This is a genomic window from Methylocella silvestris (assembly GCF_002891535.1).
Classification (GTDB): domain Bacteria; phylum Pseudomonadota; class Alphaproteobacteria; order Rhizobiales; family Beijerinckiaceae; genus Methylocapsa; species Methylocapsa silvestris_A.
Map to the genome: position 1 here is coordinate 1 of NZ_PDZR01000016.1, position 96,611 is coordinate 96,611.

Sequence of the window (96,611 nt, forward strand, 5' to 3'; positions counted from 1 at the left end):
CCCCCCCCCCGTGGGGCCGCACATGCGGAGACGCCCGCGATCAGCGTTGTGGGTTCGCTCGTTTTAGCTGGGGTGTAACAAATAAATGCCGCAAAAAAATTCGAACCGCATTGCAGTCTATCCGAGGCTTGGGAGCGTTCACGATCTTTGGTTTTTGCGTCTGTCTGGCCACGGTATCGGCAATTCCTTTTATACCTATTTTCACGCGGTGGTTCTTGCCGCTCAATGCGACGCCGATGTTATTGCGCCTCCCTGGTTTTCATTGAAAATCGGATCTTTTCTCCGTCGCGAAAGCAGCAATCGACTCTATTTTCGGATTTTTAAGCCTTTTCCCGGCGAAATCTCGCGACTGCACAAGTTTTGGACGCTGATCTCCAGATACAGGCGGCGCGCAGAGATCGTAATCGGAGAAAAGTCCGACCCCGAGCTCGTTCCCGGCGCCCTCAATGTCGTCTCAAGCCGGAAATTCACCTTTGAGGGGCTACACCCCTTTCGCGATCTCATCCGCGAAAGGCTGCTCGGCATCATCCGGGATCCCCTCCCCGAAAATCACACTTGGGGGCAGAGTGGATTTATTGCGGTTCACGTACGACTTGGCGATTTCGCCGTCCCGGCGGACGCCAGCATCGTCCAAAAGGGCGTCGCCAACGTCAGAATTCCGTTGTCATGGTACGTTGACGTCGTCCGTGATCTTCGCGCCAGGCACCCGGAAAAACCCGTGCGCGTCTTTTCAGACGGCGGCGACGCAGAGTTGCGGCCTCTCCTTGAGCTCGGCGCGACCTCCTACCGGTCCGGGTCCGACATCACGGATCTGCTGGCCATGTCGTCCGCTTCCATCCTTGTAGGCTCCAATTCCACCTATTCGCGATGGGCCGCCTTCCTTGGCGACATGCCGTCAATCTGGCTCAAGAAGCAGACCGAGGAAGAAAAGCCTTCGGGACGCGATACGCCGATCGACTATGTTCCATTGGAGCCGGCGGAGCCGTCCCTGTCGCGATCAAGCTGACCCGCCCCCAAACACGGCCCCATGAAACAAGGACGGACGGGCATGAGGGCCGAACCCCGACCAAACAGCGGCAGGCGTCGTCTTCGAGTTAAATTTTCTGTTTTCAACGCCATGCTTTACGCAGGATTGAACCTGCGTCCGGCCAGGGAGAGTCTTCTGAAACCGATTAACCTGACGCCCGACCATCGGCGCCTGATCGCCTCTCTCGGCTTTAACGTTATCGCCAAGCTGCCAGGCATCGCCTCGGTTTTTATCGTGCTGCCTTTAGTCAGCGAGGCGCTCGGGCCTTCGACTTACGGCGAATTGCTGTCCGCGCTGGCGCTTGGATCCCTTTTTCTTCTTCCGTTTGGCGGCATAAATGCAGTCGGACGGCGGCTTTTGGCGGCCAGCGTCGGCGCGCACAATGAAAAGGAGCAGGCCAATATTTTCGTGACGACAATTGCGTTCGTCACCGCAGCGGCGGTGCTGGCAGCCGCCGTCATGATCGCGATCACCGGGCGCAGCTGGACTGCCCCGATCTTCATTCTGGTCAGCGTCCTGCCGATCCTCTCCGGTTTTCTCAATACCTTCGATAATCTGCGCGCAAGCTATAACGAACACTATATGACGGCGGTTTTTCAGCTGATCTTTCAGGTCGTCATTTATGCGGCGGTCTATTGGATCGGCCTGCCGCAGGGCGGAATCATCCTCGCCAGCCTTGCGCTCCTCGCGCCCTATGGGCTCGCAAGCATCTGCACGCTCGTCGCGCTCCTGCTTCAACGTCCTTTTCTTCTGCGCGGAAAAATCGAGGGGCTGCGCCCGATGGTGATGCCCGCGATCGGCGTGATCATGGCGGACGGCGCACTTGGGATGCTGTTGAGCTTTAGCGTTTATTATCTCAATCTTGCCGGCGATCCGCAAATGGCCGCCTGGGTCGGCACGTTCTCGCGCCTGTTCAGCAGCTTTATATCGCCTGTGCTTCTCATCATGTTTCCGCTGACATCCTATATCTCCATTCGCTGGGGACAGATGGAGCAGCCGCGCAAACTCTTTCTTCACCGGCTGTTTGTCGTCACCGGGCTTGTCTATGGCGTCGTGGTCGGCTGCGCGATGGCTTTTGCCGGGCCGCTCTACATCGATCGTATGTTCAGTTTGACCGTTAAAGGCGATAGCCTTGATGTTTTCGCACTCAGTCTGTTCATGGGCGCTGTCGTCGCCCAGAAAGCCTACACGCTCCTTCTTTATGCCGTTTCGGAGGCAAAATTCATTTCCTTCGGCACCGCGCTCGTCGCCAGCGCCGGCGCCTTGGCCGCCGCCGCGTCCCTCTTTTGGTTGCCGCCGGCTCGATCGGTCGATGTTCTTTTTATTGTGACCGGTCTTGGACTTCCTGTCCTGCTCCTCGTTGGAGGCCACCGCCAGCGCAGAGGGCTCAAGCAAACGCCGCCCACTGCTTTGAGTCAGCCGGGATGAAATCGGCGCGCAGTTCAGGCCGCAGGCGCCACTTATGCCAACGGCCTTGATATTTGACTTATGTGCGCCCCATCCCGCCTGCCGATCGAGGTGATGGGCTCGGGTTGCGCGACAAGGTTTCGCCAAGCCACTCAGGCGGCATCGATGATCGCGTCCTACAGCTCCGCAAGGTTTGCCGATCCAGCCGCCGATCCGCGGCGACCTGGTCCCGTTGATGCCGTCCCTGCAGCAAGCGAAGGAGAGACGCCGGCTCTAGCTCGCATTCTTCGACGCCGCAGCGAGCCGACTCTCAGCTCCGCTGATAAAAAGTCGCTCCACAAAGTTACCGCTAACGTGACGCGAATCCTCCTCGCGTCTTGGAATCGTCTCAACCGCAAAAAGGGACTCCCCTCACCGTTCGGTCGAGAGCGACGGCCGCTGGTACTACGGCAACGCAAGCGCAGAGGCCGGCGCGACAAGCACGGGATCGCCCGTCTTTACAGCATGGAGGGCAGGACGCGGTCGGGCGGGCGATGGCCGTCGAGGAAGGTCTTTACATTGACGATGACCTTTTCGCCCATGTCGATGCGGCCTTCCGTCGTCGCCGAGCCCATATGCGGCAGCAACGTCACCTTGCCGGCCTCGGCAAGCCGCAGCAGCTTCTTTGAGACCGCCGGCTCATGCTCGAAGACGTCGAGCCCGGCGCCGCCGAGTTCGCCCAGTTCGAGCATACGGGTCAGCGCGGCCTCGTCGATGATCTCGCCGCGCGCCGTGTTGACGAGGATGGCGTGCGGCCGCAGATATTTCAGCCGCCGCGCCGACAAAAGATGATAGGTCGCCGGAGTGTGCGGACAATTTACCGAGACGACGTCCATGCGCGCCAGCATCTGGTCGAGCGACTCCCAATAGGTCGCCTCGAGCTGCTCCTCGATCGCGGCCGCCACATGGCGCCGGTTGTGATAATGGATCTGCAGGCCGAACGCCTTGGCGCGGCGCGCCAGGGCCTGGCCGATCCGGCCCATGCCGACAATGCCGAGCCGTTTGCCGGTGATCCGGCGCCCGAGCATCCAGGTCGGCGACCAGCCGGACCAGGAGCCGTCGGGAATCGATTTCGCGCCCTCGACGATCCGGCGCGCCACAGCCAGGATGAGCGCCATCGTCATATCGGCGGTGTCCTCCGTCAGCACGCCCGGCGTGTTGGTCACCGTGATGCCGCGCTCGGCCGCGATCCCGACGTCGATATTGTCGACGCCATTGCCGAAATTGGCGATGAGCTTCATCTGCTCGCCGGCGACCCGGATCAGCTCGCCGTCGATGCGGTCGGTGACGGTCGGAACAATGACGTCGGCGCTCGCCATCGCCGCGGCGAGTTCGCTGCGCGACATGGGCCTGTCGTCGATGTTCAGCTTGGCGTCGAAAAGCTCGCACATCCGCGTTTCGACGACGTCGGGCAGTTTGCGCGTGACGATGACGAGCGGTTTCTTGCGGACCATATCCCTTTACCTGTCCTTCCGCCTCTTTCCTGTCTCCCGGCGGCGCGCCGGCTCGGGGCTGCCGCCCGCCGCGAGCCTCTTCACGCGCCCTTAACCATGACCGGGGCAAGACGGGAGCGTCAACGCAGCGCTTTGTCCCGGAGCCAAATTTTTGCCTCCGCGCCATGGCCCTGGAGCCACGGTCTTCGTATCAGATGGCGGTTCAAAGACAAGGATGCTCGCCAAGATGCTTGCAGAAGTGTGTGTCGGAGTGTTTGCAAGGACGCCGTTCGGGACGCTTTCCGGGTCCTGGCCGTCGCCGCGGCGCAACGCCGCTGCGGCCGAACCCGGCCGGCGGATGTAAAGAGAGGGCAAAGACGATGTTTTGCCGCCCTGGACGAGAAGGACGCATGGCCCTGCCCTTGAAATACGCTTTGTCGGTTCTGGCTTTAGCGCTGCTGACGGGCGGCGCCTTCACGCTTCCCCTCCACGCAGATCAGCTCGGCTCGGCCAGCGGCTTGCCCATCCCGCGCTATGTCAGCCTCAAATCGGACCGGGTGAATTTGCGCGAGGGCCCCTCGAAAGACCATCGCACGACATGGGTGTTTCTGCGTGCGGGACTTCCCGTCGAAATCACCGCCGAATTCGAAATCTGGCGCAGGGTGCGCGATTCGGAGGGATCGGAGGGCTGGGTGCTGCACTCGCTCCTGTCGGGGCGGCGGACGGCGCTCGTGACGCCCTGGAAGAAGGGCGCCGATTCGCCGGTCTACGACAAGCCGGACGCGAAGGCCGCCGTCGCCGCCAATTTGCAGTCGAATGTGATCGCCAATGTGCGCAGTTGCGATGGAACCTGGTGCCGCGTCTGGGGCGACGGATTCAAAGGCTATATCCAACAGGGCGATCTCTGGGGCGTCTACCCGAATGAAAAGATCGAGTAGAGCGGGTCACCCATCCTTGCGGCCGGTCAGGCGGCTCCAGCCGTCGCCGATCTGGACGGACAGAGTCTTGAGTTCGGCCTGAACGACGTCCCAATTGACCATTTGACGCTGCGTCGCCGCGTCCGCTCCCTCGGGTCTGCGCGTCGAATCGAACATGTAGGCGGCTCCTACGGTCAACAGGACGCCGACGACGAGTCCAAGCAAAAAACGCATTTCGGCTTCCCCCCAAGTGATCCGGAGCGGCCTCCGGCAATTTAACTAACCCTAGCCAGCTGGCGCGAAGTCGGTCAACCGCTGCCAGGCGGGATTCGCCGCGCCACTGCCGTTTGCAAGCAAAACGACGCCGGATGGGAACAGTTCTCGCGTTTACACGTTTATAGAATGTCGACACGGAAGCGACTGTCGGCAGCTCTGCTGTTCCTTTAGCGTTTCATTGCAAGACATCGTTAAACAGGACGGGATCCAATGGCTCCTTATGACATTGGAGAATCGGGGGAAGACTTAAGCTCGACTTACTCCGTTGGAGTACAATATTTAAGTTCTAACAGGGATGATGCGCTGCACGTGTCGGAGCAGGTGCATACTTCGCATACACTCGCCGAAACGCAAGGTCGGCTGGCCCACCGCGCCGGAAGAATCCGGCGGCCTTCTCAATCGGGCGCATGGCGAGGCAATGCGTCAGCCCATCGGTCCGGTCGTAATTGCCGCAATGGTCGGATGGTATCTCTTTCTATCTCGCCCACGCCCGCGCCTAAACCCGTTCATATGGCAAACACGATTTGGTGGAGAAACTCATGAATCGCGCGGTCTGTTCCTTCGCGGAGCTGCAATCCGTTTGCCTTGAAACGTTGAAGCAATGCGACGGCTTTGAATTCGTCAATGAAGTGGTCGTGCAGCCGCGCGAAACCGCCGGCGAGGCGGCCAACTGGACGCTCGCGGCGGTGCGCCCGCGCGTCGACAATAATTCGTTGCGCGCCGCGCGCGGAACGATTGATTTCCTGCAAAAAAGCTACGCGCTCGATGAGGCAGACGCGAAGGCGGCGACCCGGCGGCGCGTCGCGAAGGTCTGATCGCACCGCCAGAGCCTTCGGGCGACAAAGAGCAAGCGGCGCCTCGTGGCCGCTTGCTCTTTGTTTTTTAAGGGGTTTCTTCCTGCGCTCGCCTTTAATATTTCAATTTGTGAAGCAGATTTGAAGCCGGCGCGTCCCTTCTTCCGAAGGATCGCGGCCGCATCCCTGTGCAAGCGGGAGTTTTAGGCCTATCCCTTTCAGCTTAAGCCGCGCCCGCGCGCCCCGCGTCCGGTCAGCCCAATGGGCGATCAGGAGCGCATGGCGGGTTTTTAAGCTGAAGCCGGTTCGACAGACGGCTCCAGCGGACGATTGCGTTGGAAGGGAACGGTTGACACACAGTCAGATTCTAGGGACCGGCGCTTATGCGCCAAAGCGCGTCCTGACCAATCGCGACCTCGAGGAGATGGTCGCGACGACCGACGAATGGATCGTCTCGCGCACCGGGATCAAGGAGCGCCGCATCGCCGCCGAGGGGGAAGACACCTCCGATATGGCGGTGGTCGCCGCGCGCCACGCCCTCGCCATGGCCGGGTGCCGCGCCGAGGATCTTGATATGATCATCGTCGGCACGATCTCGGCCGACATGCCGTTGCCCTCCTGCGCCGTCCTCGTGCAGGCCAAGCTTGGCGCCAAGCGCGCCTTCGCTTTCGACATTTCCGCGGCCTGCTCCGGCTCGCTGTTCGCCCTGTCCATCGCCGACCGCTTTATCGAGACCGGCGCGGCCAAGCGCGTCCTCGTCATCGGCGCCGAGCTTTTGAGCCGCCTCGTCGACTGGAGCGACCGCAACACATGCGTGCTGTTCGGCGACGCCGCCGGCGCCATGGTGCTTGGCCCCACCACGGATCCCGCACGCGGGCTGCTCTCGTTCCATCTCCATACCGACGGAACCGCGGCCGACATCTTAAACATTCCGGGCGGCGGCAGCCGCAATCCGCAATCGGCGGAGGTTCTCGCGGCCAATATGCACAAGGTGCATATGAACGGGCGCGAGATCTATAAATATGCCGTGCGCGTCCTCCCCCTCGCCATTCAGGAGGCGCTCGACGCCAACGGCCTCGACGTTTCCGCAATCGATCATGTCGTCTCGCATCAGGCCAATGCGCGGATCGTCGAATCGGTGCTGGAGCGGGTTGGCGTGCCGATCGAGAAATGCTGGCTCAATCTTGACCGCTACGGCAATACGTCGAGCGCCTCGCTGCCGATCTCACTGGATGAGGCCAATCGCGCCGGCCGGCTGAAGCCGGGCGATCTCATCGCCATGATGGCGATCGGCGCGGGCATGGCCTGGGGCAGCGCCCTGATGCGCTGGTGAGGCGCTAAATCTGCCCCCACGCCAGCCGGGCGGCGATCAAGAGACAGATCGTCACGAGCAGCGGCCGGATCAGCGCCGCGCCGTTACGGATCGCCGTATGCGCCCCAAGCCGCGCGCCGAAAAATTGCGCGACGCCCATGGCGAGGCCGAGCGTCCACCAGACATGTCCGGTCAGGGCCAGCGTCGCCAGTCCGGCGAGGTTTGAGGCAAAATTGGCGACCTTGGTATGCGCCGTCGCCTTGACGAGCCCATAGCCCAGCAGCTCGACGAAGCCGAGCACATAAAAAGAGCCGGCGCCCGGTCCAAACATCCCGTCATAGCAGCCGATCAGCGGAATGATCGTCAAGGTGAACGCCCTGACGCTCATGCGGGCGCGGGATTCGAGATCGCCGATCTTCGGCGAAAAGGCGAAATAGGTCGCGATCAGGACGAGCGCGACAGGCAGCACCGCTTTGAGCCAATCGACCGGCAGATGGGCGACGAGCGTTGCGCCCGCGACGGCGCCCGCCGCCGCCAGCGCGGCGAGAAGGCCGACCTCCCCCCATCGAATCTGGCCGGCGCGCGCATAGGTTCGCATCGCTGAGCCGGAGCCGAACGAGCTTTGCAATTTATTCGTCGCGATGGCGCTGACCGGATCGAGCCCCGCCAGCGTCAGGACGGGCAGCGTCAAAAGCCCGCCGCCGCCGGCGATGGCGTCGACGAAGCCCGCCGCAAAACCGGTGGCGACGAGCAGGGCGAAGATGGTCAGGGACATAAGGCGCCGCGTGTTGAAACGACCGGCCTAGCCCGCCGGGCGCGCGGACACAAGCGACGGCTTCGTCCGGCGGGCCCCGGTCGGCATTTCGGCTTGGGCCGTGGGGGACGGTGGCTCATGTAAAGAACGAGACGAGAATTAGACGCTCTTGATCGTAACACGGACTGTTCGCGAAGCCGGCTCACCACCGATGGTGATGGTCGCACCAACGATTTTGGCACTCGCAGAACCAGAGTGCCAAACCATGTTGACGCAGCGGTGTACCTCTGGTGTTCTTCGTTCGTTCAACGCACCGTGTGCGAATCGGAGAGTTTGATGACGACGCTTGTTGAGCAAGGACATCGGTTTGGCGGCGTGTGGACCGAGCTCAAGCTCGATGCCGTCCATTACTATCTCGGTTTCTTCACCAAAGTGCTAAAGACAACGCCGTTCGACCTCTGGTACATTGATGCCTTCGCCGGCTCAGGCAGCCGGATCGAGACACGCAATTGCGGCGGTCTGTTCGAGGGCGCGCCGGTCGAGACGACGACCGAGCAGCTTGCCGGGTCGGTTATGCGCGCCCTCTCGGTTGATCCACCATTCAAGCGACACGTCTTTATCGAGGGCAACGCCGCGCGTTTCCGCGAGTTGGACGCGATCCGCAAGGAGAACCCCGGAAAGCTGATCGAATGCCGCCACGGCGACGCGAACACCGAACTCCGCTCGATATTTGCCAGTCAACCGTGGAGCCAACAAATCGGCGGTAGGGGCAATCACCGCGCCGTCGTGTTCCTCGATCCGTATGGCATGAACGTCGAATGGGCCACGTTGGGCCGGTTGGCGAACACGCAGGCCGTCGACGTCTGGTATCTCTTCCCCCTGCAGGCAGTGACGCGGCAGCTATCCGGCGACCTCAACAATGTGGATGCCCACAAGCAAAACCGGCTGGACGAGATCTTCGGAACACCGCTCTGGCGCAGTGAGTTGTACGAAACGCAGGTCATCCCCGACCTGTTTGCACAGACTTTCAACACGTCGACGCGCAACGTCACTCAGTCGCAGATCGAAGCTTACGCGCGCAAGCGACTAGAAAATCTCTTCCGTTACGCGTCGGAGCCGCTACCGCTAATCGCGGATGGGCGCGGGCACCTCTTTTCGCTCTTCTGCTTGTCGAACAGTAGCAGCAATAAGGCGATCGAACTCATACAGAAAGGGGTGCACTCGACGCTGAAAAAGTTCGGGTCGGCATCTCGTCGTACGTCCGGCCATTGAGTAGGCGACCGGCAGCCTTCTTGTTGCGACCGCCCCATTGCTTGAAGAAGAACGCGGTTCCGCTCTCCCGACACATCTCCTCGATCTCGACGACCCATTCCTCTCGCATCGGGCGCGCCCGCGGACCGCTTTCGCCACCGACTATTGCCCAGTCGATCTGATACAGGTCCGATTTGATGACCGAGCTGATCAGTGGCTCGAAGGAGATGAAGCGCACGGCTGCCGGCGTAGCGCGCAGGTCGCCAATGCGGCCTAGAACCGCGTCGTTTTCCACGCTCGTGCCGACCCAAACATTCGGAAGGACCGGAAATCGGGTCTGTGACAACACCTCGCGCATCCGCTCGGATCGCTTGGTCAAGACTTGGTAGGTGTGCCGGGGCGTCCGCTTCATGACGCTCCACACCTCGAAGATGAAATCTTCTTCGACTGCAGGGTGAAATAGATCGGACATCGAGTTAACGAAGACGGTGCGCGGCGCGCGCCAGGTCAGCGGCGCCGACAGCGAGCGCTCATCCTGAACGATCTTACCGGTCCAGACATAGCGACCGCCGCTCTTACGAGTGAGGCCTTGGTACTTGGGCATGCCCATGGATTCGAGACGCGCCGCCATGCGCATGGCATAGCAGTTCGTACAACCTGAAGTTGCGACCGTGCATCCGGCGACAGGATTCCACGTCACATCCGTCCATTCGATTGGCGTCAGCTGCGCCACGCACTCGCCTCCAAATAGAACAAAAGCGGAACATACATTGTCACCGCCCCTTTGTCTCGCACTATCGCTCGAATGGCCCGTTGTAGAAAGGGACGCGTCGATCGAAGCTCAACTGCGGTTTCCATGGTAGAAGGGGAGATGACTCCTCGTGGTTGCCACTAGCCAGTTAAAGGAGACGGTGAGGCGCGCGCAGCAGTGCCGCTCGCACACATCCACGCAACACTGGCGGCGAACTCCGCATGCGCGATCGACGGCTTCTGAGGTGCTGATCAAGCGCAAAGCCGCGTTTTCGCCGACAAGCGAAATTCAGACTGGGACCACGCCGCGCTTTGCTCAAACACCCGCCCGCACCCCGCGCCCGCGCAAAAGATTGAGGCATTCGAGGCTCGCCGCGAGGTCGAGGGCGGTCAGGCCGTCCTGCGATTCCAGCGCCAGATTGGCGCCCGCCGCAATGAGGCGCGCGAGCGCGGCCGGCTTGCCGGCCGAGGCGGCGTACATCAGCGCGGTGAAGCCATTCTCGTTCTGGCTGTCGAGGTCGATCCCGGCCGCCGCGAGCGCGTCGACCATGGCCGCATGGTCGCCAACGCAGGCGAGCCATAAAGCGGTGTTGCCGTCGCCATTGCGCGTGTTGAGCTTTGCCCCGGCGGCGATCAGGGCCCGCGCCGCGTCGCAGTCGCCGTCAAGACTCGCGCGCATCAACGGCGTCAGGGCGCCGCCGGGCGCGCCATTGACGTCGGCAAAGCCATGCGAAGCAAGAAAAGCCCGCAGCCCGTCGTCAAGCCCAGCTTCAGTCACCGCGGCCGCCGGTTGGCCCAAGCCTCGAAGCCGCCGTCGAGACTATAGACGTCGGAAAAGCCGAAATCGCTCAGGATGCGCGCATATTCCTGACTGGAATTGCCGTGATAGCAGCAGATCAGGATCGGCGCCGTCTTCGGCGTCGCCATGATCACATCGCCAAGCGTCTCACCGGAGAGATGACGCGCGTCCTCGATATGTCCGGCGCGGTAGCTGTTGAGATCGCGCACGTCATAAACAATCGCGCCGCCCTGCGCGAGCAGCGCCTCGGCCTCCGCGACGCCGATGCGGCGAAATGTGCTGGTCTGCGTCATGCGGCCTCCTGAGGCAGTCATCATAATTCATAAATCAGAGCGCGACGCCGCTCAATCGCTCGTTATCAGAACGATCGGACCATCCTCTTCCTGTTCACCGAAAGGATCGCGCTTGCCGTCATCCTCAAGCAGCTTGACGCCGATCAGGCAGACTTCATGGTCGATCACCGCGACCGCCACTGGCTCAAGGCTCTTGTTGAGGCAGGGACCGTCGGTGCAAACGCCGGTCTGGATATCGAACAGGGCGCCGTGCTGGCCGCATTCGAGGTTCTTGCGATCCTGGCTGAGCAGCCGCCCGTTGCCGCCATCGAGTGCAACGCCCTTGTGCGGGCATTCATTCACATAGCCCACATATTCGTTCGCCATCGTGCGGACGACGATGATCGATACCGGCTTCTCCGCGCCATTTTCATCGATATGGGTGAATTTGAAGCTCGCGGCCGCGCCGGGCGCGAAAGCCTCCTCATCGGCAATGACGAAGACGTCGATCTCTTCCTGCACCATTTGCCTGACCTCTTGTTTCGCGCTGTCCCGCACAGTTCCTGCGCGCCGTGTCGGCAATCCGACACGCGAAGCCGCGGGCGCAGCCGTGTAATCGCCTGCTTTCGTCAAATCAGCATGAAACATGCCGCAGCGCCCCCTGGCTTCGCAGATCGCGCCGCAGGCCGGCTTTGCGCGGTTCTTGCAAAGTTTCGCCGCAGCGCGTCAATGCACCGGCGGGAACCGCGGTAAACGGGATGAACAGGAGCAAGCCATGGCGCAGATGATCGTCGTCGACGAGGTCAATCAGGACGATATGTCGCGAAAGGCCGGCTGCTATCTCTACTGCGATACGCAATTCTGGCTCGAGGACGACGCGCCGCACCGCGCTGACGGCCCGGCCATGCTCTCGCCGGACGGCGTCGAGCGCTGGTATGTGCGCGGCAGGGAGGTGACGCGCGAGGTGAAGGCGTTCTTTGCCGAAAACGGGTGGCCGCTCGCGCGTGGCCTCGACAGCGCCGAGAAAAAAGCGCTTTTCGCCGCCCGTTTCGTTGATTGACCGCGCATTCCCGGCGGGCTCCAGGGGCTTTGCAAAGGTCTGGAACGGTTCCAACGTTTGTCCGAATGCCGACAAGACGGGGCGCCGCCCGGCGCCCGCCGAAAAAGGGTGCTGACGCCGCCCTGGAGCCGCCCTTCTCACGCTGCTCCCTCCTTCACCGCGCCGGGCGGCGGAAAAAAAATTGGGGGTGTTCCCCGCGAAACAGCGAGATCTCCTCGATGCCCTGAAGCTGACCTCGCCAATAGAGCGCGCCAGGGAGGAAATCATGGCTGTCGATCAGGGAGAAAGCTGGGTTAACCTTGCGGGAAACGGAGTCAAAGACCCCGCCTCGACCCTGCCCGTCGTCGGGCAGATTTATTTCAGGACCAATGAGACGGCTCTCGACGACGACGACAGGGACGCGATCGAATCGATAGCCGTCGGCCTGAAGCGCTATTTCGCGTCCGAGTTCGGGCCACATCTGCGACCGTTCGAAATGGGTCTTGTGGGCTACGCCGACTATCGCGGCGCGGCGAGCTACAATCTGAACCTCTCCCTGAAGCGCGCAGATATGGTTCGCCTCGCGCTTGACGAACATTTCCTTGGCGCCAAATCGACCTTTTATTGGCGCAGCCGCTACCGGTCCCTCGCCCGAGGCGCCGGAGAAGGCGCCGAGCGGGCTCCCGCCCGGCTCGACAAGGATCGCCGCGTCAACATCGTGATGGCGAAAACCTACCCTCAGAAAATCGACTTTCCCGGCACAGAGATACGCGTTTCGCCGCGCAACAAGAACATCTCGCGACATTTTCTGATGCGCACGCGGATCGGAGCCTCCGCCACTATTCCAGGGGCCGAAATCAGCGCCCAAGCGCTGTTCATAACCATCCGCAACGCCCGCAGCGGCGAAGAGATCGACCTTCAATTCGCGGCCCTCGGCGGCGCCATTGGCCTCCCCTTCGGCGTCAACCGACCGACCGATTTCCAGCCTTTCACGACGCCATATTTCATGGAGACGACGGATTTTATCGGCAAGGGCCGCCTATCCAGCGCGTCGCTTGGATTTGATGGGGCGAGCATCTTTGAATTCTTCGGACCGCTTGAAAACGGCGTTGCGCCAGCAAGCGACATCGCCGCCAAGAAGCCGTTGAGCGTCCCGTCGACGGGGTGGGATTTCAACGTCGGGCTTGGCGGGGTGGAAGGTCTTTGGGAGCAAAGCTAGAGCGCTTATCGATCAGATTTATTCAATCTGATCGGAATATGCCCTAGGCCGCAGCCTTGCGCTTCGTCCGGGGCGGGAGCCGGTCTGGCGCGCTCTGCGCCGCTGCGATTGACGCGCCGACCGCCGCAAGCGGCGCGGGAGGTCCAAACAGATGTTTAACGAGCGACGTAAGCCTTCGCGGCCGAGGCGATCACCGCCTTCTTGAAGGCTCCCTCGATCGTCACGGCGAAATTATAATGGGTCGGCGAGAAAGGCGCGGAATGGAATGGCTTGTTCGAGCGCCATCCGACCAGAATGGCGCCAACCATCGGATCGCCCTTGTCGCCAAAAATCAACGCGCCGCCCGAGGCGCCGTCGCCCGTCTCGCAATCGAAAGAGAATTCGCGGGTGCCTTCATCGCCCGTCGACAGCTGGTCGTGGAAACCGCATTTCTCCATCGACAGCTTGCGGCCGTCGCCCCAGTCCATATGGCCGCGAGCGACGAATTCGGTCGGCGTGTTCGGGCTTTGCGCGCCGGCGAGGCCGTAGGGCGCCGCGCCAGTGACGGGGCGCGTCAGCCGCGCCACCGCCCAATCATGCACGGCGGCGACCGCATAAGGATCTTTGCTGCCGGCGACGATCGAGGCGGAATCGATGGGCGTACGGACTTCCTTGCCGTCGACCTCATTGACGAAGGTGCAGGTTTTCGCGCGCGGGACGCCCTGCTCGTCGAAGAAGACATGCGCCGCCGTGGTGACGAGATCGTCCGTCAGGGTCAATTGGCCGGCGCCATGCGCGCCGCCGCATTCGATGAGGCCCGAGGCGGCAAATTTCTGGCGCAAATGCGGGGCGCTCAGCTTCTCCTCGGCCGCGAACTGCTCGACAGTGCGCCGGCTGTCGCGCCCGAACACCACGACTTTCTGTATTTCGGCTCCTGCGAAGGAACGGGCCTCGCCGGAAAAATCATGGGCCAGGAAAGGAGCGGCCGAAGCGGAACATGAAGCGCCAACCAGAACAACGCAGAAGGCGGCGACCTGTTTTCGGCCTCTCGGAGTCATGCCCTGATCCTTTTCGTCTGGCGCGTCCGCCTCACGCGGCGCCGCTAACGTCAAGCTAGCCCTTGAAAGTTGTAGGGGCGGATTGCGAACAGAAAAAGGCAAGCTGGCGTTTGGGTAAAATGGGATGACAGTCCTTAATATTCGTTGAACCCGCGAAATGGCGCGAATTGCCCGAGAATCGCCCCCTCCTTCAGCCGCCCGAATCCCTTCCGCGACCCGCCGACAGAGGTAAATCGCCAGGCTTGCACGGGCATGGGCGCCGCGCCGTCTTGCCTCTGTTGCGCTTTTGACGCGCGTCGCGATAATCAGGGCCCCGCCTTCCAAAGGCTCGGTCAGCGGCCTTCTCGACCGGCGGCCCCCTCAACAGGAATGAATGTGTCGGTCTCCCTTCTTACGCGTTACAAGGCCAGGATCGACGCAGGACTGATCGAGAGCGACGAGGCCCAGCGCATCGTCCTTGCCAAGCTCGACAAGCTCAGGGCGGCGCTCGAGGGCTACGAGCCCGCGACCAAGCCCACCGGGCTGTCGCGCTTTTTTGGCGGCCGCAAACCTGAGCCATTCGTCCCCGGCCTCTACATCTGGGGCTCGGTCGGCCGCGGCAAGACGATGCTGATGGACCTCTTTTTCGAGGAGGCGCCGCCGCAGCGCAAGCGCCGCAGCCATTTTCACGCCTTCATGGCGGATGTGCATGCGGCGATCTACGCCTGGCGCCAGGACGACAAGCAAAAAAAGGCGAAGGGCGACGATCCGATCGCCGCCGTCGCCGATCAAATCGCCGAAAAGGCGTGGCTCCTCTGCTTCGACGAATTCCACGTCACCGACATCACCGACGCGATGATTCTCGGACGCCTGTTCACCGCTTTGTTCCAGCGCGGCGTCGTGATCGTCGCGACCTCCAATGTCGAGCCGATCAATCTTTACAAGGAAGGGCTGAATCGCGCGCTATTTTTGCCGTTCATCGGCCTGATCCAGGCGCGGATGGAAATCATCGAGCTCGCCGCGCGCACGGATTTCCGGCGCGAAAAGCTGGAAGGGCGGCGAACCTGGCACACGCCGGCGAACGAGCAGGCGCAGGCCGCGCTCACCGGCGCCTTCGAGGCGCTGACCGGCGCCCCGCACGGCAAGCCGATGCTGCTGCGCGTCCTCGGCCGCGCCCTGCCCGTGCCCGAGGCGCTGGCCCATGTCGGCCGCTTCTCCTTCGCCGATCTCTGCGAAGCGCCGCTCGGCCCTAGCGATTTTCTCTACATCGCGCGCTATTTCCACACCGTGGTGATCGACGACATCCCTGTCATCGCGGCGCAGCGCCGCGACGTCGCCAAGCGCTTCATCACTCTGATCGACACGCTCTACGACGAACATGTGAAGCTGATCGCCTCGGCCGCGGCGGAGCCGGCGAATCTCTATGCCGGCGGCAATGGACGCGAGCAATTCGAATTCGCCCGCACCGTCTCGCGCCTCATCGAGATGCGGTCGGCGGCCTATATGGACCTGCCGCATGGCTCGATCGCCTCGGTCGGCAGCGGCGACGCCAGCGGCCTCGTCGAGACATAAGACGAGCCGGAAGCGCCGCGCCGCAAAACGAGGCGCCGCGCGCCGCGATCGCCGCAGCATGCGGCCAGATGCGCGATATTACGCCATAGGTCGCGCTTGGTCAGCGCTGGCGGCGGCAAATAATTTCAATTATGGTTCGGCCCGCGCCGCTTCGCTCCGCCGCAGCGGGCGCGATTATGGTCGCAGGCGCAACGCTTTGGATCAAGAAAAGGATTTGAGATTTCGGATGGATCCGCGGCGTGTCCGTCCAAAAATCATCCGGTTCTGAGATCATCCGCCGAAGACCCTTTCTTCCAGGATCATGGATCAAGAAAGCATCGTTACATGTTTTTATTGATCGGCCGCGAGATCCGCCGCCTCGGCGGCGCGGCACTTTCTTCAACATCAAACCTTGCGCCTTCCGAGGCGGGGGACCCGAGGGGATAAAAAATGGCGCGTAGCAAGATCGCATTGATTGGAGCGGGACAGATCGGCGGCACGCTCGCCCATCTCGCAGCCCTGAAGGAGCTCGGCGACATCGTGCTCTTCGACATCGCCGAAGGCACGCCGCAGGGCAAGGCGCTGGATCTTGCCGAATCCGGTCCGGTCGAGGGATTCAACGCTTCGCTCAAGGGCGCCAATTCCTATGCCGACATCGCCGGCGCCGACGTCATCATCGTCACGGCCGGCGTTCCGCGCAAGCCGGGCATGAGCCGTGACGATCTCCTCGGCATCAATCTCAAGGTCATGGACGCGGTCGGCGCCGGCGTGAAGCAATATGCCCCCGACGCCTTTGTGATCTGCATCACCAATCCGCTCGACGCCATGGTCTGGGCGCTGCAGAAGGCCTCCGGCCTGCCGCCCGCCAAGATCGTCGGGATGGCCGGCGTGCTTGATTCGGCCCGCTTCCGCTATTTCCTCTCGGAAGAGTTCAAGGTCTCGGTCGAGGACGTCACCGCCTTCGTGCTCGGCGGCCATGGCGACGACATGGTCCCTTCGCTGCGGTATTCGACCGTCGCCGGCATTCCCCTGACCGATCTCGTCAAGCTCGGCTGGACGACGCAGGAGCGGCTCGACGCCATCGTCGAGCGCACCCGCAAGGGCGGCGGCGAGATCGTCAACCTCCTCAAGACCGGCTCCGCCTTCTACGCGCCCGCCGCTTCGGCGATCGCCATGGCCGAGGCCTATTTGAAGGACCAGCGCCGCGTGCTGCCCTGCGCGGCGCAGCTCTCCGGCCAGTATGGAGTCGATAATCTCTATGTGGGCGTGCCCGTCGTGATTGGCGCGAATGGCGTCGAGAAGATCGTCGAGGTCACGCTGGACGAGGCGGAAAAGGCGATGTTCGCCAAATCCGTCGACTCCGTGCGCGGCCTCGTCGAGGCCTGCAAAGCGATCAATCCGGCGCTCGCGGGCTGACCCGCCGGGCGCGCCGGGCGGAGCTCCCTTCCGCCCGGCTCCACAGGAATACGGACCAAGTCGAGCCGCCGGAGCATCGCCGCGCGGACCGGCCTCGGCCCGATCCGGATATGCGCGAGAGCAGGACGGCTTCGGCCTGAACGCTCTTTACGCTCCTGTTTGCCGTATGACGCCGGTTCGGAACGCCCGTCCCGGCAGGACCAGCAGCTGATCGGAAAGAGGCGAGAGCGATGTGCAACGACTGTCTTCCCCAAGGGCTTAGCCGTCGAAACCTGATGCTGGCCGGCTCCGTCGCCCTGGCCGCGGCTCCGCTCGGGGGCGCCCTGGCGCAGGCTCAACCGGCGGCGTCTGCCGCTGATACGCCAAAGGCCGCCCTGGCGCTGCTCGTCGAAGGAAACGCCCGCTACGTCGCCGATGCGCCGCGCGTGCGCGATTTTTCCGCCGCCCGCGCGAGCCGGGCGGCAGGACAGGCGCCATTTGCTTCGATTCTGGGCTGCGCGGATTCCCGCGTCGCTCCGGAACTGGCCTTCGACCAAAATCCGGGCGATCTGTTCGTGGTCCGCGTCGCCGGCAATTTTGTGACGACTGAGGGTTTGGGCAGCCTCGAATTCGGGGCCGCAGTGCTCGGCTCAAAGCTGATCATGGTGCTCGGCCATACGAGTTGCGGCGCCGTCAACGCGACCGTCTCGGCGCTGCAGAAGGGCAATGATCTGCCCGGCCACATCGCCGATCTCGTGCGCGCGATGAAGCCCGGCATCGAGCCGGCCTTGAAGCAGCCGGGCCCGGATCTCGATCATCGCGCGATGATCGCCAACATCCAATATAATGTCGAACAGCTGAAGCAGGCGACGCCGATCCTTTCCGCGATGGTCGCGAAGAACGAAATCGACGTCGTGGGCGCTTTCTACGATCTGGCGACCGGAAAAGTAACGCTCGTATAGCTCCCATCTCGGGAGCTTGCCGCAGCGCAGAGCGGGAGCCGATTTGGCTTGAACGCATCCCGCCCCGCGCCTTGCCGCCAGACGGCCCATCTGGCCGAGAAGAAATCGCTCCAGATGCAAGAATTGGAGCTTATGCTCAAGCCTGCGCTATTAGCACTATTTGCTTCGCTGTTGCGGCAGCGTAAGTTCCCAAAAAAAGAGGAAGCGCGTCGGGAGACGGTCCCATATGAATATCCATGAATATCAGGCCAAGGCAGTCCTGAAAGAGTTCGGCGTTCCAGTATCGCGCGGCGTCGCGATCCTGAAGCCGGACGACGTCGACGCCGCGATCGCGGAGCTCGGCGGCCCGGTCTTCGTCGTCAAATCGCAGATCCACGCGGGCGGGCGCGGCAAGGGCCATTTCAAGGAGCCTGAAGCTGGCGAAAAAGGCGGCGTGCGCGTCGCCAAATCGCCCGAGGACGTCAAGACCTACGTCGATCAGATGCTCGGCCGGACGCTCGTCACGGTCCAGACCGGCGCCGCAGGCAAGCAGGTGAACCGGATCTACCTCGAGGACGGCGCAGAGATCGATCGGGAGTTCTATGTCTCCCTCCTCGTCGACCGCGCCTCGAGCCGGCCGTCCTTCGTGGTTTCGACCGAAGGCGGCATGAATATCGAGGACGTCGCCCATGATACGCCGGAAAAGATCGTCACCTTTTCGGTCGATCCGGCGACCGGCGTGCAGCCTCATCACGGCCGCCGGCTCGCCGCCGCGCTCGGCCTCTCGGGCGATCTCGCCAAGCAGGCAGGCGCCCTGACCACAAGCCTCTATAACGCCTTCATCGCCAAGGATATGGCGATGCTCGAGATCAATCCCCTCATCATCTCCAAGGACGGCCGGATCGTCTGTCTCGACGCCAAGGTGTCGTTCGATTCCAACGCCCTCTACCGCCACCCGGACATGTTCGCGCTGCGCGACGAAACCGAGGAGGACCCAAAGGAGATCGAGGCGTCGAAGCACGACCTCAACTATATTTCGCTGTCGGGCGAAATCGGCTGCATGGTCAATGGCGCCGGCCTCGCCATGGCGACCATGGACATCATCAAGCTCTATGGCTCGGAGCCGGCGAACTTCCTTGACGTCGGCGGCGGCGCCACCAAGGAAAAAGTGACGGCGGCGTTCAAGATCATCACCGCCGACCCGCAGGTCAAAGGCATCCTCGTCAATATCTTCGGCGGCATCATGAAATGCGACGTCATCGCCGAGGGCGTCATCGCTGCGGTCAAGGACGTCGGCCTCACCGTGCCGCTGGTCGTGCGCCTCGAGGGCACCAATGTCGAACTCGGCAAGAAGATCATCTCCTCATCGGGGCTGAACGTGATTCCGGCCGACGATCTCGACGACGCCGCCCAGAAAATCGTCGCCGCCGTCAAGAACGCCTGACGCCAAGGAAAGCCGCTCCAATGTCGATCCTGCTGAAAAAAGACACCAAGATCATTTGCCAGGGCTTTACCGGAAAGAACGGCACCTTCCATTCCGAGCAGGCGATCGCCTATGGCTCGCTGATGGTCGGCGGCACTTCGCCCGGCAAGGGCGGCTCGACCCATCTCGGCCTGCCGGTGTTCGACACCGTCGATGAGGCGCGGGACGCGACCGGCGCCGAGGCCAGCGTCATCTATGTGCCCCCGCCGGGCGCCGCCGACGCGATCTGCGAGGCGATCGACGCCGAAATCCCGCTGATCGTCTGCATCACCGAGGGCATTCCGGTCGAGGACATGGTCAGGGTCAAGCGCGCGCTGTGCGGCTCGAAGTCGACATTGATCGGGCCGAACTGCCCCGGCGTGATGACCGCCGGCGAAAGCAAGATCGGCATCATGCCTGGCAACATCTTCCAGAAGGGCTCGGTTGGAATCGTTTCGCGCTCCGGCACGCTGACCTATGAGGCGGTGTTCCAGACGACGCGCGAAAATCTCGGCCAGACAACGGCTGTCGGGATCGGCGGCGACCCGGTCAAGGGCGCCGAATTCATCGATATTCTGGATCTGTTCCTCGCCGACGACGACACCAAATCCATCATCATGATCGGCGAGATCGGCGGCGGCGCCGAGGAAGACGCCGCCCAGTTCCTGAAGGACGCCGCCAAGCGCGGCCGCATGAAGCCGACCGTCGGCTTCATCGCCGGCCGCACGGCGCCGCCTGGACGGCGCATGGGCCATGCCGGCGCCATCATTTCCGGCGGCAAAGGCGGCGCGGAAGACAAGATTGCGGCGATGGAGTCTGCGGGAATCCGCGTGTCCCCCTCGCCGGCGCGGCTCGGCGTGACGCTCGCCGAGGTGCTGCGCGGCTGATTGTGGCGTCTTGGCGCCAGGATTGCTATGAAAACGCGGTATGGCGCCGCCCGCAAGGCTTTGGTAAGACTACGTTAGCCGGGGGAAGGCTAGGAACTGGTTTTCTGCCCGCATTTAGTTCTAAACGCTTGAAATCGATCGCATCGATGGTTTCGGACCAATCCAGAATTATTCGGAACAGATCGGGCGGGCGCGCCCTTGCGGCTCGCGGCTCCTTCAAGAAGCTATGGCGGCCCTGCGGCGCCTGACGTTGAATTGATTTCGACCTGTAGCGGCCCGCGGTCAGATAGGCCGCAGGACTTGATGATCAGACGCGCATTCGCCCGCCGCCTTGGCTCACGCGCTGTCGCGGGGCCTGGCGGCCAGAGGCGGAGCGCATTTCGGGGACGACGCGAATGGCGCGCCAGAACGGCACAGAATCGAATGGATCGGCGGGAGGCTCGCCAGGGGGTTCGGCAGGGGGCTTGGGGCCTGCCCGCTCCGCGCCCAACGCCGAATTCCTGCAATCTTCCTTCCTTTATGGCGGCAACGCCGCCTATGTCGAACAGCTTCAGGCGGCCTATGACGCCGATCCGGGTTCGGTCGATCCCGAGTGGCGCGCCTTTTTCGCGCAGCTGAACGATGACCGCGACGCGGTCGAGACCAGCGCCAACGGGCCGAGCTGGCAATCGAAGAACTGGCCGATCGCGGCCAATGGCGAGCTGATTTCAGCGCTCGACGGCGACTGGGGCAAGGAGCAAAAGCCCGCGTCGCGCGACGGTAAAGCCGCGCCTGGGGCGAAACCCGCCCCCGCGGCGGAGCCCGCGCCGGGGGCCGTTCCGACCTCGGGCGCCGACGTCCAGCGCGCGACGCGCGATTCGGTCCGGGCCCTGATGATGATCCGCGCCTATCGCATGCGCGGCCATCTGCACGCCAATCTCGACCCGCTCGGGCTGCAGCGCCCGAACGTCACCGAGGAGCTGCATCCGGCGACCTACGGCTTTACCGAGGCCGATTACGACCGCAAGATCTTCCTCGATCATGTGCTCGGACTGGAATTTGCGACCATTCGCGAAATGTTGCCGATTTTGCGCCGCACCTATTGCGACACCATCGGCTTTGAATTCATGCATATCTCGGATCCGGCCGAAAAGGCCTGGATGCAGGAGCGCATCGAGGGGCCCGGCAAGGAGATCTCCTTTACCCGCGAGGGAAAGCGGGCGATCCTCAACAAGCTGATCGAGGCTGAGGGTTTCGAAAAATTCCTCGACGTCAAATATACCGGCACAAAGCGCTTTGGTCTCGATGGCGGCGAATCGCTGGTTCCGGCGCTGGAGCAGATCATCAAGCGCGGCGGCGCGCTCGGCGTGCGCGAGATCGTCTTCGGCATGGCCCATCGCGGCCGGCTCAACGTGCTCTCGCAAGTCATGGCGAAGCCCCATCGCGCCATCTTCCATGAATTCAAGGGCGGCTCGGCCTCTCCCGACGAGGTCGAGGGTTCAGGCGACGTCAAATATCATCTCGGCGCCTCCTCGGACCGCGAGTTCGACCATAATTCCGTGCATCTGTCGCTGACCGCCAACCCATCGCATCTCGAGATCGTCGATCCCGTCGTGCTGGGCAAGGTGCGCGCCAAGCAGGACCAGCTGCATGACGTCGTCGACCGCACCCGCGTGCTGCCGTTGCTGCTGCATGGCGACGCGGCCTTCGCCGGCCAGGGCGTCATCGCCGAATGCTTCGGCCTGTCCGGGCTCAAAGGCTACCGCACCGGCGGCTCGATCCATTTCATCATCAACAATCAGATCGGCTTCACGACTTCGCCGCGCTATTCGCGCTCCTCGCCCTATCCGTCCGACACGGCGAAGATGATCGAAGCGCCGATCATCCACGTCAACGGCGACGATCCCGAGGCGGTGGTCTACGCCGCCAAGATCGCTATCGAATTCCGGCAAAAATTTCACAAGCCGGTCGTCGTCGACATGTTCTGCTACCGCCGGTTCGGCCACAATGAAGGCGACGAGCCGAGCTTCACGCAGCCGATCATGTACAAGAAGATCCGCGCGCATCGCTCGACGCTCGACATCTACGCCGAAAAACTTCTGGCCGAGGGCGTCGTCGCGCCGGGCGAAGTCGATCAACTGCAGGCCGACTGGCGCCGTCACCTCGAAGTCGAATTCGAATCCGGCAACGCCTATCAGCCGAACAAGGCCGACTGGCTCGACGGCCGCTGGTCGGGCTTAAAGCCGGCGATCGCCGGCGAGGACGACCGGCGCGGCCGCACCGGCGTCGATCCGGTGCGCCTCAAGGAGATCGGCGAACGGCTCTGCGCCATTCCCGCGAGCTTCACCGCGCATAAAACCGTCGCCCGCCTGCTCGACAACCGGCGCAAGATGGTCGAAACGGGCAAGGGCGTCGACTGGGCGATGGCCGAGGCGCTCGCTTTCGGCACGCTTGTCGATGAAGGCCATCCGGTTCGCCTCTCCGGCCAGGACAGCGAACGCGGCACTTTTTCGCAGCGCCATTCCGTCCTGAACGATCAGGAGACGGAAGCGCGTTATGTGCCGCTGAACCATATCCGCGACGAACAGGCCCATTACGAGGTCATCAATTCGATGCTCTCCGAAGAGGCCGTGCTCGGCTTCGAATATGGCTTCTCTCTCGCCGAGCCCAGCGCCCTGGTGCTGTGGGAGGCGCAGTTCGGCGATTTCGCCAATGGCGCGCAGGTGCTGTTCGACCAGTTCCTCTCCGCCGGCGAGCGCAAATGGCTGCGCATGTCCGGCCTCGTCTGCCTGCTGCCGCATGGCTATGAGGGACAGGGGCCGGAGCATTCCTCGGCGCGGCTCGAGCGCTTCCTGCAGATGACCGCCGAAGACAATATGCAGGTCGCCAATGTCACGACGCCGGCGAATTATTTCCACATTCTGCGCCGCCAGCTGAAGCGCGATTTCCGCAAGCCGCTGATCCTGATGACGCCGAAGTCGCTGCTGCGCCACAAGCGCGCCGTCTCGAGTTTCGACGAAATGATCATCGGCTCCTCGTTTCACCGCGTGCTGCGCGATCACGGCGAGAAATTCCCGGCAGAATACAAGATCAAGCCGGACGCCGAGATCCGCCGCGTCGTGCTCTGCACCGGCAAGGTCTATTATGACCTCCTCGAAGAGCGCGAGAAGCGCGAGATCGAGGACGTCTATCTGCTGCGGGTCGAACAGCTTTACCCCTTCCCGCTGAAGGCGCTGGTCAATCTGCTCTCGCGCTTCAAGCAGGCCGAGGTGCTCTGGTGCCAGGAGGAGCCCAAGAACATGGGCGCCTGGAACCACGTCGATCCCTATCTCGAATGGGTGCTTGGACAGGTCGGGGGCAAATCATCGCGGCCACGCTACGCCGGACGGCCGGCGTCGGCGGCGACGGCGACCGGGCTGATGTCAAAGCATCTGGCGCAGCTGAAGGCCTTTATGGACGACGTCTATGGGCCCTGACCGATCTGGAGCGATTTCTTGTGGCCAAATGAGTTCATTTGGTCAGAAAACGCTCCCGCGCGACTTTCCCGGCGCGGCCGCTCGCCATCGAGCGGTCCGCGCCTTCTCCTCAACATATCTTCCGCTCGCGCGACGCGCGCCGCCGGACGACAGCAAGGCATGGGCGTAGGCAAATGACGATCGAAATCCGAGTTCCGACCTTGGGAGAATCCGTCAGTGAAGCGACGATCGGGCGCTGGTTCAAGAAGGCGGGCGACGCGGTCAAGGCCGATGAGCCGCTGCTCGAACTCGAGACCGACAAGGTGACGCTCGAGGTCAACGCCCCCTCCGCCGGCGTGCTTGCGGAAATCATCGTCAAGGACGGCGACACGGTTTCCGTCGGCGCTTTGCTCGGGCAGATCGCCGACTCCGGCGCCGCTCCCGCCAAGGCCGAGACGCCGAAGGCTGAAACGGCAAAGGCCGAAGCGCCCAAAGCCGAGGCCAAACCCGAAGCGGCCGAGGCGAAGGCGCCCGCGCCAGCCGTCAAGCCAGGTCCGGACGGCAGCCTGCCGATCATGCCGCCCTCGCCCGCCGCGGCGAAAATCGCCGCCGACAAGGGCCTTGATGTCGGCGCCATCGAGGGCTCTGGCGTGCGCGGCCAGGTTCTGAAGGGCGATGTGCTGGCCAAGGCCACGAGCCCGGCGCCCGTTCCTGCCCCCGCGGCGGCGCCCAGCCCCGCCCAGGCGAGAGCGCCATCACCCGCCGCCGACGCCGATCGCGAACAGCGCGTGCGCATGACGCGCCTGCGCCAGACCATCGCGCGCCGCCTCAAGGACGCCCAGAACACGGCGGCGATGTTGACGACCTTCAATGAGGTCGACATGACCGAGGTCATGGCGCTGCGCGCGAAATACAAGGATGTGTTCGAGAAGAAGCACGGCTCGAAGCTCGGCTTCATGGGATTCTTCGTAAAGGCCTGCGTCGGCGCACTGAAGGAGATCCCCTCGATCAATGCCGAGATCGACGGCGACGACCTCGTCTTCAAGAATTACTACCACATCGGCATCGCCGTCGGTTCGGACAAGGGCCTCGTCGTGCCAGTGGTGCGCGACGCCGACGGGCTCGGTCTCGCCGAGGTCGAGAAAGCCATCGCCGCCTATGGCAAGAAGGCGCGCGACGGCCAGCTCAAGATCGAGGAGATGCAGGGCGGCACCTTCACCATCACCAATGGCGGCATTTATGGCTCGTTGATGTCGACGCCGATCCTCAACGCGCCGCAGTCGGGCATCCTTGGCATGCACAAGATCCAGGAGCGTCCGATGGCCATCGGCAGCAAGGTCGAGATCCGGCCGATGATGTATCTCGCCCTCTCCTATGACCACCGCGTCGTCGACGGCAAGGAGGCCGTGACCTTCCTCGTGCGCGTCAAGGAAGCGCTGGAGGATCCGGCCCGGCTGGTGCTCGACATTTAGACGCCCATATGACGGAGAACGCTGGCGCGGCATAGGAAAAAGACGCCCTCCCGGGCGTCCGCCGCGCTTGGCTCTCGCTCTTCTTTCCATTCCGCTCCAAGTATTATTTGCCGGATAATTCTCTCCAAAAAGCCAGCCGCTTTCTGGGATCATGCTCTAACCCGTTGTTTCAACGCATTCGCTTCGTCTAAAAGGCCTTAAGCTTTTCGGGCGGATGCTCTAGCGAGGCTCCATGTCTTACGATCTCATCGTCATCGGAACCGGCCCTGGCGGCTATGTCTGCGCCATCCGCGCCGCCCAGCTTGGGCTGAAGGTCGCCGTCGTCGAGAAGCGCAAGACCAAGACGTTTGGCGGCACCTGCCTCAACATCGGCTGCATCCCGTCAAAGGCACTGCTTTACGCCTCCGAGAAATTCGAGGAGGCCGCTCATCATCTCGCCGCGCTCGGCGTCGTTGTCGGCAAACCTGCGCTCGATCTCAAGGCGATGCTGAAGCACAAGGACGACACCGTCGCCGCCAACGTCAACGGGATCGCCTTCCTGTTCAAGAAACACAAGATCGAATCCTTTTTCGGCGTCGGCGCGATCACGAGCGCGGCCGAAGGGGCCATCGCGGTCGAGGTCACCGCCGAGGACGGCAGTCAGCAGACGCTTGCGGCGAAAAACGTCGTGATCGCGACGGGCTCGGATGTGGCGCCTCTCCCGGGCGTCGAGATCGACGAAGAGACCATTGTGTCCTCGACCGGCGCGCTCAGCCTGAAGCAGCCGCCGAAGGATTTGCTCGTCGTCGGCGCCGGCGTCATCGGCCTCGAGCTCGGCTCGGTATGGGGGCGGCTCGGCTCCAATGTGACCGTCGTCGAATTTCTGGACCGGATTTTGCCGGGGATCGACGCGGAAGTCGCCAAGCAATTCCAGCGCATCCTGCAGAAACAGGGTTTTACCTTCCAGCTCGGCCATAAGGTGACGAAGGTCGAGAAAGGCGAACGTCTGAAAATCACGATCGAGCCGGCCGCCGGCGGCGATTCCACGACGCTCGAAGCCGACGTCGTGCTCGTTGCGATCGGACGGCGCCCGGTGACGGAAGGGCTCGGCCTCGACAAGATCGGCGTCGCGCTGGAGCGCGGCCGAATTGTTATCGACGACCATTTCGCCACCAATATTCCCGGCGTCTACGCTCTGGGCGACGTCGTGCGCGGGCCGATGCTGGCCCATAAGGCCGAGGACGAAGGCATCGCCGCCGCCGAGATCATCGCTGGGCAGCACGGCCATGTGAATTACGAGGTGATTCCTTCGGTGGTTTACACCTCGCCGGAAATCGCCGCGGTCGGCGCGACCGAGGAAGACCTCAACGCCAAGGGGATCGCCTATAAGGTCGGCAAATTTAACTTTACCGCCAATGGACGGGCGCGGGCGATGCGCCAGACCGACGGCTTCGTCAAATTCTTGGCCGACGCCACGACCGATCGCGTTCTCGGCGTCCATATCGTCGGCGCGGGGGCCGGCGAACTGATCGCCGAAGCCTGCGTGCTGATGGAGTTCGGCGGCTCATCGGAAGATCTGGCGCGCACCTGCCACGCCCATCCGACGCTTTCGGAAGCCGTGCGGGAAGCGGCGCTCGCCGTCGAGAAGCGCCAGATTCATTCCTGACGGCGGATCGACCCACCGACTTCCCCCGCGCAGAACCGCGGCCCGGGCGCCGGGCGCGGACCATGGGGCCATTGCCGCAATACGCCCTTTCACGGCTGGCTGCCGAACGGCTTCTATCAATTGGGCCGCACGTCGGGGAAGCCCGCCAGATCAGTCCAGCCGCGCCACATATTTGCCGCGCCCGAGCAAGCCGGCGACAAAATTGGCGAGACGCCGGAGGCGCAATTTGCGTCCCGCATAGGAGCGATAGGCGGACACAAAGCGCGCGCCGTCAAAGCCTGCGCAGGGATAAGCCGCCAGAAACTCCTTGTCGGACGGAAGATGCAGCAGGCTGCGGTTTTCAATCTCGCGAAAACGGCGGACCGGCGCTTCGGTGCGCGCCGTCCACCAGCGGGCGACCCCTCCGCCGCGGTCGGCGTTGACGGTCGCAAACCCCTCCAGCCGGGCGAGATTGATCGCCGCCGAGACGACCGCCTCATCGCCGACATGGTGCAGCTTGCCGATCGCCTGCGTGTAATTCCCCCAGCAGGATTTGACCGCGCGCGCAAGCGTTGCGAAGGCGCGCGGATCGCCGATGATGAATTCCCCGCCATACCATCGCGCGTCGGGAAAGCTCTTCCCCGCCACCGTCTCGATATCCTGCCGGATACGGTCCGTTCCGTAGGAGGCGCGCTCGATGTCGGTAATGTCATAGATGGCGAGCGCGCCCTCCGCGATATCCGGCAGATCGAAAGCCTTCTGCAGCACGGTGTCGACGTCGATCAGGCCGACGCGCACGCCGAACGCGCCGGTCGCGAAGGCTTCGATCAGCTCCAGCTTGTAATGGGCCGAATAAAAGGCGACCCCCTCCGGGACCGGCCAGACAAAGCGATATTCGCGCAGTTGCAAATGATCGAGGCCGAGCGCCTTGCAGCGCGCGGCAAGGCGCGCGGCATGATTGGTGATGAGCGCGAACGATCCCCCGGCCGTAGCAACGGAGGCGGCGCAGAGAGCGGCGCATTTCAGATAAATGTCGATCGGATCGCCCGACTTCGCGCTCAGATTGGCATGCGCCCCCACGGCGTCCGCAACATGAAGCAAACCATAAAGCTGAGCCGTCGAGGCCTGGAACGAACTCATCGCAAGGTTTCCGGATAGGAATGATGTGTTGCGCTGGCGATCATCGCGGGCGCGCCTTTAAAGCCACCGCTTCAGCCGTGGCGCGCAGCTGCCGCTTGCGCGCGCGACAAAACGGCTGTTCCGATATCGCTGGCGGTTCAAAAAGCTTGAGAAGCGCCGGCGGACCGGATCAGGCCGCCTTCTGCTTCGGCTGCACCTCGGCGGAATAATCGTCGATCAAGGCGCGGGCGATCGCGCCCGGAGTGAATTTGTAAGGACCGATCTCGGCAACGGGCGTGACTTCCGCGCCGGTGCCGCAGATGAAGCACTCCTCGAACCCTGTCAGCTCCTCGGGCATGATGCGGCGCTCGACGACTTCGATCCCGCGCCGGCGGGCGAGATCGATCACGGTGCGTCGCGTGATGCCGTCAAGGAAGCAATCGGCGATCGGCGTATGCAGGACGCCGTTCGTCGCAAAGAAGATGTTGGCGCCGGTGCATTCCGCGACGCGCCCCTGCCAGTCGAGCATCATCGCATCGGCGTAGCCGCGCCGCTCGGCGCGGTGCTTCGAGATGGTGCAGATCATGTAGAGGCCAGCCGCCTTCGAGCGGCATGGCGCGGTCAGAGGGTCGGGACGGCGATATTCGGCGATATCGAGCCGGATCCCCTTCATCTTGGTGGCGATGTCGAACATGCTCGGCCAGTCCCACGCCGCAATGGCGACATGGATGGTCGAGTGCTGGGCCGCGACGGCCATCATCTCGCTGCCGCGCCAGGCGACCGGACGCACATAGCAATTGGTAAAATTATTGCGCGTGACGATCTGCTGCTTGATTTCGTCGAGCTCGGCGACGGAATAGGGAATTTTGAAATCGAGCAGATCCGCCGAGGCGCGAAACCGCTCGGAATGTTCGGTCGATTTGAAAATGCGGCCGCCATAGGCGCGCTCTCCCTCGAAGACGCAGGAGGCGTAGTGCAGCCCATGCGACAGGACATGCAGCTTGGCGTCCGCGGAGGGGACGAAATCGCCATCAAGCCAGATGAATCCGTCGCGCTGATCGAAGGGCAAAACCGACATTGATCGTTATTCCTCAAATCCTTTCGCGCAGCCGCAGCGAAGCGTCCGCGCGCTACGAAACCGTGAGCCTCAGCGCCCGCGCCGAAAGGGCTTTGTTCCACCATCGCGGCAAAAGTAAAGAGCACATTATCCGAAAATGCAATTTCGTGAAATGTAACGTGATCGATCGTATTTAGGCGGCGCCGCGCCAGCGCGGCTGTTTTGCCCATTTGCCGCCGACGGGCGGTCATGGCCGCAGGCGACTCGTCCATCTCATTGACTTGCCGAATCGGCGAAAACACCGCGCCCGCATCGAGAGACCCTGCCAGAGAGTTGCGGACTTTCCAAAAAAGCGGCATGCCTAACACGTGAGATTTCAAAGAGCGCATGATCGGTCCCGCGAGGATTTGATCGCGTTCGAACCCAGGGAGTCGGCGTGGACTCTGCGCTGCGGGATATTTGGGGCGAAGGCGCGCTTGTCGCCCCTTGCGAACAAAAGCCGCGAGGCGAAGCTGACTTCGAGCTGATCGAATTGATGTTTTTCGCTTATCGCGACTTCATCGGCGACGCCGACCATCTGCTCGAAAATTTCGGCCTTGGCCGGGCGCATCATCGCGTACTGCATTTCGTGACCCGCCGCCCTGGGCTCGCCATCGCCGAACTGCTCGACATTCTGAAGATCACCAAACAGAGCCTCAATCGCGTCCTGAAGGTTCTCCTCGATGAGGATTATGTCGCCGCCGTCCCGGGCGAGAGCGACCGCCGTCAGCGCCGACTGTTCCCGAGCCCGCGCGGCGAGGCGCTCGCGCGCGACGTGGCGCGGCTGCAGTCGAAGCGTTTTGCCCGCATCTTCGCTGTTTTGCCGGACGGCGCGCGGGACGACGCGCGCGCCCTGCTGCTGGCGATGATCGATCCAAGCGAGCGGCGCAAGGTCGAAGCGCTCGTCGGCCCCGCGGATCCGCGCGGCGCCCGAGGCCGCGAGAGGGCGACATGAACGCAGAGGAACAGGCCGGCAACGCCGCCCCGGCCGATGATGCGGCGCATCTTCTCGTCGTTGACGACGATCGCCGCATCCGCGCGCTGCTGTCGCGCTTCCTGACCGATCAGGGCTACCGCGTCACCACGGCCGGAACCGCCGCGGAGGCGATGGCCTGCCTGAAAAGCCTGACCTTCGACCTCATCGTGCTCGACGTAATGATGCCCGGCGAAAACGGCTTCGATTTCGCCACCAGGCTGCGTCAGGACGCCAGCGACCTCGGCCATGTGCCGATCCTCATGCTGACCGCCCGCACCGAGACCGACGACCGGGTGCGCGGCTTTGAGACCGGCGTCGACGATTATCTCGGCAAGCCCTATGAGCCGCGCGAACTGGCGCTGCGGATCGCCTCGATCCTGCGCCGCGCGCAGCCGAAGACCGCGCCTGGGCCGGTGACGCAGGTGCGTTTCTCCGACTTCTGCTTTGATCTCGATCGCGGTGAATTGCGCCAGCGCGATGAGGTCGTCCGGCTGACCGACCGCGAACGCGAGATGCTGCGGCTGCTTGCGGAACACGCCGGCGAGACGGTGCCGCGCGAGGCGCTGGCCGGCTCGGGCGCTGCAGGCAATGAACGCACCGTCGATGTGCAGGTCAATCGCCTGCGCCGAAAGATCGAGCGCGATCCCGCCAATCCGCTGCATCTGCAGACCGCGCGGGGGGCGGGATACCGCCTGCTGGTCGACCGCTGACGCGCCCGCTGGCGAGACGGCCGCAATCGCTATATTGAGGCCGGGGGATCCCCGCTTCGCCGCCGCGGCGCGGGCAACAGCCAGGACTACGCGCTTTGAGCCTTTCACTCAGCCCTTCGCTCGAGCGCCCCCGTCTATGGTGGCGGGGATTTTGGCGCGGCGTGACGAAGCTGCTGCCGCAGGGCCTTTACGCCCGCGCAGCGCTGATCGTCATCCTGCCGATGATCATTCTGCAATGCGTCCTGACCTATGTCTTCATGGAGCGCCATTGGCAGCTCGTCACCAACCGGCTGTCGACGGCGCTGACGCAGGATATCGCCGCGCTGATCGACCTGCATCAGACCTTTCCCGGCGAGGATGAAAAGCTGATGCGGATTGCGCAGGACCGGCTGAATATCGACGCCGAGCTTCTGCCCAAGGGCCCGCTGCCGCCGACGCTGCCCAAACCCTTCTTCTCCATCGTCGACGCCGCGCTCTCGAACGAGATCCGCAAGCAGATCAGCCGGCCGTTCTGGCTCGACACGGTCGGGCGCTCCGATCTGATCGAGATCCGCATCCTGCTCGACGACGCCATCTTGCGCATCGTCGCCTTCCGCAGCGCCGCCTACGCCTCGAACTCCTACATCTTCCTGTTGTGGATGGTTGGCACCTCCTTCGTGCTGATCGTCGTCGCCGGGTTCTTCCTGCGCAACCAGATCAAGCCGATCCTGTCGCTCGCCGGCGCGGCGGAGGAGTTCGGCAAAGGCCGCGATCCGGAATTCCGGCCGCGCGGGGCAAGAGAGGTGCGTCGGGCCGGCTTCGCCTTCATCGAGATGAAGCGGCGCATCGAACGGGCGATCGAACAGCGCACTACCATGCTGAACGGGGTCAGCCACGATCTGCGTACCGTGCTGACGCGATTCAAGCTCTCGCTGGCGCTGATGCCCGACGGCGAAGAAACGCAGGAGCTGCAAAAGGACGTCGCCGAGATGCAGCGCATGCTGGAGGCTTATCTCGCCTTCGCGCGCGGGGCCGCCGGCGAGCGCGCGGTAAAAATCGACATGATCGAATTTTTGGAGGAATTGCGCTTTGACGCCGAGCGCGAGGGGCGCGACGTCGCCATCGCCTATAGCGGCGAGCCGATCGTCACCCTGCGGCCCGACGCCTTCAAGCGCTGCCTTGCAAACCTCATCGGCAACGCCCAGAATTATGCGAAGCATGTCGCGGTCGAGGCCGTCCGCGACCGTCGCTTCCTGATCATCCATGTCGACGACGACGGGCCCGGCATTCCCGCCTCGGCGCGCGAAGATGTGTTTCGCCCCTTCTTCCGCATCGACGAGGCGCGCAATCAGGATATCGCCGGCACCGGCCTTGGCCTTGCCATCGCGCTCGACATCGCCCGCTCGCACGGCGGCGACATCCAGCTTTCGGACAGTCCTATGGGCGGCCTGCGGGCGACGGTGCGCGTGCCGTTGTAGGCTCAGCCCGGCCGCCGCGCGGGCTTGCCGTCCTTGTCCGTGAACGGAAATATTCCGGCCATGAAGCTCTGCGCCATGTGGCGCGCCCGCGCCAGCGCCGCTTCCGCGAGATCGGCGGGCAGGGTTTTGCGCGCGCTTTCCTCGAACAGTTCGAGCCAGCGCGGAAAATGCTCCGGCTTCAGCGGCAATTGTGTGTGAACGGGGAAGGGAAAACCCTTGTACCGTTCCGTCTTCAACAGCGCGTGCGACCAGAAATCGGCGACGATTTTCAAATGAACGTCCCAATCGGCGACGGCGGCATTGAAGACCGGCCCGAGCATAGCGTCGTTACGCGCCTGCCCATAAAAATCAGCGACGCATGCGGCGATCGCCTGTTCGACGCGCATTGATTCCGCAGCCGAAAGCGGAGCCGGATCGCTCCGGCAGCCATCGTCGCCAATGCTTTTCGACAGGGCCCGCGACCCGTCGCCTGCGGCTTTGCTCTCCGTCGCGCCCATCATCGATTCCTTCCGCCGAACGCCCCAAGCGTTGGCTATGCTATACCCCAATTGATATGGGGACGCCAACAGTTGGGCGGCGCTTCAGCTCAGATCGCGTCCGGCGCCTGACCATCGCCTGCGCTGTCTAAGCCGGGATGCGATCTCCGACATTGGCTCCGCGCTCGATCGCGCCGGTGATATCCCACGTCCGGCCGACCGCCTTCGCCGGGAAGTCGACGGCTCACAGTTGCGGTCGAACCAGATCTTCCGATACGTGCGCCAGTTGCGGCCAATGAAACGCCTCTCCCCGAAGATTGAGCCGCGGCCGCTATTTATTGGTTTTACTTGGATATCGCCACAACTTATTGGATGTAGCCGCGTAGTATGCACGTAAATACCATCCAAAGACTCAGGGAGATTCTGCGTCTTTCGTAAGAGCGTGTTGTCAAAGACCATTTCACTGGAACTTGTGGATGTCCGCAGAGTTAAATATTTGGATATTAAAGACATTGTGTTTTTAGAGTTATTTCTTACCCCTTGAAGGAAGACCGATATGCCCTGGAATTACATCGAGCCGCGCTCGGTCATCATCGACGGCGGAGAATTGACCCTCGGCAGCGGGCAAATCCAGACAATCGTGGATTCGCCTCCCGACGAACAGAACTTGCTGGACCTCGATTCTCTTTCCGCGCAAGTTGCGATTCTTGCCTCGGATGGGTTTATTGTCCGCACCAATACTTCATGGGACGCAATGGCGTCCGGTGGAAGCCTCGCAAGCAAATACGAAAACTATTTGAGCGATTGCACGACAGCCCTCGTCCGCGGGTTCTCCCAGGATCGTCCGATCGGCGAGGGCGTCGCCAAGGTTCTCTCAGGGCGCCTTCCCGCTTTTTCCGACAGCTTTTCCCGCTTGTCCGGCCACAAGCAAAGAATCTTTCAGATCACCGCGATCAGCGAACATACATTGAGCCGCAGGGGCGCGGCGATTATCCACACCGACATCACGCCGCTTCAGCGTGATCCGCTCGCCTCAATTTCGAGCCGGGAGCTATTTGAAACCCGGGCCAAACAAGTGCTCGACGAAGCGAAAGACGCCTGCCAGGAAACCGCGCTGATGCTTATCGAACTGCATGGGGTCGACGAGGTAAACCGAACGCAGGGCCGCGCGACGGGCGAGCACGTCACCCGCGTGTTGGCGAAGCGGCTCGGCGGCTGCGTTCGCGAGCACGACGTGGTCGCCAGGCTGGATGGCGGCATATTTGCCATCCTGTTTCGGGCCGGAACCGTGGCGAGCCGAATCGTGCCGGTCATAGCCCGCATCGAGGCTGCGATGCGCGAAGCGATAATTGGCGTGGGCTTTCCCATGAACGCAACCGTCGGCGCGGCGCTTTTTCCGCAGGACGGAACCGAGGCGGGCGAACTCTACTGCGTCGCCGACAAGCGTTTGCGTTAGCGCGACTCTCGTCATCCACGCCGGCCGCTTGGATCGTCAGCTCAAGTCACGCAAGTGGCGCAGCACGATGACGCGCGAGACGACGCCGGTGACGACGGCGATTCCCCCCGCGATCACGAGGATCGCGACATAGACATTCCCGCCGAGCGAGAAGCCGCCGAACATCGCCTCGACCTGATCGCCGCCAGGCGTCGCGCGCCAGAACACGGCGAGCGTCGAGGAAATATAGAAGATCAGGATCGCCGCGCCGCCGCCGATCATCCCGCCGCGCAGCCCCAGCTGGAAGAAATGGCGCTGGAATTGGCGTGAAATATAATCATCCGCCGCGCCGACGAAATGCAGAACCTCGATGATCTCGCGGTTGCCCGCCATGGCGCCGCGAGTGGCGAAGGCGACCGCCAAGATCATCGCAATCAGCACCAGCGCGAAAATCACCGCGGCGACGACGACCACGGTCTTCGCCATGACGGCGAGGCGACGCATCCAGTGGTGATGATCATCGAGGCTTGAGCCGGGAACGGCTTCGCCGAGCGCGCGGGCGAGCAAGGCGACGTCAGGCGTCGCGCCGGGCTTCAGATTGACGACAATCAGCCGCGGCACCGGCAATTCGGATAGATCAAGGTTAGAGCCAAGCCAGGGCTCGAGCAGGGCTTCTGATTCATCCCTGGAAAAGGGGCGCACGGAGGCGACGCCCGGCGTTTTACGGGCCATCTCCGCGGCCTTCTTCAGATCCGCCTCGACGTCCCTCCCGACCATTGGGCGGATCTGGATCGTCATTTCGCGGGCGACCTCGTTCTGCCAGGACGATGACGCGTCAGCGATGAGGATCGCCGCGCCCGCCGTCAGCGCGGCCAAAAAGGTCATGATGGCGATGACGGTGACGAGCGCGCGGCCGGCGATCGAGGAGGCGGGCACCAACGCCTTCTCGCGCCGCGAATTGCGCGCCTGCGCGCGCCGCGCATTGAGGCTGATTGCGGCAAGCCGCGCGCGACGCAGGAGCCCGGCCGACACGGCGCCGGCCGGCCGGCGACCGTCCGCGGGCTCACGGCCATCGAGATCGTATCGCTCCTCGTCAAGCCGATCCATGCCAACGCCTGTTCCGGCCGGAGAGCGTCGGACGTTCAAGTCTAACCACGCGATGCTCCAAATCCCTTCTAGTCGAAAATATGCAGCCGGCCGTCGCCCAAGACGAGCCGGCGCGCGCCGTCGAACTGATCCATCAGCGCGAGGTCATGGGTCGCGATCACCACCGAGGTGCCGGATTTATGCAGTTCGGTGAAAAGGCGCAGAAGCCGGCGGGCGAGGCTCGGATCGACATTGCCGGTCGGCTCGTCGGCGAGCAGCAGCTCCGGGCGCACGATCAGCGCGCGCGCGATGACGGCGCGCTGCTTCTCGCCGCCGGAGAGGACAGCCGGCGGGACGTTCATGCGGTCGCCAAGGCCAACCCAGTGCAAAAGCTCGGTCACCTCGCCGCGATAGCTCGCCTCCTCCATGCCGCGCACGCGCAGCGGCAGCGCCACGTTCTCGTAAGTCGTCAGATGATCGAGCAGGCGGAAATCCTGAAACACGACGCCGATGCGCCGGCGCAGATCGGTGACGCCGGCCTTGTCGATGGTGAGCGCATCATGGCCAAACAGGCTGATGAGGCCGCGCGTCGGGCGCAGCGAGAGCAGGATCAGGCGCAACAGCGTCGTCTTGCCGGCGCCTGAGGGGCCGGTCAGGAACTGGAAGGACTGCCGCTCGATCGTGAAGCTGATGTCCTTCAAAATTTCGGCGCCCATGCCGTAGCGCAGGCCGACATTCTCGAACCGCACCAAGCGCAGAGCCCTTCGATTTAGCCGCCTCTTCCGGGCCGCCCGGCCCCTTGCGGCGCGGTCGCCTCTCGCGCCGGCCGCGAGCGGGGCAGACCGCCGTTCGCGCAAGGACCGCTGCGCGCGCGTCCCTTGGCCCAGACAGGTTACGCCGCATACACATCAACGGCTAAACATTAACGAATAATGTACCCGCATCGGAATTCCGCGCGACAGGCCTCGCCGAACCTATCCCAACAGATCGATCAGCGCCGGGATCAGCGGCGCGTCGGCCGGCGGCATCGGATAGTCGCGCAGATTCTTTGCAAAAACCCATTTCAGCGCCTGGCCTTCCTTCGCGGCGACAAAACCCTCCCAGCGGCGGCAGATGAAAAGCGGCATCAGCAGATGAAAGGCCTCATAGGCGTGGCTGGCGAAGGTCAGGGGCGCGAGGCAGGGCTCCTTGACCGTTATCCCGAGTTCCTCGAAAAGCTCGCGGATCAGCGCCTGCTCCGGCCGCTCGCCCGCGTCAAGTTTGCCGCCAGGAAACTCCCACAGCCCTGCCAGTTCCTTCCCCTGCGGGCGCTGCGCGATCAGCACGCGGCCGTCAGCGTCGATCAGGGCGCAGGCGACGACGAGCAAAAGCCTCACGAACGATAGTCGCCGTTGATCTCGACATATTCCTTGGTGAGATCACAGGTCCAGACCGTCGCCTGACCAGAGCCGATGCCGATCTCGACATAGATCTTGATCTCTTTCTCTTTCATGAGTTTGGAGACCTCGGCCTCGTCATAGGACGGGTCGCGGCGGCCGCGATGGGCGACCCTAATCTCGCCGAACCAGATCGCCAGCAGGTCGCGTTCGGCTTTCTCGCCGGCCTTTCCGACGGCGGCGACGATACGGCCCCAATTGGCGTCCTCGCCGGCGATCGCCGTCTTTACCAGCGGCGAATTGGCGATCGACAAAGCGATGCGCTTGGCGGCGGCAGCCGACGCCGCGCCGGTCACTGTGATCTCGACGAAATGGCGGGCGCCTTCGCCGTCCTTCACGACCTGATGGGCGAGATCGAGCAGAACCTTGTCGAGCGCCGCCTTGAAGGAGGCAAGACGCCGGTCGGACGCCAGCTCGATGCGCGGCGCGCCTTTTTTTGCCGCGGCTCCGGTGGCGAACAGCATCAAAGTGTCGGAGGTCGAAGTGTCGCTGTCGACCGTAATGGCGTTGAACGAGCTCTCGACGCCCTTCGACAGCATGGTCTGCAGCGCGCCGGCCGCGATCGGCGCGTCGGTGAAGATGAAGCTCAGCATCGTCGCCATGTCGGGCGCGATCATGCCCGCCCCCTTGGCCATGCCGCAGATCGTCACCTCGACGCCGCCGAGATCGGCCGTCGCGGTCGAAACCTTCGGATAGGTGTCGGTGGTCATGATCGCTTTTGCCGCCTCGAACATGAGGTCGGGCTTTGCCTTGGCGGCGAGTTTCTCCAGCACGGGGTCGAATTTCGAAGCATCGAGCGGCTCGCCGATGACGCCCGTCGAGGCCAGAAAGATTTCTGATTTTGGCGCGCCGAGCGCCTTCGCGGCGATCGTCGCGGTCAGCTTCACGGCGTCGGCTCCGGCCTTGCCGGTGAAGGCGTTGGCGTTGCCCGAATTGACGATGAGCGCGCGCGCCTTGCCGCCCGGCAGGCGGGCTCTGCACCAGTCGACCGGCGCCGAGGGGCATTTCGACTTGGTGAAGACCCCGGCGACCTCGGTCCCCTTGTCCATCAGGGCGAGCATGACGTCGGTGCGGCCCTTGTAGCGAATGCCGGCGGCGCCCGCCGCGAAGCGGACGCCTTCGATCACGGGCAGGTCCGGATAGGTTTGCGGCGCGAGCGGCGAAAGGGCTGCCATCTGATGCGGTTTCCTTGAACGAGCGGAATCGCGCCCGGTTTGCAGACGCAAAGCCGCACAGTCAAGCGAAAGCCTGTTCAGAGCCTCAGGCGGGGGCGGTCCCGTCCGACGACGGGACCGCGTCTAAGGATCAGTGATGACCGTGGCCGTGATCGTCATCATCATCGTCGTCATTCTCGCAATGGTTGCGGAGGATAGGATTTTTAATGTTCTTGTCCGCCCAGGCCATGATGAAATCGAACAGCTCAAGATTGGTGAAGCCAATCATATTCATATGGGTCTGGCCGTTGAACTTCGGGCTGATGAGCTCCGTGTCCAGCACCAGCGCCGGGCCGACCGAGCGGGTCTTGCTCGCATTGATGATGTCGCGGGCCTGGCGGTTGCCGAGCCGGGTCGCCAGCGGACGATAGTCGCCATTGACGAGCAGGAAAGGAATCTTGTCGAAGTCCTTGCCGACGAGGCCCGCCTGTGTGAGGCCGTCAGGACTGAAGCCTGCGCCCTCCGGAATGACCATGCCTTTCAACATGGCGAGACACGCGCCTTTGGGGCCGCATTTCCCCCAGGCGTCATCTTCTTTCAGATAGCGAATCGTATGCAGAAGCGGGTTGGCCGCCTGTGAATGGCCGGAGAGAACGGCTCCGCCCAGACCTTCGATCAGATCGGCCAAAGCGCGCGGACCGAATGTATTGAGGCCCGAGACGGTGGTCGGCGTGCAGGACGCGCATTGCGAGGTCGGCAGCGTCACTTCCGCGTTGGGAACCAGCTGCTTGTAATATTCAAGACCAAGATAAGTGTTGTTCGCCGGGTTCGGGGCCGGCCCGATCGCTCCGACGCGCGACACCACCTTCAGGTCGACCGAGTTCGGACGCGGAGGGATGGGAAAGGCTGGCGGATATTTGCCATGAGCTTCCGACGGATTGGAGAAATCCTCTGGCGGGTCAGGATCGCCCGGATCGCCATGCCGGATCAATTTGCCCGTCACGATATCCGAGCCGGCCGGAAGAAGGTGACCGAACCAGGAGGTCCAGGCGCCATTATCGGTGATGCGGCCCCAATTGGTCGGAATTAGCGACAGATTATTTGTGCCGAGTCCTTCCTGGATGACGCTCTGGTCAAAGCCGGAGCGCCCGCGTCCGGGCTGGTCGACGATGAACATGGAGAGGTTGTATTTGCGCAGGGCGTAGGGCAGCCAGCCTTCGCGCCCGTCCGGCGTCGCCTCGAGGCAGGCCCCGGTATGCGATGATCCATGCATGATGATGAGCGGCCATTGGCGGCGCTTGTCGGGGATCTGGAACTGCACATACATCTGGCCGATGGTGATCTGTTGCGGCGCGCCGGCCGTCGAAGACGACGCATAGTTCGTGACCTTGGGCACGCCGCCGACAAAGAAGCTGCCCTGATCACAGATATTCAGCTTGCCCTTCACATAGGGGTTTTTCAGCGGATTTTGCCAGGCCGCCGCGCCCGTCGCCGAGGCGGCCAGCACCGCCGCCGACAGAACAAGGCTTGATGTCGCGATCAGACGATGATGTCGCATATGTCCCTCCTGTTGATTTTTCTTTGGCGACGTCCCGGCGCGCGTTTCCGGCGCGAAGGAGCGAAGAGTCGCGTCCTCGCGCGCGGACGCCGCAAAGGGTCCGTCGTTCAGATCCACGCAAGGCAAGTGTAAATCTCGGCGTGCGAATAACGCATCCGTCGATCAACAGTTACTGCTGCGCCAGTGTTAGTTATCGTGAAGGTTTTACTTGGATAGCGCCTAGGGGCGCAGCGTTCCGAGCCTGCTAAGCTTGGACATGGCGTCTCCTCAATGTTCGCAGCCCGGTATTCCGGGCATTTTTATTGTCAGATGAGGGCGCTGAAGTGTCAGTCACGCCAAAGTGATTGTCAACTGAAAGTTGCCTTGAATTTTCAATCCAAAGCTTGGCGCGGCGTGCGCCGCGCGGGGGCGCTCGCGCTGGCGTTGAAGATCAGCCAGAAATTTTCGCGCCGAGCGGGGTCATCTGCCAATACACGACGGCGAACACGAAAAGCAGCAGTGGCGATCGCCGCGGTGGACGCACCGCCTCGGCGCAGCGCGTCGAGACCCCCTTCGAGGCGGAAATGTGCGGGTCGTGACGAGGCCGTTCAGCCACACTGGATTATCGCGGCGCACGATCGCGGACGCATCATTCTCTCGCAAATATGCCGAGACGCCGTCCGCGCGCTTGGTCTTTTATTCGCCTTGCCGGCACGAACACGCGTCGCGCCGGCAAGGTTTATTGGCTGAAAACCTTATTTCTTCTTTTCTTCGGCAGGGGCCGGGGCGGGAGCCGCCGCATCGGCGGGGGCGTCGCCCTTGGCGTCCGGATCGGCCGCGGGCTCGGCGCGCTCGATCTTGGCGTCCTTGCGAAGGCCGGCGACGAGTTCGCCCTGCGCCTTCTGCACGACATAGCGGCTGACCTGCTCCTTGACCTCGTCCAGCGCCGGGAAGGGCTTCTCGCGCTTGCCTTCAACCAGAATGATATGCCAACCGAACGGGCTCTTGACCGGCTCGGACAATTGGCCCGGCTCAAGCTTGAACGCGGCCTCGGCGAATTCCGGCACCATCTTGTCCTTGGTGAACCAGCCGAGATCGCCGCCGTCGGCGCTGGTGTCCTTCGAGACTTCCTTGGCGACCTTGGCGAAATCCTCGCCTGCCTTGAGGCGCTTTAGCGCCGCCTGCGCGTCTGCGTCGGTCGCGACGAGGATGTGACGGGCATGAACCTCGGTCTCGGGCTTTTGCGCCTTCAGGGCGTCGTCATAGGTCTTCTTGATCGCCTCGTCGGTCAGCGCCGCCTTGGCGACCTGGCCGAGCAGCGTCTCCATCAGCAGCTTTTCGTGATAATAGGCGAGTTTCTTGGCAAACTCCGGCGTGGCGTCGAGCTTGTCAGCCTTCGCCTTCTGCGACACCAGCGCGCCGTCGATCAGAAAATCGACAACATAGGTATCGCGCGCCTTGCCCTGGAGTTGCTGCGGCAGGCTGCCGGCCAGATCGTCCTTGGCGATCGCAAGATCATTTTCGGTAATGTCCTGCCCGTTGACGGTGGCGAGAACCTTTGGCTTCGCGCTGCTCGCCGCGGCGGGAGCGGCAGCCTTGGCGGCTTCGGGCTTGGCGGTCTCGGCGGAAACAAGCGCGGGCGTCGCAAGAGCCAGCGCGCATGCAAGGCCCGCTGCTGTGGCGCGCAAATGTGTTTTGGCAAACATTGAGATAGCTCCCGGAGGGTCGAGCAGGCGTCTGGGGGACGGAAAGGCTGCTCTATCTTGTTGATTTGAAATCGAGTTCGACTTTGCGGCCGGAACTTTCGGGTTGCAGGCGAAGGACTGTCGTCGCGTCGCGCGGAGGGCCTTGAGTGCGCGCGGAGGGGAAAGATGCATGGCGGCGCGGGTTTGACAAGGTCCAACCGTAATCTTATCTCTCCGGAGCGGCCCGAAGGATGCGCTGCGGCTTGCCCGTCGCCGAGGCGGCGAGCGGGCGAATCCATAGGCGCCGGCCGTCATGGCGTATCCGGCAAGCGCCTCGCGGCGCTCTGTTGAAGAGGCCGCGTTAAGCGAAATTTCCCGCAAGGCTGCTGCCGAGGCGCCCGCGTCGCGGCGAGAGATGGTAAATTGCGGCTCCAGGCGATGTCTTCCGCCGTGGTTGAAATAGAATTGAACGCGCGGCGGGGCGAGATTCAGGCTGAAGGCCGCTTCTCCCGTCGCCAGGAAAGGTTATTTGAATATGCTGGGCTCCTTCGCAAAGAAGATTTTCGGATCGGCGAATGAACGCCGGCTGAAGAGCTACCGGCCAAAAGTCACGGCGATCAACGCGCTCGAGCCTGAATGGTTGAAGCTCAGCGACGCAGAGCTCGCCGCCAAGACCGTCGCCTTCCGCGAGGAGCTCGCCAAAGGCAAAAGCCTCGACGATCTGCTGGTTCCGGCCTTCGCCACCGTGCGCGAGGCGGCCCGCCGCGTGCTCGGCCAGCGCCATTTCGACGTGCAGCTGATCGGCGGCATGGTGCTGCATGAAGGGGCCATCGCCGAGATGCGCACCGGCGAGGGCAAGACCCTCGTCGCGACGCTCGCGACCTATCTCAACGCGCTCGCCGGCAAGGGCGTTCATGTCATCACCGTGAACGACTATCTCGCCCGCCGCGATGCGGAATGGATGGGGCGCGTCTACCAGTTCCTTGGGCTGACCACCGGCATCATCGTGCATGGCGTCGACGATGGGGAGCGCGCCCGCTCCTACGCCGCCGACATCACTTATGGCACCAACAACGAATTCGGCTTCGACTATCTGCGCGACAATATGAAATATGAGCTGTCGCAGATGGTTCAGCGCGGCCATTCCTTCGCGATCGTCGACGAAGTGGATTCGATTTTGATCGACGAGGCGCGCACGCCCTTGATCATCTCCGGCCCGTCCGACGACAAATCCGAACTCTATAATACGATCGACAAGGTCATGCCGGGGCTCCAGCCGGAGGATTTCGAGGTCGACGAAAAGCAGCGCTCGACCAACCTGACCGAGCGCGGCAACGAACATATCGAGGATCTCTTGCGCGCGGCTGGCGTCGAGATCGAAGGGTCGCTCTATGAGGCGGTCAATGTCACGATCGTCCATCACGTCAATCAGGCGCTGCGCGCGCACAAGCTGTTCCAGCGCGACAAGGACTATATCGTCCGCAATGGCGAAGTCGTGATCATCGACGAATTCACCGGCCGCATGATGCCGGGGCGGCGCTATTCGGAAGGGCTGCATCAGGCCCTGGAAGCGAAAGAACATGTCCAGGTCCAGCCGGAAAATGTGACGCTCGCCTCGATCACCTTCCAGAATTACTTCCGCCTTTATTCCAAGCTTGCCGGCATGACCGGCACGGCCTCGACCGAGGCGGATGAGTTCGCCGAGATCTACAAGCTCGACGTCGTCGACATTCCGACCAATCTGCCGGTCTGCCGGCTCGACGAGGACGACGAAGTCTACCGCTCCGCGGAAGAGAAACTGCGCGCCATCGTCCGCGAGATCGAGGCCGCCAACGCCAAGATGCAGCCGATGCTGGTCGGCACCACCTCGATCGAAAAATCCGAGCAGCTCGCCGAGGCGATGAAGAGCCACGGCTACAAGCAGATCGACTTCGCCGAGCCGCGCGCGCTCGACAAGCTTTACGCCGCCGCCCGCGCCGAAAAGCCGTCAAAGCTGTTTGCGGTGCTGAACGCCCGCTTCCACGAGCAGGAAGCCTATATCGTCGCCGAAGCCGGCGTTCCGGGCGCAATCACGATTGCGACCAACATGGCCGGCCGCGGCACCGACATCAAACTCGGCGGCAATGTCGACATGCGCGTCGCGCAGGAGTGCGCCGATCTCGAGCCGGGCGAGGCGAGCGCCGCCAAGGAAGCGCAGATCCGCGCCGAGGTCGATGATTTCAAGGCCAAGGCGATCGCCGCCGGCGGTCTCTATATTATCGGCACCGAGCGGCACGAAAGCCGCCGCATCGACAATCAGCTGCGCGGCCGCGCCGGCCGTCAGGGCGATCCGGGGCGCTCGAAATTCTTCCTGTCGCTCAAGGACGATCTGATGCGCATTTTCGGCTCCGATCGCATGGAGTCGATGCTGGTGAAGCTCGGCCTCAAGGAAGATGAGGCGATCGTCCATTCCTGGATCAACAAGGCGCTCGAAAAAGCGCAGCAGAAGGTCGAAGCGCGCAACTTCGACATGCGCAAGAATATCCTCAAATACGACAACGTCATGAACGACCAGCGCAAGGTCGTGTTCGAGCAGCGCCGCGAGATGATGGCCAAGCCCTCGCTCGAAGAGATGATCGACGACATGCGCCAGGGCGTCGTCGATGATCTGATCGTCCGTCACATCCCGCGCGACGCCTATCCCGAAGCCTGGGATTCCGAAGGGTTGCAGCAGGGCGTCAAGACGTCGCTGAATATCGACCTTCCCATCGTCGATTGGGCGAAGGAAGAAGGAATCACCGAAGACGACATGCGCGAGCGGCTGCAGAAGGCCGCCGACGAGGCCTATGCCGCCCGCGTCGAACGCAACGGCGTCGACGTGACCCGCTATGTCGAAAAGCAGATCGTGCTGCAGGCGCTCGATCATCTGTGGCGCGAGCATCTGCTGACGCTCGATCATCTGCGGCAAGTGGTCGGCTGGCGCGGCATGGCGCAGCGCGACCCGCTGAACGAATATAAGTCGGAAGCCTTCCAGCTGTTCAATGAGCTGATCGCGCAGCTGCGCGAAGCGACCACCTCGCAGCTGTCGCGCATTGAAGTCGCCTTCGAGCCGCCGCCCGGCGAAAACGGCTTCTCAGGCGGAATGCAGGAGATCAGCGGGCCGACGGGCGGATCCAGCGGGCCGATGCTACAGGAGGCGTTCTCGGCCGCAGCCTTCGCCCCGCCGCCGCTCGCCCCGCTCGAATTTTCCGACGAGGCAGGCTCGACCGCAACTCTGGCGCGTCCGGCGCCATCGGCCTATGGCGACGAGCCGGCCGGCGGCTACGCCAAGGTTGGGCGCAACCAGCCCTGTCCCTGCGGCTCGGGCAAGAAATACAAGCATTGTCATGGCGCCTTGACCTGACATTTGCGCCAATAGAGAAACGGCGCGGCGCGAGAAGCCGCTGCGGCGCTGTTCGCTACATTTGTCGCGAGATTCTTGTCCCGGCATGAACCGAAAGTGTTGAAGGTCGGCCCCGTCGACTTTTGCCTCTTTCAGGAATTTCGCCGTGTCAGATCTGGCCGCTCTCGCCGACCGTCTCAACTTCGTCGCGCTTGATAACAGCGCGCTTGCGCAACTGCGCGCGCTGAGACCTCTCCTCATGGCGGAGATGCCCCGCCTGCTCGACGCCTTCTATGCGAAGATCGGCGCCTTCCCGCAGACGCGCGCGATGTTCTCGGGCCCCGCCGAGGCGGAGCGCGCCAAAGCCGCGCAGCTGCAGCATTGGGATCGAATCGCGCGCGGCGGCATAGACGGCGCCTATATCGCCGCCGTGAAGCGCATCGGCGCGGCGCACGCCCGCATCGGCCTCGCGCCGCGCTGGTATATCGGCGGCTACAGTTTCATCATCGAAGGGCTGATCGGCGCCATTTTACGCGAGCGTTGGCCGAAGAGCCACAGGCCGTTCGGCCTTGGCGGCGCCCGCCCCGACCCTCATCAGACGGCCGCCGAGATCGCAGCCGTCGTCAAGGCCGCGCTGCTCGACATGGATTATTCGATCTCGGTCTATATCGAAAGCTCGGAAGCGGCCCGTATGGCGGTGGAGGCGCGTATGCGGCAGACCAACGCCGCCGTGATCGCCGTCGTCGGCGACGCCCTCGGCGCACTCGCCAAAGGACGCCTGACGCATCGGATCGGCGATGTCATGCCGCCGGAATATGCGGGGCTGCGCGACGACTTCAACGCCGCCATCAGCCAGCTGCACGAGACCGTGGTGGCGATCACCGGCGCCGCACCGGAATCCGCTCGGGCACGGACGAGATCAGCACGGCCTCGGACGATCTCGCCCGCCGCGCCGAACAACAGGCCGCGGGGTTGGAGCAGACCGCTGCCGCCCTCGCTGAAATCACCGTCGCGGTGCATAGCGCGGCCGAGGCCGCAGAACGGGCCAGAAACCTCGTCGCTGAAGCGAAAGAGGACGCCGACTGCGGCGCCGCGATTATGGGCGACACCGTGCAGGCAATGGGCCGGATTGAAAAATCGGCGCAGGAAATCGGCCAGATCATCGGCGTCATCGATGAGATCGCCTTTCAGACCAATTTGCTCGCTCTGAATGCAGGCGTCGAGGCGGCCCGCGCCGGCGAGGCGGGCAGGGGCTTTGCCGTGGTCGCCTCCGAAGTGCGCGCATTGGCGCAGCGCTGTGCGGGAGCCGCAAAGCAGATCAAATCCTTGATCGCCGCATCGTCGCAGCAGGTCGGCGCAGGCTCGTCGCTGGTGCACGACACCGGCGCCGCGCTGAGCCGTATCGGCGCAAAAGTCGGCGAGATCACCGACTCGATCGCCCGCACCGCCGGTTCGGCGAACGAACAGGCGACGGCGCTGCAGCAGGTCAACCGGGCGGTCAATCAGATGGACCAGCTGGTGCAGCAAAACGCCGCGATGGCTCAGGAGAGCAGTTCGGCCTGCCAGGCGCTCGCCATGGAGGCCGGCCGGCTGCGCGGCATGATGGGCGGCTTCACTGTCGAGGCCGGCCAGAGCGCCGCACCGGCAGCGAAGGCTCCGTCCGGCGCCATGGTGATGATGAAAGTCGCCTCGGCGGGAGGCCGGGGCGGGGCGGCGCGCAAGCCCGCGCCGGCGTCCGGTGTCGAATCGGAGCGTTTCTAAAAAATTTGCCGGGAAGATTACCGATCCGTTACCTCCTCGTGCGGCGACGCACAGCGAGCGGCGTAGAGCCAAAATAGTCTCTGCTCATCGGCGGCAGGAAGCGCGCCGCCCCATAGGAGAGACGATCATGACCGCAGCCCGCAAAACCCTCGCCGCCGGCCTCGCCGCCGCTACCTTGAGCCTCGGCCTCGCCGCATCCGCGACGCCTGCCGCCGCCTGGGGCTATTACCATCCCTGGGGCTGGGGAGTCGGAGCCGCCGCTGCCGGCCTTGCGATCGGCGTCGCCGCCGCCGCCGCTTCTTCGCCCTATGGCTACGCCCCATCCTGCTACTTCGAGCGTCAACCGGTGGTCAACGCCTATGGCAACATTGTCGGCTACCGCCGCATCCGCGTCTGCGACTGAGATTTGATCAAGTCATTTGTCCGCTGGAAGCGGGCCTTAAACCCCGGAGCGCGCTTCCGGGGTTTTATTTTGCGCTTCGTTTCAGGACACATCGGCCGGACGATCGAGACGGCGACCGGACGCCGCCGACGCCGCGGCGGCCGGATCGGCGTGCAGGACCTCCTTCAATTTGGAGCGCTCGAACAGAACGACGATCACAAGAGAAAACAGCAACGGAATGATGAGATAAAACAGGCGGAAAACGAGCAGCGCCGCCAAAACCTCGATCTGCGGCGTCGACGGCATCGCCTTGATGAAAAGAATTTCGAACACGCCGAGACCGCCCGGCGCGTTCGAGGCGAGGGCCACCGAGAAAGAGGCAAGGAATACAGCGAGAACCACGAGGAATCCGGCGTTTCCTTCCGCCGGAAGCGCGAAATAGATAATTCCCGCCGCGCCGATCAGCTCGAGCGGCGCGGCGATCAATTGGCGGACGGCGATGTCGGGCCGCGGATATTCGATCCGAAAACCGCGAATGACGAGCGGCTTCAGCCCGAAGATGGAGCCGGCGAGATAGGTAGCGACGCAGCCAAGAAGAATGAGCCCGACGAGAAAAGCCGTGTGCGCATCGGTCAGCACGCCGGGCAGAAATCCGCCAAAGCGCGACAAAAGATGCGGGTCGAGCACGAGGACGAGCCCGCCCATCAGCATCGTGCCAAGCGCGAAGGTGAAGGAGCAAAGCGCGACGAGGACCGCCACCTGCGCGCCGCTGAGCCCCTTGGAATGATAGGCCCGATAGCGCACCATCGCGCCGGAAAACACCGTCGCGCCGATATTATGCGCCAGCGCGTAAGTGGTGAAGGAGCAGAGCGCGATGAACAGCCACGAAATATGTGTGACGCCGAGATGGCGCAGCGCGATGCGGTCGTACCAGGCGAGCGCGGCATAGGCGAGAAGGGTCGAGCCGATCGCAAGAAGATAATGCGACGGCGGGATGGCCTTGAGCGTGCGCCAGATTTCCGGCCCGATGTGCTGCCCGCGAAATTCCCGATAGAGCAGCCATATCGAGACGGCGACCGCGATCAGTCCGATCGCCGGCCAGACGAAATCCAGGATTCGCTTCATGACGCTCCCGACGCGACTGCGGCTCCGCGTCAGTCTTAGAGCATGACGGCGAAAAGTGGAAACCTCGCGTCGGCCCTAGCCGTGGGCGGCGCGCAAGCCGAGAGATTTGTCGTCCGGCGGCGCGATCAGCTCCGCGACGCCGCCGACCGCCCGGTCGCGGGCGTCGAATCCCTGCGCCTTTTCGAGTTCGGCCAGCGTCTCCTCGAGCCGGGCGCGGGCGTCTTCAAGCTGAGTCATCAGCTCCTGCGCCGAGCGGTTCAAATTGTCGCGGCGCGCCCGGGCGGCGCGCGCATAGGTCGGATAAGCGAAATGGGCTATGTCGAAAATGCCGGCCCGTTGCTCCTCGAGATCGATTTCCTGCTCGAGTTCGCGCGCGATCCTCGAGAATTCGGCGACCATCGAATCGATCTGGGCGACGCGGCGGCGCTTTTCCTCGACCTGAAACTTTTTGAGGCGAAGGAGTGAGTCTTGCAGCTTCATGTTTGGTCCCAACCCCTGAATGCGCTCTACGCCCTCGCAGGCGCCCAACTGCGCAGCGAACCGGCAGTCAGCGTTGGCCCTGCCGCACGATCCCGCAGCGGGTTCGGCGGACGGCTGTCCATCACGGCGAGTGTGCAGCAGCAAAGTTGCCCATTCGTTACCCGCCGCAAAAGGAGGCCGTTGCGGCTAAGCCGCGAAATTTCGCGGGGGACAGCGCGCCGGTCGCCCTGATGCAAGGTCGCGAAGGCAGGCTGTAGGATAAGATGCGCGAATCGGCTTTCGGCGGAGTGGCTTTCAACCCGGATTTTTGCCAGAAGAACCGGCCTCGATGGGCGAAATCACCGGAAATCCGAATGGTGAAGGAATGATTTTATTAACGAATGCCCGTTAAGGTTACGAAACTCGTACCGAAGGATTAACGCCAGGCGCTGGCAGGTCCGGGCTGGCAGGTCCGGGCGAGCGGCCTCTGAACGATCTCGCGCCGGCAGGCGACCGACAGGGCAAGTGGGGACCTCAGATGCGCGTTTTATTGATTGAAGACGACAGCGCCACCGCTCAGAGCATTGAGTTGATGTTGAAATCCGAGAATTTCAACGTCTATGCGACGGACCTCGGCGAAGAGGGCGCCGACCTCGGCAAGCTTTATGATTATGATATCATCTTGCTTGATCTGAACCTTCCCGACATGTCCGGTTATGAAGTCCTGCGCCGGCTGCGGGTCGGCAAGGTTAAGACGCCGATTCTGATCCTTTCGGGGTTTGCCGCCATCGAGGACAAGGTGAAGGGCCTTGGCTTCGGCGCCGACGATTACCTGACCAAGCCTTTCCACAAGGACGAGCTCGTCGCCCGCATCCACGCCATCGTGCGGCGCTCGAAGGGCCATGCGCAATCGGTCATCGCGACCAGCGATCTCATCGTCAATCTCGACCAGAAGACTGTCGAGGTCGACGGCGCCCGCGTGCATCTGACCGGCAAGGAATATCAGATGCTTGAGCTGCTCTCCCTGCGCAAGGGGACGACGCTGACCAAGGAGATGTTCCTCAATCATCTTTATGGCGGCATGGACGAGCCCGAGCTGAAGATCATCGACGTATTCATCTGCAAATTGCGCAAGAAACTCGCCAACGCCAGCCGCGGCCGCAATTACATCGAAACGGTGTGGGGCCGGGGCTATGTGCTGCGCGAACCGCTCGACGACGAAGAGCGAATCACGGCCTGAACTAGCGGCGCGCCTGGTAGTCATTCAGATTTAGCGACGTGCGGCGCCGGCTTCGCCGCCGGCGCGACACAGGCGAGTCGCCTCAAACCGCTTTTTCCTCGACCTTGGTCACGCGGCCTCGCTCCGCGCCGGAGCCGTGGGCGTCGCCTCGATCGCAACGAAATCCGCCGCCGTCTCCGCGTTAAGGCGCATACCCGCAGCCTGCGCGACGAGGGCGGCGTAATAAGGCTGGATCGCATGGGCGTCGATCGCCTCCGTCGGCGCGCCGGCAAGGATCGCCGCGGTCAAGGGGGCGAGCTTTGCGTTCTGCCCTTGCGCCGTGACCCGTATGGCGATTGACGGCTCCGTCGCGCCATCGTCACCTGCGCCCGCCGGCAAAGTCGGGGTTTCGACCGTAATCACGCCGCCGCGCGGAATGGCGGCCGCGGCGATCAGGCAAAGATTGAGGATCAGCTTGACCTTGTTCTTCGGCAGAAGGACTCGGGGCGCCCTCCAGTCGAGCCTGATCTTTGCATCCGGAAACAGGCCCCGCGCGACTTTTTCGGCATCGCCCGTGTCGATCGAGGCGCCCGCTGAGCCAGCGGCGCCGAAAGCGAGGCGACAGAACTGCAGCCGCGCCGAGGCATTTTCAGCGCTGGCGCGAATCAGCTGCAAGGCCTCGGCGCGCATGTCGGCGTCTTTTTCGTCCTCCAGGATCTCAAGGCCATTCACAATCGCTCCGACAGGGCTGATGACGTCATGGCAGACGCGGGAGCAGAGAAGCGCGGCGAGATCGAGGGGATCGAGTGCGATTTGCGTCATGGGTGCCTGTATCGTTCAAGGCCGCCCGGCCGGCGCGCGGCGCAGCGAGCTTACGGGCGGCAACTTAATAAATTATAGTCTCATGTCAGGCTAGGGCGGCGTCGCCACGCGGCGGCCATTGTAAGCGAATCCAGCGATTCTTTCGGTCTGGTCGCACGAACACCAAATCGTCGCCCTTAGGGGATTATAATAACTGACGGATTTGCTCAGTTATCTCTCGGCAAATTTCATAATTCACATTATTTGACACGATCTGCCTGTGGCCGGATCGAAATACCCAACCGGGCGTTTTTTCCCTGGGCGGCGAACCTTCGAATTGGAACGGCAGCTTTCGACAAGCGCATTTTTAATCGTCAGATGTAAAGAGATTTACAAAATGGGCGCCGAATCAGCACCGAGAAAGATTTTTGCCGGACCCCGCCTGAAACGCCTGCGCCGTGAACGGCGCCTCACTCAGGCCCGCATGGCCGACGAGCTCGACGTCTCGCCGAGCTATTTGAACTTGATGGAGAGCAATCAGCGGCCGATCACCAGCCCGGTGCTGACCCGCCTGACAGAGGTCTACGGCCTCGACCCGCGCGACTTCGCGGAGATTGACGGCGAGCAATCCGCCGACGACATCGAGCAAATCCTCGCCGATCCGCTGTTTCACGACGCCTCTGTGCCGCGGACGCAGATGCGCGAGGCAGCCGAGAATGCAGCCGCCCTCGTGGCGGCCATGCTTAAGCTCTATCGCGCTTACGCCGCCGCGCGCGAGACGAGCGACACAGTGGGCAACGCCGACGGCAATCGCGACGAGCCGCCGCCCGGCGAAGAAACGATCGCCCGAGTCGGCGCCATCCTCCAGCAAGAGCGCAATTATTTCTTCGAGATCGACGCCGCCGCGGAATTGCTCGTAGCCGGCCTCCAGGTTGACGAGCGCGGGCTTTATGCCGCGCTCGCCGATTATTTGCGTTCCCGCCACGGCGTCCGGCTGCGACCGCTACAGCTCGAAGCCATGGGCGGCCGGCTTCGCTGGTATGATCATCACCGCAAGCAGCTGATGCTGTCCGAGATCCTGGATCAGCCGGGCCGCACCTTTCAGGCGGCCTATCAGGTCGCGCTGACGGAATTCAGCCCGCTTCTCGATGCCGTCGCCGCACGGCTCACGCCGGCGGATGAAGCGGCGACGCGCAAATTGCTGCGGGTGACGCTCGCCAATTATTTCGCCGCCGCGGTGATGATGCCTTATGATCAATTTTATGAAGCGGCAGAGCTGACAAGCTATGACGTCGAGGTGCTGGCTGCGCGCTTCGGCGCGAGTTTCGAGCAGGTCGCCCATCGGCTCACGACGCTGTCGCGCGAGACCGCCCGCGGCGTTCCCTTCTTCATGCTGCGGATCGATATAGCCGGCAATGTCTCAAAGCGGCTTGCGCCGCGGCGCTTTCTCCTGGCGCAGTCGGGCGGCTCCTGCCCGTTGTGGAACATCCATGCAAGTTTCACCGAGCCGAACCGCATTCTGACGCAGGTCGTCGAACTGACCGATGGCTCGCAATGGTTCTCGATTGCCCGCGCGACGCAGCGCCCTGTCGCGGCCTGGGGAGCCATACAGCCGCGCTTTGCCATCGTGCTTGGCTGCGAGCTGAGATATGCGCGCCAGCTCGTCTATACGAGAAGCCTCGACCTCGACGCCCCCGAGCCAACTCCGATCGGCGTCGGCTGTCGTCAATGCGACCGCCCAAACTGCCTGCAACGCGCGGCTCCGCCAGCGCGCCGGCAGCTCGTCATCGACGAATTGACGCGCAATGTCGCGCCTTTTCCATTCAAGGATATTTAGGCGCCCGCCCGAAAAGCCGAAGGCGTTTTGGACCGCGCGGATGCCTTGAAACGATCGGTTACAGCAAAAGTCCGTTCAAGCCAGATCGGCTTTCGCTCCAGAACTCCGCCTGGCCTCTTACGTGTTCATCGCCTCGAAGAAGGTCGAATTGCCTTTTGGCGTTTCGCGCAGTTTTCCGAGCAGGAACTCGATGGCGTCGATAGTGCCCATCGGATTGAGGATGCGGCGCAGGACATACATTTTCTTGAGGATGTCGGGCGGGACCAGCAGCTCTTCCTTGCGGGTGCCAGAGCGCGTGATGTCGATTGAGGGGAAGACGCGCTTGTCGGCGACCTTGCGGTCGAGAATGATTTCCGAATTGCCGGTGCCTTTGAATTCCTCAAAGATCACTTCATCCATGCGCGAGCCGGTGTCGATCAAGGCGGTGGCGATGATCGTCAGCGATCCGCCTTCCTCGATGTTGCGCGCGGCACCAAAAAAGCGCTTCGGCCGCTGCAGCGCATTGGCGTCGACGCCGCCGGTCAGCACCTTGCCCGACGACGGCACGACAGTGTTGTAGGCGCGCCCGAGCCGCGTGATCGAATCGAGCAAAATTACCACGTCGCGGCCATGCTCAACGAGGCGCTTGGCCTTTTCGATGACCATTTCGGCGACCTGGACATGGCGCACCGCCGGCTCGTCGAACGTCGAGGAAACGACTTCGCCATGCACCGAGCGCTGCATGTCGGTGACTTCCTCGGGCCGCTCATCGATCAGCAGGACGATCAGATAGCATTCGGGATGATTGGCGGTGACCGACTGCGCGATATTCTGCAGCAGCACCGTCTTGCCCGTCCGGGGAGGAGCCACAATCAGCGCGCGCTGGCCCTTGCCGATCGGCGCGACGATATCGATGACGCGCGCCGACAGATCCTTGCGAGTCGGATCCTCGACCTCAAGCTTCAGGCGCTGATCGGGATAGAGCGGCGTCAGATTGTCGAAATGGACCTTGTGCCGGACTTTTTCCGGGTCCTCGAAATTGATCGTGTTGACCTTGAGAAGGGCGAAATAGCGCTCGCCCTCTTTCGGACTGCGGATCAGCCCTTCGACCGTGTCGCCGGTGCGAAGGCCGAAACGGCGAATCTGCGAGGGCGACACATAAATATCGTCGGGACCGGCGAGATAATTGGCTTCCGGCGAGCGCAAAAATCCAAAACCGTCCTGCAAGACCTCGATGACGCCCTCGCCGATAATCTCGATCTCGCGGCTGGCCAATTGCTTCAAAATCGCAAACATCAACTCCTGCTTGCGCATGATTGAGGCGTTTTCGACTTCGTGCTCTTCGGCGAACCCAAGCAATTCGGTAGGCGACTTGAGCTTCAAGTCTTGCAGCTTAATTTCCCGCATCGGGATGACGTCCTTGGAGATAAGCGCGATCAATCGCGCGCAAAGGCAGGAAGGCTAGTGACTGGAGCCTGATCCCCAAACCGGCCGGTCCTTCGATATCTGGAGCCGACTGGAGCTTGAGGACCCGATCAGGCGGGACGCGTCAGCGTCGCTACCGACAGCCGTTGACCTGCAGGGGGGAACCCATTCGATAAAACACTTTGCCTGCTTTGACAAGCAAGCACGCCGCCGATTGCGCCCTTCGTCAGGGCTTCAGGACGACGAAGATCACGACGCCGATCATCAACAGCGTAGGGACTTCGTTGATTACGCGATAAAAACGAGCGGTGCGCCGGTTTATTCCGGCCGCGAAGGTTCGGCGCGCGGCATCGAAATAGAAATGCAGCGCGCTCAGCAAGATAACCAGCGCAAGCTTTCCATGCAACCACCCTGCCATCAGGAATTCGCCCTTGATGGCCAGCGTCAGGCCCGAAATCCAGACGATGACCATTGCCGGCGTCATGATGGCATGGATTAGCCGTCGCTCCATGATCTCGAAGGTTTTGGCGAGTTCCGAGCCCTGCGCCGCTCCTGCGTGATAGACGAATAGCCGCGGCAGATAGAGCATTCCGGCCATCCAGGCGATCACTGCCAGGATATGGACGGCCTTGATCGCGAGGTAGAGCGTCACCTACGCCCTCCCCGCCGCACCAGATCGACGAGGGCTGCGACATTTTCGACGGGGGTCTGCGGCGTTACGCCATGGCCAAGATTGAAAACATGCGGCCGGCCCCGGAACGCCTCGAGAATGTTCCGCGTCGCGGTTTCCAGCGCCGCGCCGCCAGCGATGAGCGCCAGCGGGTCGAGATTGCCCTGCACAGCGCGTCCTGATGAAAGGGCGCTTGCCGCCCAGGCAGGATCGACGGCGCTGTCCAATCCGACGGCGTCGACGCCGGTCTGATCGGCAAAACTGACGAGCCTCGGCCCGACGCCCTTCGGAAAGCCGATGATCCTCACGTCGGGATGCCGGCTCTTGACGCCGGCGACGATCGCTTGCGTCGGCGCAAGGCACCAGCGCTCGAATTCGCCCGCCGGAAGAACGCCGGCCCAGGTGTCAAAAATCTGAACCGCCTCGACGCCCGCGTCGATCTGCCGGCAAAGATAGCGAATGGAGGCGTCGACCAGGCGATCGATCAGACGCAGGAAGAGGTCCGGCTCACGATAGGCGAGAAGACGCGCCGGCCCCTGATCCGGCGTGCCGCGGCCGGCGACCATATAGCTCGCAACTGTCCAGGGGGCGCCGCAAAAACCGATCAGCGCCGTCTCTGGCGACAGCGCCTCGCGGATGCGCGTGATCGTCTCAAACACCGGTTCGAGCCGACCAAGGTCGATCTCATCGTTCAGCTTCGCGAAAGCCTCATCCGTCAGGATCGGCTCGAGCCTTGGCCCTTCATTGACCTCAAAACGCACTTTCTGGCCGAGGGCGTCCGGCACGACAAGAATGTCGCTGAACAGGATCGCCGCGTCGAACCCAAAGCGGCGGATCGGCTGCAAGGTCGCCTCGGCGGCGATTTTCGGGGAATAGCAGAAATCGAGAAAACTCGGCGTTTTCGCGCGCAACTCGCGGTATTCGGGCAAATAGCGTCCCGCCTGCCGCATCAGCCAGATCGGCGGCGGAAAGAGCGCTTCTCCGTCAAGGACGCGCAGGAATTTCTTTGCCGCGGGCAGAACTGACAAGAGGCCGTCTTTCATAAAAGAGAGAATCTTAGAGACTGGCTTATTCTTATTCATATTGGAGGGTCGATTAGGCTGCCGCAGCGCTTTCCACAATCGCTTTTGCGGCGCAGGACTTATCCCCTGAAATCACCTGCCGGGATAGGCCGGCGCGCGGTTAAGATTTCCTTAACGATTGAGCCGGTTAACGCTTCCTTAACACTTTTGGACGACCAAGGCGGCGAACAGCCGCCCGTGTTGTTCACAGGCTTGTGAGGGCGCCATTACAGCCTCGGGCCTGTGCGTCTTTCTGTGATCTCAGGGCCGGACCGTGCGGGCGTTTGGCTGATGTTCGGGCTTGCGATATAGTTATCCACTCTTATCCTCAGTTATGAGCCCCGCCGATAAGAGGGCGAAAACATCGTCGGGAGGCAGGCCATGGGGCGCCATCACGTCAATTTGCATCTCATTTCGGATGCGACGGGCGAGACCCTGATCGCGGCGAGCCGCGCCGTTGCGGCCCAGTATCATGGCGTCTGCGCCATCGAGCATGTCTATCCGATGGTGCGCAGCCATGCGGAGCTCGAAAAGGCGATCGTCGAGATCGAGGCCGAGCCGGGAATCGTTCTGTTCACCCTGGTCGACCAGGATCTTGCGCGCCGCCTGATGGAAGCCTGCGCCGCCATCGGCGCGCCGAGCCTTTCCATTCTCGCGCCGATCATGAGCCTGTTCGAATCCTACATCGGGACGGCCGTGACGCCGCGTCCGGGCGCGCAGCATTCCCTCAACGCCGATTATTTTCGCCGGATGGATGCGCTGAATTACACGATGACGCATGACGACGGACTGCAGTCGGAGAGTTACGAGGCGGCTGACGTCGTCTTGATGGGGGTTAGCCGCACCTCGAAAACGCCGACGAGCATCTATCTCGCCAACCGCGGCGTCAAAACCGCCAATCTACCCTTCGTGCCGGATATGCCGTTGCCGAAATCGGTCGAGAATCTGCGCAATCCGCTCATTGTCGGCCTGCTCGCCTCGCCGGATCGGATCGTGCAGATCAGGGCCAATCGCCTTTTGACCATGAACTCCGACCCCGAATCGCCCTATGTCGACCGCAGGCTTGTCGCTGAGGAAGTGGCCCAGTCGAAGAAACTGTTCGACGCGCGCGGCTGGCCGACGATCGATGTGACGCGGCGCTCGATCGAGGAGACCGCGGCGGCGATCATCGGCCTGCACAAGCTGCATAAAATGAAATTCATCTCCGCTGCATGAACGGTCTCTGGCTTGGCGACGCGCCGCTGTTGCTCGCCTCGAAAAGCGCTTCGCGCGCCGCGCTGCTGCGGGCGGCGGGGATTCCATTTGAGGCGAGGGACGCCGCCCTCGACGAGCGCGCCGTCGAGGCCCCGCTGCTGCGGGTCGGGGCCGGCGCTGACAAGATCGCCCGGATGCTCGCGCGCGAAAAAGCGCTCGCTGTCGCGGTGCGCGAGCCGGGACGGCTGACGCTTGGCGCCGACCAGACCCTTGGCTGCCGCGGCCGGCTGTTCACGAAGGCGGAAGACCGTGCGGGAGCGGCCGCGACGCTCAACGCCCTGTCCGGACAAACCCACGAGCTGCATTCCGCGCTTTGCATCGCCCGCGATCAAAAAATCCTGTTCGAGGCGGCTCCCGTCGCCCGGATGACGATGCGGGCGCTATCGCCCGGTTTCATCACAGCCTATCTTGATGCGACAGGCGAGGGCGCGCTCGGCAGCGTCGGCGCCTATCAGGTCGAGGGACTGGGGATGCAACTGTTCGAACGGATCGAGGAGGATTTCTCGGTCATCATGGGCCTGCCGCTGCTGCCGCTTCTCGCCTTTCTACGTAAAGCGGGCCTTGTCGCATCATGAGCGCGGCCCCTCCACGCGCCTTCGTCGTCGGCTGGCCGATCGCTCATTCGCGTTCGCCGATCATCCATAATTATTGGTTGCATCAGCTCGGCCTTGCCGGGCGCTACGAGGCGGTCGCCGTGGCGCCGCCAGATTTCGCCGATTTTGCGCAAAACCTTGTCGCCAGCGGCTTTGTCGGCGGCAATGTCACGCTGCCGCACAAGCAGAAGGCGTTCGGGCTCGTCGCCGAGGCGACTCATTCGGCGCGACGGCTCGAGGCCGTCAACACGCTGTGGATCGAGGACGGCAGGCTCTGCGGCGACAACACCGATCCGGAAGGGTTTCTTTGCGCTCTCGATGAGGCCGCTCCAGGCTGGGAGGCGATCCCCGGCGAGGCGGTGGTGCTCGGCGCCGGCGGCGCCGCGCGCGCAATTGTCGCCGCGCTGATCGAACGCGGCCGCGGCGTCGTCCTCGCCAACCGCACGCGGGCGAGCGCGGAAGCGCTCGCCGCCCATTTTGGCGATGCGCCGAAGGTTGTCGATTGGCGCGATCTTCCGGCTGCGCTCAAAAGGGCGGCTCTTCTCGTCAATACGACGTCGCTCGGAATGAAAGGCCAGCCGCCGCTCGATCTCGACGTCGGGCTGCTGCCGCAGGAAGCGGTCGTCCATGACATCGTTTATTTTCCGCTGGAGACGGCGCTGCTGCGCGACGCCCGGGCGCGGGGCCTTCGCGTCGTTCCAGGGCTCGGCATGCTGCTGCATCAGGCGGCGCCCGCCTTTGCGCGCTGGTTTGCGAGGCGCCCACAGGTGACGCCGGAGCTGCGCCGCCTCGTCGAGATCGATATTGAAAAAGCGCTCTGATGTATGTGCTTGGCCTGACGGGCTCGATCGGCATGGGCAAGACCACGACAGCGGGCATTTTCCGCAAGCTCGGCGTTCCCGTGCATGATTCGGACGCCGCCGTCCACGCGCTCTATGAGGGTGAGGCGGTCGCGGCCGTCGAAGCCGAATTTCCCGGCGTGACGCGCGAGGGGCGCATCGACCGAAGTTTGCTGGGGGCGAGGGTGCGCGACGATCCGGCGGCCATGGCGCGCCTCGAGGCGCTGGTGCATCCGATGGTCCGGCGCAAGCGGGAGGCGTTTTTGCGCGAGGCGGCCGCCGCCGGTCAGAAGGTCGCCGTCCTCGACGTGCCGCTTCTGTTTGAAACGGGCGCCGACAAGGAGATCGACGCCGCCGTGGTGGTGTCAGCGCCTGAAGCTGTGCAAAAGGCGCGGGTGATCGGCCGGCCGGGCATGACGGCGCAATGGCTTCAGGTCATAATGGAGCGGCAGATGCCGGACGCCGAAAAACGGCGGCGGGCGCAATTCATCATCGACACCGGCAGGGGCCTCGTTGAGGCTGAAAATCAGGTGCGCGGCGTGCTGCGCGCGGTCGCCGCCGCGGCGGCGGGCGCTGGCCGAAATTAAATCGCTAAAGGCCCATCTTGCGCGAAATCGTCCTCGATACGGAAACGACAGGCCTCGATCCGAAGCAGGGCCACAGGATCGTCGAGATCGGAGCCGTCGAGCTTTTGAACTCCATTCCGACGGGGCAGTCTTTCCACGTCTACATCCACCCCGAGCGGGATATGCCCGACGAGGCGTTCCGCGTGCACGGAATCTCGCTGGAATTTCTGACAGGCAAGCCGCTTTTCGCCGAGATTGTTCCCGCGCTCGTCGACTTTTTGGGCGAGGCGAAGATCATCGCCCATAACGCCGAATTCGATTTCCGCTTTCTCAACGCGGAATTTTTGCGCGCGGAGGCGACGCCGCTTGCCTGGGAGCGGGTCGTCGACACGCTGGCGCTGGCGCGGCGCAGGTTTCCGGGCGCCTCGAACAGCCTCGACGCGCTTTGCGCGCGCTTTGGCGTCGATACGTCACGACGGGTCAAGCATGGCGCCTTGCTCGACGCCGAGATTCTGGCCGAGGTCTATGCCGAGCTGTGCGGCGGGCGTCAGGCGGCGCTTGTCTTCGGCGGCGGCCTCGGCTCCGATGCGGCGGCGGAGGCGGCGCTGCTGCGGGAGCGACCCGAGCCTTTGGCGCCAAAGCTTAGCCCGGAAGAACGCGCCGCCCATGCCGCCTTTACCGCCACCCTCGGCGAGAAGGCGATCTGGCAGATCCATGCGCTGCTGCCGGCCGATGCGGCGGAATAGGCTTCCGACGGCTTAGCGGATCGCCGCAATCTCTGCGGGTTTCGGGCCGCCATAGGCGTAGTCGAGCCATTCGACCGTATGCAGCACCGGAACCCCGGCTCCGGCGCCGATCTGCGTCATACAGCCGATATTGCCGGTGGCGATGCCGCCCGGCGCCGTCTTCAGGATGTTCTCGATTTTTCGCGCGCGCAATTGTTCGGCGATTTTCGGCTGCAAGATGTTGTAGGTGCCGGCCGAGCCGCAGCACAAATGCCCTTCGGGGATGTCGCGCACCTCGAAGCCGGCGGCTTTCAGAAGCTCTTTTGGCAGGCTCGTGATTTTTTGCCCATGCTGCATCGAGCAGGCCGAATGATACGCGAGCGCGGGCTTTTGCGCCGCGAGGGGCGCCGGCAATTTGAGGCCGCCGAGAAATTCGGTAATGTCCTTGGCGAGTTCGGAGATTTTGGCGGCTTTTGCCGCATAGGCGGCGTCAAGGCGGAACATGAAGCCATAATCCTTGATGACCGTGCCGCAGCCCGACGTGGTGATCAAAATCGCGTCAAGGCTTCCTCTGTCGATCTCGGCGGTCCAGACGTCGATATTGTGCTTGGCCTGGGCCAGCGCCTCATGCTCCTGGCCAAGATGATGAACCAGCGCGCCGCAGCAGCCCTCCTCCGGCGGCTGGACGATCTCAACGCCGAGCCGCGTCAGGAGCCGGATTGCGGCGTCGTTGATCGCCGGCCGCAGCACTTTTTGTGCGCAACCCGCGAGGATCGCCACGCGGGCGATTGGTTTTTGCGCGGGGCGGACGCTGGCTTGCGGGAAACCCGTGCGCTTTGGCAGGAAACGCGGCGCAAGCCGGAGCATGGCGTTGAGCCGATCCCCCGTCTGTCCGAATTTCGCCAGCAGCGGCGCCAAAGGGGCTGCGAGCGCGGCTCCGCGCAGGGCCAGACGGAAACGGTCGGGATAGGGCAGGACAAAGCCGAGCAGCGCCCGAAGCGCGCGGTCGGCAAGCGGCCTTTTATAGGTTTCCTCGATGCGCGTGCGCGCCTCGTCGACGAGATGCATGTAATTGACGCCCGACGGGCAGGTCGTCATGCAGGAGAGGCAGGACAGGCAGCGGTCGATATGCTTGACCGTCTCGCTGTCGGCGGGGCGGCCGTTCTCGAGCATCTCCTTGATGAGATAGATCCGGCCGCGCGGACTGTCGAGCTCATCGCCGAGCAGGGTGAAGGTCGGACAGGTCGCCGTGCAAAATCCGCAATGCACGCATTTGCGCAGGATCGCTTCGGAGACGGCGAGTCGGGGATCGGCGAGCTGCTCCAGTGAAAAATGCGTCTGCATGTCAAACCTGCGCCTGCATCCGGCCGCGCTCCAGAATGCCGTAAGGGTCAAATTGCGCCTTTAGCCGCTCGGAGAGAGCTTTCAGCGCGGGCGGCTGCGGCTGGAATACGGGGGTTGCGGCGCGCAGCTCGCTTGGCGCCCGGATGAGGGTCGCATGTCCGCCGCCATGCACGACGACCGCGCCGCGGATCAGTTCGGCGCCGGCGTCGGGCGAAACGTCGGGGTCGAGCGCGACCCAGACGAGGCCGCCGGACCAGTCGAACATCGCCTCGGCGGGGAAGGCTCGGCCGATTGTCGCGGCGACGCCCGGCCCCGCGGTCGGCGCGACCGAAATCTTCCAGATGATTTTTTCGCTCGGCGCCGCAAGTGGGACGACGTCGCGGATCGCGCGCCAGATCGTCTGCGTCGCCTCCGCGCCGAGCCGTTCGGCCGCGCCGAATTCGCCCAGCGTCGCCCTCAGCCGGTCGAACCGCTCATCGACGGAAGGGGAAAAGCCTTCGAGCCGCAACAGCGTCGCGGAAGCGGCGAAGCCGAGGCTTTTCGCCGCGAAAGGCGGCAGATGCGCGGCGCCGGAGACATCGGCCGGCGACCCCATGGCGGCGCAGAGCGCGGCGACGGCCAGCTTTGGCGCAAGTCCATGAAGGGCCAGCGTCGCAGCCGTCTCGGCGCGCGGCAGCACTTTGAAATTCAGCTCAGTGACGACGGCGAGCGTGCCGAAAGAGCCGGCAAGACCGCGCGAGAGGTCATAACCCGTCACATTCTTGACCACCGTGCCGCCCGCTTTGAAAGCTTCGCCGCGGCCGTTGATCGCCTTGACGCCCAGCACATGGTCTCGCGCGGCCCCCGCCTTGACGCGGCGCGGCCCGGAGAGATTGGCCATCAGGCAGCCGCCGATCGAGCCGGCCCCGGCGCCAAACAGCGCGGAAAAGGACATCGGCTCGAAGGCGAGCTCCTGGCCGTTGGCGGCGAGCAGCGTCTCAATCGTTTCGATCGGGGTCGCGGCCTGTGCGCAGAGGACGAGTTCTTCGGGCTCATAGAAAGTGACGCCGGCGAGCTTTGACAGGTCGAGCCGGCGCGCGGCGTTCCATGGCGCGCCGAGCGCCGATTTCGAGCCGAGCCCGACGATGGAAAGGGGGGCCCGCGCCGCTGCCGCTTCGCGCACGCTGAACGCGGCTTCCTCCGGCGTTGTTGGCGTGAGGATGCTCATCGAGGCGGCGTTTCCAGTTTTTCTTTGTGCCTGGTCCCTCGGTCGTCAAGGGAGCGCGGCGGGACGCCCGTTTTAGAGCGTGATGGCGTCGTAGGGAAGCGCCGTCGCGCTGCTGGCGCCCCCGTTCGCGCGAACAATTTTTAGACGGGCCAAACCGAAGCGGGCAAAGACTGGTCTGAACCTGGGCGCCCGCACGTTATTTAGTCACATTTGATTGAACGGCGCTTGTTTTTATGAATTCCAAACCGCGAGCGGGAAGCCCCGTTGATAGAGCGGACGAGAACAAATTTACGTGCGTTAGGGGCCCTTACAACCTTTGGCATACCGCTTGCACCATGCAAGTCACGCTGAAACTTGTAGCTGATCCATTGACGATCAGGCCGGGGAGAAAGCGCACTTTCTCGACTAATTCTCGCAAGGAATCCTGGATGATTTCCTCTACTGACCAACGACGCGCCAGCACAGGCGCGGCGCCAATAGCGTTGCGTTCGTTTCTATCGCGTTCGCTCTTAACGACAACAGCGGGACTGGCGCTTCTCTGTGCGACCGTCCCGTTGGCCGTGACCACGCCTTCCTTCGCCGCCGAGGCGGTCGACCCGACAGCCATCGGCCCGCTCGCCGTCACCTATGGCGATTATAAACTTCCAGCAGCGGTCGACCCGCTGGTCGACGACACCGTAGCGACCGAATTGTGGGCGCGTGTATACCGCCCGGTGAAAATCAGCGGAAAGCATAATTTCATTATTATGCTACACGGCAATCACTCAACGTGCGGCCACATGGTTGACGGCATAGCGGGCCGCGTCGACGACAATTCGCAATACACCAGCACCGGCACCTGCCCCACGGGCTATGTTGTGGCGCCAAGCCATCTCGGCTACGCCTATGTCGCCGAACGCCTGGCCTCCTGGGGCAATATCGTCATCAGCATCAATGTTAACCGCGGCATCAACGCCGCCTCGGGCACATCCGGCGATTCCGGCCTCAACATGCGACGCGGTCGGATGGTGCTTCGCCATCTCCAGCAGCTGGCGAAATGGAACAATAAAGGCGGAGCGCCCAAGACCCTCGGCTTCAACATGATGGGCAAGCTCGATTTCGCCCATATCGGCCTCATGGGCCATTCGCGCGGCGGCGAAGGCGTGCTCGCCGCCTATAATCTCTACAACGATCCGGACAGCCTGTGGCCGAAGCTGATCGGGCCGAAGGCGCATTTCGACGCCATGTTCGAACTCGCGCCGGTCGACGGCCAGACCAATCGCAGTTTCTACGCCTATAATATCCCCTGGAGCGTGCTGCTGCCAATGTGCGACGGCGACGTCTCCAATCTCGCCGGCGTCAAGGTGTTCGACCGCACGCTGAGAAGCCTCGGCGAGGCCATACCCTATCCGAAGGCGAGCTATACGGTGTGGGGCACCAACCATAATTACTACAACACGGAATGGCAGAGGTCGGATTCGACGGGCTGCAACGGCGACGGCAACGTACCACTGTTCGATCCAGCTCTGGCGGGATCGGCCGATCAGCGGACCGCCAGCCTCTACGCCATGATGGCGATGTTCCGCGGCCATCTCGGCAAGAAGGCGGACGCGAGCTTCGCCCAGCTTTTCAATCCGGACTACACGCTTCCTTTCCAGCTTTCGCGCATCACCACCATCACGCGCGGCTTCAGCAACTACGCTGTCGCGCAGCAGGCCTATCCGCTGTCGAGCACCGGCACGTTGAGCAACGCCACGGCGACCTATACCTCCACCATTTCGCTGTTGCTGCCGAACCACGACCCGAGTGTGGTGGCTGGTCTTGTGAACTGGCCGGCTGACCCCGCGAACCCGGCGACGAGCTATTATCAGGCTTCCTGGAGTCCGAGCGGACAGTACATCACGAAGCAGTACAAGACGGTGGAAATGCGCGTGTCGCTGCAATGCGCCGACGGAACCACGATCACCACCAGCGGCTGCTCGATCGGCCCCAACGCCGCGAATGTGAACGGGACGACGGACTTCAACATCGCCGCCGTGCTGAGCGACGGAACGCTTTCGCAATCCGTGCCGCTTTCGAAATATGTCAGCGTTCGCGGTCCGGTTGGCGGCCCGACGTTGAGCCTTTTTCACCCAATTCTTCAGACGGTGCGGGTGCCGCTGGCCGATCTCGGGCTGCCGGCGGACGCGACGGTCAAGAAAGATTCGACCGGACCGCTTCTGAAGGCCATAAGGCTTACCTTCAATGCGCCCACCGCGCGTACGGGTTCGATCTATCTGACCGGCATTACCCTGACCGATCTCGCGGCGTCGAAGGGATCCGCGCTGGTCGCCATGGAGGGCGAAACGATGGAGGATCCAGCTCCGCTAACGCCGGTCATGAATAATGCCGCTGTCGCCACAGAGCCGGCCGCCGCCGTCCTGCCCGCCGGCTCGGTATCTTCCGTAAGCTATACGGCGACGGTCACGAGCGCATTCGCGCCGAAGACGGAGACGCCGGCGCCCGCGAAGAAAGTCCAGCTGACGCTGACGAGCCCTGTGCCCGTCGATGTCAAGGACTCGCTTCTGACCCTCGACATCGGCGGCAAGACCTTCGTCGAAGGGGGCTATGGCTCGAATGGCGACCTCAAAACCGTCGTCTTCACAGTCGATCCCACGGACTTCGCCGCTTTGCCCGATCAGGCGGCGATCGTTCTCAAAAACGGCGGCACGCACCAAAGCTATGGCGCGTTGAAAAAGAGCCTTCTGAAGAAGTAACGGCAAACGAAAAAACGGCACATCCGGGCTCGTCCCGGATGTGCTTATTCTCTTGAATCAGGATGGCGAGCGCTTTCCCATTTGGCGGCCTGGCCGTCGTGGTCGCAAGGCGGCGAAGGCTACGGCGGCGACGCCCTTTGGCTATTTTGCCTTATCTGTAATCCCTTTCAGCCCGGCTTCATAAATACCGGCGATCACCTCTGCCGCCTTGGCGTCGTCGACGCCTTTGGCTTTGAATGTGCCTGACCACGTCACCTTGGAGCCGGTTTCGATCGGCTCGACCTCGATCGTCGAAACATAGTCTTCGACGGGGAGCGGGCTCTCGACGATGATGTAGCGATAGTTCAGATCGTCGTCGTTGCGGTCTTGCTGTTGCTCGACGATCGTTCCGCCGCCCTTCAGGGTCAGCGTGCGCATTTGAACGCCGTCCTTCGTCGAAATCTCGCATTTCTCGATTGCGGGATGCCAATTCGCGATGCCGCAGAAATCGCCAATCGCCGACCAGACCGTTGCGGCGGGCGCCTTGATTTCGGCGGACCGCGACACATCGACGGCGAGCGCGGGGAGAGCGCCGGCCGCAGTGAGCGCGGCGGCGAGAATGAGCGTCTTGACCATTTTGCGTTTCCTCCCGGTTCCGGCCACGATGCGGGCCGGTTTGAACCCGAGCGGAAATGTGACCGGAGCTCGGCCGCGGTCAAGTCATAAAAGGGAGAACAATGATGGCGAGACGGCGTTCCCGCCTAAAGCTTCCTCAGCTCGACTTCCTCGATGCTGTGGTTCGGCCCCTTGGTCAGCACGAGATTGGCCCGCACGCGGGTCGGCAGAAGATTTTCGCGCAAGTTGCGCAGATTGATCTCGCGCCAGATGGTTCGCGCCGTCGCTTCCGCGTCCGCATTGGAGAGATCGGCGTATTTGCGAAAGTAAGACTGCGGATCGCGGAACGAGGTTTGCCGCAGCCGCATGAAGCGCTCGACGAACCAGAGTTCGAGATCAGTCTCCTCGGCATGGAGATAGATCGAGAAATCGAAGAAATCCGATACGAAGGGCAATCCGCGACCGTCCTTGGGGGGGCGATTGGGCAAAAGCACGTTTAACCCTTCGACGATCAATATGTCCGGGCGGTCGACGACGATGCTTTCGCCGGGTAGCACGTCATAGGTCAGATGCGAATAGACCGGCGCGCTGACATGGCGCCGTCCCGCCTTGACGTCGGAGAGGAAGCGCAACAGAGCGGTTCCGTCGTAGCTTTCCGGAAAGCCCTTCTTCGTCATCAGCCCTTCGCTGACCAAAACGGCGTTCGGATGCAGGAAGCCGTCCGTCGTGACGAGATCGACCTTTGGCGTGTTGGGCCAGCGCGACAGCAGGGCCTGCATGACGCGCGACAGCGTCGATTTTCCGGCGGAAACAGAGCCGGCGACGCCGATGATATAGGGCGTTTTGCCGCCTTCCGCGCCGAGGAAGCGCTGCGTCGCCTTATAAAGCCCCTGCGTCGCGGCGACATAAAGCGCGAGCAGCCGCGACAGCGGCAGATAGATGGCGACGACCTCGTCGAGCGAAATCGGATCATTGAGGCTTTTCAGCCGCGACAGATCCTCGCGCGTCAGGGTCAACGGCGTATCGGCGCGCAGCGCCGCCCATTCCTCGCGGCTGAAGCGATGATAGGGGGAGAGAACGCCGGCGGAGTCCGTGGCGCGCTGGTCCATGGCGTAGCCCTCCGGTCGATGCAAAAGCGGCGGCGCATGGTCGAGCAAATCCAGCGGTTTGCCGGACAAGGCGGCGGCCGGTCGGCTGGTCACCCCGGCGGGCGGCGTCATCGCGCGGCGCTCTTTGCGCCAGGACGCGCCGCCTTTTCCTCATGTCCCGACTGGCTCGTGCGGCGCTCCAGCTCGGCCAGCGCCTCGTCGAGCGCCACGCCGCGCGAGGCGAGCAGGACCAGCAAATGATAGAGCACGTCGGCAGCCTCGGCGACGATCTCCGGGCGTTTGCCTTCGACCGCGGCAATGACCAGCTCGACCGCCTCCTCGCCGAATTTCTTGGCGGCGCGGGCGGGTCCGGCCTCAAGCAGCGATTTCGTGTAGGAGGAAGACGCCGTGGATTGCGCCCGGGCGGAGATGATCGCGGCGAGGTCATCGAGGCTGAACGACTGCATCCATCTGTTCCGGCGCCGGAAAAAATTACACTATTCCATCCAGCCGCATCTGCAATCCGCAATTGGCCATATGCAGCTTGGCTTCGGCGATGGTGAATTCGCCGAAATGGAAGATCGACGCCGCCAGCACTGCGCTGGCGCCGCCGTCGCGCACGCCCTCGACGAGATGGTCCAGCGTCCCGACCCCGCCCGAGGCGATGACCGGCACGTTGACGGCGTCCGTCACCGCTTTGGTGAGGGCGATGTCGAAACCGATCCTGGCGCCGTCGCGATCCATCGAGGTCAGCAGGATCTCGCCGGCGCCGAGCGCGACGACTTCCCGCGCATAGTCCACGGCGTCAAGGCCGGTCGGCTTGCGCCCGCCATGGGTGAAAATCTCCCAGCGGCCCGGCCCGACTTCCTTGGCATCGATCGCCACGACAACGCATTGGCTGCCGAATTTTTCCGCCGCCTCGCGGACAAAATCGCGGTTCGCCACCGCCGCGGTCATGATCGAGGCCTTGTCGGCCCCGGCGAGCAGCAGCTGGCGGATGTCCTCCAGCGTGCGAACCCCGCCGCCGACGGTCAGCGGCATGAAGCAGGCTTCCGCCGTGCGGCGCACGACGTCGAGCAGGATCGGACGATCGTCCGAGCTCGCGGTGATGTCGAGGAAGCAGAGCTCGTCAGCGCCGGCGCGGTCATAGGCAATGGCGGATTCGACCGGATCGCCGGCGTCGCGCAGATTGACGAAATTGACGCCCTTGACGACGCGCCCGTCCTTGACGTCGAGGCAGGGGATGATGCGGGATTTAAGCATGAATCACGTTTGACCATATCTCCTGCCGAGAGGGCTGCGGTTCAGCGGGGAACGCGCGTCACGCCGCCCGGCTTCCACCGACATATGACGCCTTCGTTCCCCGCGCCAGTCGGCGCCAGGTTGCAGGCCCATGAAACGGGCGGCGCCGGAGGCGGCAATTGCGGATGCGCGACCGCGAAAACCGCCTTGTTCTTGTTCACGGAGATGTCGCAGGGCTTCGTGCCGCTGTTCGGGCCGCCATATTGCGCGGCGTAGCCATAAATCGCCGGAAGCGTACTGCATACGGGAATGGGTCCAGCGGGCGTGATCGGCACGCTCGTGCCGCCGGGAGCGAAGACGACGCGATAGAGCGTCGCATTGTCGGCGTAGGTTTGCGGATCATTTGGCCAAGTGTAGGCCTTGTTCAACACGCTGTGAATCGTATCGTCGCCGATGCAGGCGGCCGGATCGGCGGCGACGTCGGTGCAATGGCCGAACGGCGGCTGCGTCGAGTAATATTTCTGATTGTTCTTTGGGTCGACGTAGCCATAGGGAAAGGTGCAGATATTTGAGGGGCAGGTCTGCTGCTTGATGAAGGCGCGGCCCTGGCAGGTGTGGTCGAGCGCCGAGCCCGGATTGTTCCAGCACCCGCCGCCTTCCGGACAGTCCTGATCCGTCTGGCAGGCCATGCCGTACTTCGCGGCGTCGGCGAGGCAGAAGGACTTCCAGCGGTAACATTTTGAATTATGGTCAGAATCATCGCAAGACTGGTCCGGCGTCGTCGGGAAGGCGTAGCGTCCGCAGTTCGAGAAGCAGGCGACCGTGGCGTCGCCTCCGACCGGTTTGCCCTTGTTGTTGATGATGACAAAGCCATAAATGCCGCTCGTCAGGTCTGACCGCAGCAGGCGGAAAGCCGGGATGCAAAGATTGTCCGCCCGCAAATCCATGCCGTGCTGGGTCAGCGGATAATTTTCGGCGAGCCACTGAATATCGTGGCCGCCCTGCGCGTCGAAGGGATCGACGCTGGTTCCCCCGACCGGCTGAATATCCATGGTCAGATTGACGCCGTCGACCGCGCTGATGTCGGGCGAATCCTTGAAATAGCTTATCGTCCCGTCCGGGCTGGTGACGTGTTGATAGAAAGTCCATTCCGACACCGTCGTGCCGACCGAGGCTCCGAGCTTGGCCTTGCTGCAATCATAGACGCCGGCGCAGCCGCCGGTTTCGCATTGCGCTCTGTCGCTCGAGATATCGTAGCGGCAGCCGGTCCGTGTCCAGAGCCTTGGGCCGGTTGCGCCCGGCCCGATCGTCGCCTCCCATTCCGGCGGAATGTCGATTGTCAGGACGTTGAGGTTATTGGCGGCGCCAAACGGCTTCATGACCCAGGTTTTTTCGCGCGGAAGCACCGAGGTGAGCGGGACGCCCGGCTTGCCCGCCGCATTGGCTGCGCCGAGCAGGGTCTGATTGGAGCAGTTGACGAGCTGCACCACACGATGCGAGGGCGCAAATGGCGTCGGCGATGGAAGATTCGCGAGGCAGCGATCGACCGCTGCCCGCGACTGCGGTTGCGGTGATGGGAACTCGGTGGCGCTGAGGTGCGGCGAGATGATGGCTCCCCAGCAGAGACACAGGAGAGCAGCCCTCATTGAGGCGAAAAGACCGCGCGCGCTAAAGCAAAGCAGCTTCGGCCGTTGAAGAGCGGCAAAAACCATAGGTTCCCCCTGATAGCTTTTCTTCTAGAAAAATCGCTTGCAATATTGCTCCGCTTGGCGCGACTGACAAGACGAAGATGAAAGGCTCGCAAGCGCCGCCAGCGCGGCCGCAAGAGACGCGCTCAGGCCGGGCGTAGATCCCCACCGCGATCTGACTCGGAAAGAGTCTTGCCGCTTTGCGCGATGATGTCGAGGAAGCAGAGCTCGTCGGTACCGCCGGCGTCATAGGCAATAGCGGCTTCGACCGGATCGTCGGCAACGCGCCGTCCTGACGTTAGGCAGGGAATGATGCGGGATTTAAGTACTAGGCCAATATATCTGCTTGAGCGGAAGAAGCCGCCTTGTTGTTTCGTCGAGTTTCGAATAACTGCCAAGAAGCGCCGTTATGAGGCCGTCGTTATCTAATAGTTTTATGGGAATCGATGCGCGCTCCGCTTCATAATATGCTTCCTGCGTAAATCCTCCCGTACTCACATAGAGACTCTTCTCATGCGGCTTCCGTCCGCCGAGAAAGCTTCGGATTTCAGGGGCTCCCATTCTGCCCGAGCGGTGTTTAACTTCGACGATGACTCGCGGCTCGACGAAGCCGAATCCATCGAGAGAAGCTTCAATGTCTTTGCCGCGGTCAGCACCCCGCTTCGAGACACGCGTTACATATCCCATCGCCCGCAAAAGAGCGGCCACCAATTCCTGCATCTGCTCCCAGTTTAGCTTTGCAACCCGATCTTTGATGCGTTCTGAAGCCTGGTCCTCGATTTCTTGGCTCGTCGCCGTTGCGAGCGAAGCCAAAGTCTCGCTTGCAGTGGAGTCGGTTGGCGTCCCCGGAAGATCGGTCTCAAATCGAGCGGCTTCGTTGAGTGAGCCGTCGGCCCATAACTCGCCAGAGACGGACTCCGGAATTTGAAAGAGCGTAAGCGTGGAACCGAGCGTGTTCCGCGCAGTCTGACTGAGGTCATCGCGCGAACGCTCCTTTTCCCAGTCAACCGTACGACGGTTCGATAATCCGTCAATTTCCTGTTTGGGGTCGAACACATAATCACCGGTAATTCTTCCGCAGAGGTAAGTGCGAGCGCCGCCATCGTATGTAACAACTTGGTCGCCTATTTTAATTTCTTTGACAAAACGAAACAGCTGCCCCGCGGCGACGATTGCCATTTGTTCGGTATAGTCAGAAAAGACTAAGCGAAGATGGGCCGCCAATGCTTTCCTGTTATGGAAGCCGCTCAGATTTCCGGCCTCCGCCCAGCCGACCGAGACGAATTTTTCAGTTCGGAAAATTTCGAAATAAAGGCTCTGACGCCCCGCCCGAATCATCCAGCTACTTGGCATCAGCGTGGTCTCCGCTTTTTGCGATCAGCTCCAGCGCGGCGCTCGGGTCGAGCCGTCCGTCGTACAGCGCCCGCCCCGTAATCGCGCCTTCGAGCTTTGCGCAGTCCGGCTGCAATAGCCGCTCGACATCCTTGAGCGAGGCGAGGCCGCCCGAGGCGATGACCGGGATCTTCAGCGCCTCGGCGAGCGCGAGCGTTCCCTCGATATTGAGGCCGGTCAGAAGACCGTCGCGCGAAATATCCGTGTAGATGATGGCGGCGACGCCGGCGTCCTCGAAGCGTCGGCCAAGCTCGAGCGCGGTGATGTCGGAGGTTTCCGCCCAGCCCTCGACGGCGACGCGCCCGTCCCGCGCGTCGATCCCGACCGCGATTTTTCCCGGATGCAGCCTCGCCGCCTTGCGCGTAAAATCGGGGTCGCGCAGGGCGGCCGTGCCGATGATGATCCGCGCCACGCCCTTTTCGAGCCATCCCTCGACGGTTTCAAGATTGCGCACGCCGCCGCCGAGCTGCACGGGAATTTTCACGCGCGCCAGCACGGCCTCGACCGCGGCGGCGTTCTGCGGCTTGCCGGCGAAGGCGCCGTCGAGATCGACCATATGCAGCCAGGAAAAGCCCTGCCGCTCGAATTGCTCGGCCTGCGCCGCCGGATCGTCGCCGAAGACGGTCGCCTGCGCCATGTCGCCCTGAATGAGGCGGACGCAGCGGCCGCCCTTGAGGTCGATCGCCGGAAACAGGATCATGGCCGCCACCTCAGGAAATTGGCGATCAGCGCGAGGCCGAGGCTCTGGCTTTTTTCCGGATGGAATTGCGAGCCTAAAATATTGTCGCGCCCGATCAGCGCCGCGACTTTTCCGCCGTAATCGGTCGAGGCGATGACGCTTGCCGCCTGCGCCGGCCGGAATTCATAGGAATGCACGAAATAAGCGTGCAGCCCCTTCTCTCCGGTCGGGATGTCGCGCAGCACAGGATGCGCGCGCGCCGGAAGCAGCGTGTTCCAGCCCATATGCGGGATGCGCAGGCCGGGATCGGCCGGCGCCATCGCGTCGACCTCGCCCTCGATCCAGCCAAGGCCCGCCGTTTGCCCATGTTCGAGGCCGCGCGTCGCCAGGAGTTGCATGCCGACGCAGATGCCGAAGAAGGGCCGGCCCTTTTCCAGCACGGCTTCGTTCAACGCCTCGACCATGCCGGAAATCTCATCAAGGCCGCGCCGACAATCGGCGAAGGCGCCGACGCCCGGCAGCACGATCTGGTCCGCGCGCGAAATCTCGATCGGGTCCGGCGTGACGCGGATCGACGCATCGATCCCGGCCTCGCGGGCGGCGCGCTCGAACGCTTTATGGGCGGAATGAAGATTGCCCGAGCCGTAATCGACGATGGCGATTTTCAACGTCCGGCGCCTCGCCTGTCGGGCTCCGGCAGGCTGCCGATCACGCCGGGCGCGGCTCTTGCCGGCCCCGGCGCGGCGGCGGGGGCCGGCGCGGTTTCAGCGCTCGGGCCGATCGCGCGGTAAAAGGTCATCTCGGCCTCTTCGAGCCCGGGCGCCGCGACGATCTCGGCAAGATCATAGCCTTTGCGCCAAAGTTGCCGCTCGATCAGTCGATTGGCCTCAACCCCCAGCCAGAGATGCATAAAAAATAAGAGAACCAATATCGAGCCGGCCGAGAGTGTTCCGGCCGCTGCGAGTCCGATCAGACTCAGCGCCGCGACGAGCCAGAAGGCGGCGGCGAGGAAAAAGCCGCGCCAGATCAGGAACAGCGGGCCATACAGAAAGGCCGCGAACGAAAATCCCTCGCGCACGAAAGCCGCCTCCGCGGCCGCGCTCGGGCCTCCAACCGGCAGATGCACCGAATAGACGGCCATAGGCAGTGTTCCTTGACAGGCGGTTCCGCCTCGTCCTTCGAGACGCGAGCTTTGCTCGCTCCTCAGGATGAGGCGGGGTACATTGTTTCAGCATCCGCTTGATCCAAAAAGCCTTCAGCTTTTCGGGCAGATGCTCTGGAGCTTGATGCGTTCATACTGAATCGCATCATGCCCTCTAAGCTTTTGTTTCAACGCATGATCTTGGTCGAAAAAGTCTGCAACTTTTTCGGATCATGCTCTAGCCGGCGAGCGATCCCTTGGTCGAGGGGATGGCGCCTTTCTGGCGCGGATCGACCTCGATCGCAAGGCGCAGCGCCCGCGCGAGCGCCTTGAAGCATGATTCAGCGATATGGTGCGCGTTCACGCCATATAAAGTCTCGATATGGACGGTGAGCCCGGCGTTCATGACGAAGGCCTGAAAGAACTCGCGCACCAATTCCGTGTCGAACTCGCCGATCTTTGCGCGCGGGAACTCGGTTTTGAACACAAGGAACGGCCGGCCCGACACGTCGATCGCGGCCCTTGTCAGTGTCTCGTCCATCGGCAGCAGCGCGTCGGCGTAGCGCGCGATCCCGGCGCGCTCGCCCAGCGCCTGGCGCAGCGCCTGGCCGAGCGCGATGCCGGTATCCTCGACCGTGTGATGCTGGTCGATATGCAAATCGCCCTTGGCCGCCACGGAAATGTCGATCAGCGAATGGCGCGCCAGCTGCTCCAGCATATGGTCGAAAAATCCGACGCCGGTCGAGATTTCGGCCGCTCCCGTCCCGTCGAGATCGACGGAAACCGTGATCTCGGTCTCCCTGGTTTTACGGGAAATACTGGCGGCGCGCATTTTTCAGATCTCTCGGGCGAAGCCGCGTCTCTAGCAAGCTACTGGCGCATTGGCTAGCGGATCCGCCCTCAGTTCGCCTCTTCCGGCTTTTCCTTCGTGCGCAAAGCCAAAATGACCGGCGCCAGCACGCTGGCGACGATGCCGGCGGCAAAGCCATTATTATAGAGATTGAGGCCGCCGTGGAAGCGAACCATGGAAAGCGCCGCCGACGAATGGATAAAACCGGCGACGATCCCCCAGCCCCAGCCGAAGCGCCCGGCGATCGGCGCGAGCGTCGTGCCGAACAGCGCGGCGAGGATGATCGACGGGTCCGCCGCATTCCACGGCTTTGCGAGCGAGCCCAGAAACACGCCCGCCATGATCGGCGTGATGTTGCGCGGATGCTTGCCGAAGGCGGCAAAGCCGACGATCGTGAACATCGCGCCGATGATCGGCCCGTTAAGATCGGCGCCGAGCGCCAGCACATAGGCCATGGCGATGAAGCCGCAGAGGCCCATATTGGCGAAGGCCGGGCCAAGACCGATCAGCGTCGTGAAATCGCTCGGCGCCTGGCCGGTCAGGCGCATGATGTCTTTCATCTTCGAGAGCGCGCCGGGGTCGAGGCAGAGGCCGACGCCAATCATCGTGGCAAAGATGCCGGACAGGAGCAGCCCGAGCGAAAAATTGTTGCCGCCGCTCCAGATCAGCACCGGATCGGGAATGAAGCCGTAGGATTTATAGAGCGCGACCACCAGCGTGCCGACGATCCCGGCGGTAAATCCCATATTGTACAGGGAAAAGCCCGCATGGGCCTTGAACAGCTGGGCGGCCGCCGGCGGCAGGATGAAGCCGATGAGAAGGCTTGTCGAGAGGGCAAGCGGCGCCGCTACGGGCAGGCTCAGCGCGCCGCTGAACAGGATTTCCGAGAAGACAGGCGCCAGCGCGGCGCCGAAGAAGGCCGTGTTGATATGGGCGGAAAACGGCTCGCCTTTATAGAGGGTGAAGAGAAACACGCCGGCGACGACCGGCCAGATATTGAAGAGATTTTTGCCGAACAGGCCGAACCCCAGCACCAGAAACAGGCAGGCGATCGCCGCGCCGCCGACCGGAGCCCGCGCGATCCAGTAGATGAGACACACGAGAAGCGTCAAAAGCCCGGCGTTGACGAAGGCCGCGCCGAGGCCGCCGACGCCGATATAATCGGTGATCAGCGTATCGCGGGCAAACAGGATGGCGCGGAGGCCGTGCAGGATCGCATCCAGCGGCGCCTGCGCGAGGCCAAAGACAAGGAAGGCGGCGGCGGCAAGGGCGACGAGGCCGAGGATGAGCGCGTCGCGGCCCCTGTCCGAGGCTTGCAGTCTGGCGAACAGTCCGGCCGGCATAGGCTCCGCTTCAGCTCCGCACAGCCTCCGCCGGCGTTTTTTGGATCAGATCGCCAGCGAATGCCGGGCGCTGCCGCCGGGCGAGAGATAAGCGTCGAAGCGCGCGCAAATATGGCGCACGAAGGGTTTTCCACGCTCCGTCAGCCGGAAGCCGCCCGGCGCCCGCTCGACGAAACCTTCAGCGTCCTCCGCGATGACCGCTTCGGCCTCGTGCTTGATTGAAGCCGCCGCCGCGCCAAAGCCTCTCTCAAGATCGGAAAAATCGAGCGCAAAATCGCACATCAGCCGTTCGATCACATGGGCGCGCAGGCGATCGTCCGGCGTCAGCGCAAAGCCGCGCACGCTCGCAAGCCCCTGCGCCTCGACAAGCGCAGCATAGACGCCGACGGTAGGCGCGTTCTGCGCGAAGCCTTGCGGCAGCCGCCCGATCGCCGACGCGCCAAACCCGATCAGGGTCTCGCAGCCATCCGCCGTATAGCCCTGAAAGTTGCGGTTGAGCTTTCCGTCCGCAAGGCTGTCGCCCGGTTTGGCGAAATGATCGATGCCGAGGGCGACATAGCCGGCCCGGCGCAACCCTTCCGCCGCCGCGCGCGCCTGCGCAAAGCGTTCGAGCGGAGGCGGCAGCGCCGCCTCGTCGATCAGCCGCTGGTTGCGCATCCGATGCGGCAGATGCGCATAGCCAAACAGCGCGATGCGGTCGGGCGAAAGGCTCAAGACCTGATCCAGCGTGCGGGAGAGGCTCGAAACGCTCTGGCGCGGCAGGCCATAGACGAGATCGATATTGATCGAGCCGACTCCTCGGGCGCGGAACAGATTGACCGCCTCCTTCGTAGCTGCAAAACTCTGGATGCGGCCGATCGCCTCCTGAACCTCTTCGTCAAAGTCCTGCACGCCGAGCGAGACGCGCGTGACGCCGGCGCGCACGAAAGCCGACGCCTTCTGCCCGCTCATCAGGCGCGGATCGATCTCGACGGCGAATTCCGCGCCGGGCTCAATGGCAAAACAGCGTTTCAGCGCGCCGGCGAGACGTTCGATGTCGGCGGGCGCGAGAATATCGGGCGAACCGCCGCCCCAATGCAGATGGTCAAGGCGCAGCTTGCCCGGCAGCGCTGCGGCGGTCGCGTCGATTTCCGCCAGGAGCGTATCGACATAGGCGGCGACGGGTTCATAGCGCCGCGTCGCCTTGGTCGAGCAGCCGCAATACCAGCAAAGATCCGTGCAGAACGGAATGTGCAGATAGGCCGAAACCGCCTCGCCCGCCGGCAAGGCGCCGAGCCAGCCGCGGTAGGCCTCATGATCGACGCCGGCATGAAAATGATTGGCGGTCGGGTAGCTGGTGTAGCGCGGCAAAGCGGTCGCATGGCGCGCGACGACGTCGGCGGGGATGGGGTCGTGGGTCATGGCGCGCAAATTAAGGGGCGCTGAGCCGAGCGTCCATCGACTGGGTCAAATTGCGCGCAGGCGTTTATTTCTCTTCAGCCATCACATTCGAATCGCGGGCGACGCGCCAGCGGCCCTCGTCCTTGCGCAGGATGGTCAGCGTGTAGCCGCGCATGCGCTTTTCCGCGCGGCCGGGCGGCGTCATCGTCACCGTGACAGCGTTTCGCATAAACGCCCAATCGCCGAGAACCTTGATTTCGGCGATCTCATAGGAGCCGTCGACCACGACGCCGCGCAGGAATTGCAGTCCCGCGGCGAAGGCGTTTTTGCCGAAGGGCGGCTGGCCCGTGACGCTGAAAATGGCGTCCTCCGCGATGAGGCCGAGTATCGCGTCGAAATCCCCGGCTTTGCTGGCCGAAAACCAGCTTTCCACCAGATCGCGGATTTGGCGTTCGTCGTCGGACATGATGGCTTACTCCTTTCATCGTTCGGGCTGCACGGGGCGGGAGGGACCAACCCTCTCTTGCACAGCGGCTGGCTAAACCATAGATGAGTTTTGCCGGCCCCTGCCGTGACCCATCCTGTCGTCGCGCGCCCGGTTCCTTCCCAGAAAGTCCCGCCCAGAAAGTCCCGATGCTCCAATCGCCTTCCGAACAATCCAGCGCCGCCATTTGGCATGGCACGACGATCATCCTCGTCAAGAAAGACGGGCGCACCGTCATCGGCGGCGACGGGCAGGTTTCGATCGGCCAGACCATCGTCAAGGGCAACGCCAAAAAAGTGCGCCGGCTCGCCAAGGGCGAGGTCATCGGCGGATTCGCCGGGGCGACGGCCGACGCCTTTACGCTGTTCGAGCGGCTCGAGGCCAAGCTCGAACAATATCCCGGCCAGCTGATGCGCGCCTGCGTCGAGCTCGCCAAGGATTGGCGCACCGACCGCTATTTGCGCCGGCTCGAGGCGATGATGCTCGTCGCCGACGCCAAGGCCGCGCTGGTTCTGACCGGCAATGGCGACGTTTTGGAGCCGGAGGCGACCGAACGCGGCTCGGTCATGGGCATCGGCTCCGGCGGCAATTATGCGCTTGCGGCGGCCAGGGCCTTGCTCGACACCGACCGGGACGCTGCGTCGATCGCGCGGCGCGCGCTCGAAATCGCGTCGGAAATCTGCGTCTATACAAATCGCAATGTGGTGATCGAGGAGATCGCCTCGAACTAGGGCCGCCGCGCCCTGATCGCCCAATCCCCCGGCGACTTGGCGCGCAAGCCCGGCGTCTCGTATATTGAAGAGAGCATGACTGACTTTTCCCCCCGCGAAATCGTTTCCGAACTCGACCGCTTCATTGTCGGCCAGCACGACGCCAAGCGCGCCGTCGCTATTGCGCTGCGCAATCGCTGGCGCCGCCTGCGCCTCGAAGGCTCGATGCGCGACGAGGTTCTGCCAAAAAATATCCTGATGATCGGGCCGACCGGCTGCGGCAAGACCGAAATCTCGCGCCGCCTCGCCAAAATGGCCGGCGCGCCGTTTTTGAAGGTCGAGGCGACCAAATTCACCGAGGTCGGCTATGTCGGACGCGACGTCGAGCAGATCGTGCGCGACCTCCTCGAGACCGCGATTTCGATGATCAGGGAGGATAAGCGCAAGCTTGTCCGCGCCAAGGCCGAACTGGCGGCGGAGGATCGCATCCTCGACGCGCTGGTCGGGCCGGGCGCCTCGCCGCCGACCCGCGACAGCTTTCGCAAAAAGCTCCGCGCCGGCGAACTTCAAGACAAGGAGATCGAGGTCGAGATCGCGCAGGGGGCCGGCGGCGCCATGCCGATGTTTGAACTGCCGAACATGCCGGGCGCGCAGATTGGCGCGATGTCGCTCGGCGACATGTTCGGCAAGGCCTTCGGCAAGGGCGGCAAGCCGCGCCGCATGAGCGTCAAGGACGCTGTCGAGCCCCTCATCAATGAGGAGGGCGACAAGCTGATGGATCAGGACGTCATCGTGCGCGAGGCCATCGTCGAGGTCGAGAACAAGGGCATCGTGTTTCTGGACGAGATCGACAAGATCTGCGTCCGCGAAGGCGCGCGCGGCGGCGCCGACGTCTCGCGCGAGGGCGTGCAGCGCGACCTGCTGCCGCTGATCGAGGGCGCCAATGTGCCGACCAAGCACGGGGTGGTGAAGACCGACCATATTTTGTTCATCGCCTCCGGCGCCTTTCACGTTTCAAAGCCCTCGGACCTTTTGCCCGAATTGCAGGGGCGCCTGCCGATCCGCGTCGAACTTGCGCCGCTGACGGAAGATGATTTCCGCCGCATCCTGACCGACACCGAGGCGAGCCTTCTCAAGCAATATGAAGCGCTGATGCGCACCGAGGGGGTCGAGCTTTCTTTCACGCCGGACGCCGTCAATGCGCTGGCGCGGATCGCGGCGCAGGTGAATTCGAGCGTCGAAAACATCGGCGCGCGCCGGCTGCAGACGGTGATGGAGCGCGTGCTCGACGAGATCAGCTTTGCGGCGACGGACCGTTTTGGCGAAAAAATCGAGATCGACGCCGCCTATGTCGAGCAGCACATCGGCGATCTCGCGCGGAACGCGGATTTGAGCCGGTTTATCCTTTAGCCCTTCGTCCGGGCGCGGTGCGCCGCTGCTTTGGCCCGGTTGCCGCAAACGGCCATACTGCACCAGCGCCGGGCATGCGATTTGGTTCGGTCGATAAACATGAGGCTGCACGCCCCGCCCTCGCAGCGGCGCAGCAGGTTTAAATCCTCATTGCAAAGGAGATCGGCGATCGCCCACGCCAGTGGCTGCAGCAGCTGATCGGGACGGCTCAGCGCCGGGGCGCGCTCGATGTGAAAGCGCGGGGCGCCTTCGGCGTTGGTCCCGACGACGAGACGCGCCCGGCTCTCATCCGCCGCGAGCAGCTCATTAAGGGGAGAAAGCCGATCCGCTTGAGGCAGGACGGAACGATCGGACAGCAGCGCGCGCAGCTGCTCGCGCAGGTGTCGCGCCTCGGTCGCGACCGGATCGAGGCGCTCAACGCCTCCTTCGCGCGCTTTGGCGCATGCGTTGGCGTCGATCGCGCCTGATTTTTCCAGCCAGACCAGAAAATCCGCGCCCGAGCCGAGCCATTCGGTCCTGTCGGCCGTGATGGAGTTCAGAAAATCGATCGCCAGATGGCCGCCGATCAGATGTGGCTCGGGCGGATTTTTATGCGGCGCAGTCATGGTCGGTCCCCACCTGTCAGGCGCAACTGCGCCATAACCTCAGAAGTTGGCATTGACAGGTTATGTCGTCATAAATAACCTCTAAAAACCAAGCTTAAAGGTTATTATTGGTCTCGGTCCTGGAGGATCTTCATGGCGCGCTTCAATTTCATCTCCGTCAACGATCATCGCCTGTTCTATCGCGAGGCGGGCGATCCGAAAAACCCGGCGATTCTGCTGCTGCACGGCTTTCCAAGCTCGTCGCATATGTTCCGCGATCTCATCCCGCTGCTTGCGGAAAACTATCATGTGATCGCGCCGGATCTGCCGGGCTTCGGCTTTACCGAAGTTCGCAGCGCCCCGCCGTTCAAATTCGGTTTTGACAATCTCGCCGAGGTCGTCGCGGCCTTCACCGACGCCGTCGGGCTAAGCCGCCACGCCATTTATGTGTTCGACTATGGCGCCCCTGTAGGCTTTCGGCTGGCGCTCGCGCGGCCGAAACAGGTTACGGCGATCATCTCGCAGAACGGCAACGCCTATGAGGAGGGCTTGAGCGAGGGCTGGAACCCGATCCAGACCTATTGGCGTGAGCCGAGCGACGCGCATCGCGCGGCGCTCCGCGCGTTTCTCACGCTTGAGGCGACCAAATGGCAATATGTCCATGGCGTCGCGGACGAGAGCGCCGTTGCGCCGGAATCCTATACGCTCGACGCCGCCTTGCTGGCGCGGCCAGGCAATGATGAGATTCAGCTCGACCTGTTTCTTGATTACGCCAGCAATGTTGCGCTCTATCCGGCGTTTCAGGACTATTTCAGGCGCGAGCGCCCGCCTTTGCACGCAATTTGGGGCCGCAACGACCCCTTCTTCCTTCCGGCGGGAGCCGAGGCATTTGCGAAAGACAATCCCAAAGCGGAAATCCGCCTTCTCGATACGGGCCACTTCGCGCTCGAGACGCATTCGGCCGAGATCGCAGCGCGCATGAAAGATTTTCTCGGCAGATGCGTCACCGCCGCGGCCGCTTAGGGCGGGCGCCTGACGTCGCGGCGTCTTCCGCTTGGCGCATTCCGACCCTATCTTTCCAGCAAGCGCCGCCAGCGCACGAGCGGCGCGGCAGGAGACAGGTCATGAGGAAGATCGCCGGAGTGTTTGGCGCTCCGAAGCCGCATTGGGTCGGGGACGGGTTTCCGGTTCGCACGCTCTTTTCACATGGCAGCCATGGCGAGGCTGTGAGCCCGTTCCTGCTGCTCGACTATGCCGGCCCCGCGCGTTTCCCGCCGGCGTCGACGCCGCGCGGAGTCGGCGTGCATCCGCACAAGGGATTTGAAACCGTCACCATCGTCTATAGCGGCGAGGTCGAGCATCGCGATTCGACGGGCGAGGGCGGCGTCATCGGTCCCGGCGATGCGCAATGGATGACGGCGGCCAGCGGCATTCTGCATCAGGAGCATCATTCGCAGGACTTTACGCGCGAGGGCGGCGAGTTGGAGATGATCCAGCTCTGGGTCAACCTTCCGGCCGCCGACAAAAACGCGCCGCCCGGTTATCAGACCCTGGCCGACCGAAACATTCCCTCTGTCGATCTTCCCGATGAGGCCGGCCGCGTGCGCGTCATCGCCGGTGATTTTTTGGGGACCAAAGGCCCCGCGCGCACTTTCACCCCGGTCAATCTGTGGGATGTTCGCCTGCGGCGCGGCGGGCGCGCGAGTTTTTCGGCGCCCGAGGGCCATACGCTCGCGATCGTTGTGCTCAAGGGCGCCGTGCTGATCAATGGCGAGACGATTGCGCGGGAGGCGCAGCTCGCGCTGTTCGAGCGCAAGGGCGGTTCGATCGCCATCGAGGCCAATAGCGACGCGGCGCTGCTGATCCTGTCCGGCGAGCCGATCGACGAGCCGGTTTTCATGCAGGGGCCGTTCGTGATGAACAGCCGCGAGGAGATCCGGCAGGCGATCGAGGATTTCCAGCAGGGACGGTTCGGCAGGATTCTGGCTTAGAGCGCTTATCGATCACGTGGAAACATGTGATCGATAAGAAATCGCTCCGCCTCAATAAGTTGGAGCATGTCCTTATCGTCCAGATGATTCCATCTGAACGTTACATGCTCCAGCGCGCCTCACCCGGCGGTGCTGCCCTCCCATGTCGCGTGGCGCACGCCGTCTTCTTTTTCCATGCCCGAAGTGACGGCGTCGATCTCTTTCGGGTCGATGGCGGTGCTGACGAGCGTCGCGACAATATCGACCGTCTCGTCGCCACGGTCGGCGATTTCGACGTCGCCGACGGGATAGTCGGCCTGTTCCAGTCTTTCGACGAGCAGCTCGCGCAGGGCCGGCGCGTTGTCGCGGCGGGCGGTCACCCGCACCTCATAGGTCGCTTCCGCCTTCTGCTCATTGATGGGGATGCGGTCGATCGCGTTGACGAGCGGGCGCAGCAGCGTATTGCCGGCGATCACGAACACCGTCAGCAGAGCGCCTTCGGCCACCATATCCGTCCCGGCGCAGGCGCCGACCGCCGCCGAGCACCAGAGCGTCGCGGCCGTGTTGAGGCCGCGCACATTCAAGCCCTCCTTCATGATCACGCCGGCGCCGAGAAAGCCGATGCCGGAGACCACATAGGAAATGACCCGGACCGCTTCCTCCGAGCCGGCGATCCGCTGCGCCAGATCGACGAAGGCGGCGGCGCCGACCGCGACCAGCACATTGGTGCGCAGCCCTGCCGTGCGCTGCCGGTACTGGCGCTCGGCGCCAATCAGCGTACCAAACAGAAAGGCGGCGAACAGGCTGACCGCCGTGTCGAGGAAGGGATAGAGATCAAAGGTTTGGATAAACCGCACGGGCGAAGTCCGGATGCTCCGGCAAGGGGCCGACGCGGAGCAGCCATAAGCTAGGCCGCGGCGAAACGCCAGCGATCACACGCCGGTTTTCAAGGTGTGGTTTTCGCCCGCAACGCCTTGAGCTCGGCTTCGAGCGCGGCGATACGCCGGTCGCGCTCGCCAAGCGCGGCGGCGACGTCGGCGGCCTCGAATCGTTGCGGGATATGTTGCGGGCAATTGGCGTCCCAGGCCGAAACCGTAAAGAGGATCGCCTGTTCGCCGCGCGCGCGATAGCCGTCCGGCATCAAGCCGGCGAGCAGACCATCGTCATTTTCAACGGCGCGCGCCTCGCCCCAGATCTTGATGCGTCGGCGCTGCGCATAATCGATCAGGAACAATTGCGCCTTTGGATTTTCGGCGAGATTGCCAAGCGTCACATATTGGCGATTGCCCGCAAAATCGGCGAAACCGATGGTCTTGTCGTCGAGCACGCGCAAGAAGCCCGGCGGTCCGCCGCGATGCTGGATATAGGGCTGCCCGTCGCGGCTCGCCGTCGCGAGAAAAACGCTGATCTGCGCGCCGATGAAGGCGGCAAGATCGGGCGTGATCCTTGTTTCAAACGAGCCTTTCTCTTCGAGCCGCGCATAGGCGGCGCGCGAGCCCTTGCGCGTTTGCGCCGCCTTGACGGAGGGCGTGAAGATGACGTCGCTGGAAAAAGTCTGCGTTGCTCCCATCGTCGCCTCCAAAATTTTGTCCGCATCCGATTGGCGGCGTCGGCCGCTTGCTTGCCGCGCCGACGCCTGTCGCCTCAGGCCGCCGCCTGCGCGCGAACGGCGGGAAAGTCGATCTCGGTCTTCAGCGCTTCGTTCAGATAATTGGTCAGGACATTCGCTGCGACGTGGAAGATGATTTCGATGATCTGCGCGTCATCATATCCAGCGTTTTTCACCGCGAGAAACGCGTTCTCGTCGATGTGGCCGCGCGCCTGCGCCACCTTGAGGGCAAAGCGCACCGCGGCGTCCGCGGTGGGATCATTTGACCCGCCGGCGCGATTTGCCGCGATCTCCGCCTCGTCGAGCTTTGCGAGGTTGCGGCCAAGATAGCTGTGGGCCGAAAGGCAATAGTCGCAGCCGTTGAATTCAGCAATAGCGAGCGCGATTCGCTCGCGCGTCGGCGCGGGCAAGGCCCCCTTGGAGAGCCCGCCGGAGAGGCCGAGATAAGCCTCCAGCGCGGCGGGACTCGTCGCAATGAGACGAAACAGATTGGGCGCAACGCCAAGCTGTTTCTTGACGGCTTCGAGCAGCGGGCGCGCGGCGGCCGGGGCCTCGTCGATCGTCGCGGGGGTCGGGATGCGGGACATTGGCTTCTCCTGTGGCAAGAGGCCAGAAGCGGCCCCGGCGACAGAAGTAGCTCCTTCCTGAATTTAGCAGTAGACGCTAAGGTTGATAGATATCCGCCCGAAATATGGAAGTCTCGTGGATCGTCTTGAAACCATGGCGCTGCTGCTGAAGGCGGTCGAGGCCGGCAGCCTCTCCGCCGCCGGTCGAAGCCTCGGCCTGCCGCTTGCGACGCTCAGCCGGAAAATCTCGGATCTTGAGGCGCATCTTGGCGCGCGCCTCCTGATTCGATCCGCGCGCCGGCTGGAGCTGACCGACGCCGGGCGATCCTATGCGCTTGCCTGCAAGCGCATCCTTGAGGAGGTGGATGACGCCGAACGCGCCGCCGGCGGCGAATATCGCGCGCCGAAAGGCGAACTCACGATCACGGCGCCGATCGTGTTCGGGCGGCTCCACGGCGCGCCGGTCATCGCCGAATTCCTGAAAGCCTATCCCGAGATCGACGTCCGCCTCCTTCTCGGCGACCGCATCGTCAGTCTCGTCGAGGATCGCGTCGACCTTGCCATTCGCATCGGCGACCTGCCCGACAGCAGCCTTGTCGCCAGACGCATCGGCGCCGTCCGCCGCGTCATTTGCGCCAGTCCGGCCTATTTTGCGGCGCGCGGCGCGCCGCTGCGGCCGGAGGATTTATCCGCTCACGACTGCATCAGCTTCGAGGCGATGACGTCTTCGACGCAATGGCGCTTTGGGGCCGGCAAGGCGCGCCAATCCGTCCCGGTTCATTCGCGATTTGTCGTCAATACGGCCGAGGCCGCGATCGAAGCCGCGATCGCCGGCGTCGGCCTCACCTGCGTCCTGTCCTATCAGGCCGCGCGGGCGCTTGCCGACGGTTCGCTGGCCCTCGCGCTCGAGGATTTCGAGCCGCCGCCCTCGCCCGTCAATCTCGTTCACGCGGGCGAACATGTCGCGCCGCTGAAATTGCGCGCCTTCCTTGATTTCGCCGCGCCGCGTTTGCGCGATAGGCTGGCGCTCGCGGCTCCGCCGGCGTGACCGCTGCGGCGCTTCCTCAACAATTCCACGCGGCGCTTGTTCGACAATGCCGCGGCGCTTGCCTTGTCGGCAAAAGCTTGCGATAGCGCGCGACCTTTTAAAAAAATCAGCGGCAAGGAGCCGGGTCGACATGGCGAAATTCCCGGAACGCGTTTTTTCCGGCGTCCAGCCAACGGGAAATTTGCATCTTGGCAATTATCTCGGCGCCATCGTCAAATTCGTCGAGCTGCAGCGCACGCATGACTGTATCTATTGCGTCGTCGATCTGCACGCCATCACCGTGCCGCAAAAGCCGGAAGAGCTGAAAGCCTCGATCCGCGAAGTGACGGCGGCCTTCATCGCCTCCGGCGTCGATCCGAAGCAGCACATCATCTTCAACCAGAGCCAGGTCGCCGAGCACGCCGAACTCGCCTGGGTGTTCAACTGCGTCGCCCGCATCGGCTGGCTGAACCGCATGACGCAGTTCAAGGAGAAGGCGGGCAAGGATCGCGAGAACGCCTCGGTCGGCCTTTACGCCTACCCCTGCCTGATGGCGGCCGATATTCTGCTCTATCGCGCGACCCACGTGCCGGTCGGCGAGGACCAGAAGCAGCACCTCGAGCTCGCGCGGGACGTCGCCCAGAAATTCAATCTCGATTTTGCCGCCTCGATCGCCGCCAACGGTTTTGGCGAGGCGTTTTTCCCGCTGCCGGAGCCGCTGATTCAGGGGCCGGCGACGCGCGTCATGAGCCTTCGCGACGGCGCCAAGAAAATGTCGAAGTCCGACCCGTCCGATTATTCGCGCATCAACCTCTCGGACGACGCCGACGCCATCGCGCAAAAAGTGCGCAAGGCGAAGACCGACCCCGAGCCGCTGCCATCGGAGGTCGAGGGGCTCGCCGCCCGGCCCGAAGCCGACAATCTCGTCGGCATTTTTGCAGCGCTGAACGGGCAGACCAAGCCGGAGGTTTTGAGCGCTTTTGGCGGCGGCCAGTTCTCGGCGTTCAAATCGGCGCTGGTCGATCTGGCGGTCGCGAAAATCGGCCCGATCGGCGCCGAGATGAAGCGGCTGACGGCGGATGCGGCCTATATCGACAGCGTGCTCTGCGACGGCGCCGCGCGGGCGCGTGTGATCGCCAAGGACAATATGGCGGCGGTGAAGGATATTTTGGGGTTCGTGCGGTAGGGTGGCCGCTCGCAGTGTGTTGTTGTAGTGCGTTGCGGAAGGAAAGCAGCAAATTTAAGCAGCAAAAGCCCGGTTCGGAGGAGGAATGCGAAGGGGGTATATTTTAATAATTGCCGCAGGATTGCTCTCGGGTTGCCAGAATCTCCCATCGGCTTCGGGTGACGATAAGCATCAAGCGGGCGTAGCACACATTGCATGCTTGCACGAAAACGCGCGGAGGCTTGATGACGGTAAGTCGGATGTTTTAAGCGTGGCACTGGCTGTTAAGTCAGCTTGTACACTTCAATATCGCGATTCCTTAGGTACTTACAGCCGGGACATGAACCCCGCTGCAAAAACGATATTCGAGCAAAAAGCCGATAGGTTCGAGCTTGAATTTGCGTCGCAGGTAGTTCTCGAAGAACGCACAAAAAAATAGCACCGATTTGAAGCGGGCTTCGGTACGACCGGCAGAAGACCGATTGAACCCAAGGTAATACCGCGGCGGTGAAGGATATTTGGGGGCTACCGTGGGAAGTGGCGGCTCCTCGTTTCATCCTGAGGAGGGCTGAAGGCGCGTCTCGAAGGATGTGTTCAGGCGCCCGCCTGACGCCCTCGTGGTTCGAGACGATCGCTACGCGATCTCCTCACCATGAGGGCGGGGCCTTGAGCGAATGTTTTCAAAAACTCCCGACCAGCGAGCCGACGCCAATCACCGCGACAAGCGCCAAAATGGCGCTGACGACGGCGACCATGACGATATCGAGATAGCTCTCCTTGTGCGTCGTGCCGCAGACGGCCAGCATCGTCACCACCGCGCCATTGTGCGGCAGGCTGTCGAGCGTGCCCGAGCCGATCACGGCCACGCGATGCAGAAGCTCGGGGTTGAGGCCGATCTCGGCGGCGAGCTTCATATAGGTCGGCCCGAGCGCGTCGAGCGCGATGGTGAGGCCGCCCGAGGCTGAGCCGGTCAGCGCCGCGAGAATATTGGTGGCGACGGCGAGCGACACCAGCGGGCCGCCCTCGATCGACAGCACCCATTCGCGCACCGCGCCGAAAGCCGGCGTCGCCGCGACGACGGCGCCGAAGCCGACGAGGCTGGCGACGCTGAAAATCGGCAACACCGACGCGTTGACGCCGGCGTCCATGGTCGCGCGCAAATTCGGCGCGGCGCGGAAATTGAGCGCGAGAACGGTGATGATGGCGGCCGTCAACGCCACGATGACCGACCACACGCCGCCGACCGCCGAGAGGCTGGTCGGTCCCCAGCGATCCTGGCCGAGAAAGCTGACGTCGAGCCGCGGCAGGATCACGAAAGACATCAGGAGATTGACCACGACGACGACGACGAGCGGCAAGGCGGCGAGAATGATCGGCGGCGCGCTCGCGGCGTGTTCGCCCTTCTGAATCTCGGCGGGATCGAATTCGCGCGCCGTCGTTGCGCGCTCTCGGATGATTTCGTCATTTGCGGCGTCATTGCCCGCGACGGCGTCCTGCGGGCCAAATCCCTCGCCCGCGCGCCGCGCCCTGGCCTCAGCCCGTTTCAGCCACCAGAGGCCGAAGCCGAGCATGATGGCAGACGCCATAATGCCAAGGCCGGGCGCGGCGAAAGGCGTCGTGCCGAAAAAAGGCATCGGAATCGCGTTCTGGATCGCCGGCGTGCCGGGCATCGCCGACATCGTAAAGGTCGAAGTGCCGAGCGCAATGGCCGCCGGCATCAGCCGGCGCGGAATGCCGGCGGTGCGAAACAGAGCGAGAGCCATCGGCGCCAGCACGAAGAAGGCGACGAACAGGCTGACGCCGCCATAGGTGACAATGGCGCCGGCGAGCACCACCGAGAAAATGGCGCGCTCCGGCCCGAGCTTCGTCGTCATATAGTTTGCGATCGCGGTGACCGAGCCCGAATCGTCCATCAGCTTGCCGAACAGGGCGCCGAGCAGGAACAGCGGGAAAAACTGCGCGACGAAATCGGCCGCCGATCCCATGAAAGTTTGCGTCCAGCTCGCCAGCAGCGGCTCGCTCGAGAAGACCGCGGCGACAAGCGCGGCGATCGGCGCGAGGAGCAGCACGCTCCAGCCGCGGAAGGCGAAGAAGATGAGCAGGGCGAGCCCGAGGAAAATGCCAAGAAGACCCATGGCTCAGACGCCTTTTCCGCAATGTTCGAGATAGGGGCGAAGATGGAGTTTGGGTGGAGCGCCTCGCGCCGCGCAGCGGACGCCTTCAACTGGGAGAAATCGCCGCGCCAATCGAAGGTAGAGAAGACGACCGGCGAGCCTAAGCCCTAATCAGTCGCGCGCCGCGAATCAAGGCGGGCGAGCGCCAACCGAAATCCTCGGTTGCGGCCATGCGATGTGAAGAAACAACCGGATAAGCCCGCTTCCCGGATTGCGCGACGCGCCGCCGGTCTCGCGACTCAGGCGGGATCTGGGCATGCTGGCGCGACGGGACTCTCAGTCCTTCGGGCAATAAAGCCCGTAAAGCACCCCGAGCACGGTCAACGCCCTTGGATCGGAGACGGAATAGAAAATCCGCTTGCCCTCGCGGCGCGTCGTCACAAGGCCTTCCGCGCGCAATACGCCCAATTGCTGGCTGAGCGTTGGCTGGCGAATGTCGAGCAGCGCCTCAAGTTCGCCGACCGACTTCTCCCCGTCGGTCATCTGGCAAAGCAGCAGCAGCCGATCCTCATTGGCGAGAACCCGAAGCAGCGACGTCGCTTCGGCGGCGGCGGCCCGCAGCGGGGCGACGTCGAGCGTCGCGGCAGGATCACGCGGCAGAGGCTGTTGCGTCGCTCGTTCGTCCATTATTATACCCAAAAATAATATATTTACAGACATTATGTATTTGGATATTATATGCGCAGATCGGCCGTTTAGCTATCCGCAATTTTGTCGGGGAGCCGAAAAAAGAACGCCGCCAAGGGGATGTGGTCATGGATGTGAATGTTGGAACAATCGACCGGACCATCCGGATCGTCGGCGGGGCGGCGCTGATCGTCGCCACGCTCGCGGGATGGATCGGCCCGTGGGGCTGGGTCGGCGTTGTCCCTCTCGCGACCGGCGTTTTCCGGTTCTGCCCGGCCTATCGGCTGTTCGGCTTCAGCAGCTGCGGGCGGTGAGGAGATGAGCCTTTCCGCCGAAAACTATCGCGCCCTCACGCAGGGGGTCTCGAAGAACCTCGCGACCCTGCGCGCTGATCTGCCTGCCGTGATGAAGGGTTTTTCCGATCTCGCCCGCTCCGCAACCGAGGATGGCGCGCTCGACAAGAAGACCAAGGAGCTGATCGCGCTGGCGCTTGGTGTCGCTTCGCGCTGCGACGCCTGCATCGGCTTTCATGCCCAGACCCTCGTCAAGCTTGGCGCGGCCAAGGCCGAAATCGAGGAGATGCTGGGGATGGCCATTTATATGGGCGGCGGCCCCTCGCTGATGTATGCCGCGAACGCGCTGGCGGCGTTCGAGGAGTTTTCGGCGGCGGCGTGAGGACGCCGGAAGGGATGGGTTCGAGGGCTGAGAAGTCGCCTGGCAAATTCTTCAGTGCCGGTGCCGGTGGCGGTGATGCAAATCCGGATAATGCGGGTGGGCGTGCGTCAGCGGCGTGTGGCTGTGCCGGTGCGAATGCGGCTCGCTCACCGGCTCGTCATGACTGTGGCTGTGATGCGCGTCATGGACATGGGCGTGCTCATGGTCGAGCGGCTCGTGCGTGTGTTCATGCGCGTGCCGCTCGGAAAGATGGAGCCACAGGCCGGCGCCCATCAGCAATCCGGCGACGAGCAATTTTGCCGTCAGTGGCTCGTGCAGCAGCAGGACGGCGAGCAGGGCGCCGATGAAGGGCGCCAAAGCGAAATAGGCGCCCGTGCGCGCCGCCCCAAGATGCCGCAGCGCCAGGATGAAGGCGACAAGGCTGACGCCGATGGCGAGAAAGCCGACCAATGCGGCGGCGACCATCAGGCCGGCGGAGACCGGCTCCGCGCCGCGCCACAGCGCAAGGCCGATATTGGCGCCTCCCGCGGCAAATCCCTTGATCATGGCGATCTGGACCGGATCGGCCGACGACAATTTTCGCGTGAGATTATTGTCAAGGCCCCAGGCGAGGCAGGCCCCGGCGATCAGCAGGGCGCCGCTATCGAGCCGGACGCCGCCGCCGCTCCAGGATAAAAGCGTCGCCCCGGCGAGGATCGCGAAGGCGCCAAGCAGCAGGCGCCGGTCGACGTTCTCGCGGAACAGTGTCCAGGCGATCGCCAGCGTCGCGACGGATTCGAGGTTGAGCAGCAAGGCGCCCGACGCCGCCTCGGTCCGCGCGAGACCCAGCATCAGGGCGAGCGGCGCAAGGAACCCGCCGAAAAGAACAATGACAAAAAGCCAGGGTAGATCGGCGCCGCGCAACGGCGCCTCATGCGTCGACGCCCCCAAGGCGGCGCGGATAAAATGCGTGACGGCGAGGCCCGCGCCGGCGCCGAGATAGAGCACGCCGGCGAGCAGTTGCGGGTCAAGTGCGCCCAGTAGCAGTTTGGACAGCGGCGCCAGCGCGCCAAACAGGAGCGCCGATAGAAGCGCGAGATGAACGCCGGGCTGCCTCTGCCCCCAATATTTCGAAAGCATTGAAAACCTCGCCCTGCGGCGCCGCCGCAAGGCCCTGTTGTCGGATGTTGACGTTGGGGGCGCCCGAACGCCGGCCCGAGCGCCTTAGTTAATTGTTGGTGCTCATGTCGTGCCCTTCGGCGCGCATCAACAGCTCGTTCAGATCTTCCATCGGCACAATCGCCATCATCTGGTCGTTCATCTTGGCAAGCTTGATGGTGACGGATTTTCCGCTTTTCATTTTCATCGTGACTTCTTTTTCAAACTGAAGTCCCTCAAGTCCGGCGGCGAAAGCCATCGGCGCAAAACTCATCGCGCCAGCCAGCGACAGAGCAATTAATCGATTGAGCTTCATGACGTTTCCCCAAAAAAACCGGCCGTGCGGCCGGGCGCAGCCTCAAGCGTCATTGCGACGGCGCAGCGCAAAAGGCTAAACGCACCATCGACCCCAATCGTTACAATCGTTTGACCAATAAACTTCGCTATTCGCCGCAGCCGGGCCTATGCCTGCTCCTCCAGCGCTTCGAGCTCGGCGATCATCCCTTCGATCATGGAGAGGCCGATCTGCCAGAAGGCCGGATCGCGCGCGTCCAATCCGAACGGTTTTAGGAGCTCGCCATAAGGCTTCGAGCCGCCTGCCGACAGCAGGGCGAAATAACGCTCGGCAAAGCCCTCGCTCGCATTCTGATAGACGCCATAAAGCGAATTCACGAGGCAGTCGCCGAAGGCGTAGGCGTAAACATAAAAGGGCGAATGGATGAAATGCGGGATATAGGCCCAATAGGAGCGATAATCGTCGGTGAATTCGATCGCCGGTCCGAGGCTTTCGCCCTGCTCCTCCATCCAGAAATCGCAGAGATTATCGGCCGTCAGCTCGCCCTTGCGGCGCTCGGTGTGGACCTTGCGCTCGAAGCTGTAGAAGGCGATCTGCCGCACCACCGTGTTCAGCATGTCCTCGACCTTGCCCGCCAGCATGGCGCGCCGCTCTGCCGGCGTCGCGGCCCGCGCCAGCAGCGCGCGGAAAGTCAGCATCTCGCCGAACACCGAGGCCGTTTCCGCAAGCGTCAGCGGCGTTTGGGCCATCAGCGCGCCATTGTGGGCGGCAAGCACCTGATGCACGCCATGGCCGAGTTCATGGGCGAGCGTCATCACATCGCGCGGCTTGCCTTGATAGTTGAGCAACACGAAGGGATGCGCGGAGGGCACGGTCGGATGCGCGAAGGCGCCGGGGCTCTTTCCGGGCCGCACCGGCGCGTCGATCCAGCGCTCGTCGAAGAAACGCCGCGCGATGTCGGCCATCTTCGGCGAAAAATCGCCATAGGCGCCGAGCACGGCGTCGCGCGCGGCGTCCCATTTGTAGACGCGCGCGGGCGCGTCCGGCAGCGGCGCATTGCGGTCCCAGAATTTCAGCGCCGGCTTGCCGAACCATTTCGCCTTCAGCCGGTAGTAGCGATGCGACAGGCGCGGATAGGCGGCGCGAACCGCGCCGACCAGCGCGTCGACCACATCGCGCTCCACCCGGTTCGAAAGGTGCCGCGAATCGGCGACGTCCTGAAAGCCGCGCCAGCGGTCGGAGATTTCCTTGTCCTTGGCCAGCGTATTGGTGATGAGGGCGAAATGGCGCAGATTGTCCTTGAGAACGGCGCCAAGAACCTTCGCCGCCTTTTCCCGCGTCTTCTCGTTTGAATCCTGCAAGAGATTGAGCACGGGCTCGATCGAAAGCTCCTTGCCGTCGAGCGGAAAACGCAGGGCGGTGATCGTCTCGTCGAACAGCCGGTTCCAGGCGGAATAGCTCGTGCTTGATTTCTCAAGGAACAGTTTTTCGAGCTCGTCGCTGAGCTGATAAGGTTTTCCCTTGCGGATGTCCTTTATCCAGGGCCGGTAATGGGCGAGCGGCCCCGCGGCGAGCGCGGCGTCGAGGGCGTCGTCGTCGAGCCGGTTCAGCTCCAGTTCAAAGAACAGCAGATCGGACGAGGCGTTGGTGATCTTTTCCTGCGCATCGCCATAGAATTTTGCGCGCGCGGGATCGGACGTGTCCCCGGCGTAGATCAGGCCGGCATAGGACATGATGCGTCCTAAAAGCTCGTCGAGCGCCTCATAATGTTTGACGGCGGCAGCGAGCGAGGCGCCGGACGAATCGGCGGCGAGCTCGGCGATACGGCCCTTGAAAGCCTCCGCGAAGGCTTTGCACTCGGTTGCCGCTCTCGCAAGATCGCCGGTAAATTCTGCCGAATCGGGCGCCGGATAAAGGGCGGACAAATTCCACTCCGGCAGATCGCCAAGATCGGCGGACGGATTTGCCGCGCTCTGGCTCGCCGCGGCCTCGGGGCTGCGAAAAATATCGGATCGGCCAGAAATGCGCATGTCGGGATACCTCAAGGCGGGGACGAAACGCTTGCGCGCCTAAAACTCATATCGGAGCGGCGTGACCGAGATCAACCGCGACGGCGTGCGCCCCTGTAACACGCTTGTCATACGGCAGGGCCATAGCGGCGCTGCGCGGTGTGGGGCCGGCGCCGGGTTCGGCCTGGCGCCAAGGCGACTTGCCGGGCCCGGGCGAAACCAAACACAAACGAGGGACCATATGCTTTCCAGATTCAGGGCTTCGGCGCGCGGGCGCGCCGGGGCGGCGGCTTTGCGCCATTTTGCCGTCTCATCCATGATCGGCCTCCTCTGCGCCAGCGCGGCGAAGGCGGGCGGCTCCGTCGATTTCGAGGGCGCGACCTATGTCAACAAGGGCCTCGTCGGCGTCGGCCGCGTGCCCTCGAACGCGCTCGACAAATACAACGAGACCCTCGGCGGCTTCGGCTCGGGCATGGCGCTCGATCTGTCCAGCTGGAAAAATGACCGGCGCGGTTTCTATAGCGGCAACCTCTACATGCTGCCCGATCGCGGCTGGAATACGCAAGGCACGACGGACTTTCGCGGCCGGCTGCAACATTTCGAGATACGCCTCACGCCCTTTTACGGCGCGGCGACCGCGAGCCAGAATCAGCTCAGCCTCAATTACCGCTCGTCCACCCTGTTTCGCGGCGGCCAGACGACCGGTTTTGACGCGATCGGCGTCAAGCCGGCGGCGGGGCATTTCCCGGATCTGCCGATCGGCCAGAACGGCAAACTCGCCATCGACGCCGAAGCGGTCGTGCGGCTGAACGACGGCTCGTCCTGGGTCAGCGATGAATATGGCGCCTATGTCTATCATTTCGGCGAAAACGGGCGCCTCATCGACGTGATCCGGCCGCCCGAAGCCTTCATCCCCAAGCGCAAGAACACGGCTGGTCAGCTGGTCGAGAATTTCTCGGCCAACAGCCCGCCGGTCGGCGTCACCTACGATCCGAGCCCCGGCAATCCCTTGATGGGGCGCCAGAACAATCAGGGTTTTGAGGGTCTCGCGATGAGCCCGGACCGCAAGACGCTGTTCGTGCTGCTGCAGAGCGCGCTCATCCAGGACCTCGATCCGAACAAGATCAGCACGACCCGCCGCAACACGCGCCTGCTCGCCTATGATCTCGCCCATGGCGCGCCGAAGCTCAAAGCCGAATATGTCGTGCAGCTGCCGCTCTATCAGGATCAGACCACGGCCAATCAAAAGCTTCTGATCGCGGCGCAGAGCGAGCTTTTCGCGCTGAACGACCATCAGTTTCTGGTGCTTGCGCGCGACAGCAACGGCGGCTTCACCGCCAAGAGCCCCGGCTCGGTCTACCGCAGCGTCGATCTCATCGACATTGCCGGCGCCACCAATATCGCCGGCGCCCAATATGACGCCGAAGGTGGCTCGATCGCGCCGCTTGGCGTTCTCAACAGCGCCATCACCCCGGTCGCCTATCAGAAATTCCTCGACATCAACGAAGCCGCCGAGCTCGCCAAATTCAACCTGCACAACGGGTTGCCGAACGACGGCAATGATCTCTACGAGAAATGGGAAAGCATCTCCGTCGCTCCCGTCGGCGACGCCGCCGCCCCGAACGATTATTTCCTGTTCATCGGCAGCGACAATGACTTCATCACCCAGAACGGCCGCATGGCGGGCGTTTCCTATCAGGACGCCTCGGGCTTCAACGTCGATACGCTGGTGCTCGTCTATCGCGTGACCTTGCCGACCTATGTCGCGCCGGGCCGGCCGCGGCGGGGATAGGCGCCGGATTTCGAGCCAAGGAGCTGTGGCGCGCCGCCGGGCGCGCCACTTTTCCGGCAATTCTTTCGCGTTTCGTTAACACCGCGTTTACCGTAATCGGGGAGCATCCGTGCGCTAGGGGCGCGTTCGCCCTTTTTCAGCTGTGGGCCGTTTGCGGCGCTTGTGAGTCGAGCGTCAGGACGGCCCGTGCGCGAGGCCGCATGTCCCCAAGAATTCTGATTGTCGACGACGATCCCATCGAGCGCCAGCTGGCCGCCGAGATCATTCGAAAATTCGGCTTTGCGACGGAAACCGCCGATGGCGGCGAGGCCGCCCTGGCGCGGCTGAAAAGCGCAGGCGCCGCGCCAGTCGATCTCCTGCTGCTCGATCTGACGATGCCGGACCTTGACGGCCTTGGCGTCATCGCCCGCCTCAGGGCGGAGGCGTTTACGCCGCCGATCGTCGTGCAGACCACGTCCTCCTCGGTTGAGGCGGCGAGTTCCGCGCTTTGCGCCGGCGCGCTCGATTTTGTCGTCAAGCCGGCGAGCCCGGAGCGGCTGAAGGCTGCGATCGGCAATGGGTTGCGTCTTGCGGCGCTCGAGGCGGAGTTGCGCCGCGCCGCGCGTCAGGCCTCCGGCCACTTCACTTTTGCCGATTATTTTGGCGCAGGCGAAGAAATCGAGCGCGCCATCCGCCTCGCCGACCGCGCCGCCAAAACGGCGATGCCGGTTCTGATCGAGGGCGAGGAAGGCGCCGGCAAGGAAACCATGGCGCGGGCGATCCACGCCGCCTCCGACCGGCGCGGCCGGCCTTTCGTCACGCTGCGCTGCGCCGGCCTTGCGGCGGCGGACATGGAAACCCTGCTCTTTGGCGACATCGGCGCAGGGCCGGGCGCAAAGCGCCCCGGTAAAATCGCCGAGGCGCAGGGCGGTTCGCTCTATATCGCCGATGTTTGTGAATTATCGCAAAATCTCCAGGCCCGACTGCTGCGCCTTGTGCGCGACGGCGAGATTGATTTCTTGCGCGGGCCCCGTCCCGTCCGGGCCGATGTCCGCCTCATCGCCTCGACGCGTCGCAATCTGATCGAGCGCGTCAAGGCGCGTCGTTTCCGCGAGGATCTTTACTACCGGCTGAACGTCTATCCGATTTTCGCGCCGCCGCTGCGCCGCCGCCGCGACGAGATCGAAGGTCTGGCGCGCGGCTTTTGCGCCCGTTTCGCCGCCGAGGCGGGGAAAATCCTGCGCGGTCCGAGCGTCGAGGCCGTCAATCTGCTCTCCGCCTATGACTGGCCGAAAAATATCCGGCAATTGGAGACCGCCATGTTCCGCGCCGTCGCCTTTGCCGAAGGCGCCGATCTGACGGTGATGGATTTTCCGCAGATTGCGGCGCAGGTCGGCGGATTCGATGTGCGCATCCCGCCGCTGCCGCTTGCCGCGCCCGAGCCGGCCGCGCCTTTTGGGCCGGAACGGCCGGCGCAAGATATCCGCGATCCGAATGCGCTGGCGCTGATTGATTCCTCCGGCGACATGCGCCGTCTGGCGGAACTCGAGGCCGAAGCGATCCGCTTCGCGCTTGGCCATTATCGCGGCCGCATGTCGAAGATGGCAAAGAAGCTCGGCATTGGCCGCTCGACGCTATATCGGAAAATGAAAGAATATGGCTTTGCCGATGCAGCGCCCGACGAGGCGGCGGTGGCCGAGGGCGGGGATTTGAGGCAGGATCTGCAGCGAACGGACGCCGCGGCATGAGCGTGGCGTCGGCGCCACGAGCCGCGGAAATCTGCCGGGAGCGGCCGGCCCAGAGATTGGCGACCGCCTCGCCGGAGGTTTGCTCAAGCTTTTGATTTTAAAGCTGCTCATGCCTCAACGGCAGAATGCTGTCCAGCGAACGCCCGCGCGTTGACGTCACAGAGGTTTGTAGCGAATCCGGCGCGTATTCGGAGCAAATGGATGATGAAAGCGGGTTCGCGCTCCAGCGTCGGCCGCACTGGCGACCGGAATTTAACGCCCTATCTCTCCTACAATCGGGATCAATCGTGCGATGCGCCGTGACGTTGCAAGGGTTTATATGAAAAGCGCCTCGGCGCAGGCGCTTTGCCTCGCCCTGATTCTGGCGCTCGCCTCGGCTGGCGCGGTCAGGGCCGACCCCGCGACGTCTGCTGCGGCAGGGGGGTCGCAGGCCGATAAGAGACCGTCGCCGCATCTTGCCGCGTTGTCGGATATCAAGAGGTTTGCGCTGCCCGCGCTCCCCGCGGGGTCGCCGCCTGCCGCCGCGCCGCAGCTTGCGCCGCAAGAGTCGCAGGCGGCGCTGCCGGATGTTGCTGAATTTCCGGCGCAGACTCCGGCCGCGCCGATTCCGAATGGCGCCCCGGAAGCGGCCCCTGCTGCCGCCCCTTCCAACGCCGCCGCTCCCGCCAGCGC

Annotated in this window: 89 protein-coding genes and 3 pseudogenes; 44 read left to right on the top strand and 48 right to left on the bottom strand. The window is 63.2% G+C overall.

The annotated features are described in order from the left end of the window. The first annotated feature begins 85 nt into the window (after positions 1 to 85). Both CR492_RS13545 and CR492_RS13550 read left to right on the top strand, forming a co-directional pair. Positions 86 to 1,006: an alpha-1,2-fucosyltransferase gene (locus tag CR492_RS13545; protein ID WP_102844279.1), complete on the top strand. Its 921-nt coding sequence runs from the start codon at positions 86 to 88 to the stop codon at positions 1,004 to 1,006. A 126-nt stretch (positions 1,007 to 1,132) separates the two neighbouring features. Next, the gene (locus tag CR492_RS13550) at positions 1,133 to 2,455 is read left to right on the top strand and encodes a hypothetical protein (RefSeq protein ID WP_180982546.1); all 1,323 of its coding nucleotides are present in this window, start codon (positions 1,133 to 1,135) and stop codon (positions 2,453 to 2,455) included. A 476-nt stretch (positions 2,456 to 2,931) separates the two neighbouring features. Here CR492_RS13550 and CR492_RS13555 read toward each other — a convergent pair whose 3' ends face one another. Beyond that, positions 2,932 to 3,927 carry a 2-hydroxyacid dehydrogenase gene (locus tag CR492_RS13555; protein WP_102844281.1) on the bottom strand — a complete coding sequence of 332 codons (996 nt, stop codon included), beginning with the start codon at positions 3,925 to 3,927 and terminating at the stop codon, positions 2,932 to 2,934. Positions 3,928 to 4,316: 389 nt separating this feature from the next. Here CR492_RS13555 and CR492_RS13560 point away from each other — a divergent pair, with 389 nt between their 5' ends. After that, positions 4,317 to 4,844, top strand: coding sequence for an SH3 domain-containing protein (locus CR492_RS13560; protein WP_102844282.1), 528 nt, complete (start codon positions 4,317 to 4,319; stop codon positions 4,842 to 4,844). A gap of 6 nt (positions 4,845 to 4,850) precedes the next feature. Here the strand turns inward: CR492_RS13560 and CR492_RS13565 are convergent, their stop codons facing one another. After that, positions 4,851 to 5,057 carry a hypothetical protein gene (locus CR492_RS13565; RefSeq protein WP_102844283.1) on the bottom strand — a complete coding sequence of 69 codons (207 nt, stop codon included), beginning with the start codon at positions 5,055 to 5,057 and terminating at the stop codon, positions 4,851 to 4,853. Between the two features lie 581 nt (positions 5,058 to 5,638). Here CR492_RS13565 and CR492_RS13570 point away from each other — a divergent pair. Both CR492_RS13570 and CR492_RS13575 read left to right on the top strand, forming a co-directional pair. Beyond that, positions 5,639 to 5,914, top strand: coding sequence for a hypothetical protein (locus CR492_RS13570; RefSeq protein ID WP_146030268.1), 276 nt, complete (start codon positions 5,639 to 5,641; stop codon positions 5,912 to 5,914). A gap of 328 nt (positions 5,915 to 6,242) precedes the next feature. Next, entirely contained in the window at positions 6,243 to 7,226 is a 984-nt protein-coding gene (locus CR492_RS13575; RefSeq protein ID WP_102844285.1) for a beta-ketoacyl-ACP synthase III, read from the top strand. Between the two features lie 4 nt (positions 7,227 to 7,230). On the opposite strand, the gene CR492_RS13580 is transcribed toward CR492_RS13575, so the two are convergent. Then, positions 7,231 to 7,980 (bottom strand): TSUP family transporter, encoded by a 750-nt coding sequence (locus CR492_RS13580; RefSeq protein WP_102844286.1) that lies wholly within the window; start codon positions 7,978 to 7,980, stop codon positions 7,231 to 7,233. A gap of 315 nt (positions 7,981 to 8,295) precedes the next feature. On the opposite strand from CR492_RS13580, the gene tcmP reads away from it, so the two are divergent. Further along, positions 8,296 to 9,231, top strand: coding sequence for a three-Cys-motif partner protein TcmP (gene tcmP, locus CR492_RS13585; protein ID WP_102844287.1), 936 nt, complete (start codon positions 8,296 to 8,298; stop codon positions 9,229 to 9,231). Here tcmP and CR492_RS13590 read toward each other — a convergent pair. From CR492_RS13590 to CR492_RS13600, 4 genes are all read right to left on the bottom strand, one after another. Then, positions 9,161 to 9,943: a DUF5131 family protein gene (locus tag CR492_RS13590; protein WP_102844288.1), complete on the bottom strand. Its 783-nt coding sequence runs from the start codon at positions 9,941 to 9,943 to the stop codon at positions 9,161 to 9,163. The genes tcmP and CR492_RS13590 overlap by 71 nt on opposite strands. Positions 9,944 to 10,276: 333 nt before the next feature. Next, a complete protein-coding gene (locus CR492_RS21445; protein WP_348626719.1) occupies positions 10,277 to 10,738 on the bottom strand; it encodes an ankyrin repeat domain-containing protein in 462 nt (153 codons plus the stop codon). After that, positions 10,735 to 11,052: a thiosulfate sulfurtransferase GlpE gene (gene glpE, locus CR492_RS21450; RefSeq protein ID WP_348626720.1), complete on the bottom strand. Its 318-nt coding sequence runs from the start codon at positions 11,050 to 11,052 to the stop codon at positions 10,735 to 10,737. Before glpE ends, CR492_RS21445 begins: the two co-directional genes overlap by 4 nt. Before the next feature lie 51 nt (positions 11,053 to 11,103). Then, positions 11,104 to 11,556, bottom strand: a complete 453-nt coding sequence (locus CR492_RS13600) for a Rieske (2Fe-2S) protein (protein WP_180982547.1) — start codon at positions 11,554 to 11,556, stop codon at positions 11,104 to 11,106. A 250-nt stretch (positions 11,557 to 11,806) separates the two neighbouring features. Between CR492_RS13600 and CR492_RS13605 the strand changes: the two genes are divergently transcribed. Continuing rightward, the gene (locus CR492_RS13605) at positions 11,807 to 12,091 is read left to right on the top strand and encodes an aldehyde dehydrogenase (protein ID WP_102844358.1); all 285 of its coding nucleotides are present in this window, start codon (positions 11,807 to 11,809) and stop codon (positions 12,089 to 12,091) included. A gap of 265 nt (positions 12,092 to 12,356) precedes the next feature. Further along, positions 12,357 to 13,289: an OmpA family protein gene (locus tag CR492_RS13610; RefSeq protein ID WP_146030269.1), complete on the top strand. Its 933-nt coding sequence runs from the start codon at positions 12,357 to 12,359 to the stop codon at positions 13,287 to 13,289. Between the two features lie 155 nt (positions 13,290 to 13,444). Here CR492_RS13610 and CR492_RS13615 read toward each other — a convergent pair whose 3' ends face one another. Then, positions 13,445 to 14,326, bottom strand: a complete 882-nt coding sequence (locus CR492_RS13615; RefSeq protein ID WP_102844359.1) for a trypsin-like peptidase domain-containing protein — start codon at positions 14,324 to 14,326, stop codon at positions 13,445 to 13,447. A 369-nt stretch (positions 14,327 to 14,695) separates the two neighbouring features. Between CR492_RS13615 and zapE the strand changes: the two genes are divergently transcribed. From zapE to CR492_RS21525, 9 genes and pseudogenes are all read left to right on the top strand, one after another. Next, a complete protein-coding gene (gene zapE / locus CR492_RS13620) occupies positions 14,696 to 15,877 on the top strand; it encodes a cell division protein ZapE (protein WP_102844291.1) in 1,182 nt (393 codons plus the stop codon). A gap of 429 nt (positions 15,878 to 16,306) precedes the next feature. Continuing rightward, complete coding sequence (gene mdh, locus CR492_RS13630) at positions 16,307 to 17,272, top strand: malate dehydrogenase (protein WP_102844293.1); 966 nt, start codon at positions 16,307 to 16,309, stop codon at positions 17,270 to 17,272. A gap of 230 nt (positions 17,273 to 17,502) precedes the next feature. Continuing rightward, the gene (locus CR492_RS13635; protein ID WP_102844294.1) at positions 17,503 to 18,213 is read left to right on the top strand and encodes a carbonic anhydrase; all 711 of its coding nucleotides are present in this window, start codon (positions 17,503 to 17,505) and stop codon (positions 18,211 to 18,213) included. Between the two features lie 226 nt (positions 18,214 to 18,439). Further along, the gene (sucC, locus tag CR492_RS13640) at positions 18,440 to 19,636 is read left to right on the top strand and encodes an ADP-forming succinate--CoA ligase subunit beta (RefSeq protein WP_102844295.1); all 1,197 of its coding nucleotides are present in this window, start codon (positions 18,440 to 18,442) and stop codon (positions 19,634 to 19,636) included. Positions 19,637 to 19,656: 20 nt separating this feature from the next. Further along, positions 19,657 to 20,541: a succinate--CoA ligase subunit alpha gene (gene sucD, locus CR492_RS13645; RefSeq protein ID WP_102844296.1), complete on the top strand. Its 885-nt coding sequence runs from the start codon at positions 19,657 to 19,659 to the stop codon at positions 20,539 to 20,541. A gap of 395 nt (positions 20,542 to 20,936) precedes the next feature. After that, complete coding sequence (locus tag CR492_RS13650) at positions 20,937 to 23,996, top strand: 2-oxoglutarate dehydrogenase E1 component (protein WP_180982548.1); 3,060 nt, start codon at positions 20,937 to 20,939, stop codon at positions 23,994 to 23,996. Between the two features lie 173 nt (positions 23,997 to 24,169). Beyond that, complete coding sequence (gene odhB, locus CR492_RS13655; RefSeq protein ID WP_102844298.1) at positions 24,170 to 25,447, top strand: 2-oxoglutarate dehydrogenase complex dihydrolipoyllysine-residue succinyltransferase; 1,278 nt, start codon at positions 24,170 to 24,172, stop codon at positions 25,445 to 25,447. A gap of 232 nt (positions 25,448 to 25,679) precedes the next feature. Next, positions 25,680 to 27,092, top strand: coding sequence for a dihydrolipoyl dehydrogenase (gene lpdA, locus CR492_RS13660; RefSeq protein ID WP_102844299.1), 1,413 nt, complete (start codon positions 25,680 to 25,682; stop codon positions 27,090 to 27,092). 42 nt (positions 27,093 to 27,134) lie between these two features. After that, positions 27,135 to 27,212, top strand: a pseudogene (locus CR492_RS21525) (GCG_CRPN prefix-to-repeats domain-containing protein); the annotation flags it as partial. 30 nt (positions 27,213 to 27,242) lie between these two features. Here the strand turns inward: CR492_RS21525 and CR492_RS13665 are convergent. Both CR492_RS13665 and CR492_RS13670 read right to left on the bottom strand, forming a co-directional pair. Further along, on the bottom strand, positions 27,243 to 28,211 hold the full coding sequence (locus CR492_RS13665) for a hypothetical protein (RefSeq protein ID WP_102844300.1): 969 nt from the start codon (positions 28,209 to 28,211) through the stop codon (positions 27,243 to 27,245). A gap of 169 nt (positions 28,212 to 28,380) precedes the next feature. After that, positions 28,381 to 29,268, bottom strand: a complete 888-nt coding sequence (locus CR492_RS13670) for a branched-chain amino acid aminotransferase (RefSeq protein ID WP_102844301.1) — start codon at positions 29,266 to 29,268, stop codon at positions 28,381 to 28,383. Between the two features lie 415 nt (positions 29,269 to 29,683). On the opposite strand from CR492_RS13670, the gene CR492_RS13675 reads away from it, so the two are divergent. The 3 genes from CR492_RS13675 (at position 29,684) to CR492_RS13685 (ending at position 32,429) form a co-directional block, all read left to right on the top strand. After that, positions 29,684 to 30,241, top strand: a complete 558-nt coding sequence (locus CR492_RS13675) for a MarR family winged helix-turn-helix transcriptional regulator (RefSeq protein WP_102844302.1) — start codon at positions 29,684 to 29,686, stop codon at positions 30,239 to 30,241. Continuing rightward, positions 30,238 to 30,972, top strand: coding sequence for a response regulator transcription factor (locus CR492_RS13680; RefSeq protein ID WP_102844303.1), 735 nt, complete (start codon positions 30,238 to 30,240; stop codon positions 30,970 to 30,972). The genes CR492_RS13675 and CR492_RS13680 overlap by 4 nt, the downstream gene beginning before the upstream one ends. A 161-nt stretch (positions 30,973 to 31,133) precedes the next feature. Then, entirely contained in the window at positions 31,134 to 32,429 is a 1,296-nt protein-coding gene (locus tag CR492_RS13685; RefSeq protein WP_245412083.1) for an ATP-binding protein, read from the top strand. Positions 32,430 to 32,431: 2 nt separating this feature from the next. Here the strand turns inward: CR492_RS13685 and CR492_RS13690 are convergent, their stop codons facing one another. Next, on the bottom strand, positions 32,432 to 32,926 hold the full coding sequence (locus tag CR492_RS13690) for a group III truncated hemoglobin (protein ID WP_348626721.1): 495 nt from the start codon (positions 32,924 to 32,926) through the stop codon (positions 32,432 to 32,434). 535 nt (positions 32,927 to 33,461) lie between these two features. Between CR492_RS13690 and CR492_RS13695 the strand changes: the two genes are divergently transcribed. Beyond that, positions 33,462 to 34,361: a GGDEF domain-containing protein gene (locus CR492_RS13695; protein ID WP_102844306.1), complete on the top strand. Its 900-nt coding sequence runs from the start codon at positions 33,462 to 33,464 to the stop codon at positions 34,359 to 34,361. Positions 34,362 to 34,397: 36 nt separating this feature from the next. Here the strand turns inward: CR492_RS13695 and CR492_RS13700 are convergent, their stop codons facing one another. From CR492_RS13700 to CR492_RS13725, 6 genes are all read right to left on the bottom strand, one after another. Continuing rightward, a complete protein-coding gene (locus CR492_RS13700) occupies positions 34,398 to 35,447 on the bottom strand; it encodes a cell division protein FtsX (RefSeq protein ID WP_102844307.1) in 1,050 nt (349 codons plus the stop codon). A gap of 68 nt (positions 35,448 to 35,515) precedes the next feature. After that, positions 35,516 to 36,178: a cell division ATP-binding protein FtsE gene (gene ftsE / locus CR492_RS13705; protein WP_102844308.1), complete on the bottom strand. Its 663-nt coding sequence runs from the start codon at positions 36,176 to 36,178 to the stop codon at positions 35,516 to 35,518. A 222-nt stretch (positions 36,179 to 36,400) separates the two neighbouring features. Beyond that, on the bottom strand, positions 36,401 to 36,802 hold the full coding sequence (locus CR492_RS13710) for a (deoxy)nucleoside triphosphate pyrophosphohydrolase (protein ID WP_180982549.1): 402 nt from the start codon (positions 36,800 to 36,802) through the stop codon (positions 36,401 to 36,403). Next, the gene (gene argJ, locus CR492_RS13715) at positions 36,799 to 38,037 is read right to left on the bottom strand and encodes a bifunctional glutamate N-acetyltransferase/amino-acid acetyltransferase ArgJ (RefSeq protein WP_102844310.1); all 1,239 of its coding nucleotides are present in this window, start codon (positions 38,035 to 38,037) and stop codon (positions 36,799 to 36,801) included. The genes CR492_RS13710 and argJ overlap by 4 nt, the downstream gene beginning before the upstream one ends. 130 nt (positions 38,038 to 38,167) lie before the next feature. Then, positions 38,168 to 39,574: a hypothetical protein gene (locus CR492_RS13720; RefSeq protein ID WP_146030270.1), complete on the bottom strand. Its 1,407-nt coding sequence runs from the start codon at positions 39,572 to 39,574 to the stop codon at positions 38,168 to 38,170. Between the two features lie 734 nt (positions 39,575 to 40,308). Then, positions 40,309 to 41,259, bottom strand: a complete 951-nt coding sequence (locus tag CR492_RS13725; protein WP_102844312.1) for a peptidylprolyl isomerase — start codon at positions 41,257 to 41,259, stop codon at positions 40,309 to 40,311. 514 nt (positions 41,260 to 41,773) lie between these two features. Between CR492_RS13725 and secA the strand changes: the two genes are divergently transcribed. From secA to CR492_RS13740, 4 genes are all read left to right on the top strand, one after another. Next, positions 41,774 to 44,620 carry a preprotein translocase subunit SecA gene (secA, locus tag CR492_RS13730; protein WP_102844313.1) on the top strand — a complete coding sequence of 949 codons (2,847 nt, stop codon included), beginning with the start codon at positions 41,774 to 41,776 and terminating at the stop codon, positions 44,618 to 44,620. 145 nt (positions 44,621 to 44,765) lie between these two features. Beyond that, a complete protein-coding gene (locus CR492_RS20535; protein ID WP_146030271.1) occupies positions 44,766 to 45,809 on the top strand; it encodes a protoglobin domain-containing protein in 1,044 nt (347 codons plus the stop codon). Further along, positions 45,698 to 46,360, top strand: coding sequence for a methyl-accepting chemotaxis protein (locus tag CR492_RS20960; protein WP_146030272.1), 663 nt, complete (start codon positions 45,698 to 45,700; stop codon positions 46,358 to 46,360). The genes CR492_RS20535 and CR492_RS20960 overlap by 112 nt, the downstream gene beginning before the upstream one ends. A gap of 127 nt (positions 46,361 to 46,487) precedes the next feature. Beyond that, positions 46,488 to 46,763: a hypothetical protein gene (locus CR492_RS13740; RefSeq protein WP_102844314.1), complete on the top strand. Its 276-nt coding sequence runs from the start codon at positions 46,488 to 46,490 to the stop codon at positions 46,761 to 46,763. Between the two features lie 81 nt (positions 46,764 to 46,844). Here the strand turns inward: CR492_RS13740 and CR492_RS13745 are convergent, their stop codons facing one another. Together CR492_RS13745 and CR492_RS13750 are read right to left on the bottom strand one after the other, a co-directional pair. After that, positions 46,845 to 47,867 carry a lysylphosphatidylglycerol synthase domain-containing protein gene (locus CR492_RS13745; protein WP_102844315.1) on the bottom strand — a complete coding sequence of 341 codons (1,023 nt, stop codon included), beginning with the start codon at positions 47,865 to 47,867 and terminating at the stop codon, positions 46,845 to 46,847. A gap of 75 nt (positions 47,868 to 47,942) precedes the next feature. Next, positions 47,943 to 48,347 (bottom strand): flagellar export protein FliJ, encoded by a 405-nt coding sequence (locus CR492_RS13750; RefSeq protein WP_102844316.1) that lies wholly within the window; start codon positions 48,345 to 48,347, stop codon positions 47,943 to 47,945. A 517-nt stretch (positions 48,348 to 48,864) separates the two neighbouring features. Here CR492_RS13750 and ctrA point away from each other — a divergent pair. Further along, the gene (gene ctrA / locus CR492_RS13755; protein ID WP_012591522.1) at positions 48,865 to 49,566 is read left to right on the top strand and encodes a response regulator transcription factor CtrA; all 702 of its coding nucleotides are present in this window, start codon (positions 48,865 to 48,867) and stop codon (positions 49,564 to 49,566) included. Positions 49,567 to 49,674: 108 nt separating this feature from the next. On the opposite strand, the gene chpT is transcribed toward ctrA, so the two are convergent. Further along, positions 49,675 to 50,367 carry a histidine phosphotransferase ChpT gene (gene chpT / locus CR492_RS13760; RefSeq protein ID WP_102844317.1) on the bottom strand — a complete coding sequence of 231 codons (693 nt, stop codon included), beginning with the start codon at positions 50,365 to 50,367 and terminating at the stop codon, positions 49,675 to 49,677. 376 nt (positions 50,368 to 50,743) lie between these two features. Here chpT and CR492_RS13765 point away from each other — a divergent pair, with 376 nt between their 5' ends. Continuing rightward, positions 50,744 to 52,183 (top strand): helix-turn-helix domain-containing protein, encoded by a 1,440-nt coding sequence (locus CR492_RS13765; protein WP_102844318.1) that lies wholly within the window; start codon positions 50,744 to 50,746, stop codon positions 52,181 to 52,183. Positions 52,184 to 52,300: 117 nt separating this feature from the next. On the opposite strand, the gene rho is transcribed toward CR492_RS13765, so the two are convergent. The 3 genes from rho to hemE form a co-directional block, all read right to left on the bottom strand. Then, on the bottom strand, positions 52,301 to 53,569 hold the full coding sequence (gene rho / locus CR492_RS13770; RefSeq protein ID WP_012591525.1) for a transcription termination factor Rho: 1,269 nt from the start codon (positions 53,567 to 53,569) through the stop codon (positions 52,301 to 52,303). 244 nt (positions 53,570 to 53,813) lie between these two features. Beyond that, positions 53,814 to 54,239, bottom strand: coding sequence for a protoporphyrinogen oxidase HemJ (gene hemJ / locus CR492_RS13775; RefSeq protein ID WP_102844319.1), 426 nt, complete (start codon positions 54,237 to 54,239; stop codon positions 53,814 to 53,816). Beyond that, positions 54,236 to 55,285, bottom strand: coding sequence for a uroporphyrinogen decarboxylase (hemE, locus tag CR492_RS13780; protein ID WP_432431213.1), 1,050 nt, complete (start codon positions 55,283 to 55,285; stop codon positions 54,236 to 54,238). Before hemE ends, hemJ begins: the two co-directional genes overlap by 4 nt. 414 nt (positions 55,286 to 55,699) lie before the next feature. Here hemE and CR492_RS13785 point away from each other — a divergent pair, with 414 nt between their 5' ends. Genes CR492_RS13785 through dnaQ form a run of 5 tightly spaced genes read left to right on the top strand, consistent with a single transcriptional unit; the run spans position 55,700 to position 59,316 of the window. Then, positions 55,700 to 56,533: a pyruvate, water dikinase regulatory protein gene (locus tag CR492_RS13785; RefSeq protein WP_102844320.1), complete on the top strand. Its 834-nt coding sequence runs from the start codon at positions 55,700 to 55,702 to the stop codon at positions 56,531 to 56,533. Continuing rightward, positions 56,530 to 57,147 carry a Maf family protein gene (locus CR492_RS13790; protein ID WP_102844321.1) on the top strand — a complete coding sequence of 206 codons (618 nt, stop codon included), beginning with the start codon at positions 56,530 to 56,532 and terminating at the stop codon, positions 57,145 to 57,147. Before CR492_RS13785 ends, CR492_RS13790 begins: the two co-directional genes overlap by 4 nt. After that, positions 57,144 to 57,986 carry a shikimate dehydrogenase gene (locus CR492_RS13795; RefSeq protein ID WP_102844322.1) on the top strand — a complete coding sequence of 281 codons (843 nt, stop codon included), beginning with the start codon at positions 57,144 to 57,146 and terminating at the stop codon, positions 57,984 to 57,986. Before CR492_RS13790 ends, CR492_RS13795 begins: the two co-directional genes overlap by 4 nt. After that, positions 57,986 to 58,591 (top strand): dephospho-CoA kinase, encoded by a 606-nt coding sequence (coaE, locus tag CR492_RS13800; protein WP_102844323.1) that lies wholly within the window; start codon positions 57,986 to 57,988, stop codon positions 58,589 to 58,591. The genes CR492_RS13795 and coaE overlap by 1 nt, the downstream gene beginning before the upstream one ends. 17 nt (positions 58,592 to 58,608) lie before the next feature. Then, entirely contained in the window at positions 58,609 to 59,316 is a 708-nt protein-coding gene (dnaQ, locus tag CR492_RS13805) for a DNA polymerase III subunit epsilon (RefSeq protein WP_102844324.1), read from the top strand. A gap of 12 nt (positions 59,317 to 59,328) precedes the next feature. Here dnaQ and glcF read toward each other — a convergent pair whose 3' ends face one another. Together glcF and CR492_RS13815 are read right to left on the bottom strand one after the other, a co-directional pair. Then, positions 59,329 to 60,639 carry a glycolate oxidase subunit GlcF gene (gene glcF, locus CR492_RS13810; protein ID WP_102844325.1) on the bottom strand — a complete coding sequence of 437 codons (1,311 nt, stop codon included), beginning with the start codon at positions 60,637 to 60,639 and terminating at the stop codon, positions 59,329 to 59,331. Position 60,640: 1 nt separating this feature from the next. Next, positions 60,641 to 61,846: an FAD-binding protein gene (locus CR492_RS13815; protein ID WP_102844326.1), complete on the bottom strand. Its 1,206-nt coding sequence runs from the start codon at positions 61,844 to 61,846 to the stop codon at positions 60,641 to 60,643. Between the two features lie 554 nt (positions 61,847 to 62,400). Here CR492_RS13815 and CR492_RS13820 point away from each other — a divergent pair. After that, positions 62,401 to 64,581 (top strand): hypothetical protein, encoded by a 2,181-nt coding sequence (locus tag CR492_RS13820; RefSeq protein WP_102844327.1) that lies wholly within the window; start codon positions 62,401 to 62,403, stop codon positions 64,579 to 64,581. A 141-nt stretch (positions 64,582 to 64,722) separates the two neighbouring features. Here the strand turns inward: CR492_RS13820 and CR492_RS13825 are convergent, their stop codons facing one another. The 14 genes and pseudogenes from CR492_RS13825 to CR492_RS13890 form a co-directional block, all read right to left on the bottom strand. Further along, positions 64,723 to 65,196, bottom strand: a complete 474-nt coding sequence (locus CR492_RS13825; RefSeq protein ID WP_102844328.1) for an SRPBCC family protein — start codon at positions 65,194 to 65,196, stop codon at positions 64,723 to 64,725. Between the two features lie 125 nt (positions 65,197 to 65,321). Then, the gene (coaA, locus tag CR492_RS13830) at positions 65,322 to 66,284 is read right to left on the bottom strand and encodes a type I pantothenate kinase (RefSeq protein WP_102844361.1); all 963 of its coding nucleotides are present in this window, start codon (positions 66,282 to 66,284) and stop codon (positions 65,322 to 65,324) included. Positions 66,285 to 66,391: 107 nt separating this feature from the next. After that, on the bottom strand, positions 66,392 to 66,730 hold the full coding sequence (locus CR492_RS13835) for a phosphoribosyl-ATP diphosphatase (RefSeq protein WP_102844329.1): 339 nt from the start codon (positions 66,728 to 66,730) through the stop codon (positions 66,392 to 66,394). 25 nt (positions 66,731 to 66,755) lie between these two features. Further along, positions 66,756 to 67,526, bottom strand: a complete 771-nt coding sequence (hisF, locus tag CR492_RS13840; protein ID WP_102844330.1) for an imidazole glycerol phosphate synthase subunit HisF — start codon at positions 67,524 to 67,526, stop codon at positions 66,756 to 66,758. Between the two features lie 41 nt (positions 67,527 to 67,567). Next, a complete protein-coding gene (locus tag CR492_RS13845) occupies positions 67,568 to 68,992 on the bottom strand; it encodes a hypothetical protein (protein ID WP_146030274.1) in 1,425 nt (474 codons plus the stop codon). Between the two features lie 404 nt (positions 68,993 to 69,396). Beyond that, positions 69,397 to 69,531: pseudogene (locus CR492_RS21530) on the bottom strand (imidazole glycerol phosphate synthase subunit HisF); the annotation flags it as partial. Next, a complete protein-coding gene (locus CR492_RS13855; protein WP_102844333.1) occupies positions 69,515 to 70,546 on the bottom strand; it encodes a restriction endonuclease in 1,032 nt (343 codons plus the stop codon). The pseudogene CR492_RS21530 and the gene CR492_RS13855, both read right to left, overlap by 17 nt. Continuing rightward, positions 70,536 to 71,285: a 1-(5-phosphoribosyl)-5-[(5-phosphoribosylamino)methylideneamino]imidazole-4-carboxamide isomerase gene (hisA, locus tag CR492_RS13860; RefSeq protein ID WP_102844334.1), complete on the bottom strand. Its 750-nt coding sequence runs from the start codon at positions 71,283 to 71,285 to the stop codon at positions 70,536 to 70,538. The genes CR492_RS13855 and hisA overlap by 11 nt, the downstream gene beginning before the upstream one ends. Next, positions 71,282 to 71,932 carry an imidazole glycerol phosphate synthase subunit HisH gene (gene hisH / locus CR492_RS13865; RefSeq protein ID WP_102844335.1) on the bottom strand — a complete coding sequence of 217 codons (651 nt, stop codon included), beginning with the start codon at positions 71,930 to 71,932 and terminating at the stop codon, positions 71,282 to 71,284. Before hisH ends, hisA begins: the two co-directional genes overlap by 4 nt. Beyond that, complete coding sequence (locus CR492_RS13870) at positions 71,929 to 72,405, bottom strand: DUF2628 domain-containing protein (protein ID WP_102844336.1); 477 nt, start codon at positions 72,403 to 72,405, stop codon at positions 71,929 to 71,931. The genes hisH and CR492_RS13870 overlap by 4 nt, the downstream gene beginning before the upstream one ends. A gap of 238 nt (positions 72,406 to 72,643) precedes the next feature. Beyond that, the gene (hisB, locus tag CR492_RS13875) at positions 72,644 to 73,237 is read right to left on the bottom strand and encodes an imidazoleglycerol-phosphate dehydratase HisB (RefSeq protein WP_102844337.1); all 594 of its coding nucleotides are present in this window, start codon (positions 73,235 to 73,237) and stop codon (positions 72,644 to 72,646) included. Positions 73,238 to 73,305: 68 nt separating this feature from the next. Beyond that, positions 73,306 to 74,598, bottom strand: coding sequence for a DUF1576 domain-containing protein (locus CR492_RS13880; RefSeq protein ID WP_102844338.1), 1,293 nt, complete (start codon positions 74,596 to 74,598; stop codon positions 73,306 to 73,308). 45 nt (positions 74,599 to 74,643) lie between these two features. Further along, the gene (gene hemN, locus CR492_RS13885) at positions 74,644 to 75,999 is read right to left on the bottom strand and encodes an oxygen-independent coproporphyrinogen III oxidase (RefSeq protein WP_102844339.1); all 1,356 of its coding nucleotides are present in this window, start codon (positions 75,997 to 75,999) and stop codon (positions 74,644 to 74,646) included. A 64-nt stretch (positions 76,000 to 76,063) separates the two neighbouring features. Continuing rightward, complete coding sequence (locus tag CR492_RS13890; protein WP_102844340.1) at positions 76,064 to 76,444, bottom strand: YybH family protein; 381 nt, start codon at positions 76,442 to 76,444, stop codon at positions 76,064 to 76,066. Between the two features lie 167 nt (positions 76,445 to 76,611). Between CR492_RS13890 and hslV the strand changes: the two genes are divergently transcribed. Both hslV and hslU read left to right on the top strand, forming a co-directional pair. Further along, positions 76,612 to 77,193 (top strand): ATP-dependent protease subunit HslV, encoded by a 582-nt coding sequence (gene hslV / locus CR492_RS13895; RefSeq protein ID WP_102844341.1) that lies wholly within the window; start codon positions 76,612 to 76,614, stop codon positions 77,191 to 77,193. A gap of 75 nt (positions 77,194 to 77,268) precedes the next feature. After that, positions 77,269 to 78,582: an ATP-dependent protease ATPase subunit HslU gene (gene hslU / locus CR492_RS13900; protein WP_102844362.1), complete on the top strand. Its 1,314-nt coding sequence runs from the start codon at positions 77,269 to 77,271 to the stop codon at positions 78,580 to 78,582. Here the strand turns inward: hslU and CR492_RS13905 are convergent. Next, the gene (locus CR492_RS13905; RefSeq protein ID WP_102844342.1) at positions 78,579 to 79,187 is read right to left on the bottom strand and encodes a CGNR zinc finger domain-containing protein; all 609 of its coding nucleotides are present in this window, start codon (positions 79,185 to 79,187) and stop codon (positions 78,579 to 78,581) included. The genes hslU and CR492_RS13905 overlap by 4 nt on opposite strands. Positions 79,188 to 79,319: 132 nt before the next feature. Between CR492_RS13905 and CR492_RS13910 the strand changes: the two genes are divergently transcribed. Both CR492_RS13910 and CR492_RS13915 read left to right on the top strand, forming a co-directional pair. Then, a complete protein-coding gene (locus CR492_RS13910; protein ID WP_102844343.1) occupies positions 79,320 to 80,189 on the top strand; it encodes an alpha/beta fold hydrolase in 870 nt (289 codons plus the stop codon). A 101-nt stretch (positions 80,190 to 80,290) separates the two neighbouring features. Then, positions 80,291 to 81,157 (top strand): pirin family protein, encoded by an 867-nt coding sequence (locus CR492_RS13915; RefSeq protein ID WP_102844344.1) that lies wholly within the window; start codon positions 80,291 to 80,293, stop codon positions 81,155 to 81,157. A gap of 119 nt (positions 81,158 to 81,276) precedes the next feature. Here the strand turns inward: CR492_RS13915 and CR492_RS13920 are convergent, their stop codons facing one another. The 3 genes from CR492_RS13920 to CR492_RS13930 form a co-directional block, all read right to left on the bottom strand. Continuing rightward, positions 81,277 to 81,993, bottom strand: coding sequence for an MgtC/SapB family protein (locus CR492_RS13920; protein ID WP_102844345.1), 717 nt, complete (start codon positions 81,991 to 81,993; stop codon positions 81,277 to 81,279). Positions 81,994 to 82,082: 89 nt separating this feature from the next. Beyond that, positions 82,083 to 82,706 (bottom strand): pyridoxamine 5'-phosphate oxidase family protein, encoded by a 624-nt coding sequence (locus CR492_RS13925; RefSeq protein ID WP_102844346.1) that lies wholly within the window; start codon positions 82,704 to 82,706, stop codon positions 82,083 to 82,085. Positions 82,707 to 82,780: 74 nt separating this feature from the next. Beyond that, positions 82,781 to 83,332, bottom strand: a complete 552-nt coding sequence (locus CR492_RS13930; RefSeq protein ID WP_102844347.1) for a carboxymuconolactone decarboxylase family protein — start codon at positions 83,330 to 83,332, stop codon at positions 82,781 to 82,783. A gap of 115 nt (positions 83,333 to 83,447) precedes the next feature. On the opposite strand from CR492_RS13930, the gene CR492_RS13935 reads away from it, so the two are divergent. Together CR492_RS13935 and trpS are read left to right on the top strand one after the other, a co-directional pair. After that, on the top strand, positions 83,448 to 84,359 hold the full coding sequence (locus CR492_RS13935; protein WP_102844363.1) for a LysR family transcriptional regulator: 912 nt from the start codon (positions 83,448 to 83,450) through the stop codon (positions 84,357 to 84,359). Positions 84,360 to 84,489: 130 nt separating this feature from the next. Continuing rightward, positions 84,490 to 85,524 carry a tryptophan--tRNA ligase gene (trpS, locus tag CR492_RS13940; RefSeq protein ID WP_102844348.1) on the top strand — a complete coding sequence of 345 codons (1,035 nt, stop codon included), beginning with the start codon at positions 84,490 to 84,492 and terminating at the stop codon, positions 85,522 to 85,524. A gap of 659 nt (positions 85,525 to 86,183) precedes the next feature. On the opposite strand, the gene CR492_RS13945 is transcribed toward trpS, so the two are convergent. Continuing rightward, positions 86,184 to 87,638, bottom strand: coding sequence for a GntP family permease (locus CR492_RS13945; RefSeq protein WP_102844349.1), 1,455 nt, complete (start codon positions 87,636 to 87,638; stop codon positions 86,184 to 86,186). A 315-nt stretch (positions 87,639 to 87,953) separates the two neighbouring features. Beyond that, complete coding sequence (locus CR492_RS13950) at positions 87,954 to 88,304, bottom strand: ArsR/SmtB family transcription factor (RefSeq protein WP_102844350.1); 351 nt, start codon at positions 88,302 to 88,304, stop codon at positions 87,954 to 87,956. Positions 88,305 to 88,432: 128 nt separating this feature from the next. On the opposite strand from CR492_RS13950, the gene CR492_RS13955 reads away from it, so the two are divergent. Next, the gene (locus tag CR492_RS13955) at positions 88,433 to 88,618 is read left to right on the top strand and encodes a YgaP family membrane protein (protein ID WP_102844351.1); all 186 of its coding nucleotides are present in this window, start codon (positions 88,433 to 88,435) and stop codon (positions 88,616 to 88,618) included. A 4-nt stretch (positions 88,619 to 88,622) separates the two neighbouring features. Next, entirely contained in the window at positions 88,623 to 88,979 is a 357-nt protein-coding gene (locus CR492_RS13960; RefSeq protein ID WP_102844352.1) for a carboxymuconolactone decarboxylase family protein, read from the top strand. A gap of 51 nt (positions 88,980 to 89,030) precedes the next feature. On the opposite strand, the gene CR492_RS13965 is transcribed toward CR492_RS13960, so the two are convergent. The 3 genes from CR492_RS13965 to CR492_RS13975 form a co-directional block, all read right to left on the bottom strand. Continuing rightward, positions 89,031 to 90,098, bottom strand: coding sequence for a DMT family transporter (locus CR492_RS13965; RefSeq protein ID WP_102844353.1), 1,068 nt, complete (start codon positions 90,096 to 90,098; stop codon positions 89,031 to 89,033). 88 nt (positions 90,099 to 90,186) lie between these two features. Then, positions 90,187 to 90,432 (bottom strand): hypothetical protein, encoded by a 246-nt coding sequence (locus CR492_RS13970; protein ID WP_102844354.1) that lies wholly within the window; start codon positions 90,430 to 90,432, stop codon positions 90,187 to 90,189. A gap of 146 nt (positions 90,433 to 90,578) precedes the next feature. Next, the gene (locus CR492_RS13975; RefSeq protein WP_102844355.1) at positions 90,579 to 92,441 is read right to left on the bottom strand and encodes a M3 family oligoendopeptidase; all 1,863 of its coding nucleotides are present in this window, start codon (positions 92,439 to 92,441) and stop codon (positions 90,579 to 90,581) included. A gap of 220 nt (positions 92,442 to 92,661) precedes the next feature. Between CR492_RS13975 and CR492_RS13980 the strand changes: the two genes are divergently transcribed. From CR492_RS13980 to CR492_RS13990, 3 genes and pseudogenes are all read left to right on the top strand, one after another. Next, positions 92,662 to 94,212, top strand: a complete 1,551-nt coding sequence (locus CR492_RS13980; protein WP_102844356.1) for an esterase-like activity of phytase family protein — start codon at positions 92,662 to 92,664, stop codon at positions 94,210 to 94,212. Between the two features lie 200 nt (positions 94,213 to 94,412). Then, positions 94,413 to 95,939 (top strand): sigma-54-dependent transcriptional regulator, encoded by a 1,527-nt coding sequence (locus CR492_RS13985; protein ID WP_102844357.1) that lies wholly within the window; start codon positions 94,413 to 94,415, stop codon positions 95,937 to 95,939. 292 nt (positions 95,940 to 96,231) lie between these two features. After that, positions 96,232 to 96,611 (top strand): annotated as a pseudogene (locus tag CR492_RS13990) (hypothetical protein); the annotation flags it as partial.

Coding starts and splice junctions, on each gene's coding strand:
- argJ (WP_102844310.1), bottom strand. CDS start 38,037: ATGGCAGCCCTTTCGCCGCTCGCGCCGCAAACCTATCCGGACCTGCCC.
- rho (WP_012591525.1), bottom strand. CDS start 53,569: ATGCGGGAAATTAAGCTGCAAGACTTGAAGCTCAAGTCGCCTACCGAA.
- CR492_RS13960 (WP_102844352.1), top strand. CDS start 88,623: ATGAGCCTTTCCGCCGAAAACTATCGCGCCCTCACGCAGGGGGTCTCG.
- hisA (WP_102844334.1), bottom strand. CDS start 71,285: ATGATCCTGTTTCCGGCGATCGACCTCAAGGGCGGCCGCTGCGTCCGC.
- CR492_RS13670 (WP_102844301.1), bottom strand. CDS start 29,268: ATGTCGGTTTTGCCCTTCGATCAGCGCGACGGATTCATCTGGCTTGAT.
- CR492_RS13695 (WP_102844306.1), top strand. CDS start 33,462: ATGCCCTGGAATTACATCGAGCCGCGCTCGGTCATCATCGACGGCGGA.
- CR492_RS13570 (WP_146030268.1), top strand. CDS start 5,639: ATGAATCGCGCGGTCTGTTCCTTCGCGGAGCTGCAATCCGTTTGCCTT.
- secA (WP_102844313.1), top strand. CDS start 41,774: ATGCTGGGCTCCTTCGCAAAGAAGATTTTCGGATCGGCGAATGAACGC.
- CR492_RS13580 (WP_102844286.1), bottom strand. CDS start 7,980: ATGTCCCTGACCATCTTCGCCCTGCTCGTCGCCACCGGTTTTGCGGCG.
- glcF (WP_102844325.1), bottom strand. CDS start 60,639: ATGCAGACGCATTTTTCACTGGAGCAGCTCGCCGATCCCCGACTCGCC.
- CR492_RS13905 (WP_102844342.1), bottom strand. CDS start 79,187: ATGACTGCGCCGCATAAAAATCCGCCCGAGCCACATCTGATCGGCGGC.
- CR492_RS13725 (WP_102844312.1), bottom strand. CDS start 41,259: ATGTTTGCCAAAACACATTTGCGCGCCACAGCAGCGGGCCTTGCATGC.
- CR492_RS13565 (WP_102844283.1), bottom strand. CDS start 5,057: ATGCGTTTTTTGCTTGGACTCGTCGTCGGCGTCCTGTTGACCGTAGGA.
- hisF (WP_102844330.1), bottom strand. CDS start 67,526: ATGCTTAAATCCCGCATCATCCCCTGCCTCGACGTCAAGGACGGGCGC.
- CR492_RS13605 (WP_102844358.1), top strand. CDS start 11,807: ATGGCGCAGATGATCGTCGTCGACGAGGTCAATCAGGACGATATGTCG.
- zapE (WP_102844291.1), top strand. CDS start 14,696: ATGAATGTGTCGGTCTCCCTTCTTACGCGTTACAAGGCCAGGATCGAC.
- coaE (WP_102844323.1), top strand. CDS start 57,986: ATGTATGTGCTTGGCCTGACGGGCTCGATCGGCATGGGCAAGACCACG.
- tcmP (WP_102844287.1), top strand. CDS start 8,296: ATGACGACGCTTGTTGAGCAAGGACATCGGTTTGGCGGCGTGTGGACC.
- chpT (WP_102844317.1), bottom strand. CDS start 50,367: ATGACGCAAATCGCACTCGATCCCCTCGATCTCGCCGCGCTTCTCTGC.
- CR492_RS13970 (WP_102844354.1), bottom strand. CDS start 90,432: ATGAAGCTCAATCGATTAATTGCTCTGTCGCTGGCTGGCGCGATGAGT.
- CR492_RS13925 (WP_102844346.1), bottom strand. CDS start 82,706: ATGGGAGCAACGCAGACTTTTTCCAGCGACGTCATCTTCACGCCCTCC.
- hisB (WP_102844337.1), bottom strand. CDS start 73,237: ATGCGCGCCGCCAGTATTTCCCGTAAAACCAGGGAGACCGAGATCACG.
- CR492_RS13740 (WP_102844314.1), top strand. CDS start 46,488: ATGACCGCAGCCCGCAAAACCCTCGCCGCCGGCCTCGCCGCCGCTACC.
- CR492_RS13665 (WP_102844300.1), bottom strand. CDS start 28,211: ATGAGTTCGTTCCAGGCCTCGACGGCTCAGCTTTATGGTTTGCTTCAT.
- odhB (WP_102844298.1), top strand. CDS start 24,170: ATGACGATCGAAATCCGAGTTCCGACCTTGGGAGAATCCGTCAGTGAA.
- CR492_RS13680 (WP_102844303.1), top strand. CDS start 30,238: ATGAACGCAGAGGAACAGGCCGGCAACGCCGCCCCGGCCGATGATGCG.
- hslV (WP_102844341.1), top strand. CDS start 76,612: ATGCTCCAATCGCCTTCCGAACAATCCAGCGCCGCCATTTGGCATGGC.
- ctrA (WP_012591522.1), top strand. CDS start 48,865: ATGCGCGTTTTATTGATTGAAGACGACAGCGCCACCGCTCAGAGCATT.
- CR492_RS13600 (WP_180982547.1), bottom strand. CDS start 11,556: ATGGTGCAGGAAGAGATCGACGTCTTCGTCATTGCCGATGAGGAGGCT.
- trpS (WP_102844348.1), top strand. CDS start 84,490: ATGGCGAAATTCCCGGAACGCGTTTTTTCCGGCGTCCAGCCAACGGGA.
- sucD (WP_102844296.1), top strand. CDS start 19,657: ATGTCGATCCTGCTGAAAAAAGACACCAAGATCATTTGCCAGGGCTTT.
- CR492_RS13980 (WP_102844356.1), top strand. CDS start 92,662: ATGCTTTCCAGATTCAGGGCTTCGGCGCGCGGGCGCGCCGGGGCGGCG.
- CR492_RS13720 (WP_146030270.1), bottom strand. CDS start 39,574: ATGCGACATCATCGTCTGATCGCGACATCAAGCCTTGTTCTGTCGGCG.
- CR492_RS13785 (WP_102844320.1), top strand. CDS start 55,700: ATGGGGCGCCATCACGTCAATTTGCATCTCATTTCGGATGCGACGGGC.
- CR492_RS13955 (WP_102844351.1), top strand. CDS start 88,433: ATGGATGTGAATGTTGGAACAATCGACCGGACCATCCGGATCGTCGGC.
- CR492_RS13815 (WP_102844326.1), bottom strand. CDS start 61,846: ATGAGCATCCTCACGCCAACAACGCCGGAGGAAGCCGCGTTCAGCGTG.
- CR492_RS13930 (WP_102844347.1), bottom strand. CDS start 83,332: ATGTCCCGCATCCCGACCCCCGCGACGATCGACGAGGCCCCGGCCGCC.
- CR492_RS13910 (WP_102844343.1), top strand. CDS start 79,320: ATGGCGCGCTTCAATTTCATCTCCGTCAACGATCATCGCCTGTTCTAT.
- CR492_RS13795 (WP_102844322.1), top strand. CDS start 57,144: ATGAGCGCGGCCCCTCCACGCGCCTTCGTCGTCGGCTGGCCGATCGCT.
- CR492_RS13975 (WP_102844355.1), bottom strand. CDS start 92,441: ATGCGCATTTCTGGCCGATCCGATATTTTTCGCAGCCCCGAGGCCGCG.
- lpdA (WP_102844299.1), top strand. CDS start 25,680: ATGTCTTACGATCTCATCGTCATCGGAACCGGCCCTGGCGGCTATGTC.
- CR492_RS13615 (WP_102844359.1), bottom strand. CDS start 14,326: ATGACTCCGAGAGGCCGAAAACAGGTCGCCGCCTTCTGCGTTGTTCTG.
- CR492_RS13610 (WP_146030269.1), top strand. CDS start 12,357: ATGGCTGTCGATCAGGGAGAAAGCTGGGTTAACCTTGCGGGAAACGGA.
- CR492_RS13825 (WP_102844328.1), bottom strand. CDS start 65,196: ATGGTCAAGACGCTCATTCTCGCCGCCGCGCTCACTGCGGCCGGCGCT.
- CR492_RS13915 (WP_102844344.1), top strand. CDS start 80,291: ATGAGGAAGATCGCCGGAGTGTTTGGCGCTCCGAAGCCGCATTGGGTC.
- coaA (WP_102844361.1), bottom strand. CDS start 66,284: ATGGACCAGCGCGCCACGGACTCCGCCGGCGTTCTCTCCCCCTATCAT.
- CR492_RS13965 (WP_102844353.1), bottom strand. CDS start 90,098: ATGCTTTCGAAATATTGGGGGCAGAGGCAGCCCGGCGTTCATCTCGCG.
- CR492_RS13560 (WP_102844282.1), top strand. CDS start 4,317: ATGGCCCTGCCCTTGAAATACGCTTTGTCGGTTCTGGCTTTAGCGCTG.
- CR492_RS20960 (WP_146030272.1), top strand. CDS start 45,698: ATGGGCGACACCGTGCAGGCAATGGGCCGGATTGAAAAATCGGCGCAG.
- CR492_RS13870 (WP_102844336.1), bottom strand. CDS start 72,405: ATGGCCGTCTATTCGGTGCATCTGCCGGTTGGAGGCCCGAGCGCGGCC.
- CR492_RS13890 (WP_102844340.1), bottom strand. CDS start 76,444: ATGTCCGACGACGAACGCCAAATCCGCGATCTGGTGGAAAGCTGGTTT.
- mdh (WP_102844293.1), top strand. CDS start 16,307: ATGGCGCGTAGCAAGATCGCATTGATTGGAGCGGGACAGATCGGCGGC.
- CR492_RS13745 (WP_102844315.1), bottom strand. CDS start 47,867: ATGAAGCGAATCCTGGATTTCGTCTGGCCGGCGATCGGACTGATCGCG.
- hslU (WP_102844362.1), top strand. CDS start 77,269: ATGACTGACTTTTCCCCCCGCGAAATCGTTTCCGAACTCGACCGCTTC.
- hemN (WP_102844339.1), bottom strand. CDS start 75,999: ATGACCCACGACCCCATCCCCGCCGACGTCGTCGCGCGCCATGCGACC.
- CR492_RS13635 (WP_102844294.1), top strand. CDS start 17,503: ATGTGCAACGACTGTCTTCCCCAAGGGCTTAGCCGTCGAAACCTGATG.
- CR492_RS13765 (WP_102844318.1), top strand. CDS start 50,744: ATGGGCGCCGAATCAGCACCGAGAAAGATTTTTGCCGGACCCCGCCTG.
- CR492_RS13880 (WP_102844338.1), bottom strand. CDS start 74,598: ATGCCGGCCGGACTGTTCGCCAGACTGCAAGCCTCGGACAGGGGCCGC.
- glpE (WP_348626720.1), bottom strand. CDS start 11,052: ATGACGCAGACCAGCACATTTCGCCGCATCGGCGTCGCGGAGGCCGAG.
- CR492_RS13945 (WP_102844349.1), bottom strand. CDS start 87,638: ATGGGTCTTCTTGGCATTTTCCTCGGGCTCGCCCTGCTCATCTTCTTC.
- CR492_RS13545 (WP_102844279.1), top strand. CDS start 86: ATGCCGCAAAAAAATTCGAACCGCATTGCAGTCTATCCGAGGCTTGGG.
- CR492_RS13835 (WP_102844329.1), bottom strand. CDS start 66,730: ATGCAGTCGTTCAGCCTCGATGACCTCGCCGCGATCATCTCCGCCCGG.
- CR492_RS13750 (WP_102844316.1), bottom strand. CDS start 48,347: ATGAAGCTGCAAGACTCACTCCTTCGCCTCAAAAAGTTTCAGGTCGAG.
- CR492_RS13650 (WP_180982548.1), top strand. CDS start 20,937: ATGGCGCGCCAGAACGGCACAGAATCGAATGGATCGGCGGGAGGCTCG.
- CR492_RS13855 (WP_102844333.1), bottom strand. CDS start 70,546: ATGCCAAGTAGCTGGATGATTCGGGCGGGGCGTCAGAGCCTTTATTTC.
- CR492_RS13950 (WP_102844350.1), bottom strand. CDS start 88,304: ATGGACGAACGAGCGACGCAACAGCCTCTGCCGCGTGATCCTGCCGCG.
- CR492_RS13555 (WP_102844281.1), bottom strand. CDS start 3,927: ATGGTCCGCAAGAAACCGCTCGTCATCGTCACGCGCAAACTGCCCGAC.
- CR492_RS13985 (WP_102844357.1), top strand. CDS start 94,413: ATGTCCCCAAGAATTCTGATTGTCGACGACGATCCCATCGAGCGCCAG.
- CR492_RS13700 (WP_102844307.1), bottom strand. CDS start 35,447: ATGGATCGGCTTGACGAGGAGCGATACGATCTCGATGGCCGTGAGCCC.
- CR492_RS13690 (WP_348626721.1), bottom strand. CDS start 32,926: ATGGGCGCGACGGAGAGCAAAGCCGCAGGCGACGGGTCGCGGGCCCTG.
- sucC (WP_102844295.1), top strand. CDS start 18,440: ATGAATATCCATGAATATCAGGCCAAGGCAGTCCTGAAAGAGTTCGGC.
- CR492_RS13790 (WP_102844321.1), top strand. CDS start 56,530: ATGAACGGTCTCTGGCTTGGCGACGCGCCGCTGTTGCTCGCCTCGAAA.